We start from the raw sequence: 107,528 nt of genomic DNA, 5'->3' as shown, positions 1-107,528 counted from the left end.
GGCGTCGGGCCGTAGACGGCCGCGTTGTTTACAAGAATGTCGAGCGAGCCGTAGGCGGCTATCGCCCGTGCGAACAGGCGCTTTACATCCTCGCCATTCGCAACGCTGGCCCGCACGGCGATCGCCTCGCCGCCACCGGCCGTGATCTCGGCCACGACGTCGTCGGCACCTTGGCGGCTGGAAGCGTAGTTCACGACCACGCGGGCGCCCCGCGCTGCCAGCTCTTTGGCGATTGCAGCACCGATCCCCTTGGAGGCGCCGGTCACGACGGCGGTCTTGCCTTCGAGGTTCTTCATGACGTTCCCCCTCATAGCTGCGTCATGCCGCCGTCGACGACGAGATCCGTTCCCGTCGAGAAGCTGCTTTCGTCGGAGGCCAGGAACAGCGCCGCGGCAGCGAGTTCCTCCGGGCGACCGATGCGGCCGAGCGGGACATGCGAGGCCGCCTGCCTGCGGAACTCGGCGGCCGCTTCCAATGATCCGACCTGCCCCTCGATGATGGGCGTGTCGACAGGGCCGGGGCTCAGCGTGTTCACCCGTATGCCCCGTGCCACGAGTTCGGCCGCGGCGGTACGCACGAGCGACCGGACCGCTGCCTTTGTGGCGTTGTAGACGCTGTGGCCGGCCATGCCCTTGGCGGAAAGGCAGGACGACACGAGAATGATCGAGCCGCCATCCCGCATGAGCGGCAGCGCCTTCTGCAACGTGAAGTACGTGCCCTTCACGTTGATATCGAACATGCGGTCGAAGTGCTCTTCCGAGGCGGTCTCGATCGGGCTGGATGCGATCACCCCGGCGTTGGCGACCAGGACGTCGAGCCGTCCCTCCGCCTGCCGGACCGTCTCGAACAAGCGGTCGAGGCTATTAAGGTCCGCGACGTCGCCCTGAACGACCTTCGCCTTCTCGCCGAGCTGCGTGCCCGCCGCCTCGAGTTCGGCCTGTCGGCGTCCGGTGATGTAGACGGTTGCCCCTTCCGCGATGAACCGTTCGGCGATCGCGAGGCCGATGCCACTGGAGCCTCCCGTCACGATGGCGATCTTGCGGTCGAGCTTGCCCATAGGCTTTCCCCGTCTGTTTGTCCCAGTGCCGAGCGCCGTGCGATACTGCACCTCGGACACTCGCTGGCGCGGTGTGGCGGAAACCGGATCGAAGTAGAACTGGCGCAAAACGCACCTGTCTCGTGAGAAAACGCACCATGGATCATTGGGACGAGCTTCGCATGTTCCTGGCCGTCGCCGAGGGCGGCACCGTGCGGGCGGCCGCCGATGCGCTCGACGTCAACCACGCCACCATCATCCGCGGCATCGGCCGTCTGGAGGACCGGCTCGAGACCAAGCTCTTCGACAAGCCGTCGACCGGATACAGGCTGACGGATGCGGGTGCCGATGTCGTCGATCTGGCCCGGCAGATGTCGACGGCGTCGTCGCAGTTGGAGGCCCGGATCTTCGGGCGGGACCAGAGCGTGTCCGGCCCTCTGCGACTGACGCTGCCGATCTCGTTTGCGACCGACTTGCTGATGCCGACGCTGGCTGCGTTCCGCGCAGCCTATCCCGAGATCGCGCTGGAGATCATCGGCTCAGGTGCAGTCGCAAACCTCGGCAACCGGGAGGCGGACGTCGCCCTGCGCGTCGTCGTTGGCGGCAAGTCTCCGCCCGACAACCTCTACGGCACGCGGCTCGGCGCCTTCCATACAGGCTACTACGTCCATCGCAGCCTGTTGGCGGACGGTAAACCCGCATCGGCAGCCGCGTGGCTGCTCGGAGCCGATGAGACCGTGCCCACGACTTGGCAACCGGGAGGAGAGCTCCGGATGTCATCGACGCCGATCCGTTTTGCCGAGATGCGTTCGCAGTTCGAAGCGGCTCGTGCGGGCATGGGGATCACGCATCTGCCGTGCTTCCTCGGCGATGCCGATCCGGATCTTGTCCGCGTCCCGGCAGGTCCGATCACCCACGTAGGCGACATTTGGCTTCTGACCCATGCCGACACGCGGCAGACGAAGCGGGTGCGTCTTCTGTGCGATCATATCCGCAGCGCGATGCGCGGCCTTGCCGGACGGCTGGCAGGACAGGGTCAGGGCGGGGGTGGCGCTGTCGGGGTCGGCTGAAGGGTCCCGAGGGTCGGGTGTTGCGCTGAACGTCGCTTGTCGAGCAGCACAGGAGCGATCTGGAGTGGTGGGGCAGGGCGCACGCGGACGGTCGAGTTTGGGGGTTCGTTCGGTCCATCCTCGACCTAGTTCGTCAGGGGCAGACACGAACAGGGTCGCTGGGCATGCCGCAAACGCCATCCGTCATCGTCTTCGACGTCAACGAGACGCTGCTCGACATTGCTGTACTGGAGCCGCTGTTCGCACGGCTCTTCTCCGACGCCTCGGTCGTGCGGCAGTGGTTCGCCGAACTCATCCTCCAGTCGGAGGCGCTGACGCTCTCCGGATTGTACGTCCGCTTCGACGAACTGGCGGCAGGAGTCCTGCGGATGGTCGGTGACGTGCGGGGGGTCTGTCTCGCAGAGAGCGACGTCGAGGAGTTGGGCACTCGTCTTCGCACCATGCCGGCGCATCCGGACGCCGCACCCGCACTGGCCATGCTCAAGCAGACTGGGTTCCGGTTGGTCACGCTGACGAATTCGCCTCCGTCCGCGGCCCCGAGCCCGCTCGAGCGGGCGGGCCTCGCCTCGTTCTTCGACCGGAGCTACAGCATCGATCAGGTCCGCCGCTTCAAGCCGGCGCCCGAGACCTACCGGATGGTGGCGGAGGGCGAAGGCGTGTCGCCCGCCGATCTCTGCCTCGTCGCCTGCCATGTCTGGGACACCGTCGGCGCTCAAGCGGCCGGGTGCTTTGCAGGATTGGTCGAACGCCCCGGGAACGCGGTGCTGCGTGCCGAAGGTGTTCCGTTCCCGGATGTCGTTACCGCGGACCTCCAGACCCTTGCGACCGAGATCGTTCGCCGATGGGGGGCGGTCCGCCTTGGATAGATAGCCGATAGGCTGTTCGTTCGATCGGCGCGCTTGGGTGGCAACCAGCCTGTCCGCTTCGGGTCCCTGCACAATCGGAAGCCGACACGCTCGTTCGACAGTCATCCGAGCCAGTATGGTATGATCTTGCGCGTGTTCGACGGGGAGGCAGCGCAGGGTGTTCATCGTAGACGTTGTTGTCGAACTGATCGGCTACCAGACCGCAAGGATGCTCCTTCCCGTTCTAAGCGCGGGATGGATCAGAGCCGCCGACTTGACGTCGGATCAGCCGGGCGGTTGGGCTGGCTGCTACCGGGACGCGGAACGCCGTCTTGTATTCACACCAGATATGGCGGGTTGGATCGGCATTCTCATGTGGCTGCTGACCTTGGTCCTTGTCATCGTTGCGACGGGCCGGTGAATCTAATCGAGCGGTTGACCATGACGTTCGCTTCTCGGTGTCCTGAAAGCAGAACAGGATGATCCGAAAGGGTCGGCAGTGGCCGGTTACGATCTGCCGTCCCGATCCGGTTCAAGGGCCTCGCGCCACATCGCCAGCTTCATGATTGGGAACCGCTCGATCGAGTTCCGACGGAACCACGGGTCGCGCAGAAGAACTGTGTTTCCGACCGAGAAGACGGTGATCATGAAAGCTCCCCAGCCGATCGCGATGGACGTCAAACCGATCATTCCGATCGCAGAGTACAAAGTCTCGTTACCGTCGGCATAGTTCGTCGCAAAACCAAAGGCCAACCCGATCAGCGTGACTCCAACGAACACGCAGACGGAGTAGAGCATCGCTCGCAGAACGTAGCGTCTCGGGATCATTCAAGCCGCTCCGACGTGCTCGCGCCTGCGCAATGGTATAGCGTACATCACATTTTATAGTCACCGAGCTGGGGCGGGCCGTCGTCGGTGGGTGGTTAGCGGTCCGTCTGGTTTATGGTGTGCCAGGCGAAAAGCAGAACACGCTTCTGGCTTCCGAACCCCATCCCAAGCTACACGCCCCCATGGACACAGAAATCCTTCTCTCGATTAGCTTGCTGTTCCTCTATGCCACCGCACCCATAGGTGCGGTGTACGTTGGAAAGCGCCGCAATGGTCTTCGCTGGTGGTGGCCGCTTATCCCCCTCATTTCTTACGTAATCACACCTATTTGGTTGGCGATTTGGGGTTTGTTCTTAATTGATGTTGGCTACTCGACTGCCGATCGGGCGATCGGAGATAGGGTGATCGCTGGTTCATACGGTGTGTATTTACAGGTTGCTATATTCATCCTGGTGACTCCAGCGCTACTGACACTGGCAAGTCTTGATTGGGAAAAAACCAAGCACTGATAGACGCGACTCCAATGATCATGGTCTTTATACGAATGTCATATTTTCGATCTGATAAATGAAGTAATAATCGACCGAGATGGGTCGAAACCGGAAGGACCGTTCCCGGGCGTTCCTTCCACGGTAGGCGCGGCTATGATTGTACGGAGCCGCTCATCGTCGCCACACGCTTAGCGGAAGGACCCGGTTGATCGGCATGTCGCGCAGCGCCTGCGCCATTTTCGACACCTCCGAGACATGACGCAACGCGAGTTGGCGGCATTGATCAGCGTCAAGTACCAGTAGGTTCAGGAGTACGAGCACAGGCGTGACCGCATCAGCAGTGTGAAGCTCTATCGCGCGTCCGTTGCGTTAGAAGTCCCTCGCGATGCGTCTTCGAAGACTTTGATGATCGCGCGCGGCCGCCACCAACTGTTCATCGAGATTAGAGCCCGTCCGATGCCTTGGCACGAGCGTGCTGACCGAGCTCGGTCTCACTTTGGCTGCGGTGGCGCCGCCCACATCCCGGCGTCATCCACGAACGCCTTGCCGGTCTTCTTGTTGTAGAGGCACAGCTTGCCCATCGTCGATCCCTTCGTGCGATCGGATACCAGCATGGCGACCATGCCGACACGGTCGTCGAAGCCTACGATGACCGACGGGCGGGCGTTGCGAATGCCGCTGGCTGCGAGGCAGGCCTTCGTCACCTTCGCATCAAACGCTCGCCACGCCTCGTCGCTCGATGCGCGAGCCGGCTGTATTGACGAGATCGCTGCAAGAACAATAGCGGAGGTGACGGCGACGCGCATCTGCAAACTCCGTTCGGTCGGACAACCGCTGTGTAGTGAGCTGGCAGTGAACGGGATCTGAACCGAGAGAACTCGTTGGGCGTCCCGGCAGCCGCCGAGTGCTAGGATCGATCAGAGCCGGTACTGCCACGCACCCTTGCGATTGCGTCGTCTCATGACGCGTCGCATCCAGATGGTCTGACTGGACCATTCGCCGATCGGGGCGGTCAACGTAATGGGCCGCCATGCAAACCACGGTAGCCATGGATCCAGTTGCGTGGGGGTGCGATCATGGCTGCTGCGCATCTGTCGCCCGTATGCTGTTGCTGCATTGCAGCGTAACACTCGTTTGGCGTCATATCCAACACGCGAGAGTTGTTGCAGTTCGACACGTTTCAGTCACAGCTACCGACGATCATCGGGCCGTATGTGGTCAGGCACGAGTCCTCCTATGCAGAAGCCCTTCGCAGGTATCGTTCTGGGCATCCTGATCTCGGCGACCCTGTGGTTGGTCGCCATCAACGGCCTCTTGGCTGGACCCAGGATTGAAGCCCACCTTCGCTACTGGCACCACGAGATGATGGCGCCGACGGATGCCTAAGCCCGACCGGGAGCATCACCAAACCCGGCCGGGCTCTGCCGAAGGCCATGTGGGGCGTGCCGTCGGACGAGCTGAACGTCACAAGCGACGAAGTCAGCGACAAGCTGCGGCTTTGTCTCATGCGGCTGACGACGGCATCGCATGCAGCGAGCTCGCCTTCCCTTTATCGATGTCGATGGTATGGGCTGGTCGAGCCGTATCCCTTGCCGGAAGCATCGCATGCAGTTCCTGCCGATCCTGAACAACCAGCATGGCCTTTGTCGCTTCATCGGTCACGACTGGCAGGAGATCACGTCTCGCGAGACGAGCGTCGTTGGCCCCGTGTGGATTTGCGATCGGTGCCGTTTGCCGGTGGCAAAGGGATACGGAGTGGACGAGAAGCCACCCCGCTTCGAACGGGCGATCTTCTAGCGCGCTAGTCCGCCCCCTGGAGAACGGGATCCTCAGCGCCACCCTTGCTCGCGATCGCCGGCATTCCAACTCCGTTCCGGAATGTCCGTGACGGGGAAGGCCAATGCGACTTGCCGGGCGATGCGCAGCCGTCGCGCTCTTCATGCTGTGTGGCGCAACCGCTGCGTCTGCAGCCTCCTCGAACTGCCCGGACAGCTTCCTCGGCGGTGAGGCGCCGGACTTCTCGCGTCTGGCCCAAGCCGCCCCAGCACGCGAGCTGTGCTTCCTTGAGTTCGCCGTTCTGCACTCCGGAGCCACCCGCACACCGCTCTGGGCCGGCGAGCACCTAACGGCCGCGCAGGTCGAGGCCGCCGAAGCCATGAAGCGCACCGACCGCTTCCACGCCGAGAAGGTGTTGCCGCACAGCGAGCGGTCCGAACTCTCCGACTACCGCAAGTCCGGCTTCGACCGCGGACATATGGCGCCATCAGGCAATATGCCGGACGCAGCGTCCCAGGCCGACAGCTTCAGCCTCGCCAACATGATCCCGCAGAACCATCGCCTGAACACCGGCGTCTGGAGCCAGATCGAAGAAACGGTGCGCGACGTAGCCACCCTCGACGGTGAGGCGTGGGTCGTGACGGGGCCGCTGTTCATCGGCGGCGACATTCAGGCGATCGGCGCCAACAACGTGTTGGTGCCGACCACCGTCTGGAAGGCTGTCTACGACCCGGCCCGACAAGGTGCGGCCGTCTACGTTGCCGACAACGACAACAGCCCCAACTGCCGCATCCTGAGTGTCGACGCCTTCAGGACCATGAGCGGCATCGATCCGTTTCCGGCCCTGCCGGCTGGCACGGGGCGTCTGGCGCTCACCCAGCCCAAGGCCTGCCAGCAGGTGAAGCGATGACCAAACGCAAGACGGACGGGGCAGGCGAAGGCGGATCGTCGGCCAACTTCAAGCCCTTTGCGGACGACGAGGCGGCGGTCACGATCGGTGGGATGACGATCGAGAACGGAACGGATCACGTGTCGATCAGCGGCTCGCTCGACATCGCGGCCGACAAGGCGGGACTAGAACAGGCCAAGGCGTTGAAGGAAGCGGTCGATGCGATCGTGTCGGCGCTGACAGCCAAGGGTGATCTGCCGGAGAAGGCCGAGGCCGAAGAGGTCAAGCCAACCAAGAAGGCGCGCAATCCGTTCGGCTGACATCACCAGCTCAGCAACCAGCGTGCCGCCCTTGCGAATGTCCAAACGAGCCCGGCACCAACGGCGACCATGAATGCGACCGCGATCCAGTCGACCGGTTCTTGAACAGATTTCGGCACGCGCACAGCGTAAGAGCCGTCCGCTTCCTGCTCGCCTTCGAGGTCGGCTGGTGCCGTCGTGCGAGCCGAGATGCGAGACTGTTTCATTCAGGATGCTCGTCGCGTCGGGACAGATCCAACGGGGACGGGCGATCCACCTCTTCGGCACCGCGCAGATGCGGATACGCGAGAAGGTAGATGCCGATCCCGGCCAACAGCGCGCCCGGTGCCTGCAATCCGATGAGCGCGACGATGGTCATGATCGGGACCGCCAGGAACGCCACGATCACCGCTTTCAAAATGCTCCCGTTCGCCGACCCAAAGCAGACCATCGCGATCATGCCCGCCCAGACGTACCAACCTTGGAAGATGCAAGCGCCGCAGAGGATCAGTGCCGCGAGCGCAGATGCCAGCCATCTCCGCTTCATCGCATGGCTCGCCGCCAGCCTGCGGCTTGCGCCTCGGCTTCCGTGCAGAACCATCGCTCGCCGCGTGACGTGTCGATCCGGGTGTCAGGGTAATGCTCGTCGCCCGGCATGTGGTAGAGCACGCCGTTCTTGGACAGGTTGCCCTTGATGGAGCACTGTTGATGCTCGGGAACCGTCACGATCGAGGACGGGGCCTCGACTGGCGGTGTCAGAGTAAGCACCGTGGCAGAAGACCGGAGCGTTGGAAAGATCAGACCGCCGATCACGGTCCCGCAAAACGAGATCACGACAACAGCGGCAACCGCGACGGCGAAGGGCCAGCGAGATTTCGATCGCGCCAGCACACCCTCGTGCCGCCTTTGACGCTCGGCCCGAAGGCTTTCGACGTTGTCTCTCCAACCATCGCCCTGAGGCGGTCTTCGTCCGAAGCGTCGAGTCGTGGAGTTGTGCATACCACCAGCATGACGGGTGTTCGTTGACACCGCGTTGCTGAAGTAGGGCGCATTCTCACGCCATGCGCAGACGCCTCCGCTCGTAGCCAGCCGAGACGTTCGCGTCGCGTTCTTCGTCCATAGCGCGCTGCGCTCGAATGAGGGAAGCGATCGTCTCGTGGACATTGCCGCCGCAGGCCTGGATAGCTTCCGCTACTGCCACGTCGATCTCGTCGACTGCGGTCTGCCGCTCCGGTGTCGCCATCAACATTCCCCTACTGATTCGCCCCAGCAGATGATGACTCCGGCAAGGCTTGCTGGGAAGCTTTTGTTCCTATTTCGTTCTCCAACGTAGGAATCACTTCCCGGCAGGAGAACCCATGCTTGAGCTGACCGAACTCAGAAAGAAGGGCGGCATCGATCCGCAGGCGATCGCGATCGAAGCGCTCGGTCTCGGTGCCTCTGACAAGAAGCCAATCGAACGGATCCCAGGATCCACCAGGCATCGAGGCTGATGCCGTTTCCGTATCAGCTGCCAATCCTCACTTCCCGAAGGGTGGGGTTGGCGGACCTTCCGGGACCGTAGTCAGGAGGGTGCAACCAGGGAGTTTAAATCCATTGTCTATGGCGTGGATCGAAGGGTACGGGGTTCTAGGCCTTGAAGCGCTCGCGAGCGGTGAGACGTTCGACGTGCGCTTCGAAGTCCCTTCCGTAGATCTCGCTCGTCAGAAAGAATGCCTCGTCATCGTAGGCCTTCTCGTCGATTTCGCGCCACCAGCACTTCGGCCTGCCGTTCGTGCCGTCGCACCAACGGTAGCCGCGGGCCTTCAGGACGTCCTTCGTATGGAAGGGCGATCCGATCGCATGGATCCGCAGCCGCGTCTGCCTGGCGGACCGTAGGAGCTGAGGGAAGGGGGCGGGGACGTCTTCCTTCCGCGACACGCTTGCCAGGACCTCAAGAAGCGCATGGCAGTCGTCGACCGCCCGGTGCCCGTTGTGGAACCAGCCGGACTGACCGACGAGATAGCCGAGCTTGGTTCCCTCGTAGCCCAGCGCCGTCCAGTCGACCTCCGATACCGAGCACGCCCAGGGCTTCACGTCGAAGCCAGGCGCGAGCTTCTCGCAGAAGGGTCGGTCGAAGCGAGCGTTGTGGGCAATCACCAGATCTACCGGCTCGATGAAGCGAGCGACCTCCGCTGTATCGATCCGCCGCCCACGAACCAATTCGTCGGTGATGCCGGTAATGCGCGTGATCTCGGCAGCGATAGGCCGGGCTGGCTCGCGTAGGGCCGAGAACACCCCGACGACGTCCCGGATGCCCGTATCGTCGTAGGTGAAGGCAACCATGCCTAGTTCGATGACCTCGTTGGTCGCATGGTCGAGACCGGTGGTCTCGGTGTCGAGGACGACGCCGATGCGAACCCCATCGACACGGGTGTCGACCAGGGGGCGGACGGGGCGGGGAAGCAACTGGCGCAGGATGCGGTAACGGCCCGTCCCCTCCAGATGCCGCAGCATGTCGTCTTCGTCCAGAACCTGTCGCGGGACGGTCGAGGCAGGAACGTCGGGAAGGTGCCGGATCGATGTCGTGAAGCGCTGGGTCGGAGCTACGGAGCAACTGTCGTCCCGAGCGAAGAGGTCTGCCTGAAGGTCCGGGAATGCCATCGAACGTTGGCTCATCGATAAACGTCCTCGACGATGCCGCCTTGAATGGGCGGCATGGGGTTGGGTCGTGGTTCCGACGTGACGCCGGACGCCATGGCGGGCAGATCGGCTAGAATGACGCCGAGTGCTTGACGTCCCGTATGCGCCGAACTCGGGCCGAGGCGGCATCCCGACGGCGACCCTCGCGATGGCTGGACGCGATCGGCATGCTCGCGATCGAGCGGACGCACCGCTCCGAATTCGTCGGGGCGTCGACTCCTCGAAGGGCGAGTGGAGGAACGGTGCCAGCCGGAGCGTCTCCGTGTCGCCATGCGCGATCGACGCGTTCTCCCCACCGCTGTCGCTCGTCCCGGGATGCGACCTACATCACGCAAGGGGCCATCGTGTAATCCGAGACGTGCGGCGATGAGATGCCGGTCCCGACCGGTTGCGCGTCGACGCCGCGATACGCACCGGGATGGTCGGAGACCGAGTTCGTCGCCGGCGTTCCGATCAGGGGATGGGTTGTCGTCATGACCGGAGGCGTAAACAGGTCTCTTCGTCTCCGGGTCGCCCAGAGGCGTCTCGAGGAAGTTGCCGACAGTCTGGATATCGAAGCGATCAACATCGCCCTCGTGATGCGCCAGAACGGTTTTAACGACGAGAGTATCGCGAAGGTCTGCGGTTTCGTGCCGGACGTCGACGTGAGCGACGAGACGCTGGCCGCCTGGCGTGCCCGGCTCGCCGAGGCGGTGTCGGTGCGGGACGCCGTTCTGGCGGAGATCGAAGACGATGACGCATCGCCTCCATGAGGGCCGGTGGCGAACGCCTCTCCCGACACCGTCGAGCCTTCGGCGGGAGTTTCGCTTCCGCGCTCCGAACGGGCCGGACCCAATGCGGAACGCCGACATCGATCGGCGTCGGCTCCCGGCCTCGATCGCGGTCGCGTCGGTAATCGACGCATGTCGCGAACCGCAGACGGGTTCGGTCATCTGCGCTCGCCGAGGCGCCAGAGCCGACTGTACGTCCGGACCCACCGGAGGTTCGGATCCAGGCCGTGGATCCTGGACGTGACGGCGGTCGGCCCGCGGATCAAGGGATGTCCCGAGATGCGTCCCGACAGGCGAAGGGCCGACGGGTCCTCCACGAACGCCCAGTCGTCAATGCTTGGTGCGTCGGTCAGTTCGGCGACGCTCGGCGGCGTGCCACCGGCATAGCGAGCCAGATCGGCGACGAGGCGCGTGAGACGCAGGACGTCCTCGCCCTCGGAACCGACGGGCAGGCCGGGAACGAGATACCCGGGAGGGGCGGTCATGGTTGCGTTCCCCCGATGGCGCGTTCGGATCGGTCAAGCGGTTCGTGACGACCTCCGGCCGTGGGAGCCCCGTCTCGTTGCATGGCGCTTACCGCTTCGACGATGCGGTGCATGCGAACCGAGCCGCCCAGCGGATGGAGGCGTTCGAGGACCCATGCGGTCTCGAACGCCGCCGATCCTTCCGGAAGCCTGACGCTCCACGTCTTATCGGCCGGGTTCCAGCGCCAGCCACGACTCTTCAGACCGTCCCTGAGGGAAAAGGTCGGTCCCGTCGCGACCAGTTCCACGATCTGGTTCCGGGCGGCGTCGAGCAGCATTCCCAACGGGGAACGGAGGGTGGATGGCCAGGCCGTGGACGACAGGATCGAGAACAGTGCCGCGCAGGCGTCGGCTGGGGAGCGCATGGGACCGAAGAGCCGTAGCCGGAGTAGGAGGTTCTCGATACCGTCGCCGGTGTCGTAGTGGGACCACGGAACGTCCCGGCGCGAAGACGTCCAGGCGAGACCGGCCAGGGCGGGATGCCCATGGACGAAGGACGGCTTCGCCCCTTCCGCGTCGTGCGACACCACGAGGTCGATCCGGTCCCCGAACGCGTCCAGGGCACCACCGTCCAGCGGACGGTGACCGGTCGTGGTGCCGCCGTCGTCGCACGCGTCGAACGGAAGGCTGCCCTGGGGGTCGTCGGCGAAAGTCGCGACGACGTCGGTCAGGCGGAGGCCGTCGTGGGTCGCCAGCAGGGCCGCTCCACCGTCGCGGCAGCCGCGCCGGGGCGACGAGGCGTCCCCCTGTACGATCAGTACGAGCCTGCCGGCCGCGGTCGGAACGGGATGGGCGCGTTCGACGCGGCGTAGGACCCGGTAGAGACCGGACGCCTCCGCCCTCCGCAGCGTTCCTTCCAGCCGCTCGGCGGATCGGGGGCGTCCGTGCACGGGAGCGAAGCGGCCGGAGTTGGGCTCCCGGCCCGGACGTCTGCTGCGGGACCGATCGGTGGCACCGCTACCGACGGTCGGCACGACGGCATCCGTGCCGGTGTCGGCGGACTTCGAGGGGAGGGCGCTCATCGCGGACCCTCCGGATCCATGCAGCCGTTCGCTTGCGGCGACGAGCGGTCCGGAAGACGGACGAGCGTTCCGGGTCCGATCGGACCGGACCTCCAGTCGATCGCGACCGAGCCCTGCGCCGCGAGCGCGAGTACGCAGCCGATGGGATCCGCGGCCCTGAACGCGGAGCAGACTTCCCGCATGGTCGCCTGTCCGATCTCCTCCAGCAGTCCGACGAGGCGGATCCGGTCGGCGAGCGGCACCGGGACGTCCGCATAGCACATGATCGCCCGGACGTTCCGAAGACCGGTGTCGTCGAGCGGATCCGATCGGGCGACGTCGACGTATCCGAGGGACGGGTCGAGGGGGGCGAACTCCTCAAGCCCCTCCGCATCGACGACGCTCCTGCTCCCGTCCTGGCGCACCACCAGGAAGTCGGGGCGGATCTTCACGAACCGATCGTGTCCGATCCGGCCGCGGACGTCTCCCGGCAGACACGTCCACGAGGCGACGGTCGGATCGAGATCGAGCGACAGCGCGACGTCCCGTGCGGCCTCCGAGCGGAACGTCGGGTATCCGACGCAGCGATGGCGATAGGACGACCCGACGCGTCGCTCGTGCAGGGAGGCGGTACGACGCTGCGGGCGCCGCCGTTCGCACGTGGGCGATCGTGACGGAAACCGGGAAACGAACTCGGCCATGGGCTCCTCCTGTCTAGGTGACGGGAGAACTGCGCTCGCAGTGTAAGGTTGCATCATGCATACTTTTATAGGCCTGCGGATTTTCTGATGGTTAACGTAGTGTCTCGTTCATCCCGTTGCTAACTCCGCACTATGCACCTCTGCGGCGGTCTAATCCTCAGGATCCCATTCTCGTTCGAGCATCGATTTTGGGTTGGCAATTGGAAGCGAGGCACGATCGGCCTGCGGAACAAATATGCTACATGACTATTATTGAGCCGTATCCTATCGAAGAGGCGGGCTCATGGCGACGGTGGAAGAAGACTACGAGGCGCTGACCGCGCTGAAGCGGACCAGCGCGTCCGCACAGGCTGGCGAGTTCTTTCCCAGGGCGGAGGATGTCGTCTCGGGTTGCGCCGTCTACTCCGGCGAGACGTACGGCGACGTATCGAAATGGCGCGAGGTTCTCCTGGGTCGCGTCGACGTCGACGGCGCGAACGGGGCCGTCGCGGCGTTGCTGGAGCGCTACCTCCTCACCCGGGATCCCGTCGATCTCCGCGGTCTCCATCTGCGGGTCATGGAGGCGATGCCCGCCGGCCTCGACGAGATCCTGCGGGCCGCCGTTCACGCGTCGGCGGCCGGCGACCGTTCGAAGGAGGTCTGGACGTTCCTGGAGTCGGCCTGCAGCAGCGGCTTCGCCTGGTTCTGGTTCAATGCCTGGAGGGACCCCTATCTCGTCCGGGCCGGACCGCGGTCGATGACGGCCGACGCCCAGCTGGACCGGGTCTACCGTGGAGCTTCGTCCTCCTTCCGCCAGACCGCGGACCGTGCCGTCAAGCATGCGGCCTTGCTGCTTGGTGTCGAAGAGCGCCTCTGGGCGATCGAGAAGCACGAGTTCGGGAACTTCCTCGCGGCCATCGGCTGGAAGCCGGAAGCCGGCTCCGCGGACGTCGCCGCCGAAGAGACCGCGGTTGCGGCGGCCGAAGGCGCCGTAACCGTCGTGGCCAAGCCGAATGGAAAGATGAGCCCGGAAGAGAAGCGGGCATGGAATACGATGGAGGGCATCGCGAGCATCCCGCTCGTGCCGCGCCGTTTCCGGGATCCGGGCGTCGTGGAGCGCCTTTACCGGGAATGGCCGCACGCGGCGGACGTCGTCGCCGCCCTGCTTTCCGACCTCGTTCTCGATGCGCCGGTCCGGTTTCGCCCGACCCTGCTCGTAGGGAAGCCGGGTACCGGAAAGACCGCGCTCCTGCAGGCCGTCGTCGCCGCGCTGGACGTGCCGTCCGTGGTCTACCCGTGCAGCGGCTCCTCCGACAACTCCTTCGGGGGAACGGCCTCGCGTTGGACGTCGGCGTGCGCGTCGACGCCCCTGGAACTCGTCCGGCAGTCGCAGGTCCCGAACGGCGTCGTGATCCTCGACGAACTTGAGAAGGGGCCCCGCGACACCCGATACGGATCGGTCGCCGACACGCTCCTGCCGCTGCTGGAGAGGCACACGGCGAGGGTGTTCTACGAGATAGGCCTCAACACGACCTCGGATCTCTCGCACGTGTCGTACCTGGCGACGGCAAACAGCCGGGACCTGCCGGCGCCGATCCTGGACAGGTTCAGGATCCTGGAGATGCCGATACCCAAAGTCGAGCACCTGCCGGCGCTATGCCGCAACGTCGTGTCCGCGATCGCGGCGGAGCGAGGTCTGGCCGGACTCCTTCCGCCTCTCGCGCCGGACGAACTGGAGGTCGTCGCGAGGACGTGGCGGGCGGGATCGCTCCGTCGCCTACGGCGTGCGGTCGAGACGGCGATCGACGTTCGCGAGCGCCTGGCGGTGCGGCAATGAACGTCGTCGTCGAGGAGGACGTGCTCGACCGTCTTGAGGCGATCGAACGCGACGAGGGCATTCCGGTCGAGCGACAGATCCGCCAGGCGGTCGCGGTGTGGTCGCACCTGGAAGGGTCCGACGAACGCCGGATCGCCGGACTGGCCGTCATGCGCATCGTCGTCGCCCGGGAGATGCGGCGGTGATCCGGGACGGACTGCGCCTGCTCGTCGTCTCGGACCTGCATCAGGGCGAAGGGGGCGTGCCCTACGATCCCGCCGCGATCCGCACCCCGTTCGACGTCGTGGTCGTCGCCGGCGACTGCGCCGGTCGGCTCACGTCGTCGCTGCGCTGGCTCGGCGATCGCTTCGCCGGTACGAGCGTCGTGTACGTTCCGGGGAACCACGACTACTATCGGGACGGCAGGCGCGACGGCTTCACGATGGAGGACGAGCTCGATGCCGGTCGCGAACTCGCCGACCGCCTCGGGATCCATCTCCTGTCGGACGGCGAGGCGCGTGCCGGCGGTGTCCGTTTCCTCGGCGCGACGCTGTGGACGGATCTGCGAAGCGGTTTCCATACGGACCGCTCGCATGCGGTCGGCGAGGCGCGACGTGGCATGAACGACTACCGTCTCATCCACCGGCGCTCGTCGACCCGTCGGTCGCGTCGCCTGTCGCCGATCGATACGCTCGCCTACCACGGACGCTCAAGGGAGTTCCTGTCCCACGCGCTCGCCTCCGATCGCGACGTGGCGACGGTGGTCGTCACGCACCATGCGCCGAGCATGCGCTCGCTACCGGATCCCACGGCGGCCCTGAACCAGTGCTACGCGTCGGACATGGACTCGCTGGTCGGCGACTGGCAGCCGGACCTCTGGATCCACGGACACGTCCACGTCCGGGCGGACTACCGGATCGGCACGACCCGTGTGGTCTGCAACCCGTCAGGGTATCGGGGGGAGACGAGCGGCTTCGATCCGGGCATGATCCTGCAGGCCGGACGGGCAGGCTCCGATCCCGATCGGTACTGACGGACCGGCAGCATCCGGGCCTCGACCGCGCGGCCGGCGCGGAGCGATCGCCTCCGCCATGCTGGCAAAGTTGCATGAAGCATATGGCCATGGTCTAAGACCTCCTGGTTGTCCAGGAGGTTCCGCGTACCATGACCGACCACCCCCATACCCTTCTCTTCGACGGACCGCTCTGCCGTGCGGCGAGGACCCTGCTCGGACTTTCGCAGCTGGAGCTCTGCGGGGCTGCAGACTGCAGCCGGAAGCTCCTGAACGACTTCGAGAACTCGCTCATCCGGCCCAAGGATACGAAGCTGGAGGCCATCAAGGCGGGGCTCGAGCGTGAAGGGGCCGTCTTCGTGCGCATCGACGACATGCTCGCCGTGGGAGTCCGTCCGGGACGTTCTTCCCGTCGTTCGGCACGCGGTCGAAGCTTCGCGACGGGGCCGGGCGAGCCTGACGGGACGTCGGTCACGGATGGTGAACCATGATGACGGATCGTCCCGCAAGCCCGTTGTGTTGGAGTCAAAAAAATGCTTGAAGCATAATACTAGATATCGAGGAACGCCATGCTCCAGATCGCCGACGTCGTTCAGGTTTCCGCCCAGCGCTCGCGCCCGTGGTCGCGTCGACCGCTACCGCTGGCTCCCGCGGTGCGTCCGACCGCGCCAACCGCGTGCGGGCGACCCAGGACGTGGAACGATCCGCGATGCGGAGGGATGCTCGCGGTCCATGACGGACCCGTGGCGGAACTCGTGGCATACCTGCTGGACGCGGACGTCGTGGAGACGTTGCGTGCCTACGGCGGCGGGTACGCGGTCGGTGCCTGTCGGAGCGTCTCGGACGGCCTCGACGTCCAGCTCGTGGCGACGACCCGTTCGGGCCGTCTGATCTATCTCGCGGTCGTCGACGGTCCGGCGGAGATGGCCCTCGCGGCACGCGCCGTCGCCAGACGGCAGTGCCGGGCGAAGGGGGGCGTGCTGCAGGTCTGGACCCGACGTCGGATCCGGATGGCCTTACGGGGAGGGGAGGCGCGCAGGCGGTGACGCGCCGGCTTCCGCGATACGACGTGCCTTCGCGGACGTGCGCGCCGGCCCACGCGAGGTCCGACAGGGCACGGGCGAGGTCGCTTCCCCGACCGGTAGCGGGCGCTTACCATCCGTAAACCGAGTTCGGGATCGGGCTGCGCAGGGTCTGGTTCGGGCAAGGGACTTCGCATAGGGTCCGCTCGGGCCGTACGCGCGGCCCGGGGCGTGGAAACCCCTATTGAGTTGGTGCGGACGCCTGACCAGAACGGCGCCCATATCCTTGGCCTTTTTGGGTCGGGGAGCCTGCGACGCATGTCCAGGTTCACCGAACTAAAGGTCGTAGGGACCGTACTCAATCGGTTTTCCAACTCCCCGATCACTGGGGTCGAGGCAGCGCATCGCGGGGGCGTACCGCGAAGGCTACCTCCGGCGGGTTGGACATGCCTCACGTTCTCCATGCAGCTGCCGCCATACTCTTCCTCGGCGCGCCGACCGGCACGGCGATGGCTTCCGACGGTCTGCTCCGTTGCGGCAAGTGCGTCGGTACGACGACCGCGGAGGCGAGCGGGATCGGTACCTCCGCCGCTCGCGTCCGGTCGATCGTGACCCCGGACGACGTCGCCGAGTACTGCAGCCTGCAGAACGTATCGCCCGTACGGGTGCCGGCCTGCATCGAGAATACGGGTCGAGACGAGCTCGGGTCGGAACTCTCCGCCTCGGCGGACTGTCCCGGCGGCCGGATGCGTGGCATCGACGGGAATCTCTACCGCTACGTCGGAACGTGGGGTGGCGACGACGTCAGCCAGGTCGCGGCCGGCCAGCCGAAGTTCGCGAGAGCCGACGGCAGCGTCGTCGCGACGGACCATGCGAGCGGCGGTCGCGATCTCGCGACGAACTGGGGTCTCCTGTGCGGGACGGTCGTGCCGGTCTCGTCCCGGAGCGCGTCCAGGGACACCGGGCATGCCGTCGTGACGGGGGAGCCGTACGATCACAACGGCAGCAGGATGACGATCGACGTCCATGACGGCCTGATCGTCTATGCCGAGCCCAAGGCGGGCATCCGTCGTACCGTCCCGCCGCAGACGGTCCTCTTCCGCGGCGACCTGTCGGACCCGAACGACGTGCACGGGACGGCCCATGTCTTCAGGCATGGCTGTCCACCCGCGCCCTACGAGGTCGTCGGACGTTTCGAGGCCGGCTACCAGAGCACGCTCGTCCTGACGGGTCGCGCGCCCGTCCGCGCCGCATCGGGCTGCGCGGTCGTAGGGTTGTCCGCCTCGTCCGCCAACGCCCTTCTGCGGTTCGAGTACCTGTTCCCCCCGGAGCTGTAGGCTCCCAACCCGAGTTCGACATGAGAAACTCCCTGCAAGGTGCCGCCGTCCTGGCGGCGCTGCTGACGTCGGCTGCCCACGGTGCCGAGTTTCCTCCGTCGCCCGCGCCGCGTACGGCCGAGGAAGCGTTCGCCGGTCGCGTTCCGACGGTCGCGGGTCTTCCGCTGGGATCCGCCTACGCGTCCGTCGAGGCGACGTTCGAGGCCGCCGGCGACGCGTTCCAGCTGAAGCGCGGGAACCGCGAGCTGCGGCTCGGAAACGACAGAGACGGAAGCGTCGAGTACGGGTTCCCGGAGACGCTGCAGCTGGCCGGCAAAGCCGGCGTGGGAGGCGACATCCGCGAGGACCGGACGGCGACGTTCTCCTCGCCCCTGACCGGATCCCAGATGCTGACGCTCGTGCGCGACATCGCACCGGCGGGCACGACGGAGCTATCCGTACCCGACTTCGAGAAGGCCATCGTCGCGGCCCTGGGCGAACCGACCGGACGCTACACGGAGACCACGCCGAAGTGGTCCTACGTGTGGATCGACGGAAGACTCGTGGCGGGCACGGAAGTTCCGCAGCTCGTGGCGACGGTCGGTGCGACGATGGAGGCGGTCGGGATCGGGGACGGGGATCTGACCCTCCTGGAGGGGCGGATCGACCGTTGCGCCGGTCTCATGAAGCCGCTCGGCAACGATCCGCTGATCGACATAAGCAACGAGGTCGCGTCGGGACGCGACGTTCCCGACGACTGTACCGCCATGGCGACCGTGACGTTCTATCCGGGGAGCCAGCTCGATCTCTCGCGCCGGATCGAGGTTCGCCTCTTCTACGCGCAGGCGATCGTCGAGGACGCGAAGGCGGTCGGCACCTTCGTGCGCGACGCTCTCAGGTCCGGTGCCGGCCGCAAGAGCGGCGTCGCGATCGACAAGTTCTGATGTCCCCTCCTGACCGAACCCGGATACCCGTCGTGCGCAACGCCTTCTTCCTGCCTGCAGCCATGGTCGCGCCCCTTCTCCTGACCGGTTGTTCCGGAGAACCGTCGCAGTCGGAGATATCGACGTCCGTATCGACGTTCATGACCGAGCTGGGTCGCATCGTCGCGACACAGGCGCCTAGGCCGCTGGCCGTCGACGACGTCGAGAAGCACGGTTGCACGCTGGAGCGGGGAATGACCTACGTCTGCGACGTCACGCTGACCGTCTCGGGAGGGTACATGCCACAGCCGCAGACACGGACCGCGCCCATGCGGTTCACCAGGATGGCAGAGGGCTGGGTCGCCAGCGAGTAGCGGAGCGAGACGATCCGGTCGCCGGGTGGTCGACGTCGGTCCCGTCGTCGGCTCGCCGACGGACGGGATCCGTCATCTGTCGGTGGCGCGAGACACGACGTCGACCGGGCTCAGCCGGTGGAGGTCCGATACGACTTGGGTGCCAGCATGTAGAGCTCGTCCCCTTCCTCGGGCCGCCAGACGGTGAACGCGGTGTCCGCCCGGTCATCGGACCGGAAGCGCAACTCGGTCGGAACGCCGCGTGGAACGTGCATCCGACCATCGGCAAGCCGTTCCCTGAACCAACTTTCCAATGCGGGAGGGACTGGAATCATCGCGAGATCCCGCAACGGCACCATCTCGTCGTCGAAGGGATACGAGCCATTGGCCAGCTGCACGTCGTCGAACCTGGATCCACTCATCTTCAGACCTCCTGAGCTGACCCGTCAGGATATGGGAATTCGCATTCCGGCACCATGGACGTGCACCGGCGAGACTTCGTCCCGAGTGCAGGACGACGGACGACTTCGGACGATGCCCTGACCCCGTTCCAGGTCATGGGCATGCGACGCGTCGACGGGCCGGACCACCTACCGAGGCGAAGCCCTCGTTTCCGAAGGTTGCGACCGTCGTCCCGTCCTCGGCAACGATGCGGTCGGTGGAACCTCCCGTGCACGGACGGACGGACGAGCTCGTTACGGATCCGTGCCTCGAACCGGGTCGCAGGAAAGCGATGCCTCGGATCAAGCCTTGGATACACCGGCGTGCTTCCTGACCGCACGACGCTCGTTCGAACGCCATCGGGATTTCCCGGCGATGTAGACAATCGGAGCGGAGTGAACGACGTTGGGACGTTCAACGCTTCGAGCCCGCAGATGTTCTCCTCGCTAGGAAGGCTGTCCGCCGTACTGATCTCAATCGTGCCGATGGGCGGTTGCTCCGCTATCGTACTGACGCAACCCGCCGACCGTGTCCTGATCCGGACTGCCGGCGAACCGTTGCGTTCGCGGGACGGGTCGAACATGCTGGTCGCGCAGGCGTATGCCGACGACTATCTCGACTACGCCATTCTCGCCTCGCAGACCTATCTCGGCCCTCCCGAGAGACCCAACCCGGAGAACGAACGAGCGCTCCCCGAACGCGACCGCCGCCCGGAGTGCGAGACCGGCACCTCCGATACGGTCTGCGCCGACGACCATCGTCTGGCGGACTATGCCAACGAGAGGCTCGACCGTTGGAAGCTCGTCTATCCTGAAGAAGGAGAGGAAGAGATCGAGTGCCGGCGCAGTCCCATCAGCTGCGCCCAGGGACTGAGGAAAGTATACGCCCAGATATGGGTGCGGAAGGGAAGGATCTGCGAGGAGGCGGTCATCGCGTTCCGGGGCACGCAGGGCGGCAATCCCGGCGACTGGTTCTCGAACCTGCGATGGTTCACCCGCTTCTACCCGACGTTCGATCTCTACAAGCAGGTTCAGGACGCGACCTCCAGGTATTTCCAGATCGTACGGGAGCGGTCCGGTTGCTGGCGGAAGGGAGTCACGAGGATCGTAGCGGTCGGACATTCGCTCGGCGGCGGTCTAGCCCAGCAGGCCGCATATCGTGGCGGCGTCGAGGCGAACGGCGCGGCCGGGCCGGACGGACGATTCGATCGCGTCGTCGTGTTCGACACGAGCTTCGTCACCGGAGCGCTGGACGTCAACCGCCGCGACAGGGCACGGAACTCCGAGGGACTGAGGATCGAGAAGGTCTACGAGGACGGGGAGATCCTGGCCTACCCGCAGTTCGTGCTTCGCCAGCTGATCCCTCCGAGCGGTTGCGATCCGCAGATCGTGACGGTCCGGTTCAATGTCGCGCGGGGCCTGCCGACGTCGCAGCATTCGCTGGAGCCCCTCAAGACGGCGCTTCTGGAATGGTCGCTGCGGCAGAGGTCGCGTTTCGCCGCCAAGGACGAGGCGCATCCGCTTCCGCCGCCCGACGCCTGCCGCCGACGTTCCATCGGCTGAAACCGCGTGCCGGCGCTTTCCCGTCGCCGGACGGGGGGCTGCGGCTCGGTTTAAGAGACAGCACGTCTCCTGCGCGGCCGCACGCGAACGCTGCATGTCGACGGACCAGGGACCTCATCGAGGGTGCATCCGCGGTCGCAGGACGTACCGCTCGATCGCGATCCTCGTCAAAGCGTTCGTCCGCCTTCCGAAAGGATGACGAAGCTGCGTCCTACGTTCTCCCGCAGGCGCATCGTAGCGAGACCACGGCCAGCTCTGGTCCCCTTCGCTCCTGATACCTCGTACGAGTACTCGAAGCGGACCGTCAGGGCGTCCCGATCGGGCGTGACGGTCAGTGTCGTCTCGTCCATGACGAACGTCCGTTTCGGCCAGCGCTCGAAGTACTGCAGCTTCTCCTTCACGACGTCCGCCGCGGAACGGTTCGACTTGCCGAAATAGTCTACCCGCTCCCCGTACAGGACACGTAGCTCCGACCCTGCGTGCTTGCCCGGTCTGAAGAGGGTGGCATTCACGAACGTCGCGACCCGTTGCTCCACGCTCGGGGCCTCCGGCGACGATCGGTCGTCCGAGGTAGGAGAATCGACTTCTACGTTCGGAACGACTGACGCGTCCTCGACGGAGACGTATCTCCGGCCGTCGAACCGGTAGTCGTACGCGTCGGCGCAACCCGTTCCGGAGCATCGCCGTATCGTTCCGTCGATGGCGACGGTGGCCGACCACCCGGCGTCCGTGTCGAGAAGGGTATCGAATAGGTCGTCGTTGCCGTCCGTCCGGCCAAGGTTCCCGCGACGGCTTCCGGCGAGATCGTCGAAGCCCCTGAAACGGAGAACGCAGAGTCGCCCGAAGCCGGCGGTCCGCTCGCCTTCGTAGGTCACGAACACCTCCGGCCGCCGATCTCCGTCCACGTCCCGGAGCCCAAACTCGATCGCGTCGATCGGCGCCGGTAGACCGCAGCTGCCGACGGTTCTCCTGACGCCTTCCTTCTCAAGGACGACCTGGACCGACGAGACCTCGTTGTAGACGGTAAGCGTCTCCTCCCGCCCGTCGCGGTCGAGATCGTAGTGGACGCTCATGGACGGAGCGTTGCCTCCGACCGAACGGTACCTCTTCCGCTCGTCCTCGGACAGGTTGTCGGGCGTTCCCTGGTTCCAGCCGGCCTGCGCGACGAAGTCGCCACGCAGCTTCGAAAACCCGGCCGTACCTTTCCGGACGAGATCCCGATCGGCGCGGGACAACGTCGATTCCCGATCGAAGAGGTCGTACTCGACCCGCGCCTTGACGTTGCCGCCGAGCGCGACGTCGCCCGTCCAGTCGCTGACCACCTGGGGAACCTGTCGACCCCCGGTCACGGTCCGCACGTAGGCGCTCGCGTGGCGGATCACCTCGGCCATGTCGCGACGATCGCCCGACAGCGCTTCCAGCAGGCCTTCCATCAGGAACGAATTCGATCCGGTCCCGTCGTAGGAAACCTCACGCGGCTGGGCGGCGAAGAACGTCAGCATCTGCGCACCGCCCGGGCCCGAGGCGGCAGCCAGCGGCGCGAGACCGCGCCCGGTCGCGAGAGCCACCGCGGGACGAGCCCCACCCTCGTCCTCGGATGCCGAGGCGCCGGCACCCGTCACCAGCCGAACCGTCGTGTCCATGGGGAGCGGGTTGTCGCGGCAGGCGTCCACGAGCAGGGCGACCCGCACGGCTCCCGATTCCCGGAGCCGGTCCGCCAGATCGCTCAGCGAAAGGCCGAGATCCTGGATCTCCGTCAGCGCTTCCGGGTCCGTGTCGCGAGCGAGCAGGTAGTTCTGGTCGAACAGCTGCACGCCGTGGCCCGCGTAGTAGAAGACGGCGAGATCGGCACCTTTCGCGGCATCGACGAACCTGTCTGCCGCACGGCGCATCGCGAACGTGTCAGCATCGAACGCTTCCACCACGTCGAATCCCGCATCGCGCAGCCGATCGGAGAGCGCGGCCGCATCGCGCTTCGGATTCACGAGAGGCGAAACGTTCTCGTAGGCCGCGTTGCCGATGACGAGAGCGACCTGGCGACCGGCCGCCTGCGCGGCTTCCCATGGAAGCGTCACGAGGATCAGCGATACCAGAAATGCGAGTGCGTAGCCGATCGACCGCGACGGGTCGCGCCATCCGGATAGGGAAGTGCGGCATTCCGGGGACGGAGCGGTCCATCGTGGAGACGGTGCCTCCATCGTGGAGCCGGCCGGCACTCCGCGGAACCTTCGGACGGGCGAGTTCGTATCCAGTTTCATTGAACCTTGCCAGCGTTGAGGGTGATCCGGCCCCTTCCTGCTCGTCCCTGCCTGTCCTTGACCTCGATCTCGATGACGTGGCGTCCCGCCGGGACCGTGACGAGCGGCGCCTCGATACCCTCGGGTCCAGTGAAGCCCTTCACCCTAGGCGTCAGATCGATCGAGGGCTGCCGGAGATACGTCACGCGAACCGTGGCCGGATCGATCGGGACGCCGTTGCGTGGCCTGAAACGAACCGCGAACCGGAAGGGCCCGTCGAGGTCCATCTCCGGAGGCGACACCGCTTCGACGCCCGGTCCCCGCGTGAGGTTCCGGCTCGGCCCGAGTCCGTCATTCGTCGGCAGATCGGCCTCCCGCTGCGTTATGAGCCGCAGTGGTTCCTCCGCACGCAAGGTCGTCGGGCCGAGCGCGATCGTGACGAGGAAGAGAAGGCGGGCAAGCGCGCTCACGCGAAGATCCTCCCGAGGATCGCGCCAAGAATACCGACCGTCGTAGTCGCGATGCCACCGACGACCTTCAGCGACAGGTCGGCGACCAATGCGGGATCCATGCGTCGATCACGCTCGCCGTGGAGCAGTCCCCGTACGCGGGCGAGGGACGTGGCACCGTGAGGGGCGAGCGTCGCATGCACGGTCCGCAGCAGCATTCCAAGGACGAAGAACGCCCAGATGCTTGAGGCGTACAACAGCGTCTCCTGCCAGGCGGCGACGTCGGAGGGCATCGCGGGTACGCCGTCCATCCATCCCAGAACCGCATTCATCGCGGCCACGACCACGCTGGCGAAGAGAACGCCGATGCCGCAGTCCATGATCTGGAACCGCACCCGCCGACCGTTGTAGGCCGCCCCGATGGCGAGCGGAACCAGGATAGAGGCGGCAGCTAGCAACCAGAGAGGCAAATCCAGCCACAGGACGACGGCGAAATGGATCGCGAGAAGCAGCGCCAATCCGACCGGCAGCATCCAGAGTCTTCTGGAGGCTCTCGGCGGAACGGCCCCGACGGTCGCTTCCGCAGCGGTTTCCGTCGGTGTCGATCGCAGCAAGGCAGATGGACGTGACAGGTTCGCGTTCTCCCTTTCCAGTTCCGCGACCCGCAGGTCGAGCGAATGCAGGCGGCGGAGCAGAGGGAGCACCATTGCGACGTCCCGTCCGCAATGACGGCAGGAGAGGACGCCGGCACCGAGCGAAGCGTCACAGTAGGGACAGTTCAAAGTCACAACGGCCGACATGGTCAATTCCGGCGAAAGCATGGCCATGAAGCCATCTCTCGGTGGCATCCGCAAGCTTCCGCAACGCGCCGTGCGGGGATCGAAATAGGGCGCCCGCGCACCGAACGGTCGCTGCCCACCGACTTTCAGTGAAGCCTAGGCCGGCGATGCGGCAAGCGCGTTCGAAGTCACCGTATCCGTTCGAAGAAGGGCGCGGACGACAGATGTCGGTCCCGGTCGAACAACGGCTTCAGGATGCGCTTTGCCCCGATGGGTGTCGCGGCAAACCTTTGGCTTCCCGATCGTCTCCCATCCACTTGTCGTAGTTCCGGCTGTGGAGTTCCTCCGGAGGGCCGACGTACCATGGGAGGTTCAGTACGTTCATCCCGCCTACGGCTTCCATGATCACTGCGTCCGCAGGCGAGAGCGCCGGTTGGGCGCTTCGTTTCGAGATGATCCATTGCGAACGGGTGATCGCGAACGCTGCGAAATCCGCTAGCTGCAGACCTCTTACGTCTGTCGAACGCCTGAACTTGGCTGTGGGGCCTTCGATTGCGTCTCGCCAGTTGGGAAGGGGGCGATCCAGCCCAGCTGGCAGGACGCCCTCGTCGACGTACAACGGCATTGGCAGGGTGAAGTCCGACGCTGCATCCGCCGCCAACTTGCGAAGATGACCGGCTACGGACGAAGTCAGCATCAGAAGACCGAACTGTCCGATGTCGTCCAGCGACCAGTCGCCGGAACGATCGCCTACGATGGATCGCTTCAGGTCGGGATGGTCGTCGAACGTGATTTCGCTGACGGTCTGATGGACGACCGGAAGCCCGAACCCGTGCACCATTTTTCCCATCCATCGGAACACCTCGGAGCGGTCGCCTGGAGAGATGTCCTTCCAGATCCCGGTACCGCTCCATATTTCGGTGAAATGCAGCTCCTCGGCGCCGTACTGCTCACGCACGCCGTCCAGGAAGATCGTCAGTCCCGTCTCGACGGCTGAGGCAACCGACGACGGGACGATCACCGCCGTCCACGACTTGCGCGACGAGGGGAGAAATTCCGAACCAGATTTGGCCCCGGGGTTGCCTGAGTCGTCCACGTAGATCGCTCCCCCTACGTTCTGCCTCGAACCTCCTGGCATGGTCATTTTACCCTCCTCGAACCTAGCCGGATGCTACCCCAATGACTTACGGAGTGGCCATGCCGTCGGTGTCACTGGCAATTGTTCGTTGTTGTCCTGAAACAATGAAACAATATCGTCGACAGGAAGTCGGGATGCCCAGTTCAGGGCATTACCCTCGATAGAACGGCATACAGCCCGTATCGGTGGCCTGCTGCCTGCAGAACGGGTGCGGCAGCTTGCGAAGGTCGGCAGGTTTTCTTTCGGAACCAGACTGAAATCCTGTATGATCGAACCAGCAAGTCCGGCCTCCTCGCGTCACCTTCGTATCGGTGTCGGTTATGGATTGACTGGCAACCAACCCCCGACCGCAGCCTGCGGTGTCCGCTCGGCCCCTGTCACCGCCTCGTCGGCCGTACGGAAGTCGAGCGCCCGGCCGCCGATCAGCCGCTTCCCGCTGCGCTCGAACAGTTGCACGATGAAGAGCGTCTTGGCAGGCATCGTCGTCTCCGGATCGGGGCAGGACGAGAGGTGTCCGTGCCTCACCATAATGGCAAGGCGATGCGGCCAGTTACCCACATGTCGTCCACAGGCGCGCCGACGCAGGTTGACCCGTCCCGTTTCGAGAACAGATAGTGAACGGATCGGCTGACCGATTCGGGTCTGTCGGCGCCTCACTATCCGACCGATCCCGCATCGTCCCATGCCGTCACCTCTGGACCAACCCCAACTGGCGGCGCTGCGCGAGCGCGTCCGCTCGCTCGAGGGACGCTCCGCGCTGAACCGCCTGACGCTGCCCTTCGGCGTGCCGGAGATCGACCGGCGGTTGCCGGGCGGGGGGCTTCTGATGGGCGCCCTGCACGAGGTCGCGGGCGGCGGGTATGGCGCGGTGGACGGGGCCGCCGCCTCGCTGTTCGTTGCCGGCATCGCGGCCCGCACCCAAGGACAGGTCCTGTGGTGCGTCACGCGCCAGGATCTCTTTGCACCGGCGCTGGCGCAGGCCGGTTTGCCGCCGGGACGCGTCATCCATGCAGAGCTGTCGGACGAGGCGACGTTGCTCGCCTGCTTCGAGGAGGGGCTGCGGCACCGCGGTGTCGGGGCGGTGGTGGCCGAGGTCGCCAAGCTTTCGATGACGGCCTCGCGCCGTCTTCAGCTCGCGGCCGAAGGGGCAGGAACGTTGGGACTCGCCGTGCGTCGCTGGCGCCGCCAGCCGGAGGCCGCCGACTTCGGGCAGCCGACGGCCTCCGTCACCCGCTGGCGCGTTTCGGTCTTGTCGTCCGGTGTCCTGCCGACACCGGGCCTAGGCCGGGCTCGGTGGCTTCTGGAACTCATCCGTTGCCGGGCCGGCGAGAGCGCGGACTTCGAAGTGGAGGCCACCGATGGGTCGGGTCGTATCGCTCTTTCTGCCCCGTTGGCCAACCGATCGTCTGCGCCGCAAGTCGCCGGGATCCGTGCCCGCCGCTGACACACCGCTGGTGCTGGTCGGACGATCGGGCAACCGGCGCTCGGTCGTGGCGCTGGATGCGCTGGCCCAGCAGGCCGGGCTGCACGTCGGCATGCCCGCGGCCAAGGCGCAGGCGCTGGTGCCGGGTCTGGCTGTTCTGGAAGCCGACCCGGCGGGGGACGCGGACGCGCTCGACCGTCTCTCGGTCTGGGCGCTGCGCTTCTCGCCCGTGGTCGCGGCCGACCCACCGGACGGTCTCGTCATCGAGGTCACCGGCACCGATCACCTTCACGGCGGCGAGGAGGAACTGCTGCGCGGTCTCGTCGACCGCTTCGCTTCGTCGGGACTCGAAGCATGGGCAGCGGTCGCCGACACGTGGGGTGCCGCCCATGCCGCGGCACGCTACGCCGGAGCCACCTTGGCGATCGTGGCGTCCGGCGAGGCCGAGCCGGCCCTCGCCCACTTGCCGCTCGCTGCTCTCCGCCTCGACGACGCTCTGCTGATGGATCTGCGCGTCTTGGGGCTGGCGACGGTGGGCGACGCGGCCGACCAGCCCCGTGCGCCGCTGACCCTTCGCTTCGGGCCCCAACTCGCTCGGCGCCTCGATCAGGCGTTCGGTGTTCTGCCCGAGCCGATCGACCCGGTGCGCTCACCCGACCTCGTCGAGGTGCGGCGCGTCTTTGCCGAACCGATCGGTGCGCCCGAGACGTTGCGCCGCTACACGGGCAAGCTGGTGGACGCCCTCGTTGTCGAACTCGAGCGCCGGCACGTCGGCGCCCGCCGCCTCGACCTTCTGTTCGGACGGGTCGACAACCGTTGGGAGGCGGTTCGCATCGGCACGTCCCGGCCGGATCGGGACGCCAAGCGCCTGACGCGCCTGTTGTGCGACCGCATCGAGACCGTCGACCCCGGCTTCGGCGTCGAGGTCATGACGCTGGCCGCCACGATGGTGGACCTGCTAGGCGCCACGCAGTGTGCTGCCAGCCTGATCGAAGGCGATGGGCTCGACCCCGCCGCCGACATCGCCGACCTGATCGACGTCCTCGCCAACCGCGTCGGGGATAGGCGCCTCTACCGCTTCGCCCCTGTCGCCAGCGACGTGCCGGAGCGATCGGTCAAGCGCGTCGAGCCGCTATCCTTGGACGACGGTGCCTCCTGGGACGACCACTGGCCGAGGCCTGCCCGTCTGCTGCCGCGCCCCGAGGTCATCGACACGGTGGCGCTTCTGCCCGACCACCCACCGGTGTCGTTCACGTGGCGTGGCTCCCGTCGCCGCGTGCGCCGGGCCGACGGCCCCGAGCGCGTGTTCGGGGAATGGTGGAAGCGTGAGGCGGAGCTCGCGACCGTTCGCGACTACTTCCGCGTCGAGGACGAGGGGGGCGAGCGCTACTGGATCTACCGCTCGGGCGACGGCGAGCATGCCGAGACCGGATCGCACCGCTGGTACCTGCACGGGATCTTCGGCTAGTGGCCGCCGAGCCGAGATACGCCGAACTCCAGGTCACCTCGCACTTCTCGTTCCTGCGCGGGGCGTCCTCGTGCGAGGAGCTGTTCGCCACCGCCAGCGTCATGGGCATCGAGGCGCTGGCCATCGTCGATCGCAACTCGCTCGCCGGGATCGTCCGGGCGCACGAGGCGGCCAAGACCACGAACGTCCGGGCTGTGGTCGGATGTCGCCTGGACCTGACCGATAGCCTGCCGGTTCTCGTCTACCCGACCGACCGGACGGCCTACTCGCGCCTGTGCCGCCTCCTGACGCTCGGCAAGTCGCGGGGTGGGAAGGCGCGATGCCTCCTGTCCTGGGACGACCTCGTCGCGCACGGGGAGGGGCTGCTCGCCGTGCTCGTGCCGAACGAGGCGGACGAGGATCTCGGCCGCCAGCTCCGTCGTCTGCGCTCGGCCTTCGGCGACCGCTCCTACATGGCGCTGACGCTGCGCCGCCGGCCGAACGACCAGCTCCGCCTCCACGACCTGTCCAACATGGCGACCCGCTCCGGCGTGCGGGCGGTGGTCACCAACGACGTCCTGTTCCACGAGCCGGGCCGGCGCATCTTGCAAGACGTCGTCACCTGCATCCGGCACGGCGTCACCATCGACGAGGCGGGCTTCCGGCGCGAGCGCCACGCCGACCGCTACCTGAAGCCGCCGGAAGAGATGCACCGCCTGTTCGGGCGATACCCCGAAGCGCTGGCCCGGACAGGCGAGATCGTGCGGCGCTGCCGCTTCTCGCTGTCGGAACTGGCCTACCAGTACCCGGAGGAGCGCCAGTTCCCGGACCTGACGCCACAGGAGGCGCTGGAGAAGCTGACCTGGGAAGGAGCCGCCGAGCGCTACCCCGAGGGGCTGCCACCGTCGGTGCGGGCGAACCTCGACCACGAACTCACCCTCATCCAGCGCATGGAGTACGCCCCGTACTTCCTGACCGTGAACGCGATCGTCCGAGAAGCCCGACGCCGGGGCATCTTGTGCCAGGGGCGCGGGTCGGCCGCGAACTCGGCCGTCTGCTTCGTGCTCGGCGTCACGTCCATCGACCCCGACCGCAACGACCTTCTGTTCGAGCGCTTCGTGTCGGAGGAGCGCCGCGAGCCGCCCGACATCGATGTCGACTTCGAGCACGAGCGGCGCGAAGAGGTGATCCAGTGGGTCTACGACACCTATGGGCGGGACAAGGCGGCGCTGTGCTCGACCGTCATCCGCTACCGCGCGAAGGGCGCGCTGCGCGATGTGGGCAAGGCGTTGGGTCTGCCGGAGGACCTGACCAAGACGCTCTCGTCCCAGGTCTGGGGCTGGTCCGAGGACATCAGCGAGGAGCACGCCACCTCGATCAACCTGAACCTCGGCGACCGGCGCCTGCGTCTGGCGTTGGAGTTGGCCGGGCAACTCGTCGGCTTCCCGCGTCACCTGTCGCAGCACCCCGGTGGCTTCGTGCTGACCCGCGACCGCCTGGACGAGCTGGTGCCGATCGAGCCGGCCGCCATGGCGAACCGTCAGGTGATCGAATGGGACAAGGACGACATCGACGCTCTGAAGTTCATGAAGGTCGACGTGCTGGCGCTCGGCATGCTGTCGGCGATGCGTCGTGGGCTCGATCTTCTTCGCGACCACAAGGGCATCGACCTCGCCCTCTCGACCATTCCGGCCGAAGATCCGCGCACCTACGCCATGATCCGGCGCGCCGACACGCTGGGTACCTTCCAGATCGAGAGCCGAGCGCAGATGGCGATGCTGCCGCGCATGCGCCCGCGCACCTTCTACGATCTGGTGATCGAGGTCGCGATCGTCCGCCCTGGACCGATCCAGGGCGACATGGTGCATCCCTACCTCAGACGACGCGAGGGCCGCGAGGACGTCGTGTACCCCAAGCCCGAGCTGGAGCGCGTGCTCGGCAAGACGCTGGGGGTCCCGCTGTTCCAGGAACAGGCGATGCGGGTCGCCATCGACTGCGCGGGCTTCACGCCGGGGGAGGCCGACCAACTCCGGCGTGCCATGGCGACGTTCAAGTTCACTGGGGGTGTCAGCCACTTCCGCGACAAGCTCGTGCAGGGGATGGTGGCGAACGGCTACGAGCAAGAGTTCGCCGAGCGCACCTTCCGCCAGTTGGAGGGGTTCGGCTCCTACGGCTTCCCGGAAAGCCACGCCGCGAGCTTCGCGCTGATCGCGTATGCGTCGAGTTGGCTGAAGTGCTGGCACCCGGACGTGTTCTGCGCAGCGCTCCTGAACTCGCAGCCGATGGGCTTCTACGCGCCGGCGCAGATCGTGCGGGATACGCAGGACCATGGGATCGAGGTGCGGCCGATCTGCGTGAATGCGAGCCGCTGGGACTGCACGCTGGAGCCGAGGCGGGCGAGCCGCGAAGGCAACGACCACACCGACGTAGGTGGCGATGGTTGGGACCCGGACGACGACGGACGCTTCGCGGTGCGCCTCGGCCTTCGCATGGTGAAGGGGCTGCCGAACGCTGACGCCGCCCGTCTCTTGGCCGAGCGCGGCAACGGCAGCTATGCCTCGCTGGACGATCTGTGGCAGCGCGTGCGCATGCCGACCGCCTCGCTGGAATGCCTCGCCGAGGCCGATGCCTTCCGCGATGGCCTCGACCTGTCACGGCGCGACGCGCTGTGGGCGATCAAGGGGCTGCGGGACGAACCCCTGCCGCTGTTCCGGGCGGCGGCCGAGCGGGAAGGGCAGACGGTGCCGGAGGTCCAGGAGCCGGTCGTCCACCTGCCTGCCATGCCGGAAGGGGGCGAGGTGGTCGAGGACTACGGCCATGTCGGCCTGTCGCTGCGCGCCCATCCCGTCAGCTTCCTACGGGCCGACCTCAAACGGCGCGGCTTCATCACCTGCGCGGAGGCTCAAGCGTCGCGCGACCGGCGCTGGGTCGAGGTCGGGGGCATCGTGCTCGTGCGCCAGCGACCCGGCTCGGCCAAGGGCGTCATGTTCATCACGATCGAGGACGAGACGGGGGTAGCGAACCTTGTGGTGTGGACGAAGACCTTCGAGGCGAACCGGCGGACGGTGCTGGGCGCCGGCATGATGGGGGTGCGGGGCCGCATCCAGCGCGAGGGCGAGGTCGTGCATCTCGTGGCGCACCAGCTTAGCGACCTGTCGGGCGAGTTCGCCAGCGTTGGGCGGCGAGGACGGATGGGGGAGGGAGCCGCCGGTCGACCGGACGACGCGGATATCGCCGCCGTCACGGTTCATCAGGTTCCGTTTCCTCGCATGCCCCCAGCGAAGGACATGGCCGATCCCTACGGACATATCGATGAAATCCGGGTGAAGACGCGTGACTTCCGTTGAATGACGTGCTCTAGCAAAGAGGCTTCGGTCGTATTTTGAATTTGCCGACAAAATATTTTTTATCAGTACTGATTGAAATATTCAGCGAAATGCCATTGCATTATCGAAAAATTTCTTCGCAATTTCGAAAAAATGCCTGTTATTCGTCATTTACAGAAATTTTTATCGCTTAGTTATTTTTGGTCCCAAATAGAATACTGTTAGCCTGGTCGTTTGAGGCGGAACGGGCCATTCGAAGTGCAATCTGAAGAAACGGTGGCTGATCTTACCGTGCCATGGAGCGAAACACTTGACGCCATCGGCCCGCGTGAAGGTCATCTCCGCTTCGAATAACCTCTCGTTGGTAGCGGACTCACCGGTGAAGAGGGCCCGCTCTCCGGTGAAGTGCGTCTCGATCACCGACCTGGCGCCCGGGCCTTCCGAACCATCCTTCCGTCGTCCGGCCATGTAGGCATCCAGCAGACCCATCAGCGCGAGGCTCCGGTCCCTGATCGACGCTTCGAACGGTTCCCGAGCGAGGAGATCGTGCTCGTGCAGCCCTAGTATATCAAGATATCGATACTTCGTGCGAGCATGGTCGACCAGTTCGCTCCAAGAGCGAATGCCGGGACCACACGACAGGGCATGATCGATCAGACGATCGACGCGCCAGAGGTTGTGGACGGCGTAGCCTCCCAGCCGATCTTCCGACAATCCGTGATCGATCGCGAGCGGTCCTCTCGCGAAATCCCTCGGCCCGCCCGGGAAGCTGAACGTAGCGCAGTCCTCGCCATTCTTCGTCCTGCGTGCCGCTTCCCCGAGGCCGGTCGAGGTTACATCCACGCCCTCGAACTCGAAGTAGTCGTCCTGCTCGTCCAATCGGTCGTCCTCGACGAAAGGGCCGGTGCGGTCGAGCCAAGAGTGGAATGCAGAGCGTAGATCTCGGTCCCGAACCCTCTGCAGGATTTGTCGGACCGTCAGGCCAGGCGATGCTGTTGCATTCTGAAGCGCTCTCGTCGATCGCAGATCCTTCTTTATGGCGGACACGCGCGTTCGGGCGGAGAGAAGCTCTCGCAACGTCTGCTCGAACACCGAGGGATCGCCGTACTGTCCCTGCAGCGATGCGTCGTTGACGTACCAGCGCATCTCAATCCCACCCCGCGAGCGACGAGACGTCCTTGTCTCCCTGGTCGAAGAAGCCGTCGGGCCACTCGTCGATCCTGCCGTTCATGTCTAGGCGCGGCGTCGTCACGCCATGACCGCTGGAGGAGACGCCCGAGAAGAATAGCAGGCTGACCTTTTCTGGCGTCAGTACGCCGTCGCGTACGGCCAGGCGGGCTCCGTTCAGAACGTGATCGCTGTGCGTCTCGACCAGGATCTGCACCCCCGCGGCGGCGAACGTCGCCAGCATGCGACCCATTCGCGATTGCGCTTGAGGATGGAGATGAGCCTCCGGGCTGTCGATGACGACGATATCACCCCTTTCCGCGGCGAGCAGCGCGACGAGGATCGGAAACGAGTAGGTGAGGCCGTAGCCTACGTTGGCGGGACGCCTCCATTCTCCGGTCTGGGATAGGCGGAACTGCAGGACGTTGAGCGATGCGACCGCCAACGCCTGGACGTTGGCGTTGGCACCGGGGGCGAGTCGGTCGAGCCAAGCGTCCACCTGTCGACGGAACGTATCGGCCGATCCGCCGTCGAGGCATTTCTCCGGAGAGATGTCGGCGTCCGCGAACTCGTGATACCAATAACTCGCATAGCGCCCATCCGCGCCGACGTCTGGAACCGTCCCCGCGCTGCGAGCGGGAATTGGAAACGTGTCCGATGGGCCGCCACGTACGGCGCTCAAGTAGACGAGACGGCGAAGGCGCGCAGGGATGTCCCCGGCATCGGACGGCGCTCCGCACTCGGCGCGCAGGGTCCTTTCTCCCGTCCGGGCGGTCAACACGACGTCGAGGACGTTCTCTCCGGCACCGACGCGAAAACGCGATACCGAGGCCGAGGAGGAAACGTTGAGAACGTCGCCGGCGGATCCCAAACGCACCAGGTCGCCGTTCAGCGGCAGATCGCCGTCCAGCGTCCCAGTGCCCCAGACGTTCGCCCTGGCGGCCTGGGCGAGAAGGAGCAGCGGCTGGAGCGTGCTGGACTTGCCGGCTCCGTTGAAACCGGTAAGCAACGTCAGCGGTGCCAGGGGGACGCGCAACCGCTCGAAGCACTTGAAAGCCTCGATCTCAAGGGAATGCAAGGCTTCGATCATGGGAAGAACTTATCCAGGGCCTCTTCCAGAACGCCGAAACGCTGCCTCACCGCCTGCGTGCTGTTGGTGGAATAGGTGATGGACCGACCGAAGTCGGGATCGGCGACCAGCCCTTCGAGTATACTCCTCAGCTCTTCGACGCTTCCATCGTCGAATGACCGCGCGAAGCGCGAAAGCAGGACGGCGCTGACCTCGAACAGCGATATGTTGATGACGCTACGCGCCGTATACTCGTTGGCTCCGACCAAGGACTTGCGGAACGCGTGTGGACCGAAAAGGCGCCAGCTGAGAACCATCGCGGCATCGAAGGAGGCGCGCAGCTCGGAGCGAGCGCCTTCGTCGAGGTCGGCAAGCCGCTTCAGTCCTTGAGCCAGAAAGGCGTCCATGTCGCCTGTCGTATAGTTCCTCCAACCGATCAGCGAGAAGGCACAGAAGCGATTGATCGCCTCGCGGTCCCGCATCGCCTTGCTGTCCAGAGACCCCGCGGTCGCCTGTTGGAAGGCGTCGCCCGAAGCTGCGTGTTTGAGCCATTGGGTCGCCGGACCGTTGTAGAGAGCGTTGCGCATCTGCTGACGCGTCAGTTGCGCACCGCTATTGACCCGTTCGAAGATGTCGAGGCGGGCTCTCTCGGGAGCCTTCGCATCGAGTATGTACATGGTCAGCTGCGTGTCGGAGACGCGCTCCTGCAGGTTCATGGGCAGCTTGTCGTAGACCTTCCCCTCCAACTCGTGCGATCCTGTCCGCTGGTTTCCCACCAGTCCGGTCAACCGAAGTTCGTTGCCGAGAAAGCGGGCGAACGTGGTCAGGCGTTGAAGGCCGTCCACAACGATGATCCGCCCGTCGGGCGCCTCGGCGACGTAGAAGACCGGAAGCGGAATCCGCATCACGCAGCTCTCGATGAGCTTCGATTGCTTCGGGTTGGGCCATACAAAATCGCGCTGGAAATCCGGGTCCAGGATGTAGCGGTTCCTCGCGATCCTCTGGACGACCTCTCCGACCGTGCGCTGTTCGGTCCGGACGAAGACCGCATCCAACGGGTAGTCGCCCCAGCCGTCTCCGACGTCGAGATCGATGCCTTCGATCTGCTCGTCGGCAACCGGGTTCGGATCGGTCTCGTTCGCAGCGGTACTGGACATCCTGACGTCATTCTCCGGTTCCCGTCGTGGTCTCCGACCACACACGAAAAGCCGTTTGGACTCAACATGCCGATGGAACCAGTCCATCGCTGCCGTCGCGTCTAGTCGGAGATCGGGAAAGGCAAGCTGCAGCGCGACAGGACAGTATAGGACTCTACCCATTCCGCGGCACGCTGCGAATGGCACTCATCCGCGGCACGTTCGGCTTCTGGCGAAAGCACCGCCACGGCTGGTCATCCCGGGAGCGCCCCAAACGGATACGCCGTTGGGATGGCGTGTCGAAAGCTCCTGGTACACTGTCAGCGACCAACTCGATCTCTGTCGCCGGACGGCGAAGCGCTCGAAGAGAGGTACTGCGTCAGATCGTTCCCAACATGTCGAGGACCTAGCAAGCGAGACGTTTTCCAAATGTTCCGTGTTCAGGGCCGTCGACGGATTATCTGCCTGCAGGCCAAGCCGGTTTAGGACTCGCTTCGAAGGATTGCGGTAGTCGGAGATGCGTTGCCATCCAAATCATGCCGGGGTTGCGACGACCCAAGGTCGTTGGACAGTCTAACTCGCAGTTGGTCCCGGTCGAAGGTTTCGCATTCCCATACGACCAGGACCTTCCAACCCATCCGTACCAGTTGCTCGGAGTTGCGCATGTCACGTTCGACGTTCGTGACGAACTTGGCATTCCAAAATTCCGTGCGCGTCTTCGGTGTCGTGCAGCGCCGGCAGCCGGAATGGCGATGCCAGAAACAGCCATGCACGAAGACGACCGTCGAAAGACGCGGGAAGACCATGTCGGGCGTGCCGGGTAGGTCCCGGCGGTGGAGGCGGAACCTCAGCCCGATGGCGTGTGCCGTCTGACGTACGATCTTCTCGGGCTTCGTATCCTTTCCCTTTACGCGAGCCATGTGTCTGCGACGGGCTTCCGGCACGGTCTGGAAAAGGTCGTTGGCCATGAGTCCGATGTAGGCGGCAGCGCCGCTGCCTGCTAGACTCCAGCTCGACCTTTCGGGACCGGCATGACGACGAAGTACTTCACCGTGGACGTGGCGCTCCTGGAGGAACTGGGGGAGCGTCTGATCGGAAGACGCCACATCGCGCTCGCAGAGATCGTGAAGAATTCCTACGACGCCGACGCGACGCGTTGCGTCGTCACGATCCGTTCCGACCAGATCGTAGTAGCCGACAACGGTCTTGGCATGACCGCCGACCAGTTCGAGCGGCGCTATCTGCGTCTTGCCGGACAACACAAGCGGCAGGCCGAGTTTTCGGAGGTTCTGCGTCGTCGACTGACCGGATCGAAGGGCGTAGGCCGTTTGGCGGCGCAGTTTCTAGGAAGTCAGCTGATAATCGAGACGCTCCGGAAGGACGACGACGAGAAAGGAGTCGTTGCGACCATGGACTGGACGGAGATCACGTCCGGTGGGGACCTGAAGGACTTTCCGGTTGATCTCCAGGTCGTGGACCGTCGACGCCTTCTCGTCGGCAAGCCGTTTCCGAACGGTGCCACTCACGGGACGCGCATCACTATCAGCAACCTGAAGCTTGAGTTCGGCGACAAGGAACTTGAGGAGATAGGACGCCAGCTCTGGTCGCTTCGTTCCCCTTTCGAACGTCTCGTCCGCACGAACGAGAGCGAGGACCCCAAGGCGTTCAGGGTCGACCTCGACGCCAACATGGAGTCGGCAGAGAAGGCCTTCGACCGTGTCATCGAGGACCTCACAACCCAGGTATGGCGAGCGAAGATACGCGGCAGCGTCACCAAGGGGCGAACGAGCGATCTCGCATCAATCCAGTTGGAATTCACCGATGGGTATCCGCCGAAGGCTCCCGAAGAGGTTTTCCGCGACGAGGTCCGCCTGTCTTCGCTCCGGTGGAAGTCGCAACGCGGCGGTGCCGATGTCGTCAGCAGCATGCCGCTCCTCGATGGCGTCGAGTTCACGATATTCGTCTACAAGCTGGACAGCAGGCAGCGCAGAAGCGTGTCGCTCGCGGATTTGAAGGACTACTTGGAACGGTTCGGTAGCGTCGCGTTGTTCGATGCAGGTTTCCGGCTTCCCTACTATGGAATCGACAACGACTGGCTGGAGAACGGTTCGGACTACGGACGCCGACTGTCGACGTCTGCCCTGCTTCCCTCGAAGTGGATGGTCGAAGATCGATACATGCTCGATCTGCCCGAACCAAGGCGCCTGTTCGGATACGTCAGGATTTCCACCAACAACGAAGGAACGGTAGCGCGGAGCAAGGGAGCCGCTCCGGGCGAGTGGCTCGAAGTGCAGTCGGGCCGTGATCGTCTCGTCGACAACGCGGCACATCGTCAACTCCAGGCGCTCGTGCGGTATTCTCTGGATCTGTACGCCAACAGGTTCAGATCCAGGCTGTTGAGGGTGCGCGAACAGGAAAGGGACGTCGAGCCAGCGGCTCGGAAATACAGCCGGTTGCGTGAAGTCCTCCATGAGAATCGCGATGCCCTTCCGGACGTCGTGTTCGAGAGAATCGAGAAGGAGGCGGTGGACGCCGAACGGGCCGCGAACACGAGCGAGAAGCTGTATGACGCTCGTACCGTCGTCATCGCTCCGCTGGCCGCTGCCGGCATCACCGCACTGGCCATGACGCACGAACTCGGTCGCGAGACACGTTTCATGGATGCGGCAAGTGCGACACTGCTGCGCATAGCGGACGAACTCGGTCGTCCGGACCTTCGAAAGACGGCAGAGGATCTCCTGGGCTCGTTGGGCAGGCTCAGGGCCTTGCAGAACCTCTTCACCCCCCTGCTCAGCGCAGAGGACCGGGAGGGAAGCGACAGACTGAGAGTGCAGGCGATAGCTCGCGAGGTGGCGCGGTCGATGGAACCGCTCGTGCCGGGCATGGAGATGATCGTCGCAGTCGACGACGAACTGTACTTTCCCCGGGCTCCCTTAGCGGCGTGGAGCGCGATACTGCAGAACGTCCTCGCCAACAGCTGGAATGCGAGCCTTGCTTCGGACGAAGCTCGTGTCCTGATCGCCGGTTTCTCCGAGAATGGTCGAGAAGGCCTGAGGATCAGCGACATGGGCATCGGAGGCATCGACATCCAAAGCCAGGATCGACTGTTCGACGCTTTCGAAAGGGATCTGAAGGTTTCGAAGGAGTACGAATCGGTGGCGATCGGAGGGCAGGGCATGGGATTGGCGATCGTTCGTATGTTGAGCACGAACTACAAATCCATCGCGAGGTTTGTAACCCCACATGGCGGCTACAGAACGACGTTCGAACTATCCTGGGAGAAGTAATCGTATGGGTGCAGGCCCAGGTGTTGTCCGGTTGGTGGGGTGTGACGACCGGTCGCCTGATCTGATCGAGAAGTCCGTCGAGGATAGCGGAGTTCTGGCGTCTGGCGCGGCGAGACTGGACCCGCTTGCGCCCGACGTTCTGAAGGAACAGATAAAATCGTTGTTCTCCGACGTCAGGGAATGTCTGAAGCAAAGGCGTCTGCCGGAAGGGGGGGCTTTCCAGAGTCGCCTGGGCCAGGCGGACATACTGTTGCTCGACTACGGCCTGACGCAATTTCCTGATTTCGGCATCCGCCTTACGGCAGAGCATCTGGCAGGCTACGTTCGCGCGTTCACCGATACGCCTTATGTCGTATCCCTGAACAAGCTCAAGAACGTCGACTTCGATCTCAAGTACCTCCTCGGCGATTTCGACACCCGTGCCGACCTCGCCTTGAAGACCGAACATCTCGCCGTGTCAGGCCTCTGGACCGGAGTCGTCGGGGAAGGCGTCTTCTGTCCCTGGTACTGGCCGAAGCTGCTCGATGCGCCGGCGCGAAGACGTGCTCAGGTGCAAATCGTCAAGGAGAGGATGAACGAAAGTATCCTGTCGACGATCGGAATGCCAGCCTCGTGCGTGTCGTTCCTATCGCGCCAGGCCATCGCGTTCCTGTCTCCATTCGGGCAGGAAGCTCCTACTGGCGGAACCAAAGACGTTCGAGAAGTCACTTTCTGGGATCATTTCCTCAGTTCGAACCGAACGCTTCCCGATGACGACCGACGAGAAATCCTGGCGTCCGCCGACGTCGACGTGGCAGCCACCGAATGCCCCGACGACGATGCGTTGCGCACGATCGTCGCGCGCGTCGTAGCCGCCGAGCTGGAATTCTGGTTCAGGCGGGATGTTCTCGGTCCTCAACAGCTCCTCATCGACCCACCCCATCTGCAAGCAAGGTTGCGGGTGGCGAGAGGAGACGGGCGAGACACCGCAGAGAACTGGTCCGACACGGCTCGTCGACGCGAGGCTCCCTTCGGTCTCGACGAACAGAGTTACGGTACGATCACCGAACCAGGCATGCACGAGTCTCCATGGGTCGATGGTCCATCGTTCTGGTTGCCGATAATCGAGGAAACGCCCGAGTTCCTTCGGATCTCCGAGGAAGCCATTCGTTTCAACGAACTATACTTCTGCGAAGACACCCGTCGCTTCCGGCCGCGCGGCGAGACCAGTAGATTCGTCACCGATCTTACCAAAGGCGCGGACATCAGGTTCGTCGAGCGCGTCGATCCCTACGTGTACTCTCCAGCAAGTCTCTTCGCCCGGTGATTAACGCGACCGAAGCCGCCGTACCTCCGGACGAGGTCGATACGGCTCTGACCGTATTGAAGGTGTTCGCCATCGCAGGGTGCAACCACTTCGCTCGCGTGAGCAGCAAGGTAGAGGGAAGCGATTTCTACAAGACCTACAGGTCGGAGATCGTAGTGGACGAAAGCCTCATCAGGCAGCAGCTGACGACTGGCTGGGTCACGAACCGCCACCGCGTCAAGCAGTTCCTGCCAATGCCGTTCGCGCCGCGGCCGGAGTACGGCGAAAAGACGTTGATCTTCTTCCTAAGGCCGTACTTCTTCGTCGACAAGCAGAAGTGCCGGATAGAACTCATCCAGATGGTTGACGATCCCGACAGACACACGGTCGGTTATCGTTTCGAGCACGGCACTCGCGGCAATGTCGACATGCATGGATACCCCCACATGCAGCTGACGAAGAAATTCGTCACCGGCGGCGTGGAAACCAGTCTGACGCCGACCATGGCGATCAGCCATCCGGTAGTTCCCCTTCCCAACGGCATCGGTCTCTCGCCGCTGTACTCGTCGCTCGTCTCCATGTGCGGGCATCGATTCGACGGGGCGAAGGGACTCGTCCCGTCGTTCCGAGAGATGGAGAACGGCGAAGCTGGTGCCCAGGTAACGGCCGTGGCCGACGCTTTGGACGGCCACTGTCGGAACCTGTTTCATTTCCCTTCGGGTTCGCCGTCGCCGCCGTGACCGGGGCGGCCGGCTTCAGTCATCGAGGACGGCGCGTTCGAGAATGTTCTTGTAGCAACGGTAGTATGCTCCCGCCACCATCGGCGATTGGCCATCGAGGGCTCGCGCCAAGCCGCCGTCTCCAAGTCTGGCCAGCAATGCGGTAGGATCCGCTGACGGCTCCGACGGTACTATGGCGTAGATACCGTGACTGGGCACGATGCCCGCTTCGTCCAACGCGACCCGCGGAACCTTCGCCAGTTCCGGAACAAGCAACTTCGGTCCCCGCCATGCGCCCGACTGTACTCGGTCGATCTGTCGGAACCAGTTCATGCGATCCTGGCGGACGATCGAACGCCGTTCGAGCTTCTCCCTGAATCGGGAGAGCCAACGTAAGGTTTTAGGGAAACCATCCATGTCCCGGGGTCTGCCTGCATCGTCGATCAAGCAGATCACACGTCGTCCGCGATCCACGATGCTCTGCTCACGGACATCGGCAGCCGCGACCCAAGGAGCCAGCAACTCGGGTTCGACCTCTTCGACGTGCTCGGGTGGTAGGACGAATGCTTCGGTGCATCCCAGAGCTGGACCGACGCGTACCGAGAAGCCCAGGTCGCGGAGAGTTCGCCCCCGTGGTCGCAGCGATGGCCGCGACAGAGGCTTGCTTCTCCTCTGAAGGATCAATACCGAGGGATAGATCCCGACGGCCTTCTCGTACACGTCCGAAGACGAGACGACGTCGTTCGAGACGATCTCGACTTCGGGCAGGCGCCTAGTTCGGAAGTCGGTGGCGAAAGCCATGTACTGCCACCTGTCGGAGCAGAGGAAGCCCAAGCGCCCGCCGGAACGCAACATGCCTATGCCGAGGTCCAGAAACGGTAGGAACAGGTCACCCTTCGCGACATGGGGCGCCAATCGGCTCTCGTACGCGACGCGCAGGCGCTTGGGAATCTTGGACCATCTGGCGTAGGGTGGGTTGCCAACGACGTGCGTGAACCGATCCTCGGAGTGATCCTGCAGCAGGAAATCATCCGTTCGAAGCCACGCGGCCGCCAGTCGAGCAGCCTCCGTTGCCTCGATTCCGGCTTCCCGTAAGACCCTCCGTAGTCTGGAGCGTCCGACCGTCGCCTCGCCGTCGTGCAGTTCGAAGCCGACGACCCTCTCTTCCAGGGCAACGTTCCGGGGATCCAGACCGCGAATGACGAGCGATCGCATCAGCCGACGGACGACTTCCACGAGGAATGCACCGTTCCCGACCGCCGGCTCAAGCAGGCGTGCCCGCGACAGGTCGGCCTCCTCCGTCCAGCCGACGGCGTCCAGGATCTGCTCGACCATACGGGTTCGCGTGTACACGCCGCACCGGTCGTGCAGCCGCTGTACGTCGACGTCGACCGGGTCATTCGATATCGCATCCGCGGGAGCGACCGTCAGCATGCTACATCCGACCATTCGGCCACGGCCGCGAAGGAGCATTGATATCGCAGTCGCCGTAGGTACAAGCGACTGATGAGGTTGGTCGGACTGTATGCTGGCATCGGAGGCTTCGAACTCGGACTAGGGGCTTCGGGCTTCGAGCCCGTGCTCCTGGCCGACAAGGACGAAAATTGCCAGCGCGTGCTTAACGCCCGGTTCACGGGCGTGGAGGTCGCAGGCGACGTCGCCGGTCTCTTGCGACTTCCGAAGGATGTCGACGTCGTCACCGCTGGCTTTCCCTGCCAGAACCTGAGCATGGCCGGAGACAAGGTCGGGATCGAAGGCTCCAAGTCCCGCGATATCCAGCACCTATTCGAACTCCTCCAGTCGGAACGTCCCACGCTCGTCATCGAGAACGTTTACTTCATGCTCCAACTGAAGGGTGGGACGGCCATGGCCGAACTCGTCCGCCGAGTCGAGAGTCTGGGGTATGCGTGGGCCTATCGCGTCGTCGACACCACCGCCTTCGGCTTGCCCCAGCGACGGCGAAGGGTCTTCTTCGTCGCCAGCGTCACCCTCGACCCGAGGACGGTCCTGTTCGCAGACGAGGCAGGGCCTTCCGAGCCCATCTCCCCATCTTTGGACAAGCCCTTGGGGTTCTACTGGACGGAAGGGCGTTCGGGGGTCGGCTTCTCCGTCGACGGCATCCCCCCTCTCAAGGTTGCATCCAACCTAGGCATCCCGTCCGCACCCGCGGTTCTCTTCCCGGACGGGCGCGTCCTCGTACCGGGGATCGATGCCTGCGAGCGTCTTCAGGGATTTCCAGCTGGATGGACTGACGCGAACTTTCCACCGAAGCGATCTCCCCGTTGGCGAATGGTCGGAAACGCGGTGTCGGTTCCCGCGGCCGCATGGGTAGGAGAGCGGCTGGCGTCGCCCGGCGACATTCTGGACCTTCCATCCCGACCTCTTCAGGACGGCGACCGCTGGCCTTCCGCCGCGTCAGGGGGATCGGGGACGAGACGTGTCGTCCAGATCAGCGATCGCCCGGTCCGGCGAGCCGCTCCATCCATCGTGGATTTCCTGGACGACGGGTGGTGGGCGCTGTCTCCGAGAGCCCTCAGGGGTTTCATCTCGCGTGTGAACCAGGGTGGACTGCGGGTACCGGACGGCTTCGTCGGCAGATTGGAAGCGGCTCTGCATGGTTCGCATGATGGGATCGGATCGCAGGCTCCCGAACCGGCGCCGGTCTGATCGTTCCGCACCGCCAGTTCCGCTTTCCGATGTGTCTTTTCGGCACTCGAGGAATCGGTGTGATTCCGCGACCATTCCGGAATGGAACACTCCGACGCAATCGGTAGACCACTCAGGGTCGTGAGCCTCTTCAGCGGCATCGGCGGTTTCGAGGTCGGCATGCGGAAGGCTGGCCACGATGTGCTTCTCGCCTGTGAGAACGATCCCGCCGCTCGTCTGGTCCTGGGCAGAAACTTGCCGGGCATCGACGTCGCCCCGGACGTGACGTCGCTCGCCGGCCTTCCCCCGTGCGACGTCGTGACGGCCGGATGGCCTTGTCAGGACATCAGTTTGGCCGGACGCAGGTCCGGCATCCGCGGCAAGAACTCCGGTCTCGTCGATCACGTCTTCCGTCTGATCGAACGGGCGTCCGTCAGGCCGCGCTACGTCCTCCTCGAAAACGTCGCCTTCGCTCTCGATCTCGCCGGTGGCGAAGCCGTCCGACACGTGACGACCAATCTGGCGAGGTTGGGATACCGTTGGGCATACCGCGTCCTAGACACGCGCATGTTCGGTCTTCCCCAACGAAGACGTAGACTTTTCGTGCTGGCATGTCGGGATGACGATGCTGCCTCCGTCCTTCTTGAGGGCGTCGGACATCCGGCTCTGGATCTACCGGCGGACCCCGCCTTCGTAGGATTCTACTGGACGGAAGGAACGCGTGGCCTAGGCTGGGCTCCGGAAGCCATCCCCCCCCTGAAGGGAGGATCGAACATCGGCATACCGTCGCCGCCCGCGATATGGGATCGCACGGCCGGTACGTTCCATACGCCGGAGCTGCGGGATGCGGAGCGCCTGCAAGGGTTTCCGGAGGGCTGGACCGAAGCCGCCATCTCCTTGCGGAACGGCGACCGTCAGCGATGGCGCCTTGTTGGAAACGCCGTCAGCGTTCCCGTCGTCGAATGGTTGGGGCATCGTCTCGCGACGACGCGAGCCTCGTCGATCGAAGGCAGACCGTTTCCGAGCGGGGCGAAGCTGCCTCGCGCGGCCTGGGGTGGACCGGGAGAGCGATCGATGGCGGTCGACGTGCGTCGGGAAGGCTCCTCCGCCTCGACGCTCGGCAGCCTGTCGGAGTTCGGACTGTCGATTGGCAAGCCGTTGTCGCGGCGGGCACTGTCCGGCTTCGTCGCACGATACGAGGCAGCTCCCCTGAGAAAGAACGCACACTTCGTCCACGATCTCCGACTACGCTCGGTGGCGTAGACGTTTCAAACCGAGGGATCGGGGCCGGTGCCAGTCCGGTTCCATCGCACGTCGTCGGGAGTGTAGGTTCGCCTCCGATGACGGCAGGCATCGTCGGCATGGGCAACGGGCGTCCGTCGGTTCATTCGAAAGGAACCTTCATGACGTATCGGGCTTGGGAGCTCGACATAGACGCTGGCATCGACGTCGAAGGGCATATGCTGCTCAGACCCGAGCATCTCGACGACAGCTACGTGGTCTGGTCCGTTTTCGGAAACCGGGAGTACGTCCAGCTGACGGACATCGGTCCCGAAGACGTTCGGCGCGCCCAGGACGAGGAGATGGAAGAGCTCGACTGTATCGCGGCCGCCGAGGACTAGGAGGCGGAGTACGCCGAGATCATCGAGGAGATGTCGTCCGACTTCGAGTACATGGGTTTCGATCTGGGCGTGGCTGGTACGACCTATGCTCTCGTTGCGATCGGTTGCCATCCGGGATTCAGCTGCAACGCGGGAGCCTTCGGCGATGACCACCACGAGGATCATCCGCTCGTTGTGTTCTTCGCCGCACCAGATCGCGTGAAGCTTCTGACCGAGATCGCGACCACAGTGGGCGTCGGTCTGGGAAACGACCGGAACCGGGGCGCTCACGGTCTACTCCAGAACGATCGACGGTCTGGTCGAATTCGGGCGCAAGATCGCACGGCGCTGCACTGGGACCTGAGACCATTGCCGTCCCTGGTAGAAATGCCAGGGTTTCGTCATCGAGCTCCGGTTGCTCTAACCGGATGGACGACAGGCGCAACCGCTTCGCGCGTCGACGGGTGGGACAGATCCATGGCCGACGGTCGCATCGAGATCGCCCTCGGCTTTTCTGGCGGTCGCTGCCTAGCCGAACAACCAAGGCGGTTCGAAATAGGCGATGGCTCTACGACTAGATCCGGTTGTCGACCGGCAACACCCGAAAGCCATCGAAGCCCAGCGAGGAACCGCAGGCTCGCGCAAGATTCATGCTGGCGTTTCGCAGTGCTACCCCGTCGTTGGGAAGATCGCAGAGGACGGAGGCGTACTCGTCCAATGCCAGTCCGACGATCCGATCGTTGACCATGGGCGCCGTGCTCCAGTAGAGCCGCCAGAAGCGAGCCGACGCATCCTGCCTGATCTTGTCTTGAGGATCGGCGATGGTGCCGATGGTGCCGGTTGCCTCGACGAGATCGAGATGACCCTCTGCCTGGTCTCGTTGAATGGTTTGCGTGCCTCCGCCATCCTAGCCTCGTAGTGCGCCGTCCGTTCCCCGAAGTGCTTCGAAAGAGCGATGGCGGATCCGATCAGGACGGCGACGCCGCCGAGGCCCTTGAGGAGGACGTCCCGGAAGCGCCTGGCTGTCGCTCAGCGCGAGATGTCCGGCGTACCGAACTAGGACCGCCAGGAGGAGGATGGAGAGGCACGCGACCAGACCGTACGGGGTGAGGAAGCGACGTCCGAGAACGGATGCTCTGGCCTGGAACGCGTCGGAGACGGTCATGATCGTACGTCCCCTCCGCTGGGAAGACGGCAATCAACTTTCGACACGCGTCACGTCCGCTGCTGGCAGGATGGTCGTACGGAATACGTAGCCGTGATCCGCCAGGTAGCGCGGATCCTGCTTGACCAGCGCCATGAACTGGTCGTGGCCGGCCATCGTGCGCCCGACGAGGCATCCGGCGCTCGCCTTGCCGATATCGCCCTGCGGGCGGTCGTAGCCGCCGTGCTGGTTGATGCCGAAGTCGTCGCCGGTGTGCTCCATGTCGCCGACGCGCTCCATGTCGCGGTTCAGGTCCCTGCAGACCGTCACGTCACTGACCTGTACCAACGCCTCATAGTCGCCTTTGTGCATGCCGACCCTCCAAGCCTTATATTGGCCGAATTTGATCCGGGCCGCGCCTTCGCGACGCATGGGGTGATCCCTGTCGTAGTAGAAGCCGGGTTCGGTGGTGGCGTTCCACTTGCCGACCATGAACGGGGCGCCGTCCCGGAAGCCGACGAGGCAGCGTAGGTCGTTGAAGACGTTGGGCTCGTCGTTGTTGGGCGAACCGTCCTCGTTCATTCCCTCCACGTAGACGACGTTGATCTCGCCCTCGCCGCGGTCGAGTTCGTATCCAGCCTTCTCGCAGGCCTCCGTCAGCAGGACCTCAAGCAGCTCGTCGGGCGCACCGTCCGGGCGGACCGGCGCGATCGCACGTCCCACGTCCGCACCGTAGCGAGCCAGGAAGGCATCGGCGCTCCGGCTGCGGAACATCTCGTGTGCGTAGCGCCACTGCTCGGAAGTCAGGTTCACGCCCCGTCCCGACTCGCGCTCGGCGATGGCCTTCAGGAGGGCGATCGCCTGCTCGCGGTCGGTCAGCATCTCCTGCGAAAGGACGAGGTTGTCGTCGTAGCCCGGGACGCCGAACGCGTTGCGTCCCGTCCACTTCCTTCCGGCCTCGTGGATCGTCATGCCGGTATAACGACGGTACAGAAGGTCGAAGTTGGCCGCCGCGCCGTTCACGACCGAGGGGAAGGCCGCGATCTTGTGGCCGCCTCCTATCACGCCGTAGGCTATCTGGCCGAAGCGTGCCGCTTCGCGGCTTGGATACTGGGCTCCGGGATTGTTGTAGCGAAAGCTGGCCGGGGTTTCCCCGACGCGAGGCACGTCCCTCCGGACGTTGACGGTGGACGGGTCCGTCGAGCGCCCGACGCCCGCCAGCGCCGCTGGTAGCGATCTCCGCTCCGTCCTGGAGGGCGTACCGTCGCGAGCTACGTCTCCCGACGGGCGCGAGACCCCGCCGCCCTCGTTCGCGGTACCTCCGGTCGCCGGACCGTAAGGGGCGGGCGGATCGTCGAGTTCCCGTAGCTTGTCCACCGCGCCCGACAGCGCTACGGAACTGTCCTTGCGACGCGACCCCAGCGAGGAGCCGAGCCAGAAGTTCAGTACGGTCGAGAAGCCCGCCGTCACCGCTCCGACGCAGATGTAGACTAGTTCCGCGACGCGACCCTCTGCGTCGATCGTGACGGATTCCGTGATCAGAAGCACGATCAGCACGAAGAAGCCGGCGACCACGAGGTAGGACAGGACCGCCGGCGTCGAGCTGATCCAGCCCGACTCCGGCTTGTTCAGGAGTTCCAGCAACGTCGCGCGGGACGATGCGGTGCTCTCGTTCGCCGCCTGATTGTAGGCCGCGAGGTCCTGAGAACCGATCCGCTCCGCCTCGATCGACAGTTCGGCCATACGCAGCTTGAACCGGTCCGCGCGCCCGGGGTCCTTGAGACGATCGTCGGCCTCCTGCGGCGTCTTCGCGTCCGTGATCTCCTTCACGGCGACGTCCACCGCCTCCTTCATGGCGGCGGCGTTGCGGATCGTCCTGTCGTCGGTAAGGAGTGAAACAATGCTTGGGAATAGACGCAATGCGACAGCAAAGAAAGGAAGCATGCGAACCCCCTCGTCATCTTGCTTTCTCTAGGCGTCTAAATGTCGCCATACTACGTGACGTCAGTCAAGCGACGTTTCCTGCCGCGGCTGTCCTTTCGGTATCGAAGTCGGAACCGGGCCGGCCGGCAACTGGCGTAAAGGCTCCGACTTCGGGACGATCCGGTCCGGCCGACCGGTATCGGTCGCGTTTCCCGTCTCGGCTCGTCGGCGTGGTTACCGATCGATCGGCGTCGTTCTCCTCCGAGCAGCCTCCAACGCCTGTACGGGGCGGCGGGCCGCGTCGAACAGGTCGACGAAGTAGGTTTCGGAGCCGTTGGTTGCCGCCGAGGCGAGGGAGCCGTCGGCGAGGTCGTCCGGCTCCACGCTCCACAATGGGTGTGCCATCACGTACTGCCGATCGCCGCCAGGCGTGCGTTCCAGGATGCCGGGCAGTCGCATGCTGCCCAGAGCGACCGGTGAACGCGTCCCCGTTGCCAGACGGCAGAGTTCGTCGCGGACCGCGGCCGCCATGGTCGGCCAGTCGACGAGTTCGGGATATCGGTCCCAACGCCCGTCCAGGCCGGACCGGTACGACCGATCGACCGTGGCACGCAGGAAGCCCAGGCCCAGTCTCCAGTCGAGCAGACCATGGTACTGGCGGTTCCCGTATCGTCTGAGACAGCGGTAGCAGGCCTGGGTGCAATCCGAACGATGTTCTTCGGAACGCCAGTTCCGGACGAGCGGATCGTCCGGATCGTCCAGCATGGATGCGACCAGCCTGACGATCGTCGGTCGCCCGTCTCCTTCCGCCTCGGCCAGACGGCGACTGAAGCCCGCCCCGTTGACGAGGTGGTCGGCGATCTGGAGCATGGGCCGTCCGCCGGGCACGCGGGGTTCGAGAGGCTCGAACTCGTCCGGATCGACGTCGAGTTCCAGAGCCGACCTCTGTAGCAGCATCTGGGTGGCGCTCACCGCCGCGGCCCTTACCGCCGCGTTCGGTGCCGTTCGGTCCAGCGCTCCCAGCCTCAGCCCGGAAGGAATGGTGCGGAGCTTCAGATACAGGGCATCCGTCGGCTTGCTCGAAAAGAGCCGGATGCCGTCCGCGATCTCCGCCTCGTCGCCCGTCGGCACGTCCCAGGCCTGAGGGTCGAGGACCGCGTCGTTCGACATCCACTGGTTCAGGAGCCTCGGGCGTCGGACACGCATTCCCGCCGGCACCTGTACGAAGGTCTGGCGGACACGCTGGGCGGCGTAGCCACCGCTTCCGTCCTCGTCGGCCGCGGGAGGACCGTCGTTCAGCCTCAGTACCGTGGCGCCGGGGCCGGCATGCAGGCTCATGTTGGTGCCCGGCACCTCGGAAGCGACGACCTCCCTTATCTCGGCCGCGACCACCCGGCGGACGGGCGGAGACTCCTCGTCGTCCTCGACGTCGACCGGACGGAACGTGGTCCTGAAACCCGAGGGAACGACGTACGTCTTCGTATGTCGTTCCTCTACCTCGGTCGAGCAGTCCACGCATTCGAAGGGTTCGAAGAAGCCCGGCTCGTGCTGGGTCCTTCCCCGACATCCCGGGCATTCCGCCACGAGCCGTTCGCCATCCCAGAACGACGGGCCGGGATCGAGGGTGGCGGGATACGTCGGACTCAGCCTCGGCGGAAGGAGGCTTCCCGTGAAGCCGGCCGCACGGTGTACCTGCTTGTCTCTCACCAGCGTCTGGCCCGGCGCGAACTCGAAGATGGCGAGGTCCAGATCCCTGTCGACGCCGTCCCAGGCGACCCTGGCGGCGCCATCTCTCCGCAGGCCGAGATACAGGTTCCGCACGCGGGTGGGCATGCCGTACATCGGGAACAGCCCCTTCTCCGCCATGAAGTTCGCGAAGCCACCGCCGTAGGTCGCGCCGCCGGTCGCCAGCGAGCCGATCCTTTCCATGACGGCGTCCACCCCGCTCGCGGCGACGAGTTCTTCCTGCCGTCCCGGGATACCCCTGCCGATGGTGCCCGCGAACCCGTCGCGCACGTCCCGGGTCGCGACGAGGGCCGCGCGGAGCCTGGCCGGCCAAGGAGAATCGTCCGCGTAGTACAGCGCAGCCGGGACGAACTCCCCGTGTGGATCGGCGGAGCCGTTCTCCTCCGGGAACGCGGCACCCTCGGCATCCCGTACCGTCGCGAATGCCGCCGTGAACCACACCTTCCTCACCAGTCGAAGGGGAATGTCGACGTGGTCGACCGCGAGGAAGGGGGGAGGGGGAAGATCTCCCGTGATGGCCTCCGGCGTGCGGAAGTAGTGGAGGTCGTGGCTTCGGCTGCGGCACAGGGTGACGACGAACGAGTAGGCCTGTCCCCGGCGACCCGCACGTCCGACGCGCTGCTGGTAGTTGAAGCGCTGCGGCGGCATGTTCGCCTGGTAGACGGCCTGCAGGGCACCGATGTCGATGCCGACCTCCATGGTGGTCGTGACCGAAAGGAGATCGATCTCGGAGGCGGCACGCTGGAGACCGGCGTCGACGCCCGTCCCGTCGGGCACGACGATGCCCTTGAAGAGGCGAAGCCGTTCCGCGGGACTGCCGGTCTGCCCGGTCAACTCCTCGCAACGGAGGCGGAAGCTCGGAAGGTTCTCGGTCCGCGAACGCACGATCCGGCCGGCCAGGAAGCTGGACCGCCAGAGTTCCCGCACCTCCCCCTTTCTTCCGACGGGCAGCGGTTCGCGGCAGCGCGTGCAGATCTCCAGTCCCCTGTGCAGATGTACGCGGGAGCATCTGTCACAGCGCCAGTACGGATCGCCTGGCCTGGCCATCTTCACGCCGAGTTCGGCCGCGTCGATCCGACCCTCCGCATGGCCGAGACCGCGCAACCTCTCCAAAACCCTCGAAACTAGGGCCTCGGGTGCTTCGGGCGCGAACCGGCGCGCCGTTTCCATGACGCGGTTCCTAGTCGGCACCCGATCGATCCAGGGCGTGAATTCGTCCGTCACGTACCGGTTCGACGAAATGCGGTAGGCATCGCCGAAGACGCGCAGCCAGGCGTCCATGGCCTGATGGTCTTCGGGCGTAGGGTACCTGGGAAACAGGGTCGGGTAGCCGAGCCCCGTCTCCTCGAGAGCGAAGTAGGACTTGGAGAACAGCACCTCGTCGACGTGCGGATCCTGCCCACGCACGATCGTGTTGCGGATCTCGGCGCGATCGTTCGCGTGGACGCCGCCTACCGTCCAGGCGAAGCGTTCGCCGTCGCGCGAGAAGAGCTCCTGCCAGGCGAACCGTCCGTACCGTCGCATGCCTACGTCGTCGGTCGGATGGACGCCGAGCGCCAGCATGTCCTGCATCATGGGACCGGGCGTCGTTCCGGCCTCCGCCGCCGGCCGTTCCACGATGGCTTTCAGGGGGATGCGGTCCTTGCCGCTGGCCGTCGACAGCATGCCGATCCTCGCGGCGACCGGCGGTATCTCGTCCCACCGCTCCTCTTCGTTCAGACGCGCGATCTCCGCCTTCATTCTCGCGATCTCGGCGGACGCGTCGGTCTCGGAGGTGAGACGTGCGGCGATCTCCATGATCAGCAGACGCCTCAGATCCTGGTAGTGGGCGCGCTCGATCTCCCGGGCCGCCTTCGCCGCGTCCTGCCGGCTGTCCGAGAACGCCACGATCTTCGCGAGCGCGCCGCTCGCGTGCAGGGTCTCGAACATCTCGGTGGCGAGCAGCTGCGACGTCTTGTTGAAGCCAGTGCGGAAGCTCCGGATCGGCGAGAACCGTGGCTTCTTCCTCATCGCGTAGCTGACGCCGCAGGACGGGCAGCAGTCCGGCCCCGCGGTGCCGGACGCGTCCAGCGGGCGGCCCTTCGAACGCGTGCCGCCACAGTGGAACATCCGGCCCCGGACGTATCCCTCGTCGTCGTCGGTACGCCATCCGCGGGAGACGACCCCGGCGCCCGTATCCAACGTCGCCTCGGGCCAGGCCTCGTTGTCGCCGGAATCGACCGGTCTCGCCACCGATGGCCAGAACATCGCGAACTCGCGATAGCTCAACTGTTCGTAATGCCCGATGCCTCCCGCTTCGGGCAGCTCGCCCAGGTCTGGCGAAGACGGCAAGAGCTCGATCTCCGATCGACCGTCGGCCTGCGTTCCCCTCATCCCGCCGACGAAGGTCTCGCCGCAGGCCTCGCAGTAGACGAGTTCGAACTTGCGCCTGACGAAGCCGGTGCCGGACGTGTGGGTGATGCCCCGATCGACGCTCGCGCCGAGGAAGCGGACTCCACCGTCGACGCCCTCGACCCGTTCGGGCGTGGCGAAGAGGCCTTCGATGCTGCGGACGAACTGATGCATGCGGAAGCTCGGGATCTCGCCGTCCGGCGCGGTCCCGTAGGTCTCCTCTAGGCGATCACCCATGCCGCGCAGGAGCGTCAGACCCCTGAGCGCCTTCCGTTCTCGGTCTCCAGAGGATCCGAAGATGCGTTCCGCCATGATGCCGAGCGTGGTCGCTCTCGGACGCCGGCCCCCTCGCGCGTCCTCCGAGACGCACGACCAGGCCAGTCGGGCGGCCGCGAGTTCCACGGCACGGACGGCCGCATCCGCCTCCGCGAGTCCCGAAGGGCCGCCGAGGGCGGAGACGCAGGACGCGATCGCGTCGCGCACCGGTGGATCGGTCGGCGAGATCCGCCGCGCCATGTCTCCTGACGGGGCCACCGCGTCGACGAGTTCCACGAAGGCGTCGCACGACAGGGGACCGCCGACGGGTTCGTCCGGAAGGATCGGTGCGCCCGGGACGATGCAGCTTCGCCATTCGGCCCGATCGGCGAACCCGGGGTCGCCGGCGTGCCGCGACGTGCCGAAGGGACCGAAGAAATCGTCCAGGTACCGGATGCTGCGCTCCCCGTCCTCGCCGTCGACGGGAAGCGAGGCGCTGGAAGCCAGGATGCGGAGCTTGTGCCTGGTCTCGTCGCGGTCGAGGCCGAGGCGATGGACGAGCGCGCGGACGAGGCCCGCCGTCTCGGTGCCGGCGGACCCTCGGACGAGATGGAGTTCGTCCAGGACCAGGTAGAAGTAGGCGTCCTTGTCCTCTGCGAGCCAGGCCGCGGTCTGCGCGAAGATGGGATCCTCCACCTCGCGGGCGAGCATCGTGCCGAGCATGGACGCGTTGGTGACGAGGATGTCGGGCGGATCCGCCTGCATGTCCCAGCGCGACACCATCTCCCCGCCGTCCACCGCCGGGAAGAGGTATCGCGTCGGTTCCGGTCGTCCGCCGGTCTGGCAGTCGTGCGAGACGGCCAGATCGTGCCCCTTCCGGAACTCCACCATGCATTCGGCGAGTTGCGCCGTCTTGCGAATCCGCCGCCGCTCCTCCTGACGGCCGGTCTTGCGCGGATGGCGTCTGAACTGGGTGACCGGAGTGGCGCCGGTGTAGCGTCCGAAGAAGATCCGGTTGCCGCCGAGGCGGCGGTCCATGACGTCCCGGGCCTCGGGCGAGTCGAGTGTCCGTCGCAGGCGGGTCATCTGGTCCTCGACCAGGGCGTTCATCGGATACAGCACGAGCGCCCGGAGGGCGGAAGGCCTGCCCTGCGGTTCGCCCCGCCTCTTGCGCTCGAACTCCGCATCCTCCGTGCCCCACCAGCGACGACCGAGGTATCCGTCGGGTGGCCGCGGCCATCCCATCGCCTCGCGGACGATGGCGGCGACGATCGGCAGCATGAACGACTCGGTCTTGCCCGATCCGGTTCCCGAGGTGACGATGCCCGGACATCCCGGGGTGGTGCCGCGGCGAAGCATCGTCATCTGATGCCCGTAGGGCTCGTAGAGGCTCCTTCGTCCGATCCGACCGCCTTCGGCAGGAGCCGACGGAAAGAGACCGGACAGGACGAGTTCGACGAACGCCTCCCTCGCGGCGACCGGCATGTCGCCGATCGGATTGTCCTCGAAATCGTCCACGAGACGTTCGAGCGGATATCCGCAGACCTCGTATCGTGGGACCGGTTCCATGAGAGGATCGGTGGCGAGGTTCCCGAACCGGTCCATGAGCGATCGGCGGACTTCGGCCAGATCGTCGTTCCGTATCCGGAACGCGGTATCGAGATAGCTCTGGAAGAACTCCCGCAGGCGTTCGAAGCCTCCGATCGGATCGATCATGTACCCGTCCTCGCGTTCTCGTTCGTCGGTGTGGGCTGGACCACCAGGGCGGCTCGTGCGTTCCGACCCGTCAGGCACCCGACCGCCAGCCGGCATGCCGTCTCGTCGTCGCCCCACGCCGTCGCGGCCGCATGGAGCGTCAGGAGACGTTCGCCGGCGTCGGCACCAGACACCCCCTCCGCCAAGGCCAGCGAGAGGAGGACGGCGCGTACGTCCGCGGATATCGGAGGCAGGGACGGAACGGGTTCCAGCTCGGTCGTTCTCCCGGTCCCCACACGCATCAGTGCGGCGACCAGGGCATTGCTTCCCCCTGACGTTCCGGGAAGGGGGCGCCGATGTCGGTCGCCGACCTCTCGGTCCGACGAGTTCGGAAGCGCCGTGGTGGCCACGACGAGGAGGTTCCGCGGTCTCGCTTCGCGGAAGGCGGTGCGGAACGCGGGCAGCCAGTCCGAGAGAGACGCCCGATCCAGGTCGTCGAGCGCGACGAGCAGGAACTTCGACGGCGCCGCGTCAGCCTGTTGCCAGGCCGCCGCTAGGGCGGTCGGCTGACCGGATCCGGGATGGCGCCAGAGGTCCTCGGGACCGAGAACCGAGGGATCAAGGGGTTGCCGGACGAGGCGTCCGCCGGCGATCACGTCCGCGTAGCCCCTGAGGATCGTCACGACGGAGTCCCCGGTCAGCACGGGCACGTCGCCACTCCTGCAGTGGATGTCCAGCGTTCGGAAGACGTCCGCTTCCAGACCGAGCGATTTCGCCCTCGCCGTCAGGACGGTCGCCAGATCCGGTATTCCGATCGACGTGACGGGAGCCGGACGGTCGGCACGCGCCCAGGGTGCGAGCCCGGCGACCCGTCCGACGCCCGCGGCGGAGACGGACCCGGCATCGTCCGAACCGAGGACGTTCGCGACCAGTCGTCCCGCCTCTCGCACCTCGCCGACGAACGTGGCGACGCGTCCCTCCAGCAGGCTCGTGGCCCGGGCGATGGATGCCTCGATCTCCGCGAGCCGTTCCGAACGCGACGCCACCAACGTCTCGACGCGTTCGGCCTCCCTTCCGAGATCGTCCCGGAGCGCGATGCGCTCGCCGATCTCCGTCTCGACGGCCTGTACCGTCTCGGCCCGGACGGCCTCGCCTTCCCGGCGACGGAGTTCGGCGCGTTCGGCTTCCGTCAGCGCAACGAGCGCCTTGCGCACTCCGTCGTGGGAATGCAGCGCGTCGGCGATGGCGGCGACGGCTCCGCTGCCGTTCGACAGCTTCGGCACGAACTCCTCCAGACGTGCCCTCGCGGCCAGCAGCGCCTGGGTGCGACCGCCTATCGCGTCCGCGTCGCGGTACAGCGAGAACAGTCTCGTTGCGAGCCGCTCGGTCAACCGGAAGTCCTCCGAACCGGAGCCGAAGTCCCCGTTCCTTCGGAGACGCCGGAGAACGGCCTGTAGGAACTCGGCATCGTTCTGCCAGTTGACGGCGCCCGTCGGAACGTCCGGAACGCGCCCGGGCAGGACGAAGCGGCGGCCGGCGATCTCGAAGAGGTCGTTCCTCCGGAACTCGTTCCGGAACGTCTCGACCGCCTCCGCCTCGGCCGCGTGCGACAGCGTCCAGCGACCGGTCTGCGCGGACCTTACGATCGGCGGCAGGGCGACCAGGTCCGGCCCGACGGGGACGACCACCGCGCCGTCGTTCTGGTGTCCCAGGTCGATGCCGCGTTCGAGCACCACCTCGCGGAGCATCTCGGGCGTGTGACGCGTCAGCCGCTCCACGTACTCGTAGGGCTCGCAGACGTCGTCCGTGACGAACCGGTCCCTGGCGTCCGGACGCTCGTTCCTGGCGACGGTGAACAGGACGACGTAGCCGGGCCGCTTGCCGAAGAGCCTCGGATCCGTGCTGAACGCGTGCCCCTCCAGCGGAAGACGATCGCCGGGAAGCGGCTGCCAACCGGTGCGGGTCGCGACCGCCCGGCCCACGACACGGGAGAGCCTGCGCTGCTCGTTGTTGAAGGCCAGTTCGCCGATGAAGATGTCCCGACGGACCGGATCCGTTTCGTCCCTCAGCACGTACGCGGTGCCTTCCAGATGCTTCGTGCCAGCAACTCCGACCTCGCTCCCCTCGCTCTCGCCATCGCCATTTCCCGCAGTCCGGTTCCCCGATCTCCGTCCGACGACGGTCCCTCGAATGCGGGACCGAGCCATCCGGACAGCATTCCGGCGTCGGCAGGGCTGCAGGGCGTTCGATAGATCCACGACCCGTCCACCCCGAACACCATCTCCGGAGCCCTAAGCGTCCGCAACCGGAGATGGCGCGCGACGATCGGCGGGAGGCCACCGTCGTGGGCGAGACGGTCGAACGCACCGAGGGTGGCATCGAAGCGGAAGAGGGCGCGTCCGGCCATGCTGTGAGCTACGATCAGCGCAGCCGATCGGCCGTCCAGCAACAAAGGAGGGGCATCTCCGGTGTCGATGCGGTAGATGTCCGCCGCGTTGGGCCTTGGCGTGGTCAGTCTCGATAGGACGACCGCTCCGCCCCCTCCGCCGACCGGACCGACGAAACGACCGGAACTCCAGCTCCAGACCGACGCCGTCGATCGGAACTCGTCGCTATACAGACTCGGAGGGAAGCTCGGTCGGCCATCGGCGGGAGGGACCTCGGTCTCCGGCTGCACCACCGGGAGTCCCATGCCGCGCACGAAACCGACCCCGTCCGCGACCTCCGCCACCGGCAACGGTACCCGCCAGCCCGCACCACCTTCCTGAATTCCCGAACTGCCACACTGGCGACGTGCGGTCTCGTGGAAGCGGTCTCGCATGCGCCCGCCCGCCGCTCCCTCCAGGGCGAAAGTCCGACCGTCCGCGAACGAGACGAGTCGCGGCGGTACGAGGAACCAGCGGCGGGCCCGCCAGACCGGGCAGACCCGCCCTTCCAGCCAGCCCCCGTCCACCAGGAGACGGAGAAGATCCCAGGTCGCCCGCTTGATCGGCGCGACGACGGACAGCACCCTGTGCAGTCCCGCCTCGTCCCATCCCCTTCGTCCCGCGGCGACCAGGACCTCAAGAAGATCGCAGAGGCGCCGTTCGGTGGAGGCTTCCACCAGGTCAGTCGCGTTGCCGGTGATCGTCGTCGGCGTCAGACCGTCCGGAACGGGTTCCGCGATGCGCCATCCGGGAGCCAGGCTGTCCGCCGTCTTCGGAACGCGTTCCGGTGCATCCCGCTGGAACGCCAGCGCCGGCGAGGAGCGGACCGACCCAGCCTCCTCTATCGGGATGCGCCAGACGCCCTCGATCGGCTCCGCGCATTCCAGTTCGACGCGGCCTGCGACGACCCGGACCGTCGGAGCGCCGGTCGTCGACTGCACGGTCACGATGGATGCGTCGCATCCGGACACGGCCTCGACCGTCGGTAGGAACCCGGACCGTCCGAGGTACGCGTCGCCGACGCGGATGCCTCCGACCACCCGCACGCGGGACACGTCCGTCGCGTGCAACGGATCCCGGCGCCCGGTTCCTACCGCGAGCCGTGCCGCTTCGGAGACCGACATGACGGGATGGAGCCGCCAGCATGCGTTCCGGTCGGCAGCGCTCGCGCCGACCGGTCGCTCCCGCCTTCGGACCAGGGGGCGTACCGACGGGCCCTCGATGTGCCTGGCGGCACGCCAGACGCCCCATTCCACTTCGACGAAGGGAACGAAGCCTTCCGAGTGGCAGCGCAGGAGATCAGGCGGGAGCGACGCAGACCGTCCACGAAACAGCTCAAGGACCTGATCGAGCGTTAGGTCGACGGAGACCGGCGAACCCGGTCGCTCGTCGATCGAGACATCGAGAGCCATCAGGACGTCCTCCGCATCCGTGGTCAGAACGAACGCGTCGAGCCCGTCGGCATCGGTCGATACGTCCAACTCGAAGCGTCGACCCGCGTCGTCGCGCTCGACAGGCGGCCTGAGCGCCGCCATCGCCAGCCAGAACGCATGGTCGGCGAGCAGCCGCTCGCCCCGTGCGCGCCGCCGATCGAAGTCCTCGAACGCACGGATGAAGCCCTGAGACCATCTCTGACGACCGATCTCGGCGCGGACCGCATCCGAAAGGCGGTGAGAGTCGAGTGCCGGGACGGCTGCGAGAGACGAGAACGACCGTCCCATGCGGTCGAGATCGTGTCGCGATGGAAAGGCGATGCGGATGGAATGTCCGATGCGCTTCATCCAGCCGGGATCCGGCAACGCGATCGGCCTTACGTCCCGTCCCGCGGCCCTCGCGCCGTCGCACCAGACGGCGGCGTTCTTCCAGAGGGTGGCCAGACCTTCCAGGGAGGAGATTCCCTGGTCCCAACCGAGGATCTCTCTCAGCCGTTCGGGAAACAGGCCGGACTGCGCCACCTCAGGGGCGACGGATGCCACGTAGCAGGACAAGACGAGATAGTTGAAGTAGCCCATCACGGGCAGGCTGTCCGGTGGCCGGACGCTCCAACCATGGCCGAACGCATCCACGAGACCGTCGCGACGGAACACGCCCAGGAAGCTCGTCCTGGCCGCATCCCCGTCCGACGGCGGCAGTCCGATCGCTTCCGCGAGCCGCCGGGGCTGTGCGTCCACGAACTCCAGGGCCGACGATCCCTCGGATCCCCTGGTGCCGAGATAGTAGCGCGTCAGCGCCAGTTCCCAGCTCCAGTACGGAGACAATCCTGGTCGCTTCGTTTTCAGCATCGACCTGTCGCGAACCTCGGGACATTCCGTCCCCGCGGAAACTTCTCGGTGCCCATGCTTCGGACCGGAACGCGGCACGCCGTACTGTTCCGCGAACGGGAGGGGGGCACGTTCCAGGACCGGTCCGGGATCGACGGCGCCGTGGACGGGCGCGTCCGCGCTCGCGGCGGTGCGGTTTCTACGAAGTCGCTCACGAAGCTAGGGGCCGATCCGGATCTTCAGCGTGTCCAGCTTGCGTCCGACGCCGTGGATCGTGATCCTTCCGTCCTCAAAGATCAGTTCCTGGAGATAGCCGAACAGCCTGTGGAAGTTTCCCTGCACGACGTTGATCCGCCTCGGCATCACCCCATCGGCCTGGAGGACGTCGAGCGAAGCCCGGAAGAATTCCCGTCCGCGAAGGATCAGCCGTTCGGTACCGTAGCGTGCATCCACCACGGCGCACATCGCGCTTCTGACCTCGTTCGGCGACAGATCCTCGACGGTGATCACCTCTCGGGAGCGACCAAGCCGTCCTATGCCTTCCAGGATCGGATCGGCGTCCCGTTCGTCGGCGGCTGGCGTGATGCCGAGCGGCTCCACCGCCTTCCATATGTCGTCGCGACTCGAACGTTCGCGCAGTCTGTCGGAAAGCGCAGTCCGGACCGATTCGAAGCGTGCCCGTTGTCCGACTCCGCTCGGTTTGAAGTCCGTCCCCGTCGAAGCCAGAACCTCGACCAGCAGGGAGATGCACCTCTCGTAGGTGCGGATCGCCGCGAGCCCTCCACCCCTGAGCAGCAGTTCGTCGTCCATCCGTATCCCCCGGCCACGTTCGATGCTTGCCCGAAGGAATGTCCGAATTCAACCGTAGAGGGTGATGCGCCGACGTCGCCGTCTTCCGATCCGGATCCGGATCGAATACGTGACAGGGTCCACTCGACCTGGATTTCGAGGCCGGACGCGTTCGTCCAGGGAGTCTGCGGCGGCCTCGCCCCGACCCAGCTGTCTCCGAAGCCCCGATCGCGGACCATGCGAAGAGTAGGTTCGGTCGAATCAAGCGCCTCAGATCCGTATCGCCGGTACGCCGGTTCTGCAAAAAAATATGCTTGATGCAACTTTTTTATCTCCGATGCATTCATTGCCCACACATCGCGTCGGGACGAATGCCTTGCCAACGAACGCCATACGATCCGATCCATCCTGCCCCGTTCCCTTGGGATCGAAACCGACGGCGTCGTACCCGAGCGGCACATCCCGTCACGGACGTCGCTCCCATGCATCGTGGCATTGGATCCCAACCACCGTGCCGTCCTGCGACGATCGCGAGACCGTACCGACATGTCTGGCGTCGACGGTACACACCGACGGCATCCGTCACGTCGTACGGGACGTACGCGAGGGATTTTCCTTCAGACCGGCACCGCAGAAAGACACGGCATCACGCTCGCATTGCCGACAGGACGAGGCCGATAGGTACGAACAGGACCAGCGCCGCAAAGATTCTCGGGTTCCGACGCGCTCGGTACGGGTCGTTAACCCGACACTAACGTTTCCGTGCAATGATTGGATCATGGTCATGACCAGCGCTCACATCGGCATCAACCTTCCGGCGTCGAGCCGGCGACGGACGGTCGTACGAAAAGCCGTGACCGCCCTCCCGGCGACGGTAGCCTGATCCTTTCCGGAGAAGGTATGCGGTCCTCCTGCCGAGGCGGGCCTGCGGGACGAAATTGCCGCCGACCCTGAGGAACGGCTCGTCCGACCGCATTCCGGAAACGATGGCCGCGGTTCGATCGTCGTGCGATCGCGGCGGGTGTCCCGTGTCGCCATCCATCGCCCTCCCACTGTCATCCGACGCCTTCCGTCCGATTCGAGAGACGTAGGTCGCTCGTAGGCATCGCTGCTGGGCGAGTACTTTCCCGTCCTCCGCACTGCCTCCTGCGACCGGCACCGTCCAGGCACTCGAACGGCGACGTGCACCGAACGTTCGCGCCCGATGCTTCGGGCGCGCGAAGCGCATTTCAGAAATTCCCGGAGAGACCAGACGCAGGCAGGCGACTGCCGGCGATCGAACCTCCGCGTCGTCCTCCACGAAGGTCCGCCATGCGCATCCGTGCATCCCTCGCCATCCGCATGGCGCACCAGATCCAGGCCGGCATCCCGATCCACCACCTACGTCGAGACCTGCGGACGCGGGCCGGCGACGGCGGTTCGGAAGCCCGAAAACCGTTCGAGCGTCGTTCGAACCCAACAGGAGTGCATCCCCATGATCGAACGCTCGCGAGCGGGTCGTCGCCCCGCACCGAAGAAGCGCGGCTCTCGGACGGGCTTCGTCGTCGATCCGTTCCGCGGTCGCCAGTACGTCTTCGAGAGCGGACTGGAGGAAGAGGCTCTCCATGTCCTGATCGCCGACCCCGACGTCACCGAGATCGAAGAGCAGCTGAAGCCGGTCTTCTTCAGGGACGCGAAGTCCGACGAACACAGCCACTGGTTCGACCAGCGTCATCGCACGTCGAAGGGGCGTCGCGTGGCGACCGCCGTCAAGTACCATGACGATGCCGTCCGCGACGGTCTCTTCGAACTGTTGGGTCACGTCGCCCGACAGGCCTTCGTGATCGACGCCGACGGTCGCCTCGTCCCGTTCGCGCACGAGTATCGCATCGTGACGGAACGGCACCTCGATGGCGTCCGGGTCGACAACGCACGGACGATCGTCGCCTGCGGAGCCGAACAGGACGTCGAGGCGACGGGCATCGTCCGCGGCTGGCTCCAGGCTGCCGACCGAACCTTCCCGCTCGGCATCGTCAATGGCGCCACCGGACTGGGGTCCCGCGGATTCCGTGCCGCGGTCGCGCTGATCCAGTCGGGAGCGGTCGTGGTCCCTTCGGGTCTGCGTATCGCTCCGGAAACCATGGTCGTGAACCGTCTCTTCAACGCTGGAGTGTAGGAGGAGGGAAGCCTTTCCTCCTATACCCGTCCCATCCGCGGAGGATTTCGTTGAACGTGCACGTCCCCCGCCCGAAACGGTCGTACCGGTTCGGGACCTACGACCGCATCGTCCACCAGGGGCGTGCCTACCGATACATCGGCAAGGTCGACCGCGTGCACGTGCTCCAGCTCGTCAACGGCGACGTCGTGGAGGACCACTTCGTCCGTCTGTCCGACGAGCAGATCGACAAGGCCCGGGAGCGGAAGCAGTTCACCCACGAGGTCGGCTTCTACTCGCTGATCGAGACGAAGCTGCGCGTCCGGAACGACGATTCGGATCTGAAGGACTTGAACGACGGTCAGCTGGCCGCCATCCACTGGCGGCATAGGTGGGTGAGGGAATTTCTCAGGCTGGAGGCCGAACACGGCAACGAGGGCAGGTCCCGCGTCGGACGCTCCCCCCGTCTCATGTCCAAGGCGATCGAGCTCCTGGCCGGACCCGTCCTCAAGTGGTACGAAGAGACGTTCGAGCAGGGGCGGCGGGAGCGGCGGGTCGCCTGGACGATGCCGACGCCGTCGGCATCCACGCTCTACGCCGCGGTTCGCGCCTACGAGAAGGGCGGCTACAAGATCGGAGCCCTACGGAGCGGTCGTTCCCGGTGCGGCAACCGCAACCAGCTCGCGCCCGAGGTCCGCGACGTCATCGACGCGGCCTGCGAGCAATACATGACCCGCGCCAAGCCGGTGAAGGCGAGGGTGGTCCAGGACGTCCACGACGCGGTCGCCCTCCTCAACTCGACCCGGTCGCCCGGCGAACGCCTATGCCTGCCGGCACCCCGCATCGTCCGGAAGCGTATCGACGCCCTCGATCCGTTCGCGGTCAAGCTCGGACGCGAGGGAGAGGACGCGGCGGTGCGCTGGTTCGCATTGGTCGGCAAGGGCGTTCCCTGCAAACGTCCCATGCAGCGCGTCGAGATCGACGACTGGGAGTTCGACCTGCAGACGTTGCTCTGCACGAGGGAGACGCTCGCCTACCTGTCGAAGCAGGAGATCGCCGCGCTCCAGCGCAGACGCTGCACGCTGACCGTCGCGATCGACTGCTGCACGTCCGCGATCGTCGGCATCAACCTGTCGGAAGAGCGGCCGAGCGCGGCTACCGCGATCGCATGCCTGAGGTCTCTGTCGACGGACAAGACGGAGCTCGCGCGTCAGGCCGGATGCGGCGGCGGCTGGCCCATGCACGGACGTCCCGCGCAGATCGTCACCGACAAGGGTCCCGCTTTCCGGTTCGAGTTCGAGGAGGTCGTTCGGCAGCTCCGCTCGGGACGGTCCATCCCCGACGCCGATCCGAGGATGAGGGGGCACATCGAACGGTTCTTCGGCACCATGGCGCGGACGTTTCCGACGTGGTTCACCGGAGCGACCCAGTCCGACGTGGTGGCGAAGGGCGACTACGCGGCGGAGGCGTTCGCGAGCCTGACGTTCGACGAGCTCTTCCTCTTCGTCGTCCGCTGGATCGTGGACGTATACCACCTGACGCCGCACGTCGCGCTGGAGCGGCTGACGCCCAGGGACGTCTGGGATAGGCTCGCCGGCGACGACGAAGGCATCGAGCTTCCCCTGTCCGACGACGAGCGGCGCAGGATCTTCGGCTTCCGAGAGTCGCGGAAGGTCAGCTGCGAAGGCATCCTCTTCTGCAACGTCTACTACCTGTCCGACGAAATCGGTTGGCTCCTGCAGCATCGTCCGCAACGGAAGGTCGACGTCCTCGTCGATCCCGACGACCTGGGATCGATCCTGCTGGTCGTGCCCAAGGATGTCAGGGACAGGGACGCGTTCGGCGGTCGACGCTACGTCGACGTACCCTGCCTGGAGCCGGAGATGCGGGGCCTCACGCTCGCCAGCTGGCTCCTCGCGCAGAAGGAGGTGCGCGACTTCGCGCGGGAACAGGCGGAGATTCATGACCCGATCCGCATCCAGGCGCGCATCGACCTGTTCAAGGGTGGACTGAAGGCCATGATCGCGGCGGGCATCTCGGACCACGTGCTTACGCAGAAGACGTACGACAGGGTGATGCGGGTCGTGGATCAAAAGGGTCGGGCGGCCCTGTCGAACCCGGCCGACCGTCTGCCGGATCTAGGAGACAGCGAACCCTACGGGCGGCTCGTCGCACGGGCTCCCGAACGCCCGACGGTCGTGGCGCCTTCCGACGTCGTCCGCAGGCGTCGGAGGGCGGACCGTCCGGCACCGGAACCGGAGGTACCCGCGAAAGCCAAGCCCATGCAGACCCGCTTCGACGAAGAGGACGACCTATGAAGGCGCCGAAAAGCGATTCCGGCGATCACGTCCATCCCGAGGCACCCGACATCGCGTCGATCGTCTCTGCCCGGCGCGGCGCTGGGCGTCAGGCCGTCCTGCAGACCATGTCGCGGGTCAGGAGCGGCTATCTGCCGACCAGGCGGGACGTCATCCTGGCAAGGGAGTTCGCGGAGTTCCTCGACGACGTCCTCGTTCAACGTGAGGACGGGACGCGCGACGACGGTCGCTGCTTCTTCGTGACCGGAGAGAGCGGCGCGGGCAAGTCCTCCTCCATACGTCGGCTCCTGGCGGCCGAGGAAGCGCTCGCTCCCGTCGTGCGGCAGGGGCGAACCTACGTTCCTTGGGTCTCGGTGAAGGGGCCGAGCCCAGGTACGCTCCAGCGTCTGGGTCTCCGGATCTGCCGCGAGATCGGGTATCCCGCAAAGGTGGACACCCCGGAGAACCGCATCTGGGAGATTCTGGGGGAGCAGCTGCGCATGCGCGGCGTACTCGTCGTCCATATCGACGAGGCCCAGCATCTCGCGCGGTCGATGCAGAGCGAGTACGAGCGCAAGAACGTGGCGAACACGTTCAAGGACGTGCTGGAGAACAAGGCCTGGCCCATCAGCTTCGTCCTGTCCGGAATTCCAATCGCGACCGAGATCGCGAGGACGGACGAGCAGATCGAACGGCGGGGACGGTTCCTGTCCTATCCGTCTCTGGACCTGGATGTCGTGGCCGACCGTAGGATCGTTCTCGACATGATCGAACTGCTCGCCGTCCGGCAGGCCGAGCTCGACATCGGCGGAATTCCGGAGGGCGATCTGCCGGACCGCATCGCCCACGCGGCCAACTACGAGATCGGCCGCGTGGCCCAGGTGATCGCCGGGGCCATCCACAAGGCGCTCCTCAGGGGGGAGGGCGTGCTGGCCGGTCGCGACTTCGTCACTGCCCATCGCTCGGTCTCCCACACCCGAGGCCTGGACCATCTGAACCCCTTCGTCGCCGAGGACTGGCGCACGCTGCAGGCCGGATCGTTCCTCATCCAGAGCGGCTGCTGAGTTGGCGAACCGAAGTGCCGCCACCAGACGCCGGGGGCGAGGCGCGAGATTCGCCTGGGTGCCGGCGCCGGGTCGGCACGAGACGGCCGTGAGCTTCCTTTCGCGACTGGCGTGGATGAACGGGCGCCCGATCGCCGACCTGAGGACCGAGACCGGCATCCAGCCAAGGAGCATCGATCTCGGCGAGGAACCGGCCATCCGCTTCATGGCGACGCTCTGCGGCATGGGCGTCGGTCCGCTCGCCCGCTGGTCGCCCCGGCGGCGGCCGGACCGCTCCTGGCAGCTGCACGGTCAGAACCTGGGCTGCGAGGGTGTCGAGCGGACCTTCTTCCGGTTCTGCCCGGCATGCGTCGCCGCGGATCTTGCAGCCGGCGGACGGGCGAATCCGTTCATGCGGGCCGAATGGACCGTCGCGGCACTCCGGACCTGCCGGGAACACGGGCTCCTCCTGGCAAGCGCATCGCCGGACCGCGATTTCTTCGTTCCCTACGACTTCGCCCGGACGATCCTCCCCATGACTTCCGACCTGCCGCGGCTGACGGAGGAGGCCGGACGGCCGTCCACCTCTCCGCTGGAAACCTATCTGGTGGATCGGCTCCTGACCGGGACGAAGAAGGGATCTTGGCTTGACGATCTGTCCTTCCACGCCGCCGCGGACCTGTCCGAGGTGTTCGGTGCCGTCGCCCTGCACGGCAAGAAGGTCAGGGTCACCAACCTGTCGGCGGCCGAGCGCGTCAATGCCGGTGCCGCCGGGCATGCTGTCCTCGCAGAGGGCAGGGCCGGCATCAGCCGCTTCCTCCTCGACCTGATCCGGGAAACGCGGGACGGAAAGGGCGTCTGGGGCCCTCAGCTCGCGATCGGGCGCATCAACGACTTCCTGGATGCCCACCGGGACGATCCCGGCTACGCGCCGGCCGTGGACTACGTTCGCGAAGTCGTCATGGACGAGGTTCCGCTCGATCCCGACGTCGAGGTACTCGGCAGGCCGGTCGGCGTCCGTCGGGTCTGGAACCTGCGGTCCCTGGCCCGCGAGGTCGGGACTACGGTGCCCCTCCTGAAGAAGATCCTGATCCGCAACCGCTACATGTCCGCCAAGTCGGAGTTCAGGGCGAGCCGATCTACGTTCGATACGGAGAAGGTCCGCGCCGTCGTCGCGACCCTGGACGACGAGCTCCTGACGCTGCCCGGCGTCATGAAGAGGACGGGCCTGACCAGGCGCCACATCGAGGCGATCGTATCGGCTGGCGGATTCGTCAGCATCACCGATGCCGGCAAGGTCCACAACGCGCAGCACCGCTTCGGCGCGAGGAACGTCGACGGCACGATGGAAGTGCTCCTGGGCGGTGAAGCCGTCGACCGGATCCCGTCCGGCATGGCGACCATCGTCGATGCCCGGCACGCTGCGATCTGCACCTTCTCCGAGGTGCTGAAGCTCGTCCTGGACGGCAGGCTGTCCCGGGTCTGCAATCTCCGGGGCGCCGAAGGTCTGGACGCGGTCCTGGTGCCCCAGGCCGAAGTGTTGGCGCTGACGAAGCGGGAGAAGCCGGCCGGCCTGACCCGGATCGAGGTGCAGCGTCGGACCGGGCTGACGCAGAAGCCGGTGCAGAAGCTCTTCGAACATCGCATCTTCCACCTGCGGATCGCCCGGAACCCTGTGAAGCGCAGCGAGGAGGTCGTCGCGACCGAGGAAAGCGTCGAGAGCTTCATGCGCGACTACATCACCCTGCATGCTCTGGCTAAGCACCACGGCATCCACTTCCTCCGGATGCAAGCGATCATGACGGTCGCCCGCATCGGGCCGATGTTCGACCCGGTCGAGTTCTCGGCGACCTTCTATCCGAGGGGGAAGGCGGAACGGCTCGACGTCGCGTCCGTCGACCCGGACAAGGTGGTTCTCCGGCAGCGGACGCGCCGAGAGGTCGCCGAACGCCTGAAGGCAGCGGCGGCGGCGACGGCGAAGTCTGCTGATGAAATCCAGCGCGAGGTCGCCAGGGAAGAGCGGGCCGTGGCTACCACGGATGAGACCGAGGAGCCTGCTCGGCAATGGAAGCGACTCGGAAGGTCCCGTCGGATCAAGGGCGCGATCGGTCGCAAGAGGGTACCGTCGCGCAGGTGGACGGCAGAGCGGATGGGTTGACCCCCCGGCATTCGGCTAGGCCCGCTCCTGATATGCTTCCATGCACTCGAAGTGATTCGGGATCCGCGGGAAAAGTTTCCGAGACCGACACTCGGTCGGTCTTGGAACCGCATTCCAACGGCAGGCCCGTAGCGCATGCCGGACGTCTTCGGTACGGCGACGGACGACCGCGGTTCGTCGGAATGCAGATGGCTTCCTCCGCCGGCCGATCGATCGCGGATGCGAACCTTCGCCTCAAGGGTGTTCCAGGAGATCATGAACGAACGTCATGCACTGGTGATCGGAGCGGACGCATATCCGGGCGCGGAACTATCCAATGCCGTCGGGGACGCTCGGCGCGTGGCGGCAGCGCTGACCATGCGTGGCTTCTCGACTGAGATCGTCCTCGACCCCGAGCTGTCGGCGGTCGAGTCAGCACTCGCTGACTTCAGGTCCGTCGCTCGGAACGCGGAACTGGCCATGATCTATCTCGCGGGGCACGCCGTCGAACGCCACGGCAACGGGTTCTTCCTGCCGGTCGATTTCGAATTTCCGTTGACGGTCGGACGCTTGCGCTTCATGGCGACGCCCCTCAACGCCTTCGTCGATGCGACGGAAGGTGCCGCGTCCCGCATCCTCGTGCTCGACGCCTGTCGGAACTGGCCCCACGACCCGGACGAAGGCCGGCGCACGTTGCACGATCTGGAGGAACTGTCGGCCGACGAAAGGAGCTGGCCGAACCTCCTCCTCGCCTATGCGACCAGCTCGACGGAGAAGGCCGGTGACGGTGCCGAGGGACAGGGCAGCGTGTTCTCCCGCTCCCTCTGCCGTCATCTTCTGGACCATGCGCTCACCGTCGACGAATGCCTCCGACGCGTGTCGCAGGACGTCGTGGCCCATCGACGTGGACAGCAGCCATGGACATACTCCAGCCTCGCGAGCACGCAGTCCTTCACTGATCTGCCGCGTTTCGCCGTGATCCAGCGGCATGCCGTGCCGAACCATGATCATTCCAGTCTCGGCACCTGGACGACGATGGGTGTCCAGAGGCGCTCCGTCTTCGTCGGACTCGGAGATTCGCTGGCGTGGAACTTGGACTTCGCCGGTTCCATGCAGATTCCCTACCATGGCGAGGACCGACTCGTTGGCGCCGCCGTGTCGGGACGACGGATCTATCTCTCGGGCTCGCGAGGAGCGCTGTATGCCGTAGGCGTCGACGGGTGCGTACTGCAGATCGACGTGCCCCACTCCAACGGGTTGGCGGCTTCGCCGACTGGCGACGGCTTCGTCCACTATGGCGCCAGCTTCGTCAGCTGTCTGAAGACCGACCCTGAAGTCGAGGAGATCGTGCGGCACGACGTCGGCTTCGACGTCTACTGCTGCAGCTATATGCCCGACGGTCTGGTCTGGATCGCCGGGGACGAAGGTAGGATCTGCGAGATCGATCCACGAAAGCCCGACGGACGAACTCGCGAGATCGGCAGGGTAAGGACACATGTGAACGCGATGGCGGTCGCTCCCGACGGGCAACGGATCTACGTCGTCGGCCAGTCCGGTCTCGCCGTGGAATTGGATCGCTCCGGCCGGCAGACGGCGGAACTGCTCCCCGCCCGACAGTTCGGGACCGCCGCGGGCATCCGTGCACGGCTGCATGACATGGCGGAAGACGAGGTCATCCATCGGTTCATCTTCGAACCGTCGAAGCTTCGGAACGACGTCCAGAAGAAGCTGGTGGAACGCCTCGGAGTTCCCGACTACCATGCCTGTGCCGCGTCGCCGACGATGCCGATCCTGGCAGTCGCGACACAGGAAAGCAGCGTCGTCCTCCTCGACACGCGCGACCGCCAGGTGATCCAGGAGCTGGACGTCGGCTCCGGCAACCCGGCTATCGTCTCCGGCGTGCACTTCCTTTCCGACCGCGAACTCGTGGTCGTCGGCGGCCACGGCGAGGTGACGTTCTTCGGCGCGTGGCCGCGACGGTGAGGTCGCGATGCGTACCGGGAGCGCGTCGTCGGAACGACCCGCCGTGCAGGCGGACGGATCCGGGTCCGACATCGTCCGCCATGGCGCGACGCGGTCGACGCTCGATGGTCCGGTACTGCCAGTATCCGAGAAGCGAAAGGGAAACGTCTGGTGAACCAGTCGTCGAAGGACGGTACTGAAATGCCTTCGCCACCGAACGGTCGAACGGATGCGGCACCGGGTTGGCAACGCCGCGTCGGGCCGCTCTTGGAGCGGGGTGCGGATACCATCGGCCCTGTGCTGTTCGCGTCGGCCATGATCCTCGTGGCGGTCTCGATGTATGCCGCAGCCGCGAGCGTGGCCGCTCGCGGCTGGACCGGCGATGCCGCGTCGTGGATTCAGGCTGCGGGATCGATCGCGGCGATCGTCGGAGCCGCATGGATCGCACGAAGCGAGGCCGCTCGTGCCCGCAGGGATCGTCGACGCCAGTACGAGGAGGCGGCGGGACACGTACGCTTCGTGATCGCCCAGGCCCAGTTCGAAAGTCAGATCGTCGCGGCCGATCTCGTCAATCGCAGCGTCGCCATCACCCCTGCGGACGTCCGCGACTGGCGCATGCGCATGTTGACGTCCTCGTCGAGTCTGGCGGCCTTCGCTGCCCGGACGGACCATATCCATCCCATGGTGTCGCACGTCATCGCGAACGCCAGGGTCCTGACGGACGATATGCTAGCCCGGCTGGAGGAGGTCGCGTCATTGGTGGATGGCGGGGGGCAACCGGACGAGGACATGAAGGGGAGCCTCGTCGGTCCGCATCATGCGCTCGCGGAACTGCTGCAGCTCTACGATCGACGCATGGAGGGCATCCAGAACGCCCTTGACCAGAGTGGCGGCTCGCTCCCGATCTCGTCCTGGCGGAACTAGCGCCATCGTCCGTCCCGAGACGACCACGTCCGCTTCCGGACCTGTCACCCTGGGGTCGACGTTTCGGACGCCGGGATGGGGTCGCTGCGAGAAGCGTCGTCTCGTGCCATCTCCGAAGCCCGATCGGCACGGGGTCTGCAGGGGTGTGGCCGACGACGTGCAGCGACTGCACGGGCCCGGACAATGCGAAGCGACGTGCCTCGCACCCGACGAGAAGCCAGGTCACGGCTCGCCCATGGGAACGCTTGATACCGGGGTTGCCGATGCGAGGGAAAGAATGTGGGAAACCGCCAGCCGGCGCGCTCGCCGACGATGGCGACATGGGACGGCAGACGGGTGGCGATCACGTGTAGAGCGGGCTACGATGCGGTCAGGAGCCCCTCGATGGCCGGGACCGCCGTCTGGGCGAGCGAAGCCGCGCCATATGCCTTTAGGAGCCAGTCGCCGGTCTCGTAGGCGGTCTTGGTCTTCTCCAGCTTCCCGTAGACCGCCTCGATGAGGGTTGCGACCTTCGACAGCACGGCTGCGGCGTCCGGATTGCGGGCGGCGTCGAGACCCTGCCGCTCCAGCAACATGTAGGCTGCGATCACCTCCCTCAGCGAAGCGAGCGTATAGCCCCCGCCCAGCCAGCGGAACCGTTCGAGGCGGAACAGGAGGTGGCCCAGTCCTTCTATGAGGGCCTGCCGGATGAAGTCGTTCTCGACCAGCTGATGCTCGTGCAACCAGTCCATCAGTTCGGTGACCTGCCCGATCAGTTCTTCGCGCTCGCCGGCAAGGCACAATGGCTTCTCGGCGATCGCGGCTACGACGCCGACTGGTTCCGGGACGCCGTGCAAGCGAAGGGCATCAAACCCTGCATTCCAGAGCGCAAGTCGGGCAACGCGCCGGTGCGCCACGATAAACGCCGCTACATCAGACGCAATCGCATCGAGATCATGTTTGGCCGACTGAAGGACTGGCGGCGCGTCGCAACCCGCTACGATCGCTTGGCCGAAACATATCTCGCCGCCATCGCCCTCGTTGCCGCAGTAACTCAATGGGTTGAGTGAGTCCCCTACCTAGTAAATACCGACTGCGGGAGGCGATGCTGCGGAGGAAGGGCTCGCGGATGTCCTTGCCACTTACGGCGAGGTGGCGGACCTGACGGCGGTGTTGGAAGGGGTCTCTACGACGGACCGTTCGGGAGCGGATCTGGCTGGGTACGTCGGCATCCGTCTCGCTGGCTACGGTAGCTGAAATCCACCATCCGGGCACGTCGCGATGCGCCCGCTCCGTCTGGTAGACTCTGGACCGCTTCAGCCCCGAACGGCGACCCCAGACGTCCGATTCTGCTTATTGGTGTTAGGAATCGCGATCAATGGTGGTCAATATAGAACGCGTCTCAAAACCCTAAGCATTCACAGTTGGTTACGGGCGACATGGTTCGGAACTATGGTGATATCGACACCTTTGCGGCTCGGTCCGCCTCGAGACGCGCAAGCGCCCGGACTTCGTCGCCGAGTGCAACTGCACGCTCTGCCGCAAGACCGGCGCGCGCTGGAGCTACTTTCATCCCTCGGAGGTCGCGGTCGCGGGCGAGACCTCCGGCTACAGCCGGTCCGATAAGGCGGATCCGGCGGCCGAGATCCGTTTCTGCCCGCGCTGCGGCGCGACGACCCACTTCGTTCTGACGCCGAGCGCCGCGCAGCGCCACGGCAACACGATGATGGGCGTCAACATGGCGCTGGCCGAGGCGAAGGATCTGGCGGGGCTGGAACTGCGCTATCCCGATGGCCGATCCTGGACGGGGGAGGGGCCGTTCGGCTACCGGCGCGAGCCTCGCATCCTCGACGAGACGCTGTAGCGATCGGGCACCTGCCGCCGACCCAAGCGGCCCTGCTTGCCGAAACCGGGCCGCGGGCGCAGATTGCGCCCGCAACGATCTCCAGGGAGAAGACCGATGGCCAAGGGCCAGATGCGTTCGAACAAGGAAACCCGCAAGCCGAAGGCCGACAAGAAGGTCAAGGTGGATGCGGGCGCGCAGACCGTGCCCGGCAAGTTCGCCGCGCCCCAGAAGGACGCCGGCAAGAAGTAGGGATCGAGGGGCGGCCGGATCGGCCGCCCTTCTTCGTTTTAGCGGAGCGTTGCGTTTCAGCCCAGCGTGCGCTCGAGCAGCGCGCCGAGGCGAGGGATCCCGTCCCGCACCGCACGCTCGTCGGCCAGCGTGAAGGACAGGCGCATCGTGTTGGTGCCCGAGCCGTCGGCATGGAAGGCCCCGCCGGGCACGAAGGCGACGCGGGCCTCGCTCACCGAGCGCGCCAGAAGCGCGGCGGCGTCCACCCCGTCCGGCAGCGTCACCCAGACGAACATGCCGCCTTCCGGCCGGCTCCAAGTGACGCCCGCCGGCATGTGCGCCTCCAGCGCCGCCAGCAGTGCGTCGCGTCGCGCGCCGTAGGCCGTCTTCAGGCGCTCGACCTGCGTGTCGTAGCTGCGCTCGGCCACGTCCAGGATCGCCATCTGGTTGATCGAGGGGCTGTGGAGGTCGGAGGCCTGCTTGGCGAGCACCAGCTTCTCGACGAGGGGCTTGGCCGCGCAGATCCAGCCGACGCGCAGGCCCGGCGCCAGGATCTTCGAGAAGGAGCCGCAATAGATCGTGCGCGTCGCCTCGATGCCGCCCGAGCGCTGGCAGTCGAGCGCGAGGATCGGAGGCACGTCCCGGCCCTCGTAGCGCAGGGCGCGGTAGGCCGCGTCCTCGATCACCGCGCAGTCGAGGTCGCGGGCAAGATCCAGAACGCCGAGGCGCGCCGCCTCGTCCAGCGTCTTGCCGGTCGGGTTGGCGAAGTCCGGCACGAGATAGGTGAACTTGACGCGCCCGCCGTTCACGGCGGCTGCCGCGCGGTAGGCGTCGGGCGTCGTGTTGCCGCCGACCGGCGTCAGCCGGTCGTAGCGCGGCTCGTAGGCGTTGAAGGCCTGCAGCGCGCCGAGATAAGTCGGCCAGGTGACGAGCGCCGTGTCGCCGGGCGACAGGAAGAGCTTGCCGAGATAGTCCAGTCCCTGCTGCGAGCCGGAGGTGATGAAGATGTTGCTCTCGTCGCAAGCGACGCCGAGCTTGCCCATCTCGGCCGCCAGCCATTGGCGCAGCGGCCGGTAGCCCTCGCTCACCTGGTACTGCAGCGCCTGATTGGAGGTGCCCGGCGATAGGACGCGCCCGTAGGCCTCGCGGAACGCCTCATGCGGAAACAGCGCGGGGTCCGGGATGCCGCCGGCGAAGCTCACGATGTCGGGCTGGTCGAGAAGCTTCAGGAGTTCCCGGATCTCGGACGCGCGCATGCGCGACGAGCGGGTGGCGAAGAGTTCGGTCATGTCCATGGGTGGTTCCTCCGGCGGCCAGCTCTGACCCAGCGCCGAAATTATGTCAACAATACTGACCTATCCGGCCGCGCACCGACCCCTTTGCAGCCTTTACGGTGCGATGTCCTGCAGCAGGCCGGCCGCGAGCGTCAGGCGCGCGACGCTGGTTTCGCCGGTGCCGGCGAGCTGCCCGAGCCGCTCGGCGGCGCGCGCGAGCGTCGCGCCGTGCTCGGCCTGGAAGCTGTCGACCGCGTGGTCCGCGTCGCTCGCGCCCTGGAGCGCCTTGGCGACGAGCCGGCGGCGCTCGCGCAGGATCTGGCTCGCGGCCCGCTCCAGCGCCAGCGTCTCGTAGTAGTCGGTCGGCCGCAGCTGGGCGATCGCGCCCTCGAGGCGGCCGATGCGCAGCATCTGCGTCACCGCGAAGAAGGCCTGTACCGTGTCCTCGATCGACGTGCCGGTTTCACGTGAAACACGCTCGATGTCGGGCAGGAGCGCCAGAAGCGGGAGGAGGGCGAGGTCGCTGGCGAGGTCCTCGTCCAGCCCGCGCTCCTGCCACTGCGCCTCGCGCGCCTGGAACTCGGCGCGGGCCCGCTCGCTCGCGAGAGCCGGCAGAACGGGGCGCAACTCCTCGGCGCGCGCTCGCAGGCGCGGCACGACTTCACCGATCGGCTCGGCCGGCAGGCGCAGGAGGATCGCGGTCGCCGCCTGGAGGAACTCCGAGATCGCGGCATAGACCTCGTTCTGCCGGTCGCCCGGCAGCGCCGCGTCGAGCGCGTCGACGCGCGCGACGAGGTCGCCGATGCGGAAGCCGTCGAAGGCGGCCAGGAAGCGCGACGCCACGTCCTCGGCCGGTCGACCGGTCGCGTCGGCGAGCGTCGTGGCGTAGGACGGCCCGAGCCGGTTGACGAACTCGTTGGCGACCGCGGTCGCCACGATCTCGCGCCGCAGCCGGTGCGCCGCGATCGCGCCGGCATAGCTCTGGCGCATGGCGGGCGGGAAGTAGCCCGAAAGGCGCCCGGCGAGATACGGGTCGTCCGGCAGCGAGCTCGCCGCCAGGTGGTTGAAGAGGTCGATCTTCGCGTAGGCGAGGAGCACCGCGAGCTCGGGCCGCGTCAGGCCCCGGTCCTTGGCGCGCAGGTCCGCGATCTGCGCGTCGCCCGGCAGGAACTCGACCTCGCGGTCCAGCGCGCCTTGCGCCTCCAGGGCCTGCATGAAGCGTTGCTGCAGCGACAGGCGCGCGGCGCCCGCCCGCTCTTCCAGCGACAGGGCGAGCGTCTGGTCGTAATTGTTGCGCAGCACGAGCTTGGCGACGTCCGGCGTCATCTCGGCGAGCAGCCCGTCGCGCTCCCCGATCGGCAGCGAGCCGGCGCGCAGCGGGCCGCTCAGCGCGATCTTGATGTTGACCTCGACGTCCGACGTGTTGACGCCCGCCGAGTTGTCGATCGCGTCCGTGTTGAGCCGGACGCCCGCGCGCGCCGCCTCGATGCGGGCGCGCTGGGTGAGCCCGAGATTGGCGCCCTCGCCGACGACCCGGGCGCGGATCTGCCGGCCGGTGATGCGCAAGCTGTCGTTGGCGCGGTCGCCGACATCGGCGTTGGTCTCGGTGGAGGCGCGCACATAGGTGCCGATGCCGCCGAACCAGAGAAGGTCGACCGGCGCCTGGAGGATCGCGGTGATGATCTCGGCGGGCGTGCCGGTCCGCTTGTCCCAGCCGATCGCGGCGGCCGCCTCCTCCGACAGCGTGACGCGCTTCTCGGAACGGCTGACCACGGCGCCCCCGCGCGACAGGCGCGAGGCGTCGTAGTCGCGCCACGAGGAGCGCGGCAGCGCGAACAGGCGCTCGCGCTCGGCGAACGCCACGGCCGGATCGGGATCGGGGTCGAGGAAGATGTCGCGGTGGTCGAAGGCCGCGACGAGCCGCGTCTGGCGCGACAGGAGCATGCCGTTGCCGAAGACGTCGCCCGACATGTCGCCGCAGCCCACACAGGTGAAGGGCTCCGACTGGATGTCGAGCGCGCGGCCGTCGCGGCCCATCTCGCGGAAGTGGCGCTTCACAGCCTCCCAGGCGCCGCGCGCCGTGATGCCCATGGCCTTGTGGTCGTAGCCCGCCGAGCCGCCCGAGGCGAAGGCATCGCCCAGCCAGAAGCCGCGTGCGAGCGCCACCGCGTTGGCGGTGTCGGAGAAGGTCGCCGTGCCCTTGTCGGCGGCCACCACGAAGTAGGGATCCTCGGCGTCGAAGCGCACGAGCCCGTCGGGCGTGACGGTGCGGCCTTCCGCATCCACGTTGTCGGTGAGCGACAGAAGCGAAGCGATAAAGACGACATAGGCCGAGCGGCCCGCCTCGAACCAGCTCTCGCGACCGGCCGCCGGATCGGGCAGGCGCTTGGGGAAGAAGCCGCCCTTGGAGCCGACCGGCACGATCACCGCGTTCTTGACCTGCTGGGCCTTCACGAGGCCTAGGACTTCCGTGCGGTAGTCCTGCGAGCGGTCCGACCAGCGCAGGCCGCCGCGCGCCACCGGCCCGAAGCGCAGGTGAACGCCCTCGACGCGCGCGTCGAACACGAAGATCTCGCGATAGGGAACGGGCGCCGGCAGGCCCTCGATCCGATGGGGGTCGAACTTGAAGCTGAGCGCCGGCTCGACCGCCTGGGGTGTGGAGCCGGTGGCGGCCGAGACGAGGGGCACCGTGAAGTAGTTGGTGCGCAGCGTGGCCAGGATCTCGGCGAGGAAGCGCCGCAGGATGCGGTCCTCCTCGAGGCTCGCCACCGTGTCGAGCGCCTGGAGGATGCGCTGCGCGGGCCTTGCTACGCCGCGCTCGGCCGCACGGGCCAGCGCCGGGTCCTCGCTGGTTTCCGCATGGCGCACGCGCGCCGGATCGAAGCTGTCGCGAAACAGCGCGAAGAGGTCGGCCGCGATCTGCGGGTGGCGCTCCAGCACCTCGGCCGCGAAGTCGCTCGCCGCGCCCACCGTCTGGCGCATGTGGCGGGCATAGGCGCGCAGGACGTTGGCCTCGCGCCAGTCGAGCCCGGCGCCGAGCACCAGCGCGTTGAAGCGGTCGTTCTCGACCCGGCCGTCGGTGACCGCCGAGAACAGCGCCTCCAGCGCCGCGCCCTCGTCGCTCAGGTGCCCGCCGTCGGCGCGCCGGAGCGTCATGTCGTGCAGGAAGACCGCCATGCCGTCCGGCCGGCGCAGCCGGAAGGTGCGCTCGGCGACCGCCGACAGGCCCATGTTCTCCAGGATCGGCACGCGCCGAGAGAGCGGCAGGGCTTCGCCGAGATTCAGGACCTTGAGGCGCAGCGTGCCGGCCGCATCGTCCTCGCGGCGGTAGAAGTCGACATGGATCGGTCGCGCGGTGTCGAGCGCCAGCGCGCGCCAGCCGTCGGCCACCGCCTCTTCCGGCTCCACGGCCTCCTGGTAGCTCGTCGGGAAGCCCGCGCCCATGGCGAGCATCTCGGCGTGCGAGCCCGTGCCGCCGATCGCGGCCTCGAAGGCCTGGCCCCAGTCGCGGGCGATGCGGGCGACCTCGGCCTCGATCGCGGCGACGTCGGGCTGGGGCGTCGCGCCGCCGCTGCGCCCGATGATGAAGTGGATCGTGGCGAGCGAGCCTTCCGGGAAGGCGGGATAATAGGCCGAGACGTGGCCCTCGTAGCGCTCGGCGAGCAGCCGGCCGATCTCGTCGCGCAGGCGCGCGTCGTAGCTCTCGCGCGGCACGAAGACGAGCACCGAGACGAAGCGGTCGAACCGGTCGACGCGCGGCAGGACGCGCACGCGCGGCCGCTCGCCGAGTTCCACCACGATGCCGGCGTAGCGCTCCAGGAGATCGACGTCGATCTGGAACATCTCGTCGCGCGAGTAGGTCTCGAGCGCGACCGTCAGCGCCTTGTCGGCGTGCGAGCGGGGCGGAAAGCCGAAGCGCTCGCGCACGGCCTCCGCCTTGCGCCGCAGATACGGGATGGTGCCGAGCGGGCGCGTGTAGGCCGAGGAGGTGAAGAGGCCGACGATGCGCGTCTCGCCCACCAGCCGCCCCGCCTCGTCGCGGTGCTTCACGCCGACATAGTCCATGTAGACGCGGCGGTGGACGCGCGAGCGGCTGTTGGCCTTGGCGACGATGAGCGGGGCGGGCTCGAGAAGGAAGCGGCGGATGGCGTCGGGCGTCTCGCCGTCGTCGTCGCGGCGCAGGACGCGCACGGCCGGATCGCGCAGGATGCCGAGCTCGGAGCCCTCGACGCGCCGGAGCGCCTCGCCATCCTCGTGATAGGTGAAGCGGCGCAGCCCGAGGAAGATGAAGTTGTCCTCGGCGAGCCAGCGCAGGAGCTCGGCCCCTTCCGCCTTTTCGGCGCGCAGGTCCCCGTCGCCCTCGCGCGCGCCCTCCTCGAGCAGCGCCTCGGCGAGCCGGTTGGTTTCGGCGCGCATCGCCGCGAAATCGCGGTTGGCGAGCGTCACCTCGCGCAGGATGCGCTCGATCGCCTCCGCGAGCCGCGCGTCGGCGGCGGGGTCGGGCAGGGCGGTGATCACGGCCTGGATCAGCGACAGACGCTCGCTTTCGCCGCCTCCCGCTCCCTTCGGTCCGGCGGCCTCGAACCGGCGGATCCGTCCGGTCTCGTCGCGCTCCACGCGCAGAATCGGATGGCTGATGGCGTGGATGGCGGGCGCGCGATCCGCGATCTCGGCGATCGTGGAATCGAACAGGAAGCTCATGTCGTCGTGGACGATCGTGATCAGCGCCAGCTCGCCGAGCCGCTCGTCGTCGAGGCGCCGGACGTCCACGGGCGAGGTGCCGGGGCGCTGGTCGGCCAGAAGACGCGCCGCGGTCTCGCAGGCCCGCGCCAGCGTGCCGATGGCGAGCGCCTGAAGATCTTCGGCCGGGGGGCGGGCGAGAAGCAGCGGCACGAGTTCCGCGGCCTCCTGCGAGCCGGCCAGATGCTCGCGGACCCGCGTGAGGATCGCTGCCTTGAACCCGTCTTCGATCATCGCCCGTTCTCCCGCCGGTCTCGAGGTCGTCTTGCGGCGCCCGCTCCCAACTGGCACCGAGCGCTGTCATGTCCACGGGACGAGCGGGGCCGCAACCCCCTTTTTGCCGCTCGCGCACGGCCGGCGCGCCGTTGCCTTCAGGCCGCTTTTGGCGCAGGGTTCGCACCGATGACGACGTCCCATCGCCCTCCCGCCCGCCCCGACCCGGACGCCGACCGCCGGCGCGAGGCGGAGGCGATCCTGCGCCGCGTCGGGCAGGAAACCGACCCGCAGACCGGTGTGACGGCGCACGCGATGACCGGGGGCGTCTGGCGCCACTTCAGCGGTGGGGATGCCGACCCGGGCGACCGCGCCGAGGTGTGGGGCCGGCGCGTCGGACGCCTCGGTGGCCTTCTCGCCTTCGTGGTGCTCGCGGCCCTTCTCGCCATGCAACTGAGCTGATCCATGCTGTCGGCCGTTCCCCCTTCCGCGCCGCCGCACGCCGGCGACAAGCCCGCTGTGATCTCGATCTCCTCGCATGTGGCGCGCGGCACGGTGGGCAACCGCGCTGTGGTGTTCGCACTGGAGTCGCTCGGCCATCCCGTCTGGAGCGTGCCCACCGTCACCCTGCCCTGGCACCCCGGCCACGGTCCCTCGACGCGGCTCGTGCCCGACGAAGCCGGCTTTGCCGGCTTCGTTTCGGACCTGTGCGAGGCCCCCTGGCTCGGCGAGGTCGGCGCGGTGATCACGGGCTACTTCGGGGCGCCCTCGCAGGTCGCCCATGCCGCGCGCCTCGTGGACGCCGTGAAGCGGCGCAACCCGGCCGCCGTGTTCCTGTGCGATCCGGTGGTGGGCGACGGGGCGGCGGGCGGCGAGGGGGCGGCGCGCCTCTACCAGCCGGAGGCGACGCTTCACGCGATCCGCGACGAGCTGATCCGGCGCGCCGACATGGCGACGCCCAACCGGTTCGAGTTGGAACTCCTGACGGGCCTCGAATTCTCCGACAACCGTCACCTCGTGGAGGCGGCCAGCGCTCTCGGCCCCGCGCGGGTCGTGGTGACCTCGGCATTTCCGCTCCTGCGCGGTGGCATCGGCAATCTCCTCGTGGAGGGCGAAACGACGCTTCTGGCCGAGCACCGGCGCATCGAGCGCGTGCCGCACGGTCTGGGCGACCTGACGGGCGCCGTGTTTCTGGCGCGGATCCTGGCGGGCGCCTCGTCGGAAAAGGCGCTGCAGTCCACCACGGCGGCGGTGTTCGAGATCTTGGCGCGCACCACCAAGCGGGGCGCCGACGAACTGACGCTCGAGACCGACGCCGACGTTCTGCGCTCGCCGCTCGCCATGGTGCAGATGCGCCGTCTGGCGCCGGCGGGCGGGGGCTTGCGCGCCTGAGCCAGCGGGCGCTGGCCGGCGTCGACGGCTGCCGGGGCGGCTGGATCGCCGCGATCGAATGGCCGGACGGCGCGTGCGGACTCCGGCTCTTTGCCGGCTTCGCCGCGCTTCTCCAGACGGTTCCCCCGGATGCCCTCGTCCTCGTCGACATGCCGATCGGCCTGCCGGATCAGATCCGGGGGCCGGGCCGCGCCGCCGAACAGGCGGCCCGGCCGCATCTGGGCGCGCGGCGCGGCTCGGTGTTCTCGATCCCCGCGCGCGAGGCCGTGGAAGCGGGTCGGGGTCCGTTTCGCGACCGCGCGACGCGGCTCGCGGCCTATCGCGAGAGCTGCCGTCTGGCGCGTCTGCGTTCGGCGCCGCCGAGCGCCGTGTCGATCCAGGGCTTCGGCCTGTTCGGCAAGATCCTGGAGATTGACGATCTGCTCCGGGCCGATCCGACGCTGGCGGAGCGGGTTCTGGAAAGTCACCCCGAACTGGTCCTGACCGGGCTCGCGGGGGCGCCCTGCCGCTATCCGAAGACCGTGCGCGAGGGGGCCGCGGAGCGCCGGGCGATCCTTCTCGCCCACGGCCTGCCGGCCGGGCTCGCCGCGGCCCCGCGGCCGTGCGGGGCGGCCGAGGACGACCGGCTCGACGCCTGCGCCCTGCTTCTGGCCGCGCGGCGGGCGCAGGCGGGGCGGATCCGCCGCTTTCCCGACCCGCCGGAGCGCGATCGCTACGACCTGCCGATCACGATCCACGCCTGAGTTTTGTGCGGTTGCGAAACTCGCGCTAGAAGCGGTCCAAATCACGCCGGAGGTTCCGCCATGTCGCTTCTTCCCGAACAGCTCCTGACCGGGTACCGCCGCTTCATCGAGGGGCGCTACCTCCAGGAAACGCAGACCTACCGACAGCTGGCGCGCGACGGCCAGACGCCGGAAACCATGGTGATCGCCTGCTGCGACTCGAGGGCGGCGCCCGAGACCATCTTCGGCGCGGGCGCGGGCGAGCTCTTCGTGGTGCGCAACGTCGCCAACCTCGTGCCGCCCTACAATCCCGACGGCGACTTCCACGGCACCTCGGCGGCGCTGGAGTTCGGCGTGCAGGCCCTGAAGGTCCGGCATGTCGTGGTGATGGGCCACGGGCGCTGCGGCGGCATCAAGGCGGCCCTGTCGCCGGACCACGAGCCGCTGTCGCCGGGCGACTTCATCGGCAAGTGGATGTCGATGGTGGAGCCGGTGGCCAAGGGCGTGGCGGCCAACGAGCTGATGACGCCGGGCGAGCGCCAGACCGCGCTGGAGCGCATCTCGATCCGCCACTCCATCGCGAACCTGCGCTCCTTTCCTTATGTGGCCGAGCGCGAGCGGCGGGGCGAGCTGTCGCTGCACGGCGCCTGGTTCGACATCTCCACCGGCGAGCTCTGGGCGATGGACGGCGAGACCGGCGACTTCCAGCGCCCGCTCGTGGACTTCGACGAGCCGAGCCTCGCCTGAGGGCCGCGTGGCGCGGCGAGCACAATCGCGAGCCTGCTTCGGGGAAAAGCGCCGGCGGCGACTTGCCCGAACGCCATCGTTTGCATTTTAACCATGTCACGACGCCGCCCGATCCGGGGCGGACCGCCCCATGGCACGAAAAGGACCCGCCCGATGCTGAACTGGACCCGAAGCGGTGCGGCCCTCCTGACGCTGGGGCTCCTGGCCGGCTGCACCTCGGCCGGATCGAACCTGTCGGGCGGCGGCATCGCCCCGCTGACGCCCGCGCCGGCGGGCCAGGTCTATTCCAACCGCCTGCCGCCCCCGCCGCCGCCGCCGGCGGCCCCCGTCGCGCAGACGCCCGCACCCGCGACCGAAACCGCGGCCGCCACGCCCGCCGCCACCGATGCGCCGGTGCAGACGGCCTCGGCCGCCCCGGTCACTCGCGAGGGTCTGGTGGGCGCCTGGCGCGTCTCGTCGGGCGGCGGCAACTGCCAGATCTTCATGGCCTTGACGCAATGGACCGGCGGCTATCGCGCCGCCTCGCGCGGCTGCCCCGGACAGGTGGCCGACGTGTCGGCCTGGGACGTGTCGGGCAGCCAGGTCGTTCTCAAGGATTCGGGCGGCTCCACGGTCGCCACGCTCTCCAACACGGGCGGAACCCGCTACGAGGGCACGACGGCGGGCGGCCAGCAGGTCAGCCTCTACCGCTGACCCGGACGCACGCCGCCGGCGGATCCCCCGCATCGTGACGCCGCCCCTCGAAGGCTACGGCACGGTTGGTGCCGAGCGCGGACCCGTGCGCGCCGAGATCGACCGGCGCGTGGCGGCCGGGCTGCTGCAGCCGGACCCGCTCCAGCGCCAGCTGGCGGACCGGCTCGACGCGCTGGGCCGCCGGCTGCGCGAAAGCCGCTTGCCGGCGAAGTCCAGCGCGCTCGGCTGGCTGTTCGGCCGCGCCAAGCCGGTGGAGGCGCCGCGCGGCCTCTACGTCCATGGCGGCGTCGGGCGCGGCAAGTCCATGCTGATGGACCTGTTCTTCGAGCTCGCGCCCGAGCGGCTCAAGCGGCGCACCCATTTCCATGCCTTCATGGGCGAGATCCAGACCCGCATCAACGAGCAGCGGCGGCTCATCCTTGCGGGAAGCGGCGAAGGCGACGATCCGATCGCGCCGGTCGCGGCGGCGGTCGCGCGCGAAACGCGCCTCCTGTGCTTCGACGAGTTCACGGTCACCGACATCGCCGACGCGATGATCCTGTCGCGCCTGTTCGAGGCCTTGTTCCGGCACGGGATCGTCCTGGTCGCCACCTCCAACGTCGCGCCGCGGGACCTCTACCGCGACGGCCTCAACCGCGCGCTGTTCCTGCCCTTCGTGGACCTTCTGGAAGCGCGCTGCGACGTCTTCTTCCTGGACGCGCCGACCGACTACCGCCTCGAGGGCGAGGAGGAGGACGCGGTGGTGATCGCGCCGCTGGGCGCGGAGGCTGACCGGCGCATGGACGCCGCTTGGGCGCGCGCCCTGGCGGGCCAGGCGGAGGCGCCGGAGCGCATCGAGCATCGCGGTCGGGCGCTCGCGGTGCCGCGCGCGGGCAACGGGGCGGCCCGCTTTCCCGCCGCCGCGCTTCTCGACGCGCCGCTGGGCGCGGCCGACTTTCTCGCCATAGCCGAGCGCTACCGGACGGTTCTGATCGACGGCGTGCGCGTGATGGGCGAGGGCGAGCGGAACGCCGCCAAGCGCTTCATCCTGCTGGTCGACACGCTCTACGAGCGGCGCCGCCGGCTGGTGCTGTCGGCCGAGCGCCCGGCCGAGGCGCTCTATGAAGGGCAGCGCGGCACGGAGCGGTTCGAGTTCGCGCGGGCCCTGTCGCGCCTGACGGAGATGGGATCGCAGGATTACCTCGCCGAGGCGCGCAAGGTCGCGCCCGCCTGACGCTCACGCCGGGGCGAGGCTCCAGGCACCGGCCGCCACGGGCGCCGGGGATCCCATCTCGCGCAGGACGGCCCGGTTGCGGCCCGCGCCCTTGGCCCGGTACAGCGCGTTGTCGGCGTTCTGGAACAGGTCGGCCAGCGGCGTGCGCCCGTCGCCGCAGGCCGCGATGCCGATCGAGACCGTGGCGCGGATCGGCTCGCCCCCCGAACGCGGCGTTTCCAGCCCCTCGATCGCCGTGCGGATCGCCTCGGCGCGCTGAACCGCGGCGGCCGCGTTGGAGCGCGGCAGGAGAACCGCGAACTCCTCGCCGCCGTGGCGCGAGCAGCGCTCGAAGCGCCCCGCCTGGGCCTGCAGCCCGTGCGCGACCGTCTGGAGAACCAAGTCGCCCACGTCGTGGCCGAAGCGGTCGTTCACCGACTTGAAGTGATCGATGTCGATCAGGAGCAGGGCGAGCGGGGCGTCCTGGTCGAGCCCACGCGCTTCCACAAAGGCGGACTCGAAGCCACGTCGGTTCAGGAGGTTGGTCAGGGGATCGTGCAGCGCCTCGCGAACCAGGAGCCGCTCCTGCGCGATCTGCCGCATCTCGCGTTCCACGAGCTTGCCGAAGGCGATCGCGCCCGCCAGCGATGCCAGGAGAAGGGTCGAGAGCGTCGGCAGAAGGGTGTGGACGTTCCAAGTCGCGGGAACGAACAGGAGCGGCAGCGGGTGGAGCGCGATCAGGCCGCCGAGCGCAAGGAGGTAGCGAAGGCGCGTTGAGCGCTCGTGGCGTGTCAGCCAGCGCCAGGCGAGCCCGAGGAGCGCGACGAACACGATCGAGGCGCAGCCCGCGACGTAGATGCCGCCGAGATGGATGCGGTAGAGGCAGGTGGCGAGCGCGGTCGCGAGGGCCGCCGGCCATCCGCCGAAGGCGCCGGCCAGCCCTGTGATCACGCCGCGAAGGTCCACCACCACGCCGTTGTCGAACCGGGCCGGCTCCGACATCGCGATCAGGCCGCAGACCGCGAACAGCGTGCTCGTCAGCACGGCCTGCAGGAGCGGCGGGCTGCGGTGGCGCTGCAACGTGCCGAACAGGATGGCGATCACCGCTAGCTGGCCGATGCCGTTGCTGAGCATGATCGCAAAGGCCAGGACCTCGGCCATGGGCATTCCATTCTTGATCGACGGCGTCCGTTCGCGGACTATGGGGGCACGGTGTTAACGTCGCCTTGGTATCGGTGGCCGACGGTGGTCTTGCGCGAGAAAAGTTTGCGGGACGCCGCAACAGCGCCACGACCTTGTTTTCGCACCGCAATGAGATTGACGTTTACGTAAGCCCCACACGTTCTAACCGATTGATGTTGCTGGACCGGGCGTCGCTCGGTTGAATTCGACGCTGCGGAAGGCTATGCCCGGCGGCACGAGCGCCTTGGGCGGGTCTTCGACCGATCGCTCGGACGGCGGGACCGTGACGGTCGCGCCCGTCGGTCCATGTATCCGCCTCCCATTCGTCCGGAGCCCGTCGCGCTCGAAACGCAGCCACCCGAGCCGACCAACCCCGGATCCACCGTTCCGCCGTCCTTCCTCAACCGAGACCGTTTCGATGAACATCCACGAATATCAGGCCAAGCAGGTCCTCAAGGGCTTCGGCGCGCCGGTCGCCGAGGGCGTCGCGATCACCAAGGCCTCGGAGGCCGAGGCCGCCGCGAAGCAACTGCCCGGTCCGCTCTACGTGGTGAAGTCGCAGATCCACGCGGGCGGTCGCGGCAAGGGCAAGTTTAAGGAACTCGGCGCTGAGGCCAAGGGCGGCGTGCGTCTCGCCAAGACCGTCGAGGACGTGGTCAAGAACGCGAACGAGATGCTCGGCAACACGCTCGTCACCGCGCAGACGGGCGACGCGGGCAAGCAGGTGAACCGCCTCTACATCGAGGACGGCGCCGACATCGCGCGCGAGCTCTACCTTTCGCTTCTCGTCGACCGCTCGGTCGGGCGCGTCGCGTTCGTGGTCTCCACGGAAGGCGGCATGGACATCGAGGCGGTCGCCCACGACACGCCCGAGAAGATCATCACGGTCGCGATCGACCCGGCGACCGGCGTAACCGACGCCGACGTCGCCAAGATCAACGCGGCCTACGGGCTGGACGGCGCGGCCACGGCCGACGGCCAGACGCTGTTTCCCGCGCTCTACAAGGCCTTCACCGAGAAGGACATGGCGCTCCTCGAGGTGAACCCCCTGATCGTCATGACCGACGGCCACCTCCGGGTGCTGGACGCCAAGGTCTCGTTCGACGGCAACGCCCTGTTCCGCCACGACGACATGAAGGCGCTGCGCGACGAGACCGAGGAGGACGCCAAGGAGATCGAGGCCTCGAAATGGGACCTCGCCTATGTCGCGCTCGACGGCAACATCGGCTGCATGGTGAACGGCGCGGGCCTGGCCATGGCGACGATGGACATCATCAAGCTCTACGGCAAGGAGCCGGCGAACTTCTGCGACGTCGGCGGCGGCGCGTCGAAGGAGAAGGTCGCGGCGGCCTTCAAGATCATCACGGCCGACCCGAAGGTGCAGGGCATCCTGGTCAACATCTTCGGCGGCATCATGAAGTGCGACGTGATCGCGGAAGGCGTGGTCGCGGCCGTGAAGGAAGTCGGCCTGCAGGTGCCGCTGGTGGTGCGCCTCGAGGGCACGAACGTCGATCTCGGCAAGCGCATCCTCAACGAGAGCGGCCTCGCGATCACCGCCGCCGACGACCTCGACGACGCCGCCCAGAAGATCGTGGCCGCGATCGGTTGATCCTTCGTGATCGTCTGATCCGCCGACGCCTCGTCCTTCACCTCCCCTTCCAGGTTTCGATCATCCCATGTCCATTCTCGTCGACAAGAACACCAAGGTCATCGTGCAGGGCCTGACCGGCAAGACCGGCTCGTTTCATACGAACCAGGCCAACGCCTATCACGCCGGCACCATGGTGGCCGGCATCCACCCCAAGAAGGGCGGCGAAAGCTGGGCCGGCGAGAACGGCGAAACCCTGCCGATCTTCGCGACCGTCGCGGAAGCCAAGGACGCCACGGGCGCCAACGCCTCCGTGATCTACGTGCCGCCCGCCGGCGCGGCGGACGCCATCATCGAGGCGATCGACGCCGAGATCCCCTTCATCACCTGCATCACCGAAGGCATCCCGGTGCTCGACATGGTGCGCGTGAAGGGGCGCCTGGAGAAGTCCCAGTCGCGCCTGCTCGGCCCCAACTGCCCGGGCATCATGACGCCGGACGAGTGCAAGATCGGCATCATGCCGGGCTCGATCTTCCGGAAAGGAAACGTCGGCATCGTGTCGCGCTCCGGCACGCTGACCTACGAGGCGGTGTTCCAGACCACCAACGAGGGCCTCGGCCAGACCACGGCCGTCGGCATCGGCGGCGATCCGGTCAAGGGCACCGAGTTCATCGACGTGCTGGAGATGTTCCTGGCCGACGACGAGACGCAGTCGATCATCATGATCGGCGAGATCGGCGGCGCGGCCGAGGAAGACGCCGCCCAGTTCCTGATCGACGAGGCCAAGCGCGGCCGCCGGAAGCCGATGGCCGGCTTCATCGCGGGCCGGACCGCCCCCAAGGGCCGCACCATGGGCCATGCGGGCGCCGTGGTCTCGGGCGGCAAGGGCGACGCGGAGTCCAAGATCGCGGCCATGGAGGCGGCGGGCATCCGCGTGTCGCCGTCCCCGGCGCGCCTCGGCAAGACGCTGGTCGAGGTCCTCAAGGGCTGACGAGACCGGGGCGGCGCTCGAAAACGAGCGCCGCCGTCGCTATCTCGCCATGAAGCGATGGCCTTGGCTGTCGCCAGACCCGCCCGGCGGCAGGCTTCCCGCAAGGGGAGCGCGCCATCAGGGCGGCACGGGCGCTCCCACCGGGGGCGCTGCAACGTTTGTAGAGTGAACGGCGCGGCCCATCCGGTTCTCGCGCCATCTCGAATTCCAAAGGGAGACGGCGCCCGACCGGCGCTTCGACAAAGCCCATGGCACGCAATCCGGCGAACGAGACCTTCGCGCAGACCTCCTTCCTCTACGGCGGCAACGCCGACTACATCGACGAACTGGCCGCCGCCTACGAGCGCGATCCCCAGTCGGTCAACGAGGAGTGGCGCGGCTTCTTCCAGTCGCTGGGCGAGGACAAGACGCTCGTCGAGAAGAACGCCGACGGCCCGTCCTGGACGCGCCGCAACTGGCCGATCCAGGCCAACGGCGAGCTCGTCTCGGCGTTGGACGGCAACTGGGGCGAGGCGGAGATCCGCGTCGAGCGGAAGCTGCGCGACAAGGCCGCCGCCGCTCCCGCAAACGGCAAGGCCGCCCCGTCCGAGGCCGACATCCTCCAGGCGACGCGCGACAGCGTGCGCGCGCTCATGCTGATCCGCGCCTACCGCGTGCGCGGCCACCTGCATGCCAAGCTCGATCCCCTCGGCATCGCCAAGCCCGAGGAGGACTACAACGAGCTGAGCCCGGAGAACTACGGCTTCACGCCCGCCGACTGGGATCGCCCGATCTTCCTCGACAAGGTGCTGGGCCTCGAGTTCGGCACGATCCGCCAGGTCGTCGAGATCCTCGAGCGCACCTATTGCGGCACGCTCGGCGTCGAGTTCATGCACATCTCGAGCCCCGTCGAGAAGCAGTGGATCCAGGAGCGCATCGAGGGCGAGGGCAAGGGCGCCGACTTCACCGACCAGGGCAAGCGCGCCATCCTCAACAAGCTGATCGAGGCCGAGGGCTTCGAGAAGTTCCTGGACGTCAAGTACAAGGGCACCAAGCGCTTCGGACTCGACGGCGGCGAGTCGCTGATCCCCGCGCTGGAGCAGATCATCAAGCGCGGCGGCCAGCTCGGCCTCCAGGAGATCGTGCTCGGCATGGCCCATCGCGGCCGCCTGAACGTCCTGTCCCAGGTCATGGGCAAGCCGCACCGCGCCATCTTCCACGAGTTCAAGGGCGGCTCCTACAAGCCCGAGGACGTCGACGGCTCGGGCGACGTGAAGTACCACCTCGGCGCCTCGGCGGACCGCGAGTTCGACGGCAACAACGTCCACCTGTCGCTGACCGCCAACCCCTCGCACCTCGAGATCGTCAACCCGGTCGTGATGGGCAAGGCGCGCGCCAAGCAGGACCAGATCGGCGGCGGTCGCACCCGCACCGAGCCGGTCGCGATCGAGGACCGCAACCGCGTCCTGCCGCTCCTGATCCACGGCGACGCGGCGTTTGCCGGCCAGGGCGTGGTGGCGGAGTGCTTCGGCCTCTCAGGCCTGAAGGGTCACCGCGTCGGCGGCTCGCTGCACTTCATCATCAACAACCAGATCGGCTTCACCACCAACCCGCGCTTCTCGCGCTCCTCGCCCTACCCGTCCGACGTGGCGAAGATGGTGGAGGCCCCGATCTTCCACGTGAACGGCGACGACCCCGAGGCCGTCACCTTCGCGGCCAAGATCGCGATCGAATACCGCCAGACCTTCCACAAGCCGGTCGTGGTGGACATGTTCTGCTACCGCCGCTTCGGCCACAACGAGGGCGACGAGCCGGGCTTCACGCAGCCCCTGATGTACCGCAAGATCCGCGAGCAGAAGACGACGCTCGAGATCTACACGCGCAAGCTCGTCGAGAGCGGCGTCCTCACCGAGAGCGACGTCGAGGCGCGCCGGGCCGAATGGCGCCAGAATCTCGACGCCGAGTACGAGGCGGGCCAGAGCTACCAGCCCAACAAGGCCGACTGGCTGGACGGCGCGTGGTCGGGCCTGCGCCGGGCCGACGACGAGGACGAGCAGCGCCGCGGCGCGACGGGCGTTCCCCTGAAGACGCTGCGCGAGATCGGCGCGAAGCTCGCCGAGGTGCCGCAGGGCTTCGAGGTCCACAAGACGATCGGCCGCTTCCTCGACAACCGCCTCAAGGCCATCGACTCGGGCGAGGGCCTCGACTGGGCGACCGGCGAGGCGCTGGCCTTCGGCTCGCTGCTCGTCGAGGGCACGCCGATCCGCCTGTCGGGCCAGGACTCCGAGCGCGGCACGTTCTCGCAGCGTCACTCGGTGCTCTACGACCAGCAGACCGAGAACCGCTACATCCCGCTGCAGAACCTCGCCAAGGGTCAGGCGACCTACGAGGTCATCAACTCGATGCTCTCCGAGGAAGCCGTGCTTGGCTTCGAGTACGGCTACACGCTCGCCGAGCCGAACGCCCTGACGCTTTGGGAGGCGCAGTTCGGCGACTTCGCCAACGGCGCGCAGGTCGTGGTCGACCAGTTCATCTCGTCGGGTGAGGCCAAGTGGCTGCGCATGTCGGGCCTCGTGATGCTGCTGCCGCACGGCTACGAGGGGCAGGGACCCGAGCACTCTTCGGCGCGCCTCGAGCGCTATCTCCAGTCCTGCGCGCAGGACAACATGCAGGTCGCCAACGTCACGACGCCGGCGAACTACTTCCACATCCTGCGCCGGCAGATGAAGCGCGACTTCCGCAAGCCGCTGGTCCTGATGACGCCGAAGTCCCTGCTGCGCCACAAGCGTGCCGTGTCGGACCTTTCGGAGATGGCGGGCGAGACCTCGTTCCACCGTCTCCTGTGGGACGACGCGGAGATGAAGCCGGCCTCCGTGACGGTGAAGTTGCGCAAGGACAAGGAGATCCGCCGCGTCGTGCTGTGCACCGGCAAGGTCTACTACGACCTTCTGGAGGAGCGCGAGAAGCGCGGGATCGACGACATCTACCTCCTGCGCGTCGAGCAGCTCTACCCGTTCCCGGCCAAGGCGCTGATCAACGAGCTCGGCCGCTTCGGCCAGGCCGAGATCGTGTGGTGCCAGGAGGAGCCCAAGAACATGGGCGCCTGGGGCTTCATCGAGCCCTACCTCGAATGGGTGCTGGACCGCATCGGTGGCGAGAAGCGCCGCGCCCGCTACGCCGGACGCCAGGCGGCCGCCTCGCCGGCGGTCGGCACGATGTCGAAGCACCTGGCCCAGCTTGAGGCCTTCCTGGAGGAGGCGCTGGGCGACGGGCAGAAGTCCTAAACGCCCGCGCCCCTTCGTCCCGCACCCGACCATCCCGAACGCGAAAGCCGATCCATGAGCACCGAAGTCAAAGTCCCGACGCTGGGCGAGTCCGTCACCGAGGCCACGATCGGCCAGTGGTTCAAGAAGGCCGGCGACACGGTCCAGGCGGACGAGACCATCGCCGAGCTCGAGACCGACAAGGTGACGGTCGAGGTGCCGGCGCCGGCCTCCGGCGTTCTGTCGGAGATCCTCGTCAAGGAAGGCGAGACGGTCGAGGTCGGCGCGCTGATCGCGATGATCGGCGCGGCCGGCGAGGGCGCCGCGCCCAAGGCCGCCGAGCCGGCCAAGACCGCGGATACGCCGAAGGCGGACGCCAAGGCGCCCGTGACGCCGGGCCCGGCCTCCGGCGCGACCGAGGGCTACGGCAACGCCTCGCCGGCGCCGTCGGGCTCCGACACCTCGCTGCCCTCGGCCTCGTCGGCCGGCATGAACGGCGGCCAGATGCCCGCCGCCCCCTCCGCCCAGAAGCTCATGAACGAGCGCGGGCTGCAGGCCGCGGACGTCGAGGGTTCGGGCAAGCGCGGACAGGTGCTGAAGGGCGACGTCCTCGACGCCATTGCCAAGGGCGTGTCGTCGCCGGCCGCCAGCGCGACTGCCGCGCCCGCGCAGGCGCGCGCCCCCTCCACGGGCGACGACGCGTCGGGCGAGGAGCGGGTCAAGATGACCCGCCTGCGCCAGACCATCGCCAAGCGCCTCAAGGACGCGCAGAACACGGCCGCCATGCTCACCACCTTCAACGAGGTGGACATGACCGCGGTGATGCAGCTGCGCAACCGCTACAAGGACGTGTTCGAGAAGAAGCACGGCGTGAAGCTCGGCTTCATGGGCTTTTTCACCAAGGCCGTGACGCACGCGCTCAAGGAGATCCCGGCGGTGAACGCCGAGATCGACGGCACCGACATCATCTACAAGAACTACTGCCACGTCGGCATGGCGGTGGGCACCGACAAGGGCCTCGTGGTCCCGGTGATCCGCAACGCCGACGAGCGCTCGATCGCGGGCGTCGAGAAGGAGCTCGGCCGCATGGCCAAGCTCGCCCGCGACGGCCAGCTCGCGATGTCGGACATGCAAGGCGGTACGTTCACGATCACGAACGGCGGCGTCTACGGCTCGCTCATGTCGACGCCGATCCTGAACGCGCCGCAGTCGGGCATCCTGGGCATGCACAAGATCCAGGAGCGGCCGATGGTGGTCGCCGGCAAGATCGAGATCCGGCCGATGATGTACCTCGCGCTCAGCTACGATCACCGCATCGTGGACGGCAAGGAGGCCGTGACCTTCCTCGTGCGCGTCAAGGAAAGCCTCGAGGATCCCGAGCGCCTGGTGCTCGACCTCTAAGACCCGCGCGACCGGGGCGGGTTCGCCCGCCCCGCTTGTTTCCGCGATCGCCGGAAGAAGGATCTCCACGGATGAGCGATCGCGGCGTCCTCGTCGTCACCGGCGGCTCGCGCGGCATCGGCGCCGCCACGGCGCGCCTGGCCGCGGTCGCCGGCTATGCGGTTCTCGTGAACTACGCTGAAAACGCGTCGGCCGCCGAGGTCGTGGCAAACGCCATCCGCGCGGACGGCGGACGGGCCGAGACGGTTCGCGGCGACGTCGGCACGCAGGAGGGCGTCGCGGCGATCTTCGCGAGCGCCGACCGGATGGGGCGCCTTGCCGTTCTCGTCAACAATGCCGGCGTCGTCGACCACCCCGCACGCGTCGCCGACATGAGCTGGGCACGGCTCGATCGCATGTTCCGCATCAACACGCTGGGGTCGATCGCCTGCGCCCGCGAGGCGGTGCGCCGCCTGTCGACCGCGCAGGGCGGAAAAGGCGGTGCCATCGTCAACGTGTCGTCGGCCGCCGCCAAGCTCGGCTCGCCCGACCAGTATGTGGACTACGCCAGCGCCAAGGGGGCGATCGACACGTTCACCGTGGGCCTCGCCAAGGAGGTCGCGGCTGAGGGCATCCGCGTGTGCGCCGTACGGCCCGGCATCATCGACACCGAGATCCACGCCTCGGGCGGGCTGCCGGACCGGGTGCGCGACATGACGCCGGGCCTGCCCATGCGTCGCCCCGGCACCGCCGAGGAGGTGGCGCGCGCCATCCTCTGGCTCGCCTCCGACGAGGCCAGCTACTCCACCGGCGCGATCCTCGACGTGTCCGGCGCGCGGGCGGTGCTGCCGTGACGGGCCGCCGGTTCGGCGTCGCCGCAGCGTTTCTCGCCGTGCTCGCCCCCGGCGCCCGGGCCCAGACGCCCGATGCCGCGCCCTATCTCGATGACCGCTCGACGCCCGAGGCGGTGCTGCGCTCGCTCTACAACGCCGTCGACCGGGGCGAGATCGTGCGCGCCTGGAGCTACTTCCGCGACACGCCCGAGCGCCCCGACTTCGAGACCTTCCGTCGCGGCTACGAGACGACGCTGGCCGTGCGCCTCCGGCTCGGCACGGCGAGCGCCGAGAGCGGCATGAGCCAGACCGACTGGCGCGTGCCGGCCGTCATCGAGGCGCGCGACCGGAACGGTACGCGCCGGGTCTTCGCCGGCTGCTACACGATCCACCAGACGCAGCCGGGCGTGCAGGGCGAGCCGCCCTTCCGCCCGATCGCGGTCACCGCGGGACACCTGCGGGCCGTGGACGCGGGTTTCGACGCGGCCGAGGCGACATGCACGCCGGACGCGACGCCGTGAGCAGGGTCGCCGCCGTTCCCTTCGCGTCCCGGCGAGCCACATGGTGCGCATCGTCCCCTGCGCCCGGAGCCGCCTGATGGCCAGCCTGCCTCACGAACTCGTCGTTCTCGTTCTCGCCCTCGTCCTGTTCTTCGTGCAGCTCGGCCTCCAAGGCATGCTGGCGACGCGCGAGCTCGGCTCCCAGTGGAACGCCGGCCCGCGCGACGGCGACCGCAAGCCCACCGGCGTCCACGCCGGCCGCGCCCAGCGCGCGCTCGACAACTTCAAGGAGACCTTTCCGGTCTTCATCGCCCTGGCGCTCGCGCTGGTCACGACCGATCGCGACGGCGGCCTTGGCAGCGTCGGCGCCTGGATCTGGCTCGTCGCCCGCATCGCCTACGTGCCGCTCTATCTCGGCGGCATTCCCTATATCCGCAGCCTCGTCTGGCTCGGCTCCATCGCAGGCCTCGGCCTGATGGGCCTGCGCCTTCTCCTCCTCGTCTAGACCGTCAACCGCAAGAAGCGTTCCCCCGATGTCCGAAACCGCCTCCTCCTTCGATCTCGTCGTCATCGGCTCCGGCCCGGGCGGCTATGTCTGCGCCATCAAGGCCGCCCAGCTCGGTCTCAAGGTGGCCGTGGTCGAGAAGCGCTCGACCTTCGGGGGCACCTGCCTCAACATCGGCTGCATCCCGTCCAAGGCGCTGCTCCACGCCTCCGAGATGTATGCCGAGGCCCATCACTCCTTCGCCGACCTCGGCATCAAGGTCGCGCCGGAGCTCGATCTGCCGACCATGCTCGGCCACAAGGACAAGACCGTGAAGGCGAACGTCGACGGCGTCGCCTTCCTGTTCCGCAAGAACAAGATCACGCCTGTCACCGGCATGGGCCGCATTGCGAAGGCGGGCGAGGTCGAGGTGACCGCCGAGGACGGCGCGAAGCAGACGCTGCGGACGAAGTCCATCGTGATCGCGACGGGCTCCGCGGTCGCCGGCATTCCCGGCCTCGACGTCCCCCTCGACGAGACGACGATTGTCTCTTCCGACAATGCCATCGCGCTGCAGAAGGTGCCGGCCACCATGATCGTGGTCGGCGGCGGCGTGATCGGGCTGGAGCTCGGCTCGGTCTGGTCGCGGCTCGGCGCGCGCGTCACCGTGGTCGAGTATCTCGACAAGGTCCTCGGTCCGATGGATGGTGAGGTCTCCACGCAGTTCCAGAAGATCCTTGTCAAGCAGGGCTTCCACTTCAAGCTCGGCGCCAAGGTCACGAATATCGAGCGCACCGGCGCGGGCGCGGCCGTCACCTTCGAGCCGGCCAAGGGCGGCGAGGCGGAGACGCTGGAGGCCGAGGTCGTCCTGGTCGCCACCGGCCGCAAGCCCTTCACCGCCGGTCTCGGCCTGGAAGAGGCGGGTGTCGCGATGGATCGCGCGGGCCGCGTCGAGATCGACGCGCACTACCGCACCAATGTCGAGGGTATCTACGCGATCGGCGACGTGGTGAAGGGCCCGATGCTCGCCCACAAGGCCGAGGACGAGGGCATCGCGCTGGCCGAGCAGCTCGCCGGCCAGGCCGGCCACGTGAACTACGGCGTGATCCCCTCCGTGGTCTACACCTCGCCGGAAGTGGCCTCGGTCGGCCACACCGAGGAGGAGCTGAAGACCAAGGGCGTCGAGTACCGCGTCGGCAAGTTCCCCTTCACGGCCAACGGACGCGGGCGCGCCATGCTGCACACCGACGGCTTCGTGAAGTTCCTGACCGACGCCAAGACGGACCGGGTGCTCGGCGTCCACATCCTCGGCCACAGCGCCGGCGACATGATCGCGGAAGCCTCGGTGCTGATGGAGTTCGGCGGGTCGGCGGAGGATCTCGCCCGCACCTGCCACGCGCATCCGACGCTGTCGGAGGCCGTGCGCGAGGCGGCGTTCGCCGCCTTTGCCAAGCCGATCCACGTCTGAGGCAGGCAGACCGGTTTCACGTGAAACACCTATCCTGCCGGGGGCGCTGCCCCTTGCAGGTTCGCGCAAGCCTTCCCATCTAGGGTCCAGGCCAAGCGATGAAGGCGGTCGAAAGACAAAGCCGCCGCTGGCTGGAAGATGGGTTTTCGGGCGCCCGGCCCGACCACGGATGTACTGGCGACGCCGACACAAGGCTGCCCGAAAGCCCGCGCTTCCCGAACGAGAACCGCCACGAGACCTCTCGCGGCGGTTTTTTCGTATCGGGCTCCCGCCCATCCGGGCTGCGTCCGACGGGCAGCCCCGCCGGACGGGTCGATACCCGTCAGTGCGACCAGAACTCCGGGGTCAGCGCCACGCGGGCGACCTCGCGCCGCTCGGCGTCGAGCACGCGGGCATGGTCGCCCCAGTCCGCCGTGAAGCCGCCCTCGGCAAGGACCGGGCGAACCGCCTCGACCGCCTGGGCGACGCTGGCCGCGTTCACCGCGTCGTGGAAGGGGCCGGGCCTGAACTCGTCACCGCTGACGGTTCCGGTCTCGATCCTGTATCGCGACATGCTGTTCGTCTCCTCCCGTTGCAGACGAGGCGAGACTGCGCCCAAGCGCGGCGCTTGTGAAGCGCCTTGACGGGGTTCAGTTCAGCCGGCCGGCCCGGCAGCGCGCCAGGGCCTCGCGCCCGTCGGCCTCGGCGCGCTGGCGCTGCAGCGCGTTGACGCCGAAGCCGTCGGAATCGTCGGAGTAGTTCTCGTAGGAGTTCCGGTAGGTCTGGTCCGCGTAGTTCTCGCAACTGCGCGTCACGGGCTTGCGGTAGGAGGACGGCACGAGGCCGGCATCGGGCACGAAGGGCTGGTCGGCCGCCGCGGTGCAGCCGGTCAGGAGACCGGCCAGGAGAAGGGGGACGAGACGGCGCATGACGGGCCTCCGAAACCGGACGGGCGGACGAAATCGTGCGTGCCCGTTTCCGGTTGTGGAACGGCTGGCCGAGACCCGTGTTCCGGGACCCGATGCGTCAGATTGGTGGCCGGCTCCCGCTATTGCAGATCGATGTTGGCGGGGCGGCGATCGGTCGGCCCCGGTCCGCTGAGTGCGCCGGCCTCCTCCGACAGGTCGAGCAGCCGGTTGGCCAGATCCTCCATCCGCTCGCTCTCGAGGTCCAGCGAAACGCCGCGGGCGCGCGCGGCCGTCACGAGGGCACCGAGCGCGGCGATCGCAAAGGCCATCTCGTCGAGAAGCTGGCGGGTCGCCGCACCCTGGCTGATCTTCTTCGACTGCGCATGCATCATCGCGAAACTCTCAGGTAGACGGACCGGGCATGCTTCATAACGATGAGTTGGCCCGTGCGACTGGTCATAAGCGGTCCTCAAGTCCCCTGAACGAGGGCTTGAGTGGCGGGCCCGCAGGCTACGAGGCCCGGTTTCGGCGCCATGCCGCCGTGGACGAGGCGGTGGACCGCTACACGAGCGCGATCCTCGCGGTGCGCGAGGACGCGGCCTATGCCTTCAAGCTCCTGTCCAAGGAGGAGCGCTACCGCGCCTTCATGATCTTCGGGCTCATGTCGGCGATGGACGAGAAGGGATACGGCCTGCCGAACGGCCTTTTCGCGAGCTACTGCGAGCAGGCGGCCGGCATCTCCAAGCGCACCGCGCAGACCACGCTGCAGCTCCTCGTCCACTACGGCTTCGCGCAGATGCGGATCGATCCCTCGGACCGCCGCAGCCGGCTCTACCGGGCCGAGCCGAAGCTCGTGCAGTTCCTGACCGACTGGATCGAGGCGTCGCTGATCGCCCTGCGCCTTCTCGACGTGCCCGCCGCGCGGGAGGCGACGCCGCGCCAGCTCATGCCCGCGCTCACGGTTTCGGGCAGCGACGCCTATGCGCAGGACGGCTACGTCTTCTTTCCCGATCCGGACTTCCGTCACCTGTTCGCGGAGATCGAGGGCGGAAGCCTCGTGGTGATGGCGGTGGTGGCGAGCGCGAGAGAGGGCGGTCCGGGACCGAGCCGGGGCGATCTCGCGCGGCGCTTCCACATGAGCCGGGCGCAGGTGACGCGCATCGTGGCGGTGGGGCGCGAAAGCGGGCTCTTCGGCGCCGATGAGGCGGGCGCGCCCACGGTCACCGCCCGGCTCGAGGACACCTATCTCGACTGCATCCTGAAGGCTCTCGGCTTTCTGGCCTTCCACTACGAGAACGGCTTGCGCATGGGCGGCGGCCCGAGGACACTGCCGGGCGAGCGCGAACGCTGAACCGGGCCTTCGCCGGGCCGGCGCGGGGGCGGGTGTGCAGGCGACTCCGGCGATCCGCCCTTTTTTCGCCGCCCTTCGGGCGACTGTCGCGCTCGGGCGCCGGCGGTTCCGCGCGCTCGACCCAACGCCTCACGAAAGGATGTCGGCTCGTCATGCGCCCTTCGGTTCGCTCCGCCGCCGCGCTGCCGGCTCTCGCGCTTCTTCTCGCCTCGCCCGCCTCGGCCCATATCCTGCAGGATGCCGGGGGCTTCGGCAGCGGCTTGGCCCATCCGCTCACCGGTCTCGACCACTTCCTCGCCATGTTCGCGGTCGGCCTATGGGGCGCCCAGATCGGCGGGCGTTCGGTCTGGGCGCTGCCCGCCACCTTCCCGCTCGTGATGGCCGCCGCCGCGCTGGCCGGGATGGCGGGCCTGCCGCTCGGCCATGTCGAGGTGGGCATCGCGCTCTCGATCCTGGCGCTCGGCCTCCTGATCGCCCTGCGCCTGCCGCTGCCCGAGGTTCTAGCGCTCGTGGTGGTCGGCACGTTCGCCGTCTTCCACGGCTATGCGCACGGGGTCGAACTGCCGCTCAGCGCCGATCCGGCGCTCTATGCGATCGGTTTCGTGCTGGCGACCGGAGCGATCCATCTCGCTGGCATTGCGGTCGGGCTCCTGATCGGGCGGCCCTTCGGGGGACGGCTCGCGCAGGCGCTGGGCGGAGCGATCGCGCTGGCGGGTGTCGGCTTTCTCGTGGCGGTGCCGTGAGCGCCACGGCGCCCGTCCAACAGCGCCCCGCGTTCCGCGCGGCGCTGGCGCCGCTCGCCGCCGGTCTCGCGGTCGTGGGATCCGGCGCCCTGGGCTGGCTCGTCTGGGCCGGACCCGGCGTCGCCTGGGGCGTTCTGGCGGGGCGCCTGGCCGGCGAGCTCCTTCTGCCGGCGCTGGGCCTGGGCTTTGCGGCCGGTGCCAGCGGCACGCCGCTCGTTCTCTTCGTGCCGGCCCTGGCGCTCGGCGGCTGGCTGGGCGACCTCGGCCAGCCCCTGTTCCTGCAGGGCGCGACGCTTCTGCCGAACGCCGCGACGCATGCCTTCCTGACGGGACCGGTCGCGGGCCTCGGCGTCGGCCTGGCGTTGTTTTCGGGCGGGACGCGGTTTGCGCGCGTCGGGACGCTCCTAGCGGCGGCCCTGGCCTCGGCGATGGCGTCGATCGCGATCCCGCTGCTCGACCCGAGCTTCCACGATCCCGCCGTGCCGGTGCTGGCGGCGGCCGGGCTTCTGGCGCTCGTGCTTCTGTTGTTCGCGCTGGCGCGCGCGATGCCGGCTTCCGCACGAGGCCTGGGCGCCCGCATCTTGGGCGCCTGGGTGCTGGCCGTGGCGCTGCTCTACGGCGGCGCGACGATCGCCTTTCGCGGCCGCATGGTCGCACCCGATGCGACGGGCCTGATGGGACCGGCCGACAGCACGCCGTTTCCCGACTTCGCGCCCGAGCCGGCGGGATCCGCGCCGTGAGGGGCCCGCGCATCGCGACCGTTCTCGGCACGGCGCTTCTCGCGCTGCCGGCGCCGGCCGAGGCCCATCCCGACATCTCGATGGAATGCCGCGTCCTGTTCAACATGGAGAACGGCCGGCTCAGCGGGTTCGGCGAGGCCTGGACCTTCGACGAGGCCTTCAGCGCGCAGCTCGTCCTCGACTACGACGAGAACCACGACGGCCGCTTCGACGAGCGCGAGGCCAAGGCCATGGAAACCGAGGTCCTCGGCCGGCTCGCCGAGATCCACTACTACACGTATCTGACCGTGGACGGCGCGGAGCGCGAGCCGCTGCAGCCCTTCGGCTTCCGAGCGAGCCTCGACAACGGCGCGGTGACCTTCGCCTTCGGCTTCCGCCTGCCCGAGCCGATCGACCCGATCGCGACGCAGATCGCGGTGGAGCTGAAGGACCCCGACTTCGCGGTCTACGCCGCCTTGACGCAGGACCAGCCGGCGGTGCTGCGCGGCGACCGGGAAGGGCGATGCGCGGCCACCGTGCGCGACGACACCGAGCATCCCTATTTCGACGGCACGATCGTGCCCCAGGAAATCCGCCTGACCTGCCGGCCCGCCCCCTATCGGTAGGGGTGCCTAGCCCTCCGGCGTCACCTGCCAGCCGGCGCGGCGCAGCGCTTCGACGACACCCTCCTCGCCCGGCAGGTGGAGCGCCCCCACGGCGACGAAGCGTCCGCCCTTCTGGAGAAGCGGCTGCAGGCGCTCCGTCATCAGCCGGTTGCGCGCCGTGATGACGCGCTCCTCGAAGGCCTGCGTGACCTCGAGCGCGCTGGCCTCGTCGGTGCCGCCCGGCGCCATCGCCTCGATCACCGGGCCGATCAGCGCGATCCGTCCCTGGAGGTAGAGATCGGTCATGGTTTCGAGCACGGCCGGCAGCCGGTCCAGCGTTTCCACCGTCGCCACGAGGTTGGTGGCCTGCGCTTCCAACGGCAGGGAGGCCAGCGCCTCCATCTGCTCCACCGCGGTTTCCAAGCCCTCCACCGGCTTGTTCGCCGCCTTCGCGCGGGACGCCAGATCGACGTCGAGAACCTCGGCGCCGCCGGCGAGCCGTTCGGCCTCGCACGGGGTCATCACCAGCGCGGTCGCCAGGAACCACGGCTGCAGCGTTTCCACGGAGGCCGGCGGCAGCGCGCGCGTCGCCAGCGCCCGCTGGACCCGGTCCAGTTCGTCCGCCGGCAGGAGGTCGGCCAGCTTGCGGCCGGGGGGAAGCGTCGTGAGGTCGGAGCGCAGCAGCAGCGCTCGCCCCGTGGCGGCCGGATCCAGAATGTCGGTGGTCTCGATCACCAGCGCCGATGCACCGGCCAGAGCCCGATCGGCCGCGGGCGGCAGGGCGAGAAGGCGCGGATCGGACAGGTGCATGGTGCCGAACAGGAACGAGGGCGCAAGACCCGGCCGCTCGATCCGGTAGAAGCGGCCTTCGCCGTTCGGCTCGGCGGCCGCCTCGCGTTCCAGCGCCTCGAGCCGTCCCTCGGTCCGCAGGGTCGGCACCGCGCTTTCGGCCGGCCGGCAGACGCCGGGTGCCGCCTCCTGCGCCGGTGCGGCGAACAGGCCGAACAGGAGAAGCCCGCACAAGGCCAGCGGCAGCGCCTGCGCTGTTGCGAGCGCGAAGCGGGCCAGGCGGCCCGGCCGGAAGGGGGTCGGCGTCATGCAACGGGCTCCGGTAAGGACGGGCGGCGGATGCCCGGACGGCGAAGGCGAGGTTGCGATCCTCTCATGGGCGTGCCCACCAAAGGCTGAACAGGATCCGTCGCCTTGTCACGAACCGCGCGCGGCGCGGCGCGCGCGCGGGTGGGCGCTGTCGTAGACGCCGACGAGACGCGCGGCGTCCACCGCCGTGTAGCCCTGCGTCGTCGAGAGCGAAGCGTGGCCCAGGAGGTCCTGGATCGCGCGCAGGTCGCCGCCGCGCGCCAGAAGGTGCGTGGCGAAGGAGTGGCGCAGCGCGTGCGGCGTCGCCGAGTCCGGCAGGCCGAGCAGGCCGCGCAGGCGCTGCATCTCCGCTTGCACGATCTGCGGCCGGAGCGGCCCGCCCCGCGCGCCGCGAAACAGGGGCTCCTCCGGCGAGAGCGCGAAGGGCACGAGACGGCGGTACTCGGCCGCCGCCTCCAGAACCGCCGGCAGCAGCGGCACCAGCCGCTCCTTGCGCCCCTTGCCAAGAATGCGCATGGAGCGCGCCTTGGGGTCGGCGAGCGCATCGCCCGGCAGCGCCAGCGCCTCGCCGATGCGCAGCCCGCAGCCGTAGAGCAGCGTCAGCACCGCCGTGTTGCGCGCGGCGATCCAGGGCTCGGTCGCCATCGCGCCCGCTTCCTCGGTCACGAGCCGCGCGTCCGGCACGCTCAACGGACGGGGCAGGCTTTTCGGCACCTTCGGGGCGCGCATGGCCCCTGTTCCCGCCGACGAGGCCAGCCCCTCGCGCTCCAGATGGCGCACGAAGGAGCGCACGCCCGACAGGTTGCGGTTCAGCGAGCGCGCGCCCGCGCCCTCGCGCCGCCGCTCCGCCAGAAAGGCGCGCAAATCCACCGGCTTCAGATCCGCCATGTCGGCGGTCTCGACCGGGCGGCCGTGGTAGCGCGCCAGGAACTGGAGGAACTGGCGCAGGTCCCGCTCGTAGGCTTCCACCGTTTCGGGCCCGAGCGCGCGCTCGCCGCCGAGCCGGTCCAGCCACGCCGCCTTCAGCGCGAGAAGCCGGGGCGTCGCGAAGACGAGAAGCGGGGCGGGGGCGTCGGGCATGGGCTTCGAACCGGCGGGAGGAGGCGGACCGGTCCATTCTATCCGCGCGCTTCGCGGCAAAGTTTTAACGCCGCGCGCCGCGCTGGACGAGGCGCCCGAACGGACCATCTACCGCTGCGCCCCCATAGGGGCGATCGGATCGCGCACCATGCGTTTCCAGGCAACCCGTGGCGCGCTGCCGCGTTGCCGAAGCCCGGCCGCCCGGCCGATCAGACTCACGCTGAAGGGATGTCCCATCATGAAACGTCACGCGACCGCTATCTGGAACGGAGCCCTGGGCGACGGCAAGGGAACCGTCACCACCCAGTCCGGCGCCCTCGACGCGCACGGCTATTCGTTCAAGTCGCGCTTCGAGGACGAGTCCGGCCGCTCGGGCACCAATCCGGAAGAGTTGCTCGCCGCCGCCCATGCCGGCTGCTTCGCCATGCAGCTCTCTCACTTCCTGGCCGAGAACGGCACGCCGGCCGACGAGCTCAAGGCCCGCGCCGTGGTCTCTGTCGAGCAGGCCGGCGGCGGCTTCGAGGTGAAGTCCAGCGCCATCACGCTGGAAGGCAAGGTGCCCGGCATCGATGACGCCAAGTTCCAGGAACTCGCCACCAAGGCCAAGGAAGGCTGCCCGATCTCCAAGGCGCTCGGCGCCATCCAGGTCTCGCTCGACGCCAAGCTGGTCTGAGCGGGCGCTAGGGGCTGAGGCGGGGCTACCGCCCCTCGACCCCACCAGGGGAAATGATTTCCCCTGGACCCCTCCTCACTTGAAGAGGTTTCTGAGCCCGGGGAGGGCCGGTGGCCCTCCCCGGGCTCAGACATGTCACCAAACGCGAAGAAGGGTTCGGAAATTCCTTCTCGGACGGGTCCGTCGGGACGGGAGAGACCCGTGGCTCGCCCAGGCCGGGTCCGGGGCGGAGGCTCGTCTTGGACCCAAGCGTCGCTCAGGCCGGCCGGCGTTTGCGGCCGTAGATTTCGAGGCGGTGGGAGACGATGTCGTAGCCCAGCTCGCGGGCGATCTCGGTCTGCAGCGCTTCGATGCGCTCGGAGCTGAACTCCACGACCTCGCCGGACTCGATGTCGATCAGGTGGTCGTGATGGTCGCCGTCGGCGGTCTCGAAGCGCGAGGGGCCGTCGCCGAAGGCATGGCGATGGATGGCGCCCATCTCCTCGAGGAGCCGCATGGTGCGGTAGACGGTGGAGAGCGAGATGGCGGGATCGACGGCGCTGGCGCGACGGAAGATCTCCAGCGCATCGGGATGGCCGGGCTGCGCGGCGAGGATACCGAGGATGGTGCGGCGCGGACGCGTGATCCGCACGCCGCTCTCGCGCAGGAGCGTCTCGTAGTCGGGCTTTTCCGGGGGCGGGGGGGCGGACCTCGTCATCCGCCCTGTCTATCAAATTCTTTCTCGCCGCCTAGGGGCCGGCGGCGGACCGCTTCATCCCCGGCGCAGGATCCGAAGCGTGTCCTTGACGACCTCGGTCTGGAGGGCAGGCTGCTTGTCGATGTTGAAGTGGCCGACGTCGCGGTATCCGGCGAAGTCGCGATTCTCGAGCCGCCCGCGAAAGCGCGGGCCGGGAACCAGCGGCAGGCCCCAGCCTCCCTGCGAGAAGTAGAAGTTCACGGCGCGGTCGATGTTGCCGGGCAGGGGATCGGGCGCGGTCGCGGCGAAGGTCGCGAGATAGCGCACGTCGACGCGCTCGCGCTCCAGGAGCTCGGCCACGGAGATGGCGGCGTTGGCGCCGAGCGAATGACCGATCAGCACGACCGGTCCGTCGCTGCCCGCCGCGTGGCGCTGGAGGATCGTGTCGGCGACCGAGCGCCAGCCGAGATGGCTGCCGATATGGCTCGCGACGCCCGAGGCGCGCAGCGCGCCGTCGATCTCGTCGATGCCGGTGGAGAAGACACCCGCGAACCCGCGCAGGAGATACACCGACGGGGGCGCCGCCGGGGAACCCCGCTCCGCCGGACCGGCGGCCCCAGCCGGACCCGTCAGTCCCTGAAGCACCAGGCCCAGGCCAGCCGTCAGCAGCGAGCGGCGGGTCAGGCCGGCCGGCGCCTCGTTCGCGGGATCGATCATCTCACCAGACCTTGGGGACGACGCGGCCCGTGCGACGGGCGTAGGCGTCGTAGGCCCCGTTGAAAGCCTCACGCATCATCCGCTCCTCGGGCCCGACCCTCGTCCAGTAAAGGAGCGCGACGCCGACAAGTCCGCTCAGGCCCGCGATCGCGTTCTGCACGAGGCAGGCCTGCGCCAGAGCCCAGAGCCAGAAGGACGAGTACATGGGATGGCGGACGTAGCGGTAAAGCCCGTCGGTCACGAGCGTGTGTTCGCGGCGGATCTCCAGCGACACCGACCAGTTCTTTCCCAGCGCCCGGTGGCTGGCGGTGAACAGCGCCAGAAAGGCGGCGGCGACGAACACGCCGATCCAGGCGAGCCAGGGCTGGAAGGGGTAATCGGCGAAGCGGAAGACGCCGGTCGCCACGTGAAGGCCCGGGATGACCGCAAGACCCACGGTTGCGGCGCCGAGCGCCAGGCGATCCGGAAGGGTGCGGGCATCGCGCGACACGCCGATGCGGCGGGCCCGCCGCTGGTAGGGAAGGCGGATCACCACCCAGGCGACGAGGCATGCGACCCAGATCGCGACGGAGAGCGCGGGCGTCACGATGCGGTCACCCGAGCGGCGGGGCTGCCGACCAGCGCGTGCTGGGCGCGCTCGGTCAGCGGAACCGGCCCGCAGACGATCTGGAAGAAGTCGTACCAGTAGGGCTTCGTGTTGGCGAAGACGTACTGGTAGTGGACCCGGAACAGGCGGCGGCGGACGCGCCGGTAGGTGTCGGCCTGGAGCATCGATCGGATCTTGATGGTTCGCACGATGGGAAAGGGTTCCGTCCGGTTCGACCGGAGGCCCATCTCGGCGAGAGGATCGGTCTTGTAGAAGTTGATGACGTCGGTCAGGCACTGGACCTCGACCCAACCGAGGCGCCGATCCTGCGCGAGGCGACCAACGCGCTCGCGGAACCGCACGGCGGCCGGGTGATAGCCGGCCTTGAGCGCGGTGGAGCCGAGGGTCAGCACCAGCGTGGCGGTGCCCGGACGGGAGGGGGTGTCGAGCGCCGCGTAGAGCGAAGCCACCTCCAGCATGATCATGCCGCCCGTGCTGTGCCCCACCAGAAGGACCTCGTCGTAGGTCTCCTCAGCGACCCGGTCGCGGATCGCTTCGGCAAAGCGGTGCAGCAACGCGTCCGCCTCCGGCCTTTGTTCGCGCATGTGGTCGCGCGAAAAGCTCCAAAGATCCATGAGATGGGCGATCGACCAGCGGCGACCGGCCAGACCCAGCGTCAGCGCGAAGACCGCAACGCCGAGGGCGAGGGCGAAGGGCCCGAGCCAGCGCCACGCGCCGGCGGCCGCGACAGCTCCCAGAAGCAGGCAGGCGAGCACGACCGCAAAGGGGTAGAGGAAGTACAGGCCGAAGCGCCAGGCATGGATGAAGAAGCGACCGGCCGTGCCGCTTGCCACGAAGTCGGCGAAGGCGACGAGGTAGCGCCAAAGGCGGACAGGCGGCGGTCGCGCGAAGTCGGCGAGCACGATCGTGTCGAGCGAGAAGAACGTGAAGTCGGTGCGCGTTTCCCAGCCTGCGTCCGCCGATGTCGTGCGGATCGCGAGCGTCCCGATATCGCGCGCGGGCTCGTTGTCCGCGCGCTGCGTGGAGGAGACGAGGTTCCAGAGCTCGCCGGAGCGGCTGAGGTCGCGTCGGAACCGCTCGAAGAAGGCATCGGGTGTCTTGGGGTCGTATCCTCCGATGAAGAACACGGCCCGTTTCCGAACGGGTTCGACCATGGGCGACATCTAGTCGCCGCGTGCGGCGGTGTCGAGCGGGCGACGGGCGGAGCGCGATACGGCCCGCTGCAAGGCGACGATCATACTAACACCGGTCCGCAGGTGCAGGGGACGGGCGACCGTCGGCAGTGGCTGGTCGTCGGGTTCCGGCATCGCCCGACAAGGGATTGAAGCTCGCACGCAGCGGTTGGGATCGGTTTGTTGCAAACCATTCGCATTTGCATTGACCTCGGCCCTTGCTCGACCTAGCTTGCTGGCGACCTTCCAGAACCGGATCGACCTCATGCCGCCCCATGATACCGCCGCCCTCGATCCGTCCGTGCGGCGGCCGGACGGGTTTCATTCCGCCCGCGAAGAGGGGTCGCTCGCCAGCTCGTATCGCACCGTGCCCGTGGGCCAGGGCGGCCCGTTCTGGCGCCGCTTCCTCGCCTTTCTAGGACCGGGCTATCTCGTGGCGGTCGGCTACATGGATCCCGGCAACTGGGCGACCTCGCTCGCCGGCGGGTCGGAGTTCGGCTACACGCTGCTGTTTGCGGTGCTTCTGTCGTCGCTGATGGCGATCGTGCTTCAGGCGCTCTGCGCGCGGCTTGCGATCGCCACGGGCCGCGACCTCGCCCAAGCCTGTCGCGATACCTACTCGCGCCCGACCTCGTTCGCGCTCTGGATCCTGGCGGAACTGGCGATCGTGGCGACGGACCTGGCCGAGGTGATCGGAACGGCGATCGCGCTGAAGCTGCTGTTCGGCCTGCCGCTGGAATGGGGCGTGCTGGTCACCGCGCTGGACGTGTTCGTGATCCTCTGGCTGCAGTCGCGCGGCTTCCGCCGCCTGGAAGCCTTTGTCGCGACGATGATCCTCGTGATCGCCCTGTGCTTCGTCGGCCAGCTTCTTCTGGCGCAGCCCTCGATCGCCGCGATCGCCTCGGGCTTCCTGCCGCGAGCCAGCATTGTGACCGACCAGCAGCAGCTCTATCTGGCGCTAGGCATCCTGGGCGCGACCGTCATGCCGCACAACCTCTACCTCCACACCGGCATCGTGCAGACGCGCGCCTACCATGAGGATCCGGCGGGCAAGCGCGAAGCGATCCGCTTCGCGACGCTCGACTCCACGATCGCGCTCGGCTTCGCGCTGCTCGTCAACGCCTCGATCCTGATTCTGGCGGCCGCGAGCTTCCACGAGACGGGGCACGGCGCGGTGGGCGACCTGGAGGAAGCCCATTCGCTGCTCGCCCCGCTGCTTGGCGCCGCGATCGCGCCCGTGCTGTTCGCGGTGGCCCTCCTGGCCTCGGGCCTGTCATCGACCGTGACGGCGACCCTCGCGGGCCAGATCGTAATGGAGGGCTTCCTGCGCCTTCGCCTGTCACCCGTGGTGCGGCGCCTCATCACGCGCAGTCTTGCGATCGTACCCGCAGCCGCGATCATCCTCGTCTACGGGGAGGGAAGCGCGAGCGCGCTCCTCGTGTTCAGTCAGGTCGTCCTGTCACTTCAACTGCCCTTCGCGGTCGTGCCTCTGGTTCGGCTGTCGATGGACCGCGGCAAGATGGGCGCGTTTCGAGCGCCGAACTGGCTCCTCGTCGTCGCGGTCGCGATCGCAACCCTGATCGTGGCGCTGAACGCCAAGCTCGTCGTCGATTTCGCGACCTCGACGCTCAGCTAGGACAAGCCGGCACGACGGCTCGAAGCACTGCGCGACACTTGAGTGACGCGCAAACCCGGACGTAAGACACTGATCGGGCACAGGAATCGACGCGAGGTGCAGTTTTTTCGATTTTCGTGCTTGACCCCGAAAGCGGGTGCCGCCTATAAGCCGCCCATCGAGACGGCGCTGCGGCGCCGGAGCGGCGGACCGGAGCGGAACGCACCGATCGCGGCTCGGACGAAGGGGTTACGAAGCGCCCGGGACGGATGTCCCCGGTAGTTCGTTACCCCCGATGAACCTCTCACCGGATCGAGCGTCGATCTGACAGTTTCGCAGTAGGATGGCAACGTCCTGCGCAACGCCGCTTCGTCGGCGTGTTCTTTGACAACTGCATAATGTGAGAAGAAAGAGAGACGTGGACGGCGGTGTTGCGCTGAGGACGAGAAGGGCTGGCTTATCCTTTGCTGGCTTGGACGTCCGAGGAACGAGCCGGATCGGACACGTTTCGTGAGAGAAGAAGCTGATGGCTTTGGACCTGGTTGGGAGAGATCCTGTCTGGGTTTTGGGTTCATCAGAGCTTCGTCTTTTGCTTTGAGACAGTGTGACGGTCAGGCAAGCTCTTATATCAAACCTGAGAGTTTGATCCTGGCTCAGAACGAACGCTGGCGGCAGGCTTAACACATGCAAGTCGAACGCCCCGCAAGGGGAGTGGCAGA

General features: G+C 67.1%; 97 protein-coding genes, 1 rRNA gene and 3 pseudogenes. 58 read left to right on the top strand and 43 right to left on the bottom strand.

What is annotated here, in order from left to right; genetic code table 11:
- Together BLQ76_RS19080 and BLQ76_RS19075 are read right to left on the bottom strand one after the other, a co-directional pair.
- Nucleotides 1-296, bottom strand: a 296-nt coding sequence (locus BLQ76_RS19080; protein ID WP_139184070.1) for an SDR family NAD(P)-dependent oxidoreductase, incomplete at its 3' end; no start/stop codon positions are given.
- An 11-nt stretch (nt 297-307) separates the two neighbouring features.
- On the bottom strand, nt 308-1,057 hold the full coding sequence (locus tag BLQ76_RS19075) for an SDR family NAD(P)-dependent oxidoreductase (RefSeq protein ID WP_090676610.1): 750 nt from the start codon (nt 1,055-1,057) through the stop codon (nt 308-310).
- 137 nt (nt 1,058-1,194) lie between these two features.
- On the opposite strand from BLQ76_RS19075, the gene BLQ76_RS19070 reads away from it, so the two are divergent.
- From BLQ76_RS19070 to BLQ76_RS22270, 3 genes are all read left to right on the top strand, one after another.
- A complete protein-coding gene (locus tag BLQ76_RS19070) occupies nt 1,195-2,106 on the top strand; it encodes a LysR family transcriptional regulator (protein WP_090676609.1) in 912 nt (303 codons plus the stop codon).
- Nucleotides 2,107-2,270: 164 nt separating this feature from the next.
- Nucleotides 2,271-2,972, top strand: a complete 702-nt coding sequence (locus tag BLQ76_RS19065; protein ID WP_090676607.1) for a haloacid dehalogenase type II — start codon at nt 2,271-2,273, stop codon at nt 2,970-2,972.
- Nucleotides 2,973-3,129: 157 nt separating this feature from the next.
- Nucleotides 3,130-3,372, top strand: coding sequence for a hypothetical protein (locus tag BLQ76_RS22270; RefSeq protein WP_090676604.1), 243 nt, complete (start codon nt 3,130-3,132; stop codon nt 3,370-3,372).
- Nucleotides 3,373-3,458: 86 nt separating this feature from the next.
- On the opposite strand, the gene BLQ76_RS19055 is transcribed toward BLQ76_RS22270, so the two are convergent.
- Nucleotides 3,459-3,779, bottom strand: coding sequence for a hypothetical protein (locus BLQ76_RS19055; RefSeq protein ID WP_090676602.1), 321 nt, complete (start codon nt 3,777-3,779; stop codon nt 3,459-3,461).
- 182 nt (nt 3,780-3,961) lie between these two features.
- On the opposite strand from BLQ76_RS19055, the gene BLQ76_RS21840 reads away from it, so the two are divergent.
- Complete coding sequence (locus BLQ76_RS21840; RefSeq protein ID WP_139184069.1) at nt 3,962-4,288, top strand: hypothetical protein; 327 nt, start codon at nt 3,962-3,964, stop codon at nt 4,286-4,288.
- Nucleotides 4,289-4,761: 473 nt separating this feature from the next.
- On the opposite strand, the gene BLQ76_RS19050 is transcribed toward BLQ76_RS21840, so the two are convergent.
- Nucleotides 4,762-5,076 (bottom strand): hypothetical protein, encoded by a 315-nt coding sequence (locus tag BLQ76_RS19050; RefSeq protein ID WP_090676600.1) that lies wholly within the window; start codon nt 5,074-5,076, stop codon nt 4,762-4,764.
- A 430-nt stretch (nt 5,077-5,506) separates the two neighbouring features.
- Here BLQ76_RS19050 and BLQ76_RS22265 point away from each other — a divergent pair, with 430 nt between their 5' ends.
- The 4 genes from BLQ76_RS22265 to BLQ76_RS19035 all read left to right on the top strand — a co-directional run bounded on the left by BLQ76_RS22265 (nt 5,507) and on the right by BLQ76_RS19035 (nt 7,255).
- Nucleotides 5,507-5,656, top strand: coding sequence for a hypothetical protein (locus BLQ76_RS22265; RefSeq protein ID WP_170842675.1), 150 nt, complete (start codon nt 5,507-5,509; stop codon nt 5,654-5,656).
- A gap of 219 nt (nt 5,657-5,875) precedes the next feature.
- A complete protein-coding gene (locus tag BLQ76_RS19045) occupies nt 5,876-6,067 on the top strand; it encodes a hypothetical protein (RefSeq protein WP_090676598.1) in 192 nt (63 codons plus the stop codon).
- Between the two features lie 103 nt (nt 6,068-6,170).
- Nucleotides 6,171-6,956, top strand: coding sequence for a DNA/RNA non-specific endonuclease (locus BLQ76_RS19040; protein WP_090676595.1), 786 nt, complete (start codon nt 6,171-6,173; stop codon nt 6,954-6,956).
- Nucleotides 6,953-7,255: a hypothetical protein gene (locus BLQ76_RS19035; RefSeq protein WP_090676593.1), complete on the top strand. Its 303-nt coding sequence runs from the start codon at nt 6,953-6,955 to the stop codon at nt 7,253-7,255. Before BLQ76_RS19040 ends, BLQ76_RS19035 begins: the two co-directional genes overlap by 4 nt.
- A gap of 2 nt (nt 7,256-7,257) precedes the next feature.
- On the opposite strand, the gene BLQ76_RS19030 is transcribed toward BLQ76_RS19035, so the two are convergent.
- The 4 genes from BLQ76_RS19030 to BLQ76_RS19015 all read right to left on the bottom strand — a co-directional run bounded on the left by BLQ76_RS19030 (nt 7,258) and on the right by BLQ76_RS19015 (nt 8,477).
- The gene (locus BLQ76_RS19030; protein ID WP_090676590.1) at nt 7,258-7,461 is read right to left on the bottom strand and encodes a hypothetical protein; all 204 of its coding nucleotides are present in this window, start codon (nt 7,459-7,461) and stop codon (nt 7,258-7,260) included.
- Nucleotides 7,458-7,694, bottom strand: coding sequence for a hypothetical protein (locus BLQ76_RS19025; RefSeq protein WP_210184194.1), 237 nt, complete (start codon nt 7,692-7,694; stop codon nt 7,458-7,460). Before BLQ76_RS19025 ends, BLQ76_RS19030 begins: the two co-directional genes overlap by 4 nt.
- Nucleotides 7,695-7,777: 83 nt before the next feature.
- Nucleotides 7,778-8,002, bottom strand: coding sequence for a sunset domain-containing protein (locus BLQ76_RS21835; protein ID WP_139184068.1), 225 nt, complete (start codon nt 8,000-8,002; stop codon nt 7,778-7,780).
- Nucleotides 8,003-8,288: 286 nt separating this feature from the next.
- Entirely contained in the window at nt 8,289-8,477 is a 189-nt protein-coding gene (locus BLQ76_RS19015; protein WP_139184067.1) for a hypothetical protein, read from the bottom strand.
- A gap of 115 nt (nt 8,478-8,592) precedes the next feature.
- On the opposite strand from BLQ76_RS19015, the gene BLQ76_RS22705 reads away from it, so the two are divergent.
- Nucleotides 8,593-8,727: a hypothetical protein gene (locus BLQ76_RS22705; RefSeq protein ID WP_280140082.1), complete on the top strand. Its 135-nt coding sequence runs from the start codon at nt 8,593-8,595 to the stop codon at nt 8,725-8,727.
- Nucleotides 8,728-8,863: 136 nt separating this feature from the next.
- Here BLQ76_RS22705 and BLQ76_RS19010 read toward each other — a convergent pair whose 3' ends face one another.
- Nucleotides 8,864-9,892, bottom strand: coding sequence for a 3'-5' exonuclease (locus BLQ76_RS19010; protein WP_244519728.1), 1,029 nt, complete (start codon nt 9,890-9,892; stop codon nt 8,864-8,866).
- A 497-nt stretch (nt 9,893-10,389) separates the two neighbouring features.
- Between BLQ76_RS19010 and BLQ76_RS19005 the strand changes: the two genes are divergently transcribed.
- A complete protein-coding gene (locus BLQ76_RS19005) occupies nt 10,390-10,668 on the top strand; it encodes a hypothetical protein (RefSeq protein WP_090676583.1) in 279 nt (92 codons plus the stop codon).
- Nucleotides 10,669-10,844: 176 nt separating this feature from the next.
- Here the strand turns inward: BLQ76_RS19005 and BLQ76_RS19000 are convergent, their stop codons facing one another.
- The 3 genes from BLQ76_RS19000 to BLQ76_RS18990 are packed head-to-tail and all read right to left on the bottom strand — an operon-like array spanning nt 10,845 to nt 12,912.
- Complete coding sequence (locus tag BLQ76_RS19000) at nt 10,845-11,171, bottom strand: DUF6634 family protein (RefSeq protein ID WP_090676581.1); 327 nt, start codon at nt 11,169-11,171, stop codon at nt 10,845-10,847.
- Nucleotides 11,168-12,232, bottom strand: coding sequence for a hypothetical protein (locus BLQ76_RS18995; RefSeq protein WP_090676580.1), 1,065 nt, complete (start codon nt 12,230-12,232; stop codon nt 11,168-11,170). The genes BLQ76_RS19000 and BLQ76_RS18995 overlap by 4 nt, the downstream gene beginning before the upstream one ends.
- A complete protein-coding gene (locus tag BLQ76_RS18990; protein ID WP_090676578.1) occupies nt 12,229-12,912 on the bottom strand; it encodes a hypothetical protein in 684 nt (227 codons plus the stop codon). Before BLQ76_RS18990 ends, BLQ76_RS18995 begins: the two co-directional genes overlap by 4 nt.
- 283 nt (nt 12,913-13,195) lie before the next feature.
- Here BLQ76_RS18990 and BLQ76_RS18985 point away from each other — a divergent pair, with 283 nt between their 5' ends.
- The 8 genes from BLQ76_RS18985 (at nt 13,196) to BLQ76_RS18950 (ending at nt 19,354) form a co-directional block, all read left to right on the top strand.
- Nucleotides 13,196-14,728, top strand: a complete 1,533-nt coding sequence (locus tag BLQ76_RS18985) for an AAA family ATPase (RefSeq protein WP_090676577.1) — start codon at nt 13,196-13,198, stop codon at nt 14,726-14,728.
- Nucleotides 14,725-14,913, top strand: coding sequence for a hypothetical protein (locus tag BLQ76_RS18980; RefSeq protein WP_090676575.1), 189 nt, complete (start codon nt 14,725-14,727; stop codon nt 14,911-14,913). The genes BLQ76_RS18985 and BLQ76_RS18980 overlap by 4 nt, the downstream gene beginning before the upstream one ends.
- The gene (locus BLQ76_RS18975) at nt 14,910-15,740 is read left to right on the top strand and encodes a metallophosphoesterase (RefSeq protein WP_244519727.1); all 831 of its coding nucleotides are present in this window, start codon (nt 14,910-14,912) and stop codon (nt 15,738-15,740) included. The genes BLQ76_RS18980 and BLQ76_RS18975 overlap by 4 nt, the downstream gene beginning before the upstream one ends.
- Before the next feature lie 131 nt (nt 15,741-15,871).
- Nucleotides 15,872-16,210, top strand: coding sequence for a helix-turn-helix domain-containing protein (locus tag BLQ76_RS18970; protein WP_090676574.1), 339 nt, complete (start codon nt 15,872-15,874; stop codon nt 16,208-16,210).
- A gap of 228 nt (nt 16,211-16,438) precedes the next feature.
- The gene (locus BLQ76_RS18965) at nt 16,439-16,765 is read left to right on the top strand and encodes a hypothetical protein (protein WP_090676572.1); all 327 of its coding nucleotides are present in this window, start codon (nt 16,439-16,441) and stop codon (nt 16,763-16,765) included.
- 422 nt (nt 16,766-17,187) lie between these two features.
- Nucleotides 17,188-18,078, top strand: coding sequence for a hypothetical protein (locus tag BLQ76_RS18960; RefSeq protein ID WP_090676571.1), 891 nt, complete (start codon nt 17,188-17,190; stop codon nt 18,076-18,078).
- Nucleotides 18,079-18,098: 20 nt separating this feature from the next.
- Entirely contained in the window at nt 18,099-19,001 is a 903-nt protein-coding gene (locus BLQ76_RS18955; protein WP_090676570.1) for a hypothetical protein, read from the top strand.
- 32 nt (nt 19,002-19,033) lie between these two features.
- On the top strand, nt 19,034-19,354 hold the full coding sequence (locus BLQ76_RS18950; protein WP_090676568.1) for a hypothetical protein: 321 nt from the start codon (nt 19,034-19,036) through the stop codon (nt 19,352-19,354).
- A gap of 110 nt (nt 19,355-19,464) precedes the next feature.
- Here BLQ76_RS18950 and BLQ76_RS18945 read toward each other — a convergent pair whose 3' ends face one another.
- Complete coding sequence (locus tag BLQ76_RS18945) at nt 19,465-19,755, bottom strand: hypothetical protein (RefSeq protein ID WP_090676566.1); 291 nt, start codon at nt 19,753-19,755, stop codon at nt 19,465-19,467.
- Nucleotides 19,756-20,355: 600 nt separating this feature from the next.
- Between BLQ76_RS18945 and BLQ76_RS18940 the strand changes: the two genes are divergently transcribed.
- Complete coding sequence (locus BLQ76_RS18940) at nt 20,356-21,336, top strand: Tle-like phospholipase domain-containing protein (RefSeq protein WP_139184066.1); 981 nt, start codon at nt 20,356-20,358, stop codon at nt 21,334-21,336.
- Between the two features lie 167 nt (nt 21,337-21,503).
- Here BLQ76_RS18940 and BLQ76_RS18935 read toward each other — a convergent pair whose 3' ends face one another.
- The 5 genes from BLQ76_RS18935 to BLQ76_RS22255 form a co-directional block, all read right to left on the bottom strand.
- A complete protein-coding gene (locus BLQ76_RS18935) occupies nt 21,504-23,411 on the bottom strand; it encodes a caspase family protein (protein WP_170842673.1) in 1,908 nt (635 codons plus the stop codon).
- A 179-nt stretch (nt 23,412-23,590) separates the two neighbouring features.
- Nucleotides 23,591-24,043, bottom strand: coding sequence for a hypothetical protein (locus BLQ76_RS18930; RefSeq protein WP_090676561.1), 453 nt, complete (start codon nt 24,041-24,043; stop codon nt 23,591-23,593).
- Nucleotides 24,040-24,555: a hypothetical protein gene (locus tag BLQ76_RS22400; protein ID WP_090676559.1), complete on the bottom strand. Its 516-nt coding sequence runs from the start codon at nt 24,553-24,555 to the stop codon at nt 24,040-24,042. Before BLQ76_RS22400 ends, BLQ76_RS18930 begins: the two co-directional genes overlap by 4 nt.
- A 496-nt stretch (nt 24,556-25,051) precedes the next feature.
- A complete protein-coding gene (locus BLQ76_RS18920; protein ID WP_244519726.1) occupies nt 25,052-25,897 on the bottom strand; it encodes a DUF3800 domain-containing protein in 846 nt (281 codons plus the stop codon).
- Between the two features lie 360 nt (nt 25,898-26,257).
- A complete protein-coding gene (locus BLQ76_RS22255) occupies nt 26,258-26,419 on the bottom strand; it encodes a hypothetical protein (RefSeq protein WP_170842661.1) in 162 nt (53 codons plus the stop codon).
- 202 nt (nt 26,420-26,621) lie between these two features.
- Here BLQ76_RS22255 and BLQ76_RS18910 point away from each other — a divergent pair, with 202 nt between their 5' ends.
- Genes BLQ76_RS18910 through BLQ76_RS18900 form a run of 3 tightly spaced genes read left to right on the top strand, consistent with a single transcriptional unit; the run spans nt 26,622 to nt 32,156 of the window.
- Nucleotides 26,622-27,383, top strand: coding sequence for an ImuA family protein (locus tag BLQ76_RS18910; protein WP_090676556.1), 762 nt, complete (start codon nt 26,622-26,624; stop codon nt 27,381-27,383).
- On the top strand, nt 27,298-28,830 hold the full coding sequence (locus BLQ76_RS18905; RefSeq protein ID WP_090676554.1) for a Y-family DNA polymerase: 1,533 nt from the start codon (nt 27,298-27,300) through the stop codon (nt 28,828-28,830). Before BLQ76_RS18910 ends, BLQ76_RS18905 begins: the two co-directional genes overlap by 86 nt.
- On the top strand, nt 28,830-32,156 hold the full coding sequence (locus BLQ76_RS18900) for an error-prone DNA polymerase (protein WP_090676553.1): 3,327 nt from the start codon (nt 28,830-28,832) through the stop codon (nt 32,154-32,156). The genes BLQ76_RS18905 and BLQ76_RS18900 overlap by 1 nt, the downstream gene beginning before the upstream one ends.
- Before the next feature lie 162 nt (nt 32,157-32,318).
- On the opposite strand, the gene BLQ76_RS18895 is transcribed toward BLQ76_RS18900, so the two are convergent.
- The 4 genes from BLQ76_RS18895 to BLQ76_RS18880 form a co-directional block, all read right to left on the bottom strand.
- Nucleotides 32,319-33,281, bottom strand: a complete 963-nt coding sequence (locus BLQ76_RS18895; protein WP_090676551.1) for a hypothetical protein — start codon at nt 33,279-33,281, stop codon at nt 32,319-32,321.
- Nucleotide 33,282: 1 nt separating this feature from the next.
- Nucleotides 33,283-34,392: an AAA family ATPase gene (locus BLQ76_RS18890; RefSeq protein ID WP_090676550.1), complete on the bottom strand. Its 1,110-nt coding sequence runs from the start codon at nt 34,390-34,392 to the stop codon at nt 33,283-33,285.
- On the bottom strand, nt 34,389-35,528 hold the full coding sequence (locus BLQ76_RS18885; protein ID WP_090676548.1) for a DUF262 domain-containing protein: 1,140 nt from the start codon (nt 35,526-35,528) through the stop codon (nt 34,389-34,391). The genes BLQ76_RS18890 and BLQ76_RS18885 overlap by 4 nt, the downstream gene beginning before the upstream one ends.
- Before the next feature lie 461 nt (nt 35,529-35,989).
- On the bottom strand, nt 35,990-36,475 hold the full coding sequence (locus tag BLQ76_RS18880; protein WP_090676547.1) for a very short patch repair endonuclease: 486 nt from the start codon (nt 36,473-36,475) through the stop codon (nt 35,990-35,992).
- Between the two features lie 63 nt (nt 36,476-36,538).
- On the opposite strand from BLQ76_RS18880, the gene BLQ76_RS18875 reads away from it, so the two are divergent.
- The 3 genes from BLQ76_RS18875 to BLQ76_RS18865 are packed head-to-tail and all read left to right on the top strand — an operon-like array spanning nt 36,539 to nt 40,819.
- A complete protein-coding gene (locus tag BLQ76_RS18875; protein WP_090676545.1) occupies nt 36,539-38,794 on the top strand; it encodes an ATP-binding protein in 2,256 nt (751 codons plus the stop codon).
- 4 nt (nt 38,795-38,798) lie between these two features.
- The gene (locus tag BLQ76_RS18870; protein WP_090676544.1) at nt 38,799-40,100 is read left to right on the top strand and encodes a hypothetical protein; all 1,302 of its coding nucleotides are present in this window, start codon (nt 38,799-38,801) and stop codon (nt 40,098-40,100) included.
- Nucleotides 40,097-40,819: a hypothetical protein gene (locus tag BLQ76_RS18865; RefSeq protein WP_090676542.1), complete on the top strand. Its 723-nt coding sequence runs from the start codon at nt 40,097-40,099 to the stop codon at nt 40,817-40,819. The genes BLQ76_RS18870 and BLQ76_RS18865 overlap by 4 nt, the downstream gene beginning before the upstream one ends.
- A 15-nt stretch (nt 40,820-40,834) precedes the next feature.
- On the opposite strand, the gene BLQ76_RS18860 is transcribed toward BLQ76_RS18865, so the two are convergent.
- A complete protein-coding gene (locus tag BLQ76_RS18860; RefSeq protein WP_090676540.1) occupies nt 40,835-42,232 on the bottom strand; it encodes an Eco57I restriction-modification methylase domain-containing protein in 1,398 nt (465 codons plus the stop codon).
- 72 nt (nt 42,233-42,304) lie between these two features.
- On the opposite strand from BLQ76_RS18860, the gene BLQ76_RS18855 reads away from it, so the two are divergent.
- From BLQ76_RS18855 to BLQ76_RS22610, 3 genes and pseudogenes are all read left to right on the top strand, one after another.
- Complete coding sequence (locus tag BLQ76_RS18855) at nt 42,305-43,465, top strand: DNA cytosine methyltransferase (protein WP_090676539.1); 1,161 nt, start codon at nt 42,305-42,307, stop codon at nt 43,463-43,465.
- Nucleotides 43,466-43,546: 81 nt separating this feature from the next.
- Nucleotides 43,547-44,065 (top strand): annotated as a pseudogene (locus BLQ76_RS22810) (DNA cytosine methyltransferase); the annotation flags it as partial.
- Nucleotides 44,066-44,518: 453 nt separating this feature from the next.
- On the top strand, nt 44,519-44,707 hold the full coding sequence (locus tag BLQ76_RS22610; protein WP_244519725.1) for a hypothetical protein: 189 nt from the start codon (nt 44,519-44,521) through the stop codon (nt 44,705-44,707).
- Nucleotides 44,708-44,712: 5 nt separating this feature from the next.
- Here the strand turns inward: BLQ76_RS22610 and BLQ76_RS21830 are convergent, their stop codons facing one another.
- The 7 genes from BLQ76_RS21830 to BLQ76_RS18820 form a co-directional block, all read right to left on the bottom strand.
- Entirely contained in the window at nt 44,713-45,336 is a 624-nt protein-coding gene (locus BLQ76_RS21830; RefSeq protein ID WP_139184064.1) for a hypothetical protein, read from the bottom strand.
- Nucleotides 45,337-45,619: 283 nt separating this feature from the next.
- A complete protein-coding gene (locus BLQ76_RS22250; RefSeq protein ID WP_170842670.1) occupies nt 45,620-45,793 on the bottom strand; it encodes a hypothetical protein in 174 nt (57 codons plus the stop codon).
- 450 nt (nt 45,794-46,243) lie between these two features.
- The gene (locus BLQ76_RS18840; protein WP_170842669.1) at nt 46,244-48,133 is read right to left on the bottom strand and encodes a hypothetical protein; all 1,890 of its coding nucleotides are present in this window, start codon (nt 48,131-48,133) and stop codon (nt 46,244-46,246) included.
- A 213-nt stretch (nt 48,134-48,346) separates the two neighbouring features.
- A complete protein-coding gene (locus BLQ76_RS18835) occupies nt 48,347-54,220 on the bottom strand; it encodes a DEAD/DEAH box helicase (RefSeq protein WP_170842668.1) in 5,874 nt (1,957 codons plus the stop codon).
- Complete coding sequence (locus BLQ76_RS18830) at nt 54,217-56,271, bottom strand: hypothetical protein (RefSeq protein ID WP_090676532.1); 2,055 nt, start codon at nt 56,269-56,271, stop codon at nt 54,217-54,219. The genes BLQ76_RS18835 and BLQ76_RS18830 overlap by 4 nt, the downstream gene beginning before the upstream one ends.
- Nucleotides 56,265-58,907 carry a hypothetical protein gene (locus BLQ76_RS18825; RefSeq protein WP_139184063.1) on the bottom strand — a complete coding sequence of 881 codons (2,643 nt, stop codon included), beginning with the start codon at nt 58,905-58,907 and terminating at the stop codon, nt 56,265-56,267. Before BLQ76_RS18825 ends, BLQ76_RS18830 begins: the two co-directional genes overlap by 7 nt.
- Nucleotides 58,908-59,105: 198 nt before the next feature.
- The gene (locus tag BLQ76_RS18820; RefSeq protein ID WP_090676528.1) at nt 59,106-59,696 is read right to left on the bottom strand and encodes a hypothetical protein; all 591 of its coding nucleotides are present in this window, start codon (nt 59,694-59,696) and stop codon (nt 59,106-59,108) included.
- Nucleotides 59,697-61,149: 1,453 nt separating this feature from the next.
- Between BLQ76_RS18820 and BLQ76_RS18815 the strand changes: the two genes are divergently transcribed.
- From BLQ76_RS18815 to BLQ76_RS18790, 6 genes are all read left to right on the top strand, one after another.
- Nucleotides 61,150-61,830, top strand: coding sequence for a hypothetical protein (locus BLQ76_RS18815; RefSeq protein ID WP_090676527.1), 681 nt, complete (start codon nt 61,150-61,152; stop codon nt 61,828-61,830).
- A 50-nt stretch (nt 61,831-61,880) separates the two neighbouring features.
- Nucleotides 61,881-64,127 carry a Mu transposase C-terminal domain-containing protein gene (locus BLQ76_RS18810; protein WP_090676525.1) on the top strand — a complete coding sequence of 749 codons (2,247 nt, stop codon included), beginning with the start codon at nt 61,881-61,883 and terminating at the stop codon, nt 64,125-64,127.
- Nucleotides 64,124-65,170 (top strand): ATP-binding protein, encoded by a 1,047-nt coding sequence (locus tag BLQ76_RS18805; protein ID WP_090676524.1) that lies wholly within the window; start codon nt 64,124-64,126, stop codon nt 65,168-65,170. The genes BLQ76_RS18810 and BLQ76_RS18805 overlap by 4 nt, the downstream gene beginning before the upstream one ends.
- Nucleotides 65,171-65,228: 58 nt before the next feature.
- Nucleotides 65,229-67,307 (top strand): TniQ family protein, encoded by a 2,079-nt coding sequence (locus tag BLQ76_RS18800; protein ID WP_280140081.1) that lies wholly within the window; start codon nt 65,229-65,231, stop codon nt 67,305-67,307.
- Nucleotides 67,308-67,562: 255 nt separating this feature from the next.
- Nucleotides 67,563-69,269 carry a caspase family protein gene (locus BLQ76_RS18795; RefSeq protein ID WP_170842666.1) on the top strand — a complete coding sequence of 569 codons (1,707 nt, stop codon included), beginning with the start codon at nt 67,563-67,565 and terminating at the stop codon, nt 69,267-69,269.
- Nucleotides 69,270-69,545: 276 nt separating this feature from the next.
- The gene (locus BLQ76_RS18790; protein WP_090676518.1) at nt 69,546-70,172 is read left to right on the top strand and encodes a hypothetical protein; all 627 of its coding nucleotides are present in this window, start codon (nt 69,546-69,548) and stop codon (nt 70,170-70,172) included.
- A 359-nt stretch (nt 70,173-70,531) separates the two neighbouring features.
- Here BLQ76_RS18790 and BLQ76_RS18785 read toward each other — a convergent pair whose 3' ends face one another.
- Nucleotides 70,532-70,903: a hypothetical protein gene (locus tag BLQ76_RS18785; protein WP_139184061.1), complete on the bottom strand. Its 372-nt coding sequence runs from the start codon at nt 70,901-70,903 to the stop codon at nt 70,532-70,534.
- 42 nt (nt 70,904-70,945) lie between these two features.
- On the opposite strand from BLQ76_RS18785, the pseudogene BLQ76_RS18780 reads away from it, so the two are divergent.
- The 3 genes and pseudogenes from BLQ76_RS18780 to BLQ76_RS22695 all read left to right on the top strand — a co-directional run.
- Nucleotides 70,946-71,221: pseudogene (locus BLQ76_RS18780) on the top strand (transposase); the annotation flags it as partial.
- 410 nt (nt 71,222-71,631) lie between these two features.
- Nucleotides 71,632-72,015: pseudogene (locus tag BLQ76_RS22700) on the top strand (GFA family protein); the annotation flags it as partial.
- A 96-nt stretch (nt 72,016-72,111) separates the two neighbouring features.
- Nucleotides 72,112-72,246, top strand: a complete 135-nt coding sequence (locus BLQ76_RS22695; protein ID WP_280137339.1) for a hypothetical protein — start codon at nt 72,112-72,114, stop codon at nt 72,244-72,246.
- 56 nt (nt 72,247-72,302) lie between these two features.
- On the opposite strand, the gene BLQ76_RS18770 is transcribed toward BLQ76_RS22695, so the two are convergent.
- Both BLQ76_RS18770 and BLQ76_RS18765 read right to left on the bottom strand, forming a co-directional pair.
- Entirely contained in the window at nt 72,303-73,520 is a 1,218-nt protein-coding gene (locus BLQ76_RS18770; RefSeq protein WP_090676516.1) for an aminotransferase-like domain-containing protein, read from the bottom strand.
- Between the two features lie 93 nt (nt 73,521-73,613).
- Complete coding sequence (locus BLQ76_RS18765; RefSeq protein ID WP_090676514.1) at nt 73,614-78,473, bottom strand: NAD-glutamate dehydrogenase; 4,860 nt, start codon at nt 78,471-78,473, stop codon at nt 73,614-73,616.
- A gap of 168 nt (nt 78,474-78,641) precedes the next feature.
- On the opposite strand from BLQ76_RS18765, the gene BLQ76_RS18760 reads away from it, so the two are divergent.
- The 6 genes from BLQ76_RS18760 (at nt 78,642) to zapE (ending at nt 83,219) form a co-directional block, all read left to right on the top strand.
- Entirely contained in the window at nt 78,642-78,914 is a 273-nt protein-coding gene (locus BLQ76_RS18760) for a hypothetical protein (protein ID WP_170842665.1), read from the top strand.
- Nucleotides 78,915-78,917: 3 nt separating this feature from the next.
- A complete protein-coding gene (gene pdxY, locus BLQ76_RS18755) occupies nt 78,918-79,844 on the top strand; it encodes a pyridoxal kinase PdxY (RefSeq protein WP_090676513.1) in 927 nt (308 codons plus the stop codon).
- The gene (locus BLQ76_RS18750; RefSeq protein WP_090676618.1) at nt 79,841-80,587 is read left to right on the top strand and encodes a DUF429 domain-containing protein; all 747 of its coding nucleotides are present in this window, start codon (nt 79,841-79,843) and stop codon (nt 80,585-80,587) included. The genes pdxY and BLQ76_RS18750 overlap by 4 nt, the downstream gene beginning before the upstream one ends.
- Before the next feature lie 60 nt (nt 80,588-80,647).
- Nucleotides 80,648-81,313, top strand: coding sequence for a carbonic anhydrase (locus BLQ76_RS18745; protein ID WP_090676511.1), 666 nt, complete (start codon nt 80,648-80,650; stop codon nt 81,311-81,313).
- 153 nt (nt 81,314-81,466) lie between these two features.
- Entirely contained in the window at nt 81,467-82,006 is a 540-nt protein-coding gene (locus BLQ76_RS18740; RefSeq protein WP_090676509.1) for a protease inhibitor Inh/omp19 family protein, read from the top strand.
- A 34-nt stretch (nt 82,007-82,040) separates the two neighbouring features.
- Nucleotides 82,041-83,219 (top strand): cell division protein ZapE, encoded by a 1,179-nt coding sequence (zapE, locus tag BLQ76_RS18735; protein WP_244519723.1) that lies wholly within the window; start codon nt 82,041-82,043, stop codon nt 83,217-83,219.
- A 3-nt stretch (nt 83,220-83,222) separates the two neighbouring features.
- On the opposite strand, the gene BLQ76_RS18730 is transcribed toward zapE, so the two are convergent.
- Nucleotides 83,223-84,359, bottom strand: a complete 1,137-nt coding sequence (locus BLQ76_RS18730; RefSeq protein WP_170842664.1) for a GGDEF domain-containing protein — start codon at nt 84,357-84,359, stop codon at nt 83,223-83,225.
- A 439-nt stretch (nt 84,360-84,798) separates the two neighbouring features.
- On the opposite strand from BLQ76_RS18730, the gene sucC reads away from it, so the two are divergent.
- The 8 genes from sucC to lpdA all read left to right on the top strand — a co-directional run bounded on the left by sucC (nt 84,799) and on the right by lpdA (nt 94,866).
- Complete coding sequence (sucC, locus tag BLQ76_RS18725) at nt 84,799-85,989, top strand: ADP-forming succinate--CoA ligase subunit beta (protein ID WP_090676506.1); 1,191 nt, start codon at nt 84,799-84,801, stop codon at nt 85,987-85,989.
- Between the two features lie 67 nt (nt 85,990-86,056).
- Complete coding sequence (gene sucD / locus BLQ76_RS18720) at nt 86,057-86,959, top strand: succinate--CoA ligase subunit alpha (RefSeq protein WP_090676504.1); 903 nt, start codon at nt 86,057-86,059, stop codon at nt 86,957-86,959.
- A 248-nt stretch (nt 86,960-87,207) separates the two neighbouring features.
- Nucleotides 87,208-90,222 carry a 2-oxoglutarate dehydrogenase E1 component gene (locus BLQ76_RS18715; RefSeq protein WP_090676503.1) on the top strand — a complete coding sequence of 1,005 codons (3,015 nt, stop codon included), beginning with the start codon at nt 87,208-87,210 and terminating at the stop codon, nt 90,220-90,222.
- Nucleotides 90,223-90,276: 54 nt separating this feature from the next.
- Entirely contained in the window at nt 90,277-91,602 is a 1,326-nt protein-coding gene (gene odhB / locus BLQ76_RS18710) for a 2-oxoglutarate dehydrogenase complex dihydrolipoyllysine-residue succinyltransferase (protein ID WP_090676501.1), read from the top strand.
- Between the two features lie 71 nt (nt 91,603-91,673).
- Complete coding sequence (locus BLQ76_RS18705) at nt 91,674-92,435, top strand: SDR family oxidoreductase (protein ID WP_090676500.1); 762 nt, start codon at nt 91,674-91,676, stop codon at nt 92,433-92,435.
- Nucleotides 92,432-92,935: a hypothetical protein gene (locus tag BLQ76_RS18700; RefSeq protein ID WP_090676498.1), complete on the top strand. Its 504-nt coding sequence runs from the start codon at nt 92,432-92,434 to the stop codon at nt 92,933-92,935. Before BLQ76_RS18705 ends, BLQ76_RS18700 begins: the two co-directional genes overlap by 4 nt.
- A 76-nt stretch (nt 92,936-93,011) precedes the next feature.
- Nucleotides 93,012-93,419 (top strand): MAPEG family protein, encoded by a 408-nt coding sequence (locus BLQ76_RS18695; RefSeq protein ID WP_090676615.1) that lies wholly within the window; start codon nt 93,012-93,014, stop codon nt 93,417-93,419.
- A 28-nt stretch (nt 93,420-93,447) separates the two neighbouring features.
- Nucleotides 93,448-94,866, top strand: coding sequence for a dihydrolipoyl dehydrogenase (gene lpdA / locus BLQ76_RS18690; protein ID WP_090676497.1), 1,419 nt, complete (start codon nt 93,448-93,450; stop codon nt 94,864-94,866).
- Between the two features lie 322 nt (nt 94,867-95,188).
- Here the strand turns inward: lpdA and BLQ76_RS18685 are convergent, their stop codons facing one another.
- The 3 genes from BLQ76_RS18685 to BLQ76_RS18675 all read right to left on the bottom strand — a co-directional run bounded on the left by BLQ76_RS18685 (nt 95,189) and on the right by BLQ76_RS18675 (nt 96,145).
- Nucleotides 95,189-95,419 (bottom strand): hypothetical protein, encoded by a 231-nt coding sequence (locus BLQ76_RS18685; protein ID WP_090676495.1) that lies wholly within the window; start codon nt 95,417-95,419, stop codon nt 95,189-95,191.
- Between the two features lie 76 nt (nt 95,420-95,495).
- Complete coding sequence (locus tag BLQ76_RS18680; protein ID WP_090676494.1) at nt 95,496-95,774, bottom strand: hypothetical protein; 279 nt, start codon at nt 95,772-95,774, stop codon at nt 95,496-95,498.
- A gap of 119 nt (nt 95,775-95,893) precedes the next feature.
- Nucleotides 95,894-96,145: a hypothetical protein gene (locus BLQ76_RS18675; protein ID WP_090676492.1), complete on the bottom strand. Its 252-nt coding sequence runs from the start codon at nt 96,143-96,145 to the stop codon at nt 95,894-95,896.
- A gap of 98 nt (nt 96,146-96,243) precedes the next feature.
- Between BLQ76_RS18675 and BLQ76_RS18670 the strand changes: the two genes are divergently transcribed.
- The 4 genes from BLQ76_RS18670 (at nt 96,244) to BLQ76_RS22240 (ending at nt 99,192) form a co-directional block, all read left to right on the top strand.
- Nucleotides 96,244-97,104 carry a hypothetical protein gene (locus BLQ76_RS18670; RefSeq protein ID WP_139184060.1) on the top strand — a complete coding sequence of 287 codons (861 nt, stop codon included), beginning with the start codon at nt 96,244-96,246 and terminating at the stop codon, nt 97,102-97,104.
- Nucleotides 97,105-97,256: 152 nt separating this feature from the next.
- Nucleotides 97,257-97,847, top strand: coding sequence for a HupE/UreJ family protein (locus BLQ76_RS18665; RefSeq protein ID WP_090676489.1), 591 nt, complete (start codon nt 97,257-97,259; stop codon nt 97,845-97,847).
- Nucleotides 97,844-98,587: a hypothetical protein gene (locus tag BLQ76_RS22245; protein WP_170842663.1), complete on the top strand. Its 744-nt coding sequence runs from the start codon at nt 97,844-97,846 to the stop codon at nt 98,585-98,587. The genes BLQ76_RS18665 and BLQ76_RS22245 overlap by 4 nt, the downstream gene beginning before the upstream one ends.
- On the top strand, nt 98,584-99,192 hold the full coding sequence (locus BLQ76_RS22240; RefSeq protein ID WP_170842662.1) for a DUF1007 family protein: 609 nt from the start codon (nt 98,584-98,586) through the stop codon (nt 99,190-99,192). Before BLQ76_RS22245 ends, BLQ76_RS22240 begins: the two co-directional genes overlap by 4 nt.
- Nucleotides 99,193-99,198: 6 nt before the next feature.
- Here BLQ76_RS22240 and BLQ76_RS18655 read toward each other — a convergent pair whose 3' ends face one another.
- Together BLQ76_RS18655 and BLQ76_RS18650 are read right to left on the bottom strand one after the other, a co-directional pair.
- Nucleotides 99,199-100,269 (bottom strand): TraB/GumN family protein, encoded by a 1,071-nt coding sequence (locus BLQ76_RS18655; RefSeq protein WP_090676485.1) that lies wholly within the window; start codon nt 100,267-100,269, stop codon nt 99,199-99,201.
- A gap of 108 nt (nt 100,270-100,377) precedes the next feature.
- Nucleotides 100,378-101,349: a tyrosine recombinase XerC gene (locus tag BLQ76_RS18650; protein WP_090676483.1), complete on the bottom strand. Its 972-nt coding sequence runs from the start codon at nt 101,347-101,349 to the stop codon at nt 100,378-100,380.
- Between the two features lie 238 nt (nt 101,350-101,587).
- Between BLQ76_RS18650 and BLQ76_RS18645 the strand changes: the two genes are divergently transcribed.
- Complete coding sequence (locus tag BLQ76_RS18645; protein ID WP_062015392.1) at nt 101,588-102,022, top strand: OsmC family protein; 435 nt, start codon at nt 101,588-101,590, stop codon at nt 102,020-102,022.
- Between the two features lie 256 nt (nt 102,023-102,278).
- On the opposite strand, the gene BLQ76_RS18640 is transcribed toward BLQ76_RS18645, so the two are convergent.
- The 4 genes from BLQ76_RS18640 to BLQ76_RS18625 are packed head-to-tail and all read right to left on the bottom strand — an operon-like array spanning nt 102,279 to nt 105,176.
- A complete protein-coding gene (locus BLQ76_RS18640) occupies nt 102,279-102,719 on the bottom strand; it encodes a Fur family transcriptional regulator (protein WP_090676482.1) in 441 nt (146 codons plus the stop codon).
- 54 nt (nt 102,720-102,773) lie between these two features.
- A complete protein-coding gene (locus tag BLQ76_RS18635) occupies nt 102,774-103,382 on the bottom strand; it encodes an alpha/beta fold hydrolase (protein ID WP_090676613.1) in 609 nt (202 codons plus the stop codon).
- A gap of 34 nt (nt 103,383-103,416) precedes the next feature.
- Complete coding sequence (locus tag BLQ76_RS18630; RefSeq protein WP_090676481.1) at nt 103,417-104,001, bottom strand: protein-S-isoprenylcysteine O-methyltransferase; 585 nt, start codon at nt 103,999-104,001, stop codon at nt 103,417-103,419.
- Nucleotides 103,998-105,176 carry an alpha/beta fold hydrolase gene (locus BLQ76_RS18625; RefSeq protein WP_090676479.1) on the bottom strand — a complete coding sequence of 393 codons (1,179 nt, stop codon included), beginning with the start codon at nt 105,174-105,176 and terminating at the stop codon, nt 103,998-104,000. The genes BLQ76_RS18630 and BLQ76_RS18625 overlap by 4 nt, the downstream gene beginning before the upstream one ends.
- Nucleotides 105,177-105,459: 283 nt before the next feature.
- On the opposite strand from BLQ76_RS18625, the gene BLQ76_RS18620 reads away from it, so the two are divergent.
- Complete coding sequence (locus BLQ76_RS18620) at nt 105,460-106,830, top strand: Nramp family divalent metal transporter (RefSeq protein ID WP_090676612.1); 1,371 nt, start codon at nt 105,460-105,462, stop codon at nt 106,828-106,830.
- Nucleotides 106,831-107,439: 609 nt separating this feature from the next.
- Nucleotides 107,440-107,528, top strand: a 16S ribosomal RNA gene (locus BLQ76_RS18615); the annotation flags it as partial.

The organism is Aureimonas jatrophae (assembly GCF_900104035.1).
GTDB classification, from domain to species: Bacteria; Pseudomonadota; Alphaproteobacteria; order Rhizobiales; family Rhizobiaceae; genus Aureimonas; species Aureimonas jatrophae.
This window is presented reverse-complemented; position numbering and strand designations above follow the sequence as displayed.

Bases quoted from the DNA above. Each gene is read 5' to 3' on its own strand.
- BLQ76_RS18820 (WP_090676528.1), bottom strand. From the start codon at position 59,696: ATGGACGACGAACTGCTGCTCAGGGGTGGAGGGCTCGCGGCGATCCGC.
- BLQ76_RS18695 (WP_090676615.1), top strand. From the start codon at position 93,012: ATGGCCAGCCTGCCTCACGAACTCGTCGTTCTCGTTCTCGCCCTCGTC.
- BLQ76_RS18985 (WP_090676577.1), top strand. From the start codon at position 13,196: ATGGCGACGGTGGAAGAAGACTACGAGGCGCTGACCGCGCTGAAGCGG.
- BLQ76_RS18745 (WP_090676511.1), top strand. From the start codon at position 80,648: ATGTCGCTTCTTCCCGAACAGCTCCTGACCGGGTACCGCCGCTTCATC.
- BLQ76_RS18680 (WP_090676494.1), bottom strand. From the start codon at position 95,774: ATGCGCCGTCTCGTCCCCCTTCTCCTGGCCGGTCTCCTGACCGGCTGC.
- BLQ76_RS18840 (WP_170842669.1), bottom strand. From the start codon at position 48,133: ATGCTTCCTTTCTTTGCTGTCGCATTGCGTCTATTCCCAAGCATTGTT.
- BLQ76_RS22610 (WP_244519725.1), top strand. From the start codon at position 44,519: ATGGCGGTCGACGTGCGTCGGGAAGGCTCCTCCGCCTCGACGCTCGGC.
- BLQ76_RS18960 (WP_090676571.1), top strand. From the start codon at position 17,188: ATGCCTCACGTTCTCCATGCAGCTGCCGCCATACTCTTCCTCGGCGCG.
- BLQ76_RS19005 (WP_090676583.1), top strand. From the start codon at position 10,390: ATGACCGGAGGCGTAAACAGGTCTCTTCGTCTCCGGGTCGCCCAGAGG.
- BLQ76_RS22695 (WP_280137339.1), top strand. From the start codon at position 72,112: ATGGCCAAGGGCCAGATGCGTTCGAACAAGGAAACCCGCAAGCCGAAG.
- BLQ76_RS19040 (WP_090676595.1), top strand. From the start codon at position 6,171: ATGCGACTTGCCGGGCGATGCGCAGCCGTCGCGCTCTTCATGCTGTGT.
- BLQ76_RS18860 (WP_090676540.1), bottom strand. From the start codon at position 42,232: ATGCTGACGGTCGCTCCCGCGGATGCGATATCGAATGACCCGGTCGAC.
- BLQ76_RS19045 (WP_090676598.1), top strand. From the start codon at position 5,876: ATGCAGTTCCTGCCGATCCTGAACAACCAGCATGGCCTTTGTCGCTTC.
- BLQ76_RS18730 (WP_170842664.1), bottom strand. From the start codon at position 84,359: ATGGCCGAGGTCCTGGCCTTTGCGATCATGCTCAGCAACGGCATCGGC.
- BLQ76_RS18855 (WP_090676539.1), top strand. From the start codon at position 42,305: ATGAGGTTGGTCGGACTGTATGCTGGCATCGGAGGCTTCGAACTCGGA.
- BLQ76_RS19035 (WP_090676593.1), top strand. From the start codon at position 6,953: ATGACCAAACGCAAGACGGACGGGGCAGGCGAAGGCGGATCGTCGGCC.
- lpdA (WP_090676497.1), top strand. From the start codon at position 93,448: ATGTCCGAAACCGCCTCCTCCTTCGATCTCGTCGTCATCGGCTCCGGC.
- BLQ76_RS18620 (WP_090676612.1), top strand. From the start codon at position 105,460: ATGCCGCCCCATGATACCGCCGCCCTCGATCCGTCCGTGCGGCGGCCG.
- BLQ76_RS18875 (WP_090676545.1), top strand. From the start codon at position 36,539: ATGACGACGAAGTACTTCACCGTGGACGTGGCGCTCCTGGAGGAACTG.
- BLQ76_RS22705 (WP_280140082.1), top strand. From the start codon at position 8,593: ATGCTTGAGCTGACCGAACTCAGAAAGAAGGGCGGCATCGATCCGCAG.
- BLQ76_RS18650 (WP_090676483.1), bottom strand. From the start codon at position 101,349: ATGCCCGACGCCCCCGCCCCGCTTCTCGTCTTCGCGACGCCCCGGCTT.
- BLQ76_RS18995 (WP_090676580.1), bottom strand. From the start codon at position 12,232: ATGAGCGCCCTCCCCTCGAAGTCCGCCGACACCGGCACGGATGCCGTC.
- odhB (WP_090676501.1), top strand. From the start codon at position 90,277: ATGAGCACCGAAGTCAAAGTCCCGACGCTGGGCGAGTCCGTCACCGAG.
- BLQ76_RS18785 (WP_139184061.1), bottom strand. From the start codon at position 70,903: ATGGACTGGTTGCACGAGCATCAGCTGGTCGAGAACGACTTCATCCGG.
- BLQ76_RS18805 (WP_090676524.1), top strand. From the start codon at position 64,124: ATGAAGGCGCCGAAAAGCGATTCCGGCGATCACGTCCATCCCGAGGCA.
- sucC (WP_090676506.1), top strand. From the start codon at position 84,799: ATGAACATCCACGAATATCAGGCCAAGCAGGTCCTCAAGGGCTTCGGC.
- BLQ76_RS18625 (WP_090676479.1), bottom strand. From the start codon at position 105,176: ATGGTCGAACCCGTTCGGAAACGGGCCGTGTTCTTCATCGGAGGATAC.
- BLQ76_RS18885 (WP_090676548.1), bottom strand. From the start codon at position 35,528: ATGTCCAGTACCGCTGCGAACGAGACCGATCCGAACCCGGTTGCCGAC.
- BLQ76_RS18880 (WP_090676547.1), bottom strand. From the start codon at position 36,475: ATGGCCAACGACCTTTTCCAGACCGTGCCGGAAGCCCGTCGCAGACAC.
- BLQ76_RS18675 (WP_090676492.1), bottom strand. From the start codon at position 96,145: ATGATGCATGCGCAGTCGAAGAAGATCAGCCAGGGTGCGGCGACCCGC.
- BLQ76_RS19055 (WP_090676602.1), bottom strand. From the start codon at position 3,779: ATGATCCCGAGACGCTACGTTCTGCGAGCGATGCTCTACTCCGTCTGC.
- BLQ76_RS19030 (WP_090676590.1), bottom strand. From the start codon at position 7,461: ATGAAACAGTCTCGCATCTCGGCTCGCACGACGGCACCAGCCGACCTC.
- BLQ76_RS22250 (WP_170842670.1), bottom strand. From the start codon at position 45,793: ATGGTCAACGATCGGATCGTCGGACTGGCATTGGACGAGTACGCCTCC.
- BLQ76_RS22400 (WP_090676559.1), bottom strand. From the start codon at position 24,555: ATGCTGCCGGTCGGATTGGCGCTGCTTCTCGCGATCCATTTCGCCGTC.
- BLQ76_RS19025 (WP_210184194.1), bottom strand. From the start codon at position 7,694: ATGATCGCGATGGTCTGCTTTGGGTCGGCGAACGGGAGCATTTTGAAA.
- BLQ76_RS19075 (WP_090676610.1), bottom strand. From the start codon at position 1,057: ATGGGCAAGCTCGACCGCAAGATCGCCATCGTGACGGGAGGCTCCAGT.
- BLQ76_RS18825 (WP_139184063.1), bottom strand. From the start codon at position 58,907: ATGCTGAAAACGAAGCGACCAGGATTGTCTCCGTACTGGAGCTGGGAA.
- BLQ76_RS18895 (WP_090676551.1), bottom strand. From the start codon at position 33,281: ATGCGCTGGTACGTCAACGACGCATCGCTGCAGGGACAGTACGGCGAT.
- BLQ76_RS18795 (WP_170842666.1), top strand. From the start codon at position 67,563: ATGAACGAACGTCATGCACTGGTGATCGGAGCGGACGCATATCCGGGC.
- BLQ76_RS18640 (WP_090676482.1), bottom strand. From the start codon at position 102,719: ATGACGAGGTCCGCCCCCCCGCCCCCGGAAAAGCCCGACTACGAGACG.
- BLQ76_RS18740 (WP_090676509.1), top strand. From the start codon at position 81,467: ATGCTGAACTGGACCCGAAGCGGTGCGGCCCTCCTGACGCTGGGGCTC.
- BLQ76_RS18645 (WP_062015392.1), top strand. From the start codon at position 101,588: ATGAAACGTCACGCGACCGCTATCTGGAACGGAGCCCTGGGCGACGGC.
- BLQ76_RS18760 (WP_170842665.1), top strand. From the start codon at position 78,642: ATGACGACGTCCCATCGCCCTCCCGCCCGCCCCGACCCGGACGCCGAC.
- BLQ76_RS19015 (WP_139184067.1), bottom strand. From the start codon at position 8,477: ATGGCGACACCGGAGCGGCAGACCGCAGTCGACGAGATCGACGTGGCA.
- BLQ76_RS18965 (WP_090676572.1), top strand. From the start codon at position 16,439: ATGCTCGCGGTCCATGACGGACCCGTGGCGGAACTCGTGGCATACCTG.
- BLQ76_RS18910 (WP_090676556.1), top strand. From the start codon at position 26,622: ATGCCGTCACCTCTGGACCAACCCCAACTGGCGGCGCTGCGCGAGCGC.
- BLQ76_RS18685 (WP_090676495.1), bottom strand. From the start codon at position 95,419: ATGTCGCGATACAGGATCGAGACCGGAACCGTCAGCGGTGACGAGTTC.
- BLQ76_RS22265 (WP_170842675.1), top strand. From the start codon at position 5,507: ATGCAGAAGCCCTTCGCAGGTATCGTTCTGGGCATCCTGATCTCGGCG.
- BLQ76_RS18770 (WP_090676516.1), bottom strand. From the start codon at position 73,520: ATGGACATGACCGAACTCTTCGCCACCCGCTCGTCGCGCATGCGCGCG.
- BLQ76_RS18835 (WP_170842668.1), bottom strand. From the start codon at position 54,220: ATGATCGATCCGATCGGAGGCTTCGAACGCCTGCGGGAGTTCTTCCAG.
- sucD (WP_090676504.1), top strand. From the start codon at position 86,057: ATGTCCATTCTCGTCGACAAGAACACCAAGGTCATCGTGCAGGGCCTG.
- BLQ76_RS18815 (WP_090676527.1), top strand. From the start codon at position 61,150: ATGATCGAACGCTCGCGAGCGGGTCGTCGCCCCGCACCGAAGAAGCGC.
- BLQ76_RS18665 (WP_090676489.1), top strand. From the start codon at position 97,257: ATGCGCCCTTCGGTTCGCTCCGCCGCCGCGCTGCCGGCTCTCGCGCTT.
- BLQ76_RS18990 (WP_090676578.1), bottom strand. From the start codon at position 12,912: ATGGCCGAGTTCGTTTCCCGGTTTCCGTCACGATCGCCCACGTGCGAA.
- BLQ76_RS19065 (WP_090676607.1), top strand. From the start codon at position 2,271: ATGCCGCAAACGCCATCCGTCATCGTCTTCGACGTCAACGAGACGCTG.
- BLQ76_RS18955 (WP_090676570.1), top strand. From the start codon at position 18,099: ATGAGAAACTCCCTGCAAGGTGCCGCCGTCCTGGCGGCGCTGCTGACG.
- BLQ76_RS18945 (WP_090676566.1), bottom strand. From the start codon at position 19,755: ATGAGTGGATCCAGGTTCGACGACGTGCAGCTGGCCAATGGCTCGTAT.
- BLQ76_RS18765 (WP_090676514.1), bottom strand. From the start codon at position 78,473: ATGATCGAAGACGGGTTCAAGGCAGCGATCCTCACGCGGGTCCGCGAG.
- BLQ76_RS19070 (WP_090676609.1), top strand. From the start codon at position 1,195: ATGGATCATTGGGACGAGCTTCGCATGTTCCTGGCCGTCGCCGAGGGC.
- BLQ76_RS18970 (WP_090676574.1), top strand. From the start codon at position 15,872: ATGACCGACCACCCCCATACCCTTCTCTTCGACGGACCGCTCTGCCGT.
- BLQ76_RS18890 (WP_090676550.1), bottom strand. From the start codon at position 34,392: ATGATCGAAGCCTTGCATTCCCTTGAGATCGAGGCTTTCAAGTGCTTC.
- BLQ76_RS19050 (WP_090676600.1), bottom strand. From the start codon at position 5,076: ATGCGCGTCGCCGTCACCTCCGCTATTGTTCTTGCAGCGATCTCGTCA.
- BLQ76_RS18870 (WP_090676544.1), top strand. From the start codon at position 38,799: ATGGGTGCAGGCCCAGGTGTTGTCCGGTTGGTGGGGTGTGACGACCGG.
- BLQ76_RS18655 (WP_090676485.1), bottom strand. From the start codon at position 100,269: ATGACGCCGACCCCCTTCCGGCCGGGCCGCCTGGCCCGCTTCGCGCTC.
- BLQ76_RS19000 (WP_090676581.1), bottom strand. From the start codon at position 11,171: ATGACCGCCCCTCCCGGGTATCTCGTTCCCGGCCTGCCCGTCGGTTCC.
- BLQ76_RS18905 (WP_090676554.1), top strand. From the start codon at position 27,298: ATGGGTCGGGTCGTATCGCTCTTTCTGCCCCGTTGGCCAACCGATCGT.
- pdxY (WP_090676513.1), top strand. From the start codon at position 78,918: ATGCTGTCGGCCGTTCCCCCTTCCGCGCCGCCGCACGCCGGCGACAAG.
- BLQ76_RS18940 (WP_139184066.1), top strand. From the start codon at position 20,356: ATGCTGGTCGCGCAGGCGTATGCCGACGACTATCTCGACTACGCCATT.
- BLQ76_RS21840 (WP_139184069.1), top strand. From the start codon at position 3,962: ATGGACACAGAAATCCTTCTCTCGATTAGCTTGCTGTTCCTCTATGCC.
- BLQ76_RS18980 (WP_090676575.1), top strand. From the start codon at position 14,725: ATGAACGTCGTCGTCGAGGAGGACGTGCTCGACCGTCTTGAGGCGATC.
- BLQ76_RS22255 (WP_170842661.1), bottom strand. From the start codon at position 26,419: ATGCCTGCCAAGACGCTCTTCATCGTGCAACTGTTCGAGCGCAGCGGG.
- BLQ76_RS18715 (WP_090676503.1), top strand. From the start codon at position 87,208: ATGGCACGCAATCCGGCGAACGAGACCTTCGCGCAGACCTCCTTCCTC.
- BLQ76_RS18705 (WP_090676500.1), top strand. From the start codon at position 91,674: ATGAGCGATCGCGGCGTCCTCGTCGTCACCGGCGGCTCGCGCGGCATC.
- BLQ76_RS19010 (WP_244519728.1), bottom strand. From the start codon at position 9,892: ATGAGCCAACGTTCGATGGCATTCCCGGACCTTCAGGCAGACCTCTTC.